Source organism: Butyrivibrio sp. AD3002, from assembly GCF_000420905.1.
Taxonomy (GTDB): Bacteria; Bacillota; Clostridia; order Lachnospirales; family Lachnospiraceae; genus Butyrivibrio.
Genome location: NZ_ATVV01000009.1, coordinates 1 through 115,343 on the forward strand (window position 1 = coordinate 1; position 115,343 = coordinate 115,343).

General features: G+C 40.9%; 124 protein-coding genes. 4 read left to right on the forward strand and 120 right to left on the reverse strand.

The features are described 5' to 3' along the window. Nucleotides 1-435 precede the first annotated feature (435 nt). The 40 genes from G596_RS0107755 to G596_RS0107955 form a co-directional block, all read right to left on the reverse strand. Complete coding sequence (locus G596_RS0107755; RefSeq protein ID WP_022761270.1) at nt 436-1,389, reverse strand: ABC transporter permease; 954 nt, start codon at nt 1,387-1,389, stop codon at nt 436-438. A 20-nt stretch (nt 1,390-1,409) separates the two neighbouring features. Then, nucleotides 1,410-2,906 (reverse strand): sugar ABC transporter ATP-binding protein, encoded by a 1,497-nt coding sequence (locus G596_RS0107760; RefSeq protein ID WP_022761271.1) that lies wholly within the window; start codon nt 2,904-2,906, stop codon nt 1,410-1,412. Nucleotides 2,907-2,916: 10 nt separating this feature from the next. Then, nucleotides 2,917-3,864 (reverse strand): ABC transporter permease, encoded by a 948-nt coding sequence (locus G596_RS0107765; protein ID WP_022761272.1) that lies wholly within the window; start codon nt 3,862-3,864, stop codon nt 2,917-2,919. 116 nt (nt 3,865-3,980) lie between these two features. Then, a complete protein-coding gene (locus tag G596_RS0107770) occupies nt 3,981-5,153 on the reverse strand; it encodes a sugar ABC transporter substrate-binding protein (protein ID WP_026671242.1) in 1,173 nt (390 codons plus the stop codon). Nucleotides 5,154-5,289: 136 nt separating this feature from the next. Continuing rightward, complete coding sequence (locus tag G596_RS0107775; RefSeq protein ID WP_022761274.1) at nt 5,290-5,742, reverse strand: hypothetical protein; 453 nt, start codon at nt 5,740-5,742, stop codon at nt 5,290-5,292. 122 nt (nt 5,743-5,864) lie between these two features. After that, complete coding sequence (locus G596_RS0107780; protein WP_022761275.1) at nt 5,865-7,475, reverse strand: response regulator transcription factor; 1,611 nt, start codon at nt 7,473-7,475, stop codon at nt 5,865-5,867. Between the two features lie 13 nt (nt 7,476-7,488). After that, entirely contained in the window at nt 7,489-9,336 is a 1,848-nt protein-coding gene (locus G596_RS21405; RefSeq protein WP_022761276.1) for a cache domain-containing sensor histidine kinase, read from the reverse strand. Nucleotides 9,337-9,418: 82 nt separating this feature from the next. After that, a complete protein-coding gene (locus G596_RS0107790) occupies nt 9,419-10,837 on the reverse strand; it encodes a HAMP domain-containing sensor histidine kinase (protein WP_022761277.1) in 1,419 nt (472 codons plus the stop codon). A gap of 8 nt (nt 10,838-10,845) precedes the next feature. Next, nucleotides 10,846-11,532: a response regulator transcription factor gene (locus tag G596_RS0107795; RefSeq protein WP_022761278.1), complete on the reverse strand. Its 687-nt coding sequence runs from the start codon at nt 11,530-11,532 to the stop codon at nt 10,846-10,848. A 69-nt stretch (nt 11,533-11,601) separates the two neighbouring features. Continuing rightward, nucleotides 11,602-12,498 (reverse strand): hypothetical protein, encoded by an 897-nt coding sequence (locus G596_RS0107800; RefSeq protein ID WP_022761279.1) that lies wholly within the window; start codon nt 12,496-12,498, stop codon nt 11,602-11,604. A 1-nt stretch (nt 12,499) separates the two neighbouring features. Further along, nucleotides 12,500-13,255: a hypothetical protein gene (locus G596_RS0107805; RefSeq protein WP_022761280.1), complete on the reverse strand. Its 756-nt coding sequence runs from the start codon at nt 13,253-13,255 to the stop codon at nt 12,500-12,502. 2 nt (nt 13,256-13,257) lie between these two features. Further along, nucleotides 13,258-13,938: an ABC transporter ATP-binding protein gene (locus G596_RS21410; RefSeq protein ID WP_022761281.1), complete on the reverse strand. Its 681-nt coding sequence runs from the start codon at nt 13,936-13,938 to the stop codon at nt 13,258-13,260. 197 nt (nt 13,939-14,135) lie between these two features. Beyond that, the gene (locus tag G596_RS0107815; RefSeq protein ID WP_022761282.1) at nt 14,136-14,786 is read right to left on the reverse strand and encodes an ABC-2 transporter permease; all 651 of its coding nucleotides are present in this window, start codon (nt 14,784-14,786) and stop codon (nt 14,136-14,138) included. A gap of 1 nt (nt 14,787) precedes the next feature. Further along, nucleotides 14,788-15,633: an ABC transporter ATP-binding protein gene (locus G596_RS0107820; RefSeq protein WP_022761283.1), complete on the reverse strand. Its 846-nt coding sequence runs from the start codon at nt 15,631-15,633 to the stop codon at nt 14,788-14,790. Further along, on the reverse strand, nt 15,633-16,007 hold the full coding sequence (locus tag G596_RS0107825) for a GntR family transcriptional regulator (RefSeq protein WP_022761284.1): 375 nt from the start codon (nt 16,005-16,007) through the stop codon (nt 15,633-15,635). The genes G596_RS0107820 and G596_RS0107825 overlap by 1 nt, the downstream gene beginning before the upstream one ends. 108 nt (nt 16,008-16,115) lie before the next feature. Further along, entirely contained in the window at nt 16,116-18,014 is a 1,899-nt protein-coding gene (locus G596_RS0107830; RefSeq protein WP_022761285.1) for an endonuclease MutS2, read from the reverse strand. Nucleotides 18,015-18,440: 426 nt separating this feature from the next. Next, entirely contained in the window at nt 18,441-19,451 is a 1,011-nt protein-coding gene (locus G596_RS0107840) for a hypothetical protein (RefSeq protein ID WP_022761287.1), read from the reverse strand. A gap of 33 nt (nt 19,452-19,484) precedes the next feature. Continuing rightward, nucleotides 19,485-20,201, reverse strand: coding sequence for a flavodoxin family protein (locus tag G596_RS0107845; RefSeq protein WP_022761288.1), 717 nt, complete (start codon nt 20,199-20,201; stop codon nt 19,485-19,487). Then, a complete protein-coding gene (locus G596_RS24355; protein ID WP_022761289.1) occupies nt 20,198-20,377 on the reverse strand; it encodes a hypothetical protein in 180 nt (59 codons plus the stop codon). Before G596_RS24355 ends, G596_RS0107845 begins: the two co-directional genes overlap by 4 nt. Nucleotides 20,378-20,448: 71 nt before the next feature. Then, nucleotides 20,449-21,255: a CPBP family intramembrane glutamic endopeptidase gene (locus G596_RS23650; RefSeq protein WP_022761290.1), complete on the reverse strand. Its 807-nt coding sequence runs from the start codon at nt 21,253-21,255 to the stop codon at nt 20,449-20,451. Further along, nucleotides 21,245-21,811: a TetR/AcrR family transcriptional regulator gene (locus G596_RS0107860; RefSeq protein WP_022761291.1), complete on the reverse strand. Its 567-nt coding sequence runs from the start codon at nt 21,809-21,811 to the stop codon at nt 21,245-21,247. The genes G596_RS23650 and G596_RS0107860 overlap by 11 nt, the downstream gene beginning before the upstream one ends. Before the next feature lie 233 nt (nt 21,812-22,044). Continuing rightward, a complete protein-coding gene (locus tag G596_RS0107865) occupies nt 22,045-22,725 on the reverse strand; it encodes a nucleotidyltransferase domain-containing protein (protein ID WP_022761292.1) in 681 nt (226 codons plus the stop codon). 18 nt (nt 22,726-22,743) lie between these two features. Continuing rightward, a complete protein-coding gene (locus G596_RS21420; protein WP_022761293.1) occupies nt 22,744-23,415 on the reverse strand; it encodes a helix-turn-helix domain-containing protein in 672 nt (223 codons plus the stop codon). Between the two features lie 112 nt (nt 23,416-23,527). Next, on the reverse strand, nt 23,528-24,712 hold the full coding sequence (locus tag G596_RS24360; RefSeq protein ID WP_022761294.1) for a GNAT family N-acetyltransferase: 1,185 nt from the start codon (nt 24,710-24,712) through the stop codon (nt 23,528-23,530). Between the two features lie 93 nt (nt 24,713-24,805). Further along, nucleotides 24,806-25,249 carry a hypothetical protein gene (locus tag G596_RS0107880; protein WP_022761295.1) on the reverse strand — a complete coding sequence of 148 codons (444 nt, stop codon included), beginning with the start codon at nt 25,247-25,249 and terminating at the stop codon, nt 24,806-24,808. Next, nucleotides 25,236-25,451, reverse strand: coding sequence for a helix-turn-helix transcriptional regulator (locus G596_RS0107885; protein ID WP_022750258.1), 216 nt, complete (start codon nt 25,449-25,451; stop codon nt 25,236-25,238). Before G596_RS0107885 ends, G596_RS0107880 begins: the two co-directional genes overlap by 14 nt. A 99-nt stretch (nt 25,452-25,550) precedes the next feature. After that, nucleotides 25,551-25,877, reverse strand: coding sequence for a hypothetical protein (locus G596_RS0107890; protein ID WP_022761296.1), 327 nt, complete (start codon nt 25,875-25,877; stop codon nt 25,551-25,553). 117 nt (nt 25,878-25,994) lie between these two features. Then, complete coding sequence (locus tag G596_RS24735; RefSeq protein ID WP_022761297.1) at nt 25,995-26,447, reverse strand: hypothetical protein; 453 nt, start codon at nt 26,445-26,447, stop codon at nt 25,995-25,997. Then, complete coding sequence (gene rhuM, locus G596_RS24365) at nt 26,440-27,321, reverse strand: RhuM family protein (RefSeq protein WP_022761298.1); 882 nt, start codon at nt 27,319-27,321, stop codon at nt 26,440-26,442. The genes G596_RS24735 and rhuM overlap by 8 nt, the downstream gene beginning before the upstream one ends. Then, a complete protein-coding gene (locus G596_RS0107905; protein WP_022761299.1) occupies nt 27,308-27,520 on the reverse strand; it encodes a helix-turn-helix domain-containing protein in 213 nt (70 codons plus the stop codon). The genes rhuM and G596_RS0107905 overlap by 14 nt, the downstream gene beginning before the upstream one ends. A 120-nt stretch (nt 27,521-27,640) precedes the next feature. Further along, the gene (locus G596_RS26075) at nt 27,641-28,120 is read right to left on the reverse strand and encodes a hypothetical protein (RefSeq protein ID WP_022761300.1); all 480 of its coding nucleotides are present in this window, start codon (nt 28,118-28,120) and stop codon (nt 27,641-27,643) included. Nucleotides 28,121-28,154: 34 nt separating this feature from the next. After that, nucleotides 28,155-28,577: a bis(5'-nucleosyl)-tetraphosphatase gene (locus G596_RS0107915; protein WP_022761301.1), complete on the reverse strand. Its 423-nt coding sequence runs from the start codon at nt 28,575-28,577 to the stop codon at nt 28,155-28,157. Between the two features lie 61 nt (nt 28,578-28,638). Then, nucleotides 28,639-29,568, reverse strand: a complete 930-nt coding sequence (locus G596_RS0107920) for an adenosine deaminase (RefSeq protein ID WP_022761302.1) — start codon at nt 29,566-29,568, stop codon at nt 28,639-28,641. 45 nt (nt 29,569-29,613) lie between these two features. Continuing rightward, entirely contained in the window at nt 29,614-30,597 is a 984-nt protein-coding gene (locus G596_RS23660) for a GNAT family N-acetyltransferase (RefSeq protein ID WP_022761303.1), read from the reverse strand. Between the two features lie 639 nt (nt 30,598-31,236). Further along, a complete protein-coding gene (gene rpsI / locus G596_RS0107930) occupies nt 31,237-31,635 on the reverse strand; it encodes a 30S ribosomal protein S9 (protein WP_022761304.1) in 399 nt (132 codons plus the stop codon). Nucleotides 31,636-31,655: 20 nt separating this feature from the next. After that, nucleotides 31,656-32,084, reverse strand: coding sequence for a 50S ribosomal protein L13 (gene rplM, locus G596_RS0107935; protein ID WP_022761305.1), 429 nt, complete (start codon nt 32,082-32,084; stop codon nt 31,656-31,658). Nucleotides 32,085-32,304: 220 nt separating this feature from the next. Then, nucleotides 32,305-33,051, reverse strand: a complete 747-nt coding sequence (truA, locus tag G596_RS0107940) for a tRNA pseudouridine(38-40) synthase TruA (protein WP_022761306.1) — start codon at nt 33,049-33,051, stop codon at nt 32,305-32,307. A 65-nt stretch (nt 33,052-33,116) separates the two neighbouring features. After that, nucleotides 33,117-33,917: an energy-coupling factor transporter transmembrane component T family protein gene (locus tag G596_RS0107945; protein WP_022761307.1), complete on the reverse strand. Its 801-nt coding sequence runs from the start codon at nt 33,915-33,917 to the stop codon at nt 33,117-33,119. Nucleotides 33,918-33,949: 32 nt separating this feature from the next. Beyond that, nucleotides 33,950-34,795, reverse strand: coding sequence for an energy-coupling factor transporter ATPase (locus G596_RS0107950; RefSeq protein WP_022761308.1), 846 nt, complete (start codon nt 34,793-34,795; stop codon nt 33,950-33,952). Beyond that, nucleotides 34,786-35,637 carry an energy-coupling factor transporter ATPase gene (locus tag G596_RS0107955; RefSeq protein ID WP_026499389.1) on the reverse strand — a complete coding sequence of 284 codons (852 nt, stop codon included), beginning with the start codon at nt 35,635-35,637 and terminating at the stop codon, nt 34,786-34,788. The genes G596_RS0107950 and G596_RS0107955 overlap by 10 nt, the downstream gene beginning before the upstream one ends. 227 nt (nt 35,638-35,864) lie before the next feature. On the opposite strand from G596_RS0107955, the gene G596_RS24740 reads away from it, so the two are divergent. Continuing rightward, nucleotides 35,865-37,712 carry a flagellinolysin gene (locus G596_RS24740; protein WP_022761310.1) on the forward strand — a complete coding sequence of 616 codons (1,848 nt, stop codon included), beginning with the start codon at nt 35,865-35,867 and terminating at the stop codon, nt 37,710-37,712. Nucleotides 37,713-38,007: 295 nt separating this feature from the next. On the opposite strand, the gene G596_RS0107965 is transcribed toward G596_RS24740, so the two are convergent. The 31 genes from G596_RS0107965 to rpsJ form a co-directional block, all read right to left on the reverse strand. Next, the gene (locus G596_RS0107965) at nt 38,008-38,544 is read right to left on the reverse strand and encodes a bL17 family ribosomal protein (protein WP_022761311.1); all 537 of its coding nucleotides are present in this window, start codon (nt 38,542-38,544) and stop codon (nt 38,008-38,010) included. Nucleotides 38,545-38,700: 156 nt separating this feature from the next. Continuing rightward, a complete protein-coding gene (locus G596_RS0107970) occupies nt 38,701-39,663 on the reverse strand; it encodes a DNA-directed RNA polymerase subunit alpha (RefSeq protein ID WP_026499387.1) in 963 nt (320 codons plus the stop codon). Nucleotides 39,664-39,771: 108 nt separating this feature from the next. After that, the gene (rpsD, locus tag G596_RS0107975; protein ID WP_022761313.1) at nt 39,772-40,365 is read right to left on the reverse strand and encodes a 30S ribosomal protein S4; all 594 of its coding nucleotides are present in this window, start codon (nt 40,363-40,365) and stop codon (nt 39,772-39,774) included. Between the two features lie 159 nt (nt 40,366-40,524). Then, on the reverse strand, nt 40,525-40,923 hold the full coding sequence (gene rpsK / locus G596_RS0107980) for a 30S ribosomal protein S11 (RefSeq protein ID WP_022761314.1): 399 nt from the start codon (nt 40,921-40,923) through the stop codon (nt 40,525-40,527). A 58-nt stretch (nt 40,924-40,981) separates the two neighbouring features. After that, nucleotides 40,982-41,350, reverse strand: coding sequence for a 30S ribosomal protein S13 (rpsM, locus tag G596_RS0107985; protein WP_022761315.1), 369 nt, complete (start codon nt 41,348-41,350; stop codon nt 40,982-40,984). 166 nt (nt 41,351-41,516) lie between these two features. After that, entirely contained in the window at nt 41,517-41,630 is a 114-nt protein-coding gene (gene rpmJ / locus G596_RS0107990; RefSeq protein WP_022754357.1) for a 50S ribosomal protein L36, read from the reverse strand. A gap of 151 nt (nt 41,631-41,781) precedes the next feature. After that, the gene (infA, locus tag G596_RS0107995; protein WP_022761316.1) at nt 41,782-42,000 is read right to left on the reverse strand and encodes a translation initiation factor IF-1; all 219 of its coding nucleotides are present in this window, start codon (nt 41,998-42,000) and stop codon (nt 41,782-41,784) included. 38 nt (nt 42,001-42,038) lie between these two features. Beyond that, the gene (map, locus tag G596_RS0108000) at nt 42,039-42,797 is read right to left on the reverse strand and encodes a type I methionyl aminopeptidase (RefSeq protein WP_022761317.1); all 759 of its coding nucleotides are present in this window, start codon (nt 42,795-42,797) and stop codon (nt 42,039-42,041) included. 18 nt (nt 42,798-42,815) lie between these two features. Then, nucleotides 42,816-43,457, reverse strand: coding sequence for an adenylate kinase (locus G596_RS0108005; protein WP_022761318.1), 642 nt, complete (start codon nt 43,455-43,457; stop codon nt 42,816-42,818). A gap of 92 nt (nt 43,458-43,549) precedes the next feature. Next, nucleotides 43,550-44,866: a preprotein translocase subunit SecY gene (gene secY / locus G596_RS0108010; protein WP_022761319.1), complete on the reverse strand. Its 1,317-nt coding sequence runs from the start codon at nt 44,864-44,866 to the stop codon at nt 43,550-43,552. Next, nucleotides 44,866-45,306, reverse strand: a complete 441-nt coding sequence (gene rplO / locus G596_RS0108015; protein ID WP_022761320.1) for a 50S ribosomal protein L15 — start codon at nt 45,304-45,306, stop codon at nt 44,866-44,868. Before rplO ends, secY begins: the two co-directional genes overlap by 1 nt. Nucleotides 45,307-45,321: 15 nt before the next feature. Beyond that, on the reverse strand, nt 45,322-45,525 hold the full coding sequence (rpmD, locus tag G596_RS0108020) for a 50S ribosomal protein L30 (protein WP_022761321.1): 204 nt from the start codon (nt 45,523-45,525) through the stop codon (nt 45,322-45,324). A 29-nt stretch (nt 45,526-45,554) separates the two neighbouring features. Beyond that, nucleotides 45,555-46,064 (reverse strand): 30S ribosomal protein S5, encoded by a 510-nt coding sequence (rpsE, locus tag G596_RS0108025; RefSeq protein WP_022761322.1) that lies wholly within the window; start codon nt 46,062-46,064, stop codon nt 45,555-45,557. 16 nt (nt 46,065-46,080) lie between these two features. Then, entirely contained in the window at nt 46,081-46,449 is a 369-nt protein-coding gene (gene rplR, locus G596_RS0108030) for a 50S ribosomal protein L18 (protein ID WP_022761323.1), read from the reverse strand. 19 nt (nt 46,450-46,468) lie between these two features. After that, entirely contained in the window at nt 46,469-47,008 is a 540-nt protein-coding gene (rplF, locus tag G596_RS0108035; protein WP_022761324.1) for a 50S ribosomal protein L6, read from the reverse strand. Nucleotides 47,009-47,023: 15 nt separating this feature from the next. Continuing rightward, a complete protein-coding gene (gene rpsH, locus G596_RS0108040; RefSeq protein WP_022761325.1) occupies nt 47,024-47,425 on the reverse strand; it encodes a 30S ribosomal protein S8 in 402 nt (133 codons plus the stop codon). Nucleotides 47,426-47,513: 88 nt separating this feature from the next. Then, the gene (locus G596_RS0108045; protein WP_022761326.1) at nt 47,514-47,699 is read right to left on the reverse strand and encodes a type Z 30S ribosomal protein S14; all 186 of its coding nucleotides are present in this window, start codon (nt 47,697-47,699) and stop codon (nt 47,514-47,516) included. A gap of 19 nt (nt 47,700-47,718) precedes the next feature. Further along, the gene (gene rplE, locus G596_RS0108050; RefSeq protein ID WP_022761327.1) at nt 47,719-48,258 is read right to left on the reverse strand and encodes a 50S ribosomal protein L5; all 540 of its coding nucleotides are present in this window, start codon (nt 48,256-48,258) and stop codon (nt 47,719-47,721) included. Between the two features lie 21 nt (nt 48,259-48,279). Then, the gene (gene rplX, locus G596_RS0108055) at nt 48,280-48,591 is read right to left on the reverse strand and encodes a 50S ribosomal protein L24 (RefSeq protein WP_022761328.1); all 312 of its coding nucleotides are present in this window, start codon (nt 48,589-48,591) and stop codon (nt 48,280-48,282) included. 11 nt (nt 48,592-48,602) lie between these two features. After that, nucleotides 48,603-48,971, reverse strand: coding sequence for a 50S ribosomal protein L14 (gene rplN / locus G596_RS0108060; protein WP_022761329.1), 369 nt, complete (start codon nt 48,969-48,971; stop codon nt 48,603-48,605). Nucleotides 48,972-49,004: 33 nt separating this feature from the next. Then, nucleotides 49,005-49,259, reverse strand: coding sequence for a 30S ribosomal protein S17 (gene rpsQ, locus G596_RS0108065; RefSeq protein WP_022761330.1), 255 nt, complete (start codon nt 49,257-49,259; stop codon nt 49,005-49,007). 24 nt (nt 49,260-49,283) lie between these two features. Further along, nucleotides 49,284-49,487, reverse strand: a complete 204-nt coding sequence (gene rpmC / locus G596_RS0108070) for a 50S ribosomal protein L29 (RefSeq protein WP_022761331.1) — start codon at nt 49,485-49,487, stop codon at nt 49,284-49,286. Beyond that, complete coding sequence (gene rplP / locus G596_RS0108075) at nt 49,477-49,914, reverse strand: 50S ribosomal protein L16 (protein ID WP_022761332.1); 438 nt, start codon at nt 49,912-49,914, stop codon at nt 49,477-49,479. Before rplP ends, rpmC begins: the two co-directional genes overlap by 11 nt. Then, nucleotides 49,914-50,585 carry a 30S ribosomal protein S3 gene (rpsC, locus tag G596_RS0108080; protein WP_022761333.1) on the reverse strand — a complete coding sequence of 224 codons (672 nt, stop codon included), beginning with the start codon at nt 50,583-50,585 and terminating at the stop codon, nt 49,914-49,916. The genes rplP and rpsC overlap by 1 nt, the downstream gene beginning before the upstream one ends. 20 nt (nt 50,586-50,605) lie before the next feature. Beyond that, nucleotides 50,606-50,992: a 50S ribosomal protein L22 gene (gene rplV / locus G596_RS0108085; protein ID WP_022761334.1), complete on the reverse strand. Its 387-nt coding sequence runs from the start codon at nt 50,990-50,992 to the stop codon at nt 50,606-50,608. A 41-nt stretch (nt 50,993-51,033) separates the two neighbouring features. Next, the gene (gene rpsS, locus G596_RS0108090) at nt 51,034-51,315 is read right to left on the reverse strand and encodes a 30S ribosomal protein S19 (protein WP_022761335.1); all 282 of its coding nucleotides are present in this window, start codon (nt 51,313-51,315) and stop codon (nt 51,034-51,036) included. Nucleotides 51,316-51,348: 33 nt separating this feature from the next. Continuing rightward, entirely contained in the window at nt 51,349-52,191 is an 843-nt protein-coding gene (gene rplB / locus G596_RS0108095) for a 50S ribosomal protein L2 (RefSeq protein ID WP_022761336.1), read from the reverse strand. Nucleotides 52,192-52,279: 88 nt separating this feature from the next. Further along, entirely contained in the window at nt 52,280-52,579 is a 300-nt protein-coding gene (gene rplW, locus G596_RS0108100) for a 50S ribosomal protein L23 (RefSeq protein ID WP_022761337.1), read from the reverse strand. Beyond that, nucleotides 52,579-53,202 (reverse strand): 50S ribosomal protein L4, encoded by a 624-nt coding sequence (gene rplD / locus G596_RS0108105; protein WP_022761338.1) that lies wholly within the window; start codon nt 53,200-53,202, stop codon nt 52,579-52,581. The genes rplW and rplD overlap by 1 nt, the downstream gene beginning before the upstream one ends. 29 nt (nt 53,203-53,231) lie before the next feature. Then, nucleotides 53,232-53,915: a 50S ribosomal protein L3 gene (gene rplC / locus G596_RS0108110; RefSeq protein WP_022761339.1), complete on the reverse strand. Its 684-nt coding sequence runs from the start codon at nt 53,913-53,915 to the stop codon at nt 53,232-53,234. A 144-nt stretch (nt 53,916-54,059) separates the two neighbouring features. Beyond that, complete coding sequence (gene rpsJ, locus G596_RS0108115; protein ID WP_022761340.1) at nt 54,060-54,371, reverse strand: 30S ribosomal protein S10; 312 nt, start codon at nt 54,369-54,371, stop codon at nt 54,060-54,062. 481 nt (nt 54,372-54,852) lie between these two features. On the opposite strand from rpsJ, the gene G596_RS0108120 reads away from it, so the two are divergent. Then, nucleotides 54,853-55,716 carry a class I SAM-dependent methyltransferase gene (locus G596_RS0108120; RefSeq protein WP_022761341.1) on the forward strand — a complete coding sequence of 288 codons (864 nt, stop codon included), beginning with the start codon at nt 54,853-54,855 and terminating at the stop codon, nt 55,714-55,716. Between the two features lie 119 nt (nt 55,717-55,835). On the opposite strand, the gene G596_RS21445 is transcribed toward G596_RS0108120, so the two are convergent. The 8 genes from G596_RS21445 to G596_RS0108160 all read right to left on the reverse strand — a co-directional run bounded on the left by G596_RS21445 (nt 55,836) and on the right by G596_RS0108160 (nt 64,855). Next, on the reverse strand, nt 55,836-56,693 hold the full coding sequence (locus G596_RS21445; RefSeq protein WP_022761342.1) for a GTP pyrophosphokinase: 858 nt from the start codon (nt 56,691-56,693) through the stop codon (nt 55,836-55,838). Between the two features lie 146 nt (nt 56,694-56,839). Then, nucleotides 56,840-58,069 carry a bacterial transcriptional activator domain-containing protein gene (locus tag G596_RS0108130; RefSeq protein WP_022761343.1) on the reverse strand — a complete coding sequence of 410 codons (1,230 nt, stop codon included), beginning with the start codon at nt 58,067-58,069 and terminating at the stop codon, nt 56,840-56,842. A 108-nt stretch (nt 58,070-58,177) separates the two neighbouring features. Next, entirely contained in the window at nt 58,178-59,260 is a 1,083-nt protein-coding gene (locus G596_RS0108135) for a nucleotidyltransferase family protein (protein WP_022761344.1), read from the reverse strand. A gap of 31 nt (nt 59,261-59,291) precedes the next feature. Next, complete coding sequence (locus G596_RS0108140) at nt 59,292-59,978, reverse strand: acylneuraminate cytidylyltransferase family protein (RefSeq protein ID WP_022761345.1); 687 nt, start codon at nt 59,976-59,978, stop codon at nt 59,292-59,294. Nucleotides 59,979-60,003: 25 nt separating this feature from the next. Beyond that, on the reverse strand, nt 60,004-61,233 hold the full coding sequence (neuC, locus tag G596_RS0108145; RefSeq protein WP_022761346.1) for a UDP-N-acetylglucosamine 2-epimerase: 1,230 nt from the start codon (nt 61,231-61,233) through the stop codon (nt 60,004-60,006). Continuing rightward, a complete protein-coding gene (neuB, locus tag G596_RS0108150) occupies nt 61,230-62,228 on the reverse strand; it encodes an N-acetylneuraminate synthase (RefSeq protein ID WP_022761347.1) in 999 nt (332 codons plus the stop codon). Before neuB ends, neuC begins: the two co-directional genes overlap by 4 nt. Before the next feature lie 30 nt (nt 62,229-62,258). Beyond that, nucleotides 62,259-62,903, reverse strand: coding sequence for an acetyltransferase (locus G596_RS0108155; protein WP_022761348.1), 645 nt, complete (start codon nt 62,901-62,903; stop codon nt 62,259-62,261). A 104-nt stretch (nt 62,904-63,007) separates the two neighbouring features. Further along, nucleotides 63,008-64,855, reverse strand: a complete 1,848-nt coding sequence (locus G596_RS0108160) for an AAA family ATPase (protein WP_022761349.1) — start codon at nt 64,853-64,855, stop codon at nt 63,008-63,010. 206 nt (nt 64,856-65,061) lie between these two features. Here G596_RS0108160 and G596_RS0108165 point away from each other — a divergent pair, with 206 nt between their 5' ends. Then, nucleotides 65,062-65,871 carry a hypothetical protein gene (locus G596_RS0108165; RefSeq protein ID WP_022761350.1) on the forward strand — a complete coding sequence of 270 codons (810 nt, stop codon included), beginning with the start codon at nt 65,062-65,064 and terminating at the stop codon, nt 65,869-65,871. Then, complete coding sequence (locus G596_RS25200; RefSeq protein ID WP_022761351.1) at nt 65,858-66,655, forward strand: hypothetical protein; 798 nt, start codon at nt 65,858-65,860, stop codon at nt 66,653-66,655. Before G596_RS0108165 ends, G596_RS25200 begins: the two co-directional genes overlap by 14 nt. Nucleotides 66,656-66,710: 55 nt before the next feature. On the opposite strand, the gene G596_RS0108175 is transcribed toward G596_RS25200, so the two are convergent. The 41 genes from G596_RS0108175 to G596_RS0108380 all read right to left on the reverse strand — a co-directional run bounded on the left by G596_RS0108175 (nt 66,711) and on the right by G596_RS0108380 (nt 115,224). Then, the gene (locus G596_RS0108175; protein WP_022761352.1) at nt 66,711-67,118 is read right to left on the reverse strand and encodes a hypothetical protein; all 408 of its coding nucleotides are present in this window, start codon (nt 67,116-67,118) and stop codon (nt 66,711-66,713) included. A gap of 161 nt (nt 67,119-67,279) precedes the next feature. Then, nucleotides 67,280-68,356 (reverse strand): CDP-glucose 4,6-dehydratase, encoded by a 1,077-nt coding sequence (gene rfbG / locus G596_RS0108180; RefSeq protein WP_022761353.1) that lies wholly within the window; start codon nt 68,354-68,356, stop codon nt 67,280-67,282. An 18-nt stretch (nt 68,357-68,374) separates the two neighbouring features. Further along, nucleotides 68,375-69,715: a lipopolysaccharide biosynthesis protein RfbH gene (gene rfbH / locus G596_RS0108185; protein ID WP_022761354.1), complete on the reverse strand. Its 1,341-nt coding sequence runs from the start codon at nt 69,713-69,715 to the stop codon at nt 68,375-68,377. Beyond that, nucleotides 69,708-70,526 carry a glucose-1-phosphate cytidylyltransferase gene (gene rfbF, locus G596_RS0108190; protein WP_022761355.1) on the reverse strand — a complete coding sequence of 273 codons (819 nt, stop codon included), beginning with the start codon at nt 70,524-70,526 and terminating at the stop codon, nt 69,708-69,710. The genes rfbH and rfbF overlap by 8 nt, the downstream gene beginning before the upstream one ends. Before the next feature lie 130 nt (nt 70,527-70,656). Then, complete coding sequence (locus G596_RS0108195) at nt 70,657-71,142, reverse strand: adenylyl-sulfate kinase (RefSeq protein ID WP_022761356.1); 486 nt, start codon at nt 71,140-71,142, stop codon at nt 70,657-70,659. Further along, complete coding sequence (locus G596_RS0108200) at nt 71,135-72,835, reverse strand: glycosyltransferase family A protein (RefSeq protein ID WP_022761357.1); 1,701 nt, start codon at nt 72,833-72,835, stop codon at nt 71,135-71,137. Before G596_RS0108200 ends, G596_RS0108195 begins: the two co-directional genes overlap by 8 nt. A 46-nt stretch (nt 72,836-72,881) precedes the next feature. Then, the gene (locus G596_RS0108205) at nt 72,882-74,564 is read right to left on the reverse strand and encodes a hypothetical protein (RefSeq protein ID WP_022761358.1); all 1,683 of its coding nucleotides are present in this window, start codon (nt 74,562-74,564) and stop codon (nt 72,882-72,884) included. 209 nt (nt 74,565-74,773) lie between these two features. Beyond that, on the reverse strand, nt 74,774-75,763 hold the full coding sequence (locus G596_RS0108215) for a hypothetical protein (RefSeq protein ID WP_022761360.1): 990 nt from the start codon (nt 75,761-75,763) through the stop codon (nt 74,774-74,776). Continuing rightward, nucleotides 75,720-76,826, reverse strand: a complete 1,107-nt coding sequence (locus tag G596_RS23670) for a glycosyltransferase family 2 protein (RefSeq protein ID WP_022761361.1) — start codon at nt 76,824-76,826, stop codon at nt 75,720-75,722. The genes G596_RS0108215 and G596_RS23670 overlap by 44 nt, the downstream gene beginning before the upstream one ends. A 47-nt stretch (nt 76,827-76,873) precedes the next feature. Then, the gene (locus G596_RS0108225; protein ID WP_022761362.1) at nt 76,874-78,031 is read right to left on the reverse strand and encodes a class I SAM-dependent methyltransferase; all 1,158 of its coding nucleotides are present in this window, start codon (nt 78,029-78,031) and stop codon (nt 76,874-76,876) included. Nucleotides 78,032-78,073: 42 nt separating this feature from the next. Continuing rightward, entirely contained in the window at nt 78,074-79,405 is a 1,332-nt protein-coding gene (locus G596_RS21455; protein ID WP_022761363.1) for a radical SAM protein, read from the reverse strand. Between the two features lie 9 nt (nt 79,406-79,414). Continuing rightward, on the reverse strand, nt 79,415-80,698 hold the full coding sequence (locus G596_RS0108235) for a radical SAM protein (RefSeq protein WP_196805207.1): 1,284 nt from the start codon (nt 80,696-80,698) through the stop codon (nt 79,415-79,417). A 64-nt stretch (nt 80,699-80,762) separates the two neighbouring features. Continuing rightward, nucleotides 80,763-81,278 carry a hypothetical protein gene (locus tag G596_RS0108240; protein WP_022761365.1) on the reverse strand — a complete coding sequence of 172 codons (516 nt, stop codon included), beginning with the start codon at nt 81,276-81,278 and terminating at the stop codon, nt 80,763-80,765. A gap of 671 nt (nt 81,279-81,949) precedes the next feature. Further along, nucleotides 81,950-83,083, reverse strand: a complete 1,134-nt coding sequence (locus G596_RS0108245; RefSeq protein ID WP_022761366.1) for a class I SAM-dependent methyltransferase — start codon at nt 83,081-83,083, stop codon at nt 81,950-81,952. Nucleotides 83,084-83,140: 57 nt separating this feature from the next. Beyond that, entirely contained in the window at nt 83,141-84,130 is a 990-nt protein-coding gene (locus G596_RS21460; protein WP_022761367.1) for an NAD-dependent epimerase/dehydratase family protein, read from the reverse strand. Nucleotides 84,131-84,132: 2 nt separating this feature from the next. Continuing rightward, on the reverse strand, nt 84,133-85,209 hold the full coding sequence (locus tag G596_RS0108255) for a radical SAM/SPASM domain-containing protein (protein WP_022761368.1): 1,077 nt from the start codon (nt 85,207-85,209) through the stop codon (nt 84,133-84,135). A gap of 59 nt (nt 85,210-85,268) precedes the next feature. Further along, nucleotides 85,269-86,792, reverse strand: coding sequence for an N-acetylneuraminate synthase family protein (locus tag G596_RS0108260; RefSeq protein WP_026671247.1), 1,524 nt, complete (start codon nt 86,790-86,792; stop codon nt 85,269-85,271). A 31-nt stretch (nt 86,793-86,823) separates the two neighbouring features. Further along, on the reverse strand, nt 86,824-88,668 hold the full coding sequence (locus tag G596_RS0108265) for a thiamine pyrophosphate-binding protein (RefSeq protein WP_022761370.1): 1,845 nt from the start codon (nt 88,666-88,668) through the stop codon (nt 86,824-86,826). Between the two features lie 209 nt (nt 88,669-88,877). Then, on the reverse strand, nt 88,878-90,302 hold the full coding sequence (locus G596_RS0108270; protein WP_022761371.1) for a flagellin N-terminal helical domain-containing protein: 1,425 nt from the start codon (nt 90,300-90,302) through the stop codon (nt 88,878-88,880). Nucleotides 90,303-90,662: 360 nt separating this feature from the next. Then, nucleotides 90,663-91,625: an L-lactate dehydrogenase gene (locus tag G596_RS0108275; RefSeq protein WP_022761372.1), complete on the reverse strand. Its 963-nt coding sequence runs from the start codon at nt 91,623-91,625 to the stop codon at nt 90,663-90,665. Between the two features lie 7 nt (nt 91,626-91,632). After that, the gene (locus G596_RS0108280; protein ID WP_026671248.1) at nt 91,633-92,835 is read right to left on the reverse strand and encodes an acyl-CoA reductase; all 1,203 of its coding nucleotides are present in this window, start codon (nt 92,833-92,835) and stop codon (nt 91,633-91,635) included. Next, complete coding sequence (locus G596_RS0108285) at nt 92,819-93,907, reverse strand: LuxE/PaaK family acyltransferase (RefSeq protein WP_022761373.1); 1,089 nt, start codon at nt 93,905-93,907, stop codon at nt 92,819-92,821. The genes G596_RS0108280 and G596_RS0108285 overlap by 17 nt, the downstream gene beginning before the upstream one ends. A 10-nt stretch (nt 93,908-93,917) precedes the next feature. Beyond that, complete coding sequence (locus G596_RS0108290) at nt 93,918-94,628, reverse strand: thioesterase II family protein (RefSeq protein WP_196805208.1); 711 nt, start codon at nt 94,626-94,628, stop codon at nt 93,918-93,920. Then, complete coding sequence (locus tag G596_RS0108295) at nt 94,621-96,030, reverse strand: AMP-binding protein (RefSeq protein WP_022761375.1); 1,410 nt, start codon at nt 96,028-96,030, stop codon at nt 94,621-94,623. The genes G596_RS0108290 and G596_RS0108295 overlap by 8 nt, the downstream gene beginning before the upstream one ends. A gap of 12 nt (nt 96,031-96,042) precedes the next feature. Then, complete coding sequence (locus tag G596_RS0108300) at nt 96,043-96,819, reverse strand: nitroreductase family protein (protein ID WP_022761376.1); 777 nt, start codon at nt 96,817-96,819, stop codon at nt 96,043-96,045. After that, nucleotides 96,816-97,274: a 3-hydroxyacyl-ACP dehydratase FabZ family protein gene (locus G596_RS0108305; protein WP_022761377.1), complete on the reverse strand. Its 459-nt coding sequence runs from the start codon at nt 97,272-97,274 to the stop codon at nt 96,816-96,818. The genes G596_RS0108300 and G596_RS0108305 overlap by 4 nt, the downstream gene beginning before the upstream one ends. Before the next feature lie 19 nt (nt 97,275-97,293). Continuing rightward, nucleotides 97,294-98,274 (reverse strand): transketolase family protein, encoded by a 981-nt coding sequence (locus tag G596_RS0108310; RefSeq protein ID WP_022761378.1) that lies wholly within the window; start codon nt 98,272-98,274, stop codon nt 97,294-97,296. Between the two features lie 3 nt (nt 98,275-98,277). Beyond that, a complete protein-coding gene (locus G596_RS0108315; protein ID WP_022761379.1) occupies nt 98,278-99,105 on the reverse strand; it encodes a transketolase in 828 nt (275 codons plus the stop codon). Next, a complete protein-coding gene (locus tag G596_RS0108320) occupies nt 99,102-99,587 on the reverse strand; it encodes a 3-hydroxyacyl-ACP dehydratase FabZ family protein (RefSeq protein ID WP_022761380.1) in 486 nt (161 codons plus the stop codon). The genes G596_RS0108315 and G596_RS0108320 overlap by 4 nt, the downstream gene beginning before the upstream one ends. A 15-nt stretch (nt 99,588-99,602) precedes the next feature. Next, the gene (locus G596_RS0108325) at nt 99,603-99,839 is read right to left on the reverse strand and encodes an acyl carrier protein (protein ID WP_022761381.1); all 237 of its coding nucleotides are present in this window, start codon (nt 99,837-99,839) and stop codon (nt 99,603-99,605) included. A gap of 15 nt (nt 99,840-99,854) precedes the next feature. Then, entirely contained in the window at nt 99,855-101,363 is a 1,509-nt protein-coding gene (locus G596_RS0108330; RefSeq protein WP_022761382.1) for an L-fucose/L-arabinose isomerase family protein, read from the reverse strand. 21 nt (nt 101,364-101,384) lie between these two features. Then, entirely contained in the window at nt 101,385-102,428 is a 1,044-nt protein-coding gene (locus tag G596_RS0108335) for a hypothetical protein (protein WP_022761383.1), read from the reverse strand. A 17-nt stretch (nt 102,429-102,445) separates the two neighbouring features. Continuing rightward, nucleotides 102,446-103,408 (reverse strand): polysaccharide deacetylase family protein, encoded by a 963-nt coding sequence (locus G596_RS0108340; protein WP_022761384.1) that lies wholly within the window; start codon nt 103,406-103,408, stop codon nt 102,446-102,448. 18 nt (nt 103,409-103,426) lie between these two features. After that, nucleotides 103,427-104,971, reverse strand: a complete 1,545-nt coding sequence (locus tag G596_RS0108345; RefSeq protein ID WP_022761385.1) for a glycosyltransferase — start codon at nt 104,969-104,971, stop codon at nt 103,427-103,429. Next, nucleotides 104,968-106,566 (reverse strand): glycosyltransferase, encoded by a 1,599-nt coding sequence (locus tag G596_RS0108350; protein WP_022761386.1) that lies wholly within the window; start codon nt 106,564-106,566, stop codon nt 104,968-104,970. Before G596_RS0108350 ends, G596_RS0108345 begins: the two co-directional genes overlap by 4 nt. 7 nt (nt 106,567-106,573) lie before the next feature. After that, on the reverse strand, nt 106,574-107,731 hold the full coding sequence (locus tag G596_RS0108355) for an FkbM family methyltransferase (RefSeq protein WP_022761387.1): 1,158 nt from the start codon (nt 107,729-107,731) through the stop codon (nt 106,574-106,576). A gap of 7 nt (nt 107,732-107,738) precedes the next feature. Next, nucleotides 107,739-109,613 (reverse strand): motility associated factor glycosyltransferase family protein, encoded by a 1,875-nt coding sequence (locus tag G596_RS0108360; protein ID WP_081646685.1) that lies wholly within the window; start codon nt 109,611-109,613, stop codon nt 107,739-107,741. Between the two features lie 53 nt (nt 109,614-109,666). Beyond that, nucleotides 109,667-111,529: a motility associated factor glycosyltransferase family protein gene (locus G596_RS0108365; RefSeq protein ID WP_022761389.1), complete on the reverse strand. Its 1,863-nt coding sequence runs from the start codon at nt 111,527-111,529 to the stop codon at nt 109,667-109,669. Nucleotides 111,530-111,546: 17 nt separating this feature from the next. Beyond that, a complete protein-coding gene (locus G596_RS0108370) occupies nt 111,547-113,367 on the reverse strand; it encodes a motility associated factor glycosyltransferase family protein (RefSeq protein WP_022761390.1) in 1,821 nt (606 codons plus the stop codon). A 21-nt stretch (nt 113,368-113,388) separates the two neighbouring features. Further along, nucleotides 113,389-113,691: a hypothetical protein gene (locus tag G596_RS0108375; RefSeq protein ID WP_022761391.1), complete on the reverse strand. Its 303-nt coding sequence runs from the start codon at nt 113,689-113,691 to the stop codon at nt 113,389-113,391. 141 nt (nt 113,692-113,832) lie between these two features. Further along, on the reverse strand, nt 113,833-115,224 hold the full coding sequence (locus G596_RS0108380; RefSeq protein ID WP_022761392.1) for a flagellin N-terminal helical domain-containing protein: 1,392 nt from the start codon (nt 115,222-115,224) through the stop codon (nt 113,833-113,835). Nucleotides 115,225-115,343: the final 119 nt, after the last annotated feature.

Sequence of the window (115,343 nt, forward strand, 5' to 3'; positions counted from 1 at the left end):
AGGAAAAATGCCCCATAAAATATACTGCAAATCCTATATAGACAAATGCAAGTATTCCAAAGGTAATTGCAAGAATTATGCCTGCTATGTTTCCGGCTTTTCTTTTGTTACTCATTTTTTCATTTACCCCTCAAATCTTAGTGCCGTGCACTTCGCAATAACCGAAGCGCCTTCAAGTCTATCTTCTTATTATATAACCAGGGCCCTTAAATATCCATTCCAATTATTTTGCCTTCCCCCTTCGGGGGCGCTCGACGTCCGGGGTTGCTACTCGTCCGGGGGACGAGTGCTTAGCAACGACCGGAGTGGAACGTAGACCGTCGGTTCAGCGCGGACCGAAGCGGAGCGTAGACAAGGTGCCCGAAGGGCGGATGAGGGGCTATAAAAAGCGCTTCCGGACCAATCCTCCGGAAGCGCTTATCCCCTAACAAAACATCACTTAACTATCATTCCCGTTTCTCTGTCTGCAAAAACCGCAACCATTACAAGGAATACGATACCCATTATGAGCTGCTGTGTTTTGGGCTCTATTCCGAGCATTACAAGTCCGGCTGTCAGAATCTTGTAGGTAAGAGCTCCAAGGATTATGTTATAAAACTTAACCTTGGCCCCACCGTTTACAGGCATTCCGCCAAGTACCAGCGCTATCATGATCTGCGTCTCCAGCTGGTTACCTGCCGTTGATGTAACGGAGCCTACCTTGATACTGTTTATAAATGCCGCAAGGCCTGTTATCATACCCGCTGCCATATATACCAGCATCTTGGTTTTCTCAACTCTTACTCCCGCAAATCTCGCTGCGGTTTCGCCGGCGCCTATAGCCTTAAGTCTGTTGCCGAGACCAGTGTACTGGAATGCCACAAACGCACCCACAAGTATCAGTACGGTAAACACCAGATTAAAACCGATAGTATTATAGGAAGTGATATTTGCCACACCGTAAACAGGGCTCTTGGTCGTAGCATAGGCCACCATTCCGCGAAGCAGATACATATTGCAGATAGTAACAATAAAAGATGTGATCTTGCGCTTTACGTTAAAAAATCCGTTTACAAGACCGATAATTCCACCTGTTATAACTCCGCATATAACCGCGAGCACAATATTTATATTTGATAAAAAACAAATTACAACAGAACATATGCCGAGCATAGAGCCTTGTGAGAAATCAAGTCCGCCCATAGTCATTACCATGAACACTCCCACGCAGGCTATAAGAAGCACATATGACTGTGACAAAAGAAGCTTTAAGTTTCCTGCCGTATAGAGCTGACCGCCGGTAAGAATCGCAAACAACACCACAATAAATATGAAACCTGCAAAAGGCATTATATTTCTTACTATCGGCCTCTCCATGAAGGGAACCTTTATTTTTTTCTCATTCTCCATATCTTCCTCCATCCCGAAGCTTATACCATCTTTGCAATAAGGTCTGTATCTTTAAGTTCTTCGGATCGTTTGAATTCACCGTTCTTTCGTCCGTCCTTCATGATGATGATACGGTCCGCCATACCAAGAAGCTCCGATATTTCTTCCGAGATCATAATGATCGACTTTCCGTTCTTTCTCATCTTATCCATCATCTGATAGATATCAGCCTTAACCTTGACGTCAATTCCTCGTGTGGGAGAATCGAGAATGATTATATCCGAGTCTTTCCCAATCCATCTGGCCAATACAACTTTCTGCTTATTACCTCCGGAAAGAGCCGACATAAACTGATGCACACCTTCCATCTTGGTACTCATCTGTTTTGCAAACTTCTCGGCAAACGCCTTCTCGTCCTTCGCGTGAAGAATGTGGTTTTTCTTGAGGTCCTCCAGGGACGGCAGACAGATGTTATCCTGAATCGTATCATTGATTACAAGTGACTCGTTGTCCCTGTCCTTCGAGGCATAAGCTATGCTGTGGTCGATGGCGGATTTGATATCATTTATCTGCGTACCATCAGACAGAGTTACGCTTCCCTCTCTGTCATAGGAAGCACCGAAAAGAGCTTTTCCGACTTCATGCATTCCGCACTCCGACAGTCCGCCGATTCCGATAATCTCGCCCTTGTGGAGCTCAATTGAAAAATCTTCGATCTCACCCGGCACAGTCAGATGCTCACCCTTAAGGACCACTTCACCCGATATCTCCTCATTGTAATCCGTGCGGTAGTAGTTGTTACTCATCTCTCGGCCTACCATGAGCTTCTTCAGATCATCGGTAGTTACACTGTCACTTTTTACGGTATCAATAAGAACACCGTCTCTTAGTACGCTGATACTGTCCGACTGCTCAATAACCTCATCAAGATCGTGAGAGATGAAAATGACGCATCTTCCGTCATCCTTAGTCTGCTTCATAACTTTGAAGAGCTCTTTTCTTCCCTTCTCGCCAAGAGCCGTTGTGGTCTCATCCACCACAAGAACCTGCGGCTTAAAGTGTGTAGCTTTTACGATTTCTATCAGCTTCCTGTCCTCGAAATTATATTTATCAATGATGTCCGTCGCCTTTATATAGCTGAAGCCGTAGGAATCAAGAAGTGACTGAGCTTTTTTATTCATGCTCTTTGTGTTCTTTACTTTGAACTTCGTAAACTCATCCTCTTTTCCGAGGAAGATATTCTCAGCCACGGTAAGTCCAGAAAGCGTTCCAATCTCCTGTACAATAATTGCGACACCTTGATAATTACCATCGACCTGATTTTTAGCATTTACTTCTTTTCCATTTAATGTAAAGGTTCCGGTATCCTTGTGATAAATACCTGTAAGACAGGATGTAAAGGTTGATTTGCCGGAGCCGTTTTCACCGATCAGTGCATGCACCTCGCCCTTGCTAAAGTCGAGAGTCACATGATCGATTGCGTGAGTAACGCCGAAATTCTTATCGATTTTCTCGGCATGTAAAATAACTTCGCTCATGTCTCCCTCCTTACTTGACTACTACGCCCTTAACAGGCTTGATGGTCATGGTTACGATCGCGAGCAGCACAATACCGGTTACGATATTCTGTACCGTAGTCGGTGCTCCGAGAGCAACGAATCCCTGGAACAACAGCTGAATTATGAACTCACCTATAACAATGGCGATAACCGGATGTCCGTACTTTTTAAAAGCAAGTCCGAAGAACGTTCCCATAAGAGGCGGGAAGTTTCGGCTCATGGAAGCAAGATTGGATGCACTTGTCATTGAAGTTCCGTAGGAAATAGTAAGGATAGCCTCGATTCCCACGAAAAGTCCGCAGAGCACAAATGCTACAACCTTGTACTTATCTACATTTACACCCATATTCTTTGCAACAACTTCGTTGGATCCAATGGCATAGGTGTATGTTCCGATCTTGGTATATTTGAGAATAAAACCGCAGAGGAAAAATGCCGCCAAGGCCAGAATGAGGTTCCCCGGATAATCACCGAAAGCTCTGTACTGCGGAGCCAGAATAGCCTCTTTTCCGTTTGTGGCAAAGATAGACAACGCCTCGTAAACCAGCGAAAGTCCTGCGGTTACGATGAGTGACGAAATTCTGAGTTTTATATATACAAGTCCGTTAAGCAGGCCAACCAGCACACCGCTTATAATCGGCGCAATGAGAAGTCCCGCATATCCGAAACGTTCGCTCATATTTACGGCAAGCACCGATGAAAGCACGATGTTTGCACCCACGCTCATATCAAAAGGTCCCATTACGCAGATAAAGTAGAGGCCGCAGCCACCTACCGCATAATAAAGAGCCGTTTTCAAATATGTCTGTAATTTGTCAAAATCTCCGAAGGTCTGCGGCGCCAGTATTTTGAAAAACGCCCAGAACACAAATGTCAAAACAGCAAGAAGCACCAGTCCGTACCAGTGGCTCTGCTTAAATTCCTGAAACTTATTCATATACTCCTCCCGTGATGAGGTATACTTTTCAAATCTGTATTTCTTAAAGTCCCTATACAGTCATGCTCGCCGAACCTCCTGGATGGCAGGAGATCCGGCAGAGCTTTTAACCTGGATTAGTTGTTGTGACGGGAAATAACGTCGTCAATTGACAGATTGGAAGCTGCCTTGTTGAGATCGTCGAAGCTGTAATTAGCCATCTCTGCAAGCTCATCATCTGTGTAAGGATCATCGTTTACAAAGTACTTCTCATAATTTGCATAATCATCGGGTGATGATACATACAGATAAGGGAAGAGTATCTCATAACCGAAGGTTCCTTCTTCTTTCACGTAGTTACCCTTAACTGCGTTAAGTACAAGATAGAATGCGAAAAGAGGATCACAGAAGTGTCCGCCTGACTCTGCAAACATTCCGCCTGACTTAAGCTGATCTGCGAGGTCATCAAGGAAGTCTGTTGATACAACGTCGATCTTGCCTGTAAGACCTTCGTTAGCATAAGCGCCGATTGAACCAACAAGGGGATCTCCGCCGCCGCCCGCTACGATAAGAGCGTCCATACCGGGATTTGAATTGTAAAGTGACATAGCTGCTGCAGCACCTTCTTCGGAAGATGTGTTTGCGTATACGGGCTCAGTCATTGTTGCGGGATCATCAGCGTGTGCTGAATTCCACTCATCTATAGCCTGCTGATAGCCCTTCCATCTAAGCTGGAATGTAGCATCACCAACTGTCCATGCCTCAAGTCCGATGGTTCTGTCGCCATTTTCAAGAAGGAGATTAACAAGTGTATATCCGTTTGTTACCTCATCTTCATGAACTGCGCCTACATAATACTTGGAGTTGCAAGCTGTCTTATAAACCTCAGGGCTGTTCTCTTCAGAGATGATGCGGAAGAACTGAGCGATATAAACGCCGTGCTCTGTACATGTGTTGATAGCTGAAGTCATCTCGGAATCAGCCGAGTTACAAATGATGATTCCCTGGCATCCTGCTGCGCAGAGCTGCTCAACAGATGCTGTAACCTGCTCGGACACGTGAGCCTGGTCAACATACTGAACTTCTACGCCGTTAGCCTTAGCTGCCTTATCCACGATTTTCTTACACTGGCTTCCAAGAACGTCTGTGGAACTCCAGATTGAAACACCGATCTTAATCTTGTCAGATCCGGATGCGGATGCTGATCCCGAAGATCCTGCGCTGCCACTGTTAGCACAGCCTGTCATCAAAGATGCTGCCATGATACCGGTCATGAGCAGTGCTCCCAACCTCTTGATACTCTTTTTCATAGATTTGTAACCCTCCTTTTTGCCTTTGAAAAAAATTATTGTTTCACCGATCCGAGCCATCCACGAACCGGAATTGTTACCATTCACTTGCCTTCTCCCACGGGGAGAAGGTGGCGCGCAGCGCCGGATGAGGGGCTTATCGTTTCAGTCCCTTCACCTCATAGGTCTTACTCTTCTGCGTTCCGAAATCCACACCTGCTGCCTCGGCCGCGGTGTTGTCATAAGATACCGACACAACTACCTGATCTCCGTTTGACAGCTCCTTATTCTTATCTATGCTGAATGAAATTGAAGAAACCGCATTGATGTACTTTGTCAGCTCCGCCAGATCATCAACCTCATTCATCTCTTTTATCTTCTCTTCACCGCCGACCATCTCGGTTTCGATTCCGTCGTAGTCAACGTTTACATAGGCTGTACCTTCGCCATTTTTCCCACTGAAGTCCACGGTCACGTAATCAAGAATATTAGTTACTCCGTCATTGGTATCTATCTTCGCCTGTCTGCTCTCGCCGCATCCTGTTACAAGGAGTGCTGCACTCAGCGCAGCTGCAGCGATTATTGCTGTGATTTTTCTATGGTAGAACACCGGATTATCCTCCTCCCCAAAACAAAAAACTTCGCGAACAGGTTTGTTAATTCCCTGTCCTCGAAGTTTATATTAGCAATTATGACTTTGTGACAATTAGCACAATTTAGAAAAACTCACTATCACTTTTTTGAAATACTGTTTCGATACTCTGTCGGACTTTTTTTCTCACACCTTCTGAACACTCTGCTGAAATAGTTATAGTCATCATAACCGACCTTAAAGGAAATAACCTCCAGCTTATTATTCTCATCCTCCATAAGTTCCTTTGCCTTTTCCATGCGACACCTGGTGATACATGCCGTAATGGTCTCATTGTATTTTTGTGAAAACTTCTTCGAAAGGTAACTCGGCTCCACATAAAATTGCTGCGCCAAATCCGACAAGGTCAGATGATCCATGTAGTGCTCCGCGATGTAATCACGAACGCTCTCAACCTGCTCACTTATCGTGGAGTTCTCCGAACTTCCCGCATTTGAAGCAGCCCCCGAACCTGCTCCGATTCTAAGTGCCAGTTCGATATTGTCCAGAATGATATCTTTATTCAGCGACCTCAGTCCATAGTTGATTGCATCCTGAACCTCTTCATATGTCCGGCTGTTACTGGTTTTATCCGCCTCAGCTATAATATTTATCATTCTTGTTGTAAACTGGGTAACCTCAAATAAGCTCCACTCTTCACTGTCGCACTTCTCCAGCCCTGCGGTCTCCATGATAAGGCTTCTCGCTTTAGATATATCATTATTCTCAAGACACGCCGCAATCTGAGCTTCCAGTCTGTCAGTAAATCTATCCTGCAGCTTTGATTTTCTCCTTATCCCGTTGCATGCGATGATGCTGTGCCTTCGTCCAAAGGGCCTCGAAACAAGCTCAGCGATCATCTCCCTGTACACTGTCGCAATATCATCAAGAGAACTTGCCTGAGCATGAAGTACGATAGTGACAGGTCCCTGTTTTTCTATCGGAAAAGCAGCGTAGATGCGGTCTGCTATAAGCCGGAGCCTTGCAGGTGTAGCATTTAACTCGATAATAAATTCATTCACCTTATCCGTATACTGGAAGACGATCGAACCTTCCACGTCGATCAGTTCGCGTAGTCTCTCCTTGATATCATAGGACATCCTAAGGACGTCCTTATTGTAATTTTGCTTCAAAATCTCCACATCATGGAACTTCACAAGAATCGTGGATATCTCCGAGAACACTCTGGTACTTGGCACATGGGACTCTTTCCCCGGTCTGAAGAGCTTACCATTTAATAGCGAGGAAAACTCATCATCCTCAAAAAAGGACGAAATATAATTTTCCCTGAGACGGTTATCTTCCTTCGAAGCCTTCTCGGCCTCCCTCTCCTCCAGAGTTTTCAGCGCCTTACTAAGAGAGCCTACCAGTTGTTCTCTCCCCACAGGCTTAAGCAGATAGTCGATTCCACCCGCCATGAAAACACCCTTCACCTTCTGGAAGTCATCATAACCGCTGACTGCGAGCGTTATAATATCAGGATATTCTGTGTGAATCTTATTAAGAAGCTCCAGTCCACTTATAAAGGGCATATTGATATCCGTAATGACTATATCCGGTTTCTCCTGCGGAATCCTTTCAAGGACCTCCTCCCCGTCGCAGGCAGGCTCAAGAAAGTCGATGGAATAATCCTCCCACGACAGCATTCTTCTAATATTCTCGCGGCTCCAAAGTTCATCGTCCGCCGACAACACCTTGTATTTTGCTCCCATATATTACCTCCCCTTATTCACTGCCAAGTGCCAGTCTTGCCTGCTCAATTGCAGATAATTGAAGCTTCTCTTCCTTCCTTGCTTTGACCACAGGCAGTACGATCACAGCCTTTGTCCCCGTCTCCGGACTGCTCTCGTAATGAATTCCATACCCATCACCATACACATTTTTCACACGCGCATTCACATTCATGACACCGATTGAACGCCCCATCTCAATCCTGCTTATATCTGCCTCATCAAGCTGTTTATTCATAGCATCGGCATCCATTCCCGCGCCATTATCTTCGATAACAATCACCAGCTTATCACCCTCATGTCTTGCGGAAATAATAAGCTCCTTATCCTTCCTCCTCGTATTCCTAAGACCATGCTGAAGCGCGTTCTCAACAATAGGCTGCAGCGTAATCCTCGGAATATTGTCCTCCAGAGTATCCGAATCAATCTTATAAATATACTTGATGGAATTGCCGTTTCTGACATCCATTACATACAGATAGTTTCTGACATGTGCCATCTCCTGCTGCAACGTCGACTGTGTATCCGAGATATCAAGACTGTATCTGAAAATCGCGGAAAGCGACTGGCATAGTCCGCTCACCAATGTACAGTCCTGAGACGCCGCAATTCCGCTCATGGTATCCAGTGTATTGTATAAAAAATGCGGATTAACCTGTGCCTGAAGCACCTTGTACTGCGTCCTCTCCATCAGCACCTTTGCTTCGGTTTCCTCCTGAACCATGCGGCTTATCTGATCAAGCATATCATTGAACTCATCACCCATGACCTTGAGCTCTTCACTCCAGCCATCAGTTTTGGCCCTAAGATCCGTATCACCGTTTTTAATCTTAATGATTGTTTTACTTAACTGTTCCACCGGCGTATATATAAATCCGGAAATCCTGGTTCCCAGAATCAGAGTTACCAGAATGATGAAAATCGCAATTACTATCAGCGTCCTCGCAAGTGCACTCTGGGTATGCATCATCAGCGACTGCGGAGTCAGCATGATAATGTGCAGATTATATTTTTCGGAATTTCTGCTGTTTAAATAAAAAGAGCCGTATTCATTTTCAAACTGTGGAAACTCATTTATTGAAGTTGCAACTATTTTTGTCAGGTCGGAAAATATCTTGCTCTCCTCCTTCGTGGTATTACCCACTTGTGCTATCGGAGAATCTCCCCTTGGCTGAAGCCAGACATACACATCTCTCGACGATATGTATTTACTCATGATATCTTCAACATTCTGCGTATTGAAATCGCACACCAGATACCCGAACTGCGATCTGTCATCATCATAGGTATGAAGCTTTAGCACAAAACGAAGTACATCCTGATCGGCCTCCTCATTGTGATATCCCGACAACATCAGCGCATAGTCGTCAGATTTGAGATAGCTTTTAAGGTGAGCAACATTAACATATTGCTCTGTATTATAAAGATCTTGTGGGTAATTATAAGGCTGTTTTCTGAAAGAACTTATCAGATTATTGCGGTTATCATATATATACATGGCAAGAAGCTGGTCTTCCGAATCGAAGCGTCTCTCCGAAAGATGCCAGGCATCAAAATAATGATCACCTTTAGATTTGTGATTTTTACCGGAATTTCTCATGTCGTAGACCATATCAGTCTCATTGTAAATGGTCTGCATTTTGACAGAAACATCGTGAATATAAGAATTTAACTCCGCCTCTATGCGCTGAAGCGTCTCATTGTTATTTAAAAGGCTCTCTCCCCTAATCTGCTGCCTCGAAATAACTTCAAACACCACCGTCTGCGTAATTATCGCAAAAAGCGTACACAAGGTAACCAGCCCTAAAATGGCCTGGCGCATAGTCCACTTCCCTTTTATCATACCCATTGTCCCCTAAAACAATAACCATACCTACTTTGAAAAAGATAATAACATACTACACACAGAATTGATAATTATATTTTTATAGGACAATAATAAAGCAGTTTTTTTCATCACTTCGTTTATATTTGAGAGTCCCCCCGTGCTTTTCAACTATCTTGCGGGAAATTGCCAAACCAAGTCCCGTTCCCCCATCGGTTTTCCTGGTCTTATCTCCTCTTGCAAAGGACTCGAACATTCTCGCGGCAAAATCCTCCGCTATAGCTTCGCCATCATCCGAGACTTCAATCGTTATTCTGCCTGAATCATCGAACACTTTGACTGCGATGTTATTTCCGGTCTCATTATACTTGTTGGCATTACTTAGGAGATTATTAATCGCCCTTCCGAGGAGCTGCGTATCCACCTCTGCAAAAAGCGACTCCTCTGATATATCTATATCAAATTCCTTTCCTGCAGCTGTGATATCCTCATAAAACTCTGCGCAGATTCTGCGTACAAGCTCGCATACATCCGCCTTCTCCAGATTCAGCTTATACTCGTCACTCTCCATCTTAAGACTGGTGTTTATATCTTCGGTAAGAGTCCTTATTCTTTCTGCCTTCATCTCGATAGTCTTGTAATAATCATTTACTTTCTCTTCGGGGACAAGGCCCTCCTCAAGCGCACAGATACTCCCATTTATGGAAGCGATAGGATTTTTTATATCATGAGCAAGTTCAAGCAGCATCAAATTTCTGCTCTGCTCCACCTGATGTCTTTTATCTTCACTCTCCTTCAGCTTTTCCGCCATGCTGTTGAATCTGTCCCTGATGTCCTCAAATTCCTTATCAGTAATGTAGTCTATGACCACATCTCTTTTTCCCTCACTCACCTCATCCATTCCCTGCATAAGGAACTTAAGCGGCATTTCAATGTGCCTTTTCAGATACAAACTGATGCCTACAATTTCAACAACGAAAAGCGCAGCAAAAACCAGCAGAAATACGAGGTATCTGTTTCCGTTTTCGTTTGTAAGCATATATGTAACTCTGTAGGTCACCATATCGGTGGGGTAAAAAACCAAAAAAACGCGCTTAGGATCTCCCACATATCTGGCACATGCCGAATATATCTTTTTGTCGGTAGCCTCATGCTGACTTATGATAACTCCGTTGCCGCTGGATGCCACATATCCCATGTCGACCAAATACGCAAGCTCCTCGATATTGTAGGTGTACTTATCTGTTTTCTTTTCTCCCACAACATCGACTACGTTACCGCTTTCGTCAAGTTCCTCAACCCATCCTCCGCTGTGTTCCAAAACTTCGGTGTCGTTGATTGTTCCATCGTATTTCACAACCGTCTGCGGTGAAGCATTCGAAAGACTCCCATTACCCAGATACATCACTATTGCCAAAGTCAAAGTGAGATACAGCACGATAGTCACAACAAGAAACAGAACATAACTTTTTACAAGCCTTGAAAAAATGCTTTTCTTCTTTACTCTCTTTTTCTTCATAACAGGATTTATTCTTTCTCGAATTTGTAGCCAAGTCCCTTGACTGCCTTAATCATTGCAGCTTCTTTATCTGCTTTCTTAAGCTTATTTCGAAGATTACTTATATGCACCATAATAGTGCTGTCATCAGCAGCGTAGTCACTTTCCCACACATACTCTGATATCTGCTGTTTGGTGAAAATATGCCCCGGATGAGGCATCAGAAGTTCTAAGATTTTGTACTCTGTACCGGTAAGAGCTATACTCTCCCCTCCCGTTGTTACAGACTTTGCATCGGTGTTAAGTTCTATTCCGAAAGCTTTATACACCTTGTCAAATTTCTCATGGTAGTCATAGTTTCTGCGCAGCTGCGCCTTGATTCTCGCAACAACTTCCATGGGATTGAAGGGCTTTGAAATATAATCATCCGCCCCAAGCTCAAGCCCGAGAATCTTATCATAATCCTCCGTCTTTGCCGTAAGCATAATAACCGGAACATGACTTATCTCACGTATCTTTCTAAGAACTGAGAATCCGTCAAGCCCCGGCATCATAACATCAAGCAGCACCATGTGCGGCTTTTCTTTTTTATACAACTCCAAGGCCGATATTCCGTTATCGGCCTTGAGAAGTCTTATCCCCTCTTTGCTCAAAAACAATTCCAGCGAATTAAGTATTTCTACTTCATCGTCTGCCCCAAGTACTGTGTATTCCATACCTTCCTCCGTTCCCTGTATTATCTTGAGCTCTGATGTATGATTCTTTTCCCCTCTCTCAGTATGGATTCAGCTGATATAATCATCAATCACTTCTTCGAATGTTCTGTCAAAGCTGTAGGAGTTTTTCCACTCAGGATCCAGCTTATCAAGAAGCATACATTCAAGCATTCCGAGACGATAGTATTTTGCGTTTCCGTCCACGTATTTCGACGCTGTACCAAGGTATTCCTTTTGGTATGTCTCCTCGCCGTTCTCGTATCTCACAGCCAGTGATTCCACATAATATGCGGAGCCTTCCATCATTAAATAAAAATCCTCAGAGCCGTTCACCTGCTCACTAAGAAGTCCCCTCCTCTCCTTAGCTATTTTGCTATATTCTATCGCAATTTCGTTTACATCGCCACTGTTTTCATCAGTAAATATGCGGCTTAATACCTCCATCTCCTTTGAAAACAATCTCTTTGCCTCATTGTCCGAATCAGCAATCTCTGAAAGCTCTGTTTCGGAGAGTACATTCTGCGTAGTCTTTTCGTACAACTTATGATAGGAATTCTGATATGCATGGAAGCCTTCATGCCAGATAACAGCGGAAAGGGGCTCATTATTTACAGCTTCAAGTGTTATCCAGGTATCATATTCGGGAACAACCACTTCAAACTCATCGCCGTCCTGATATATACTTCCGACAAGTCCTCCGTAAACAGCATCTCTCTTGGTATAGTTGCACTCGCCGCCGTCATAGCTTACGACAACATCCTTCTCAGAATCCGAAAATGCCACTTTATAATCCAGTGGGCAAAAACCCTTGAAACCCATGTCACCAAGCTCTTCATAATCCTCAGCAACCTTATAGAGCATTTCCCTGTTATTTTCCTTAAGTCCCCTCTCGGTTGTTGCAAACCCCGAAACCATCAGAGTTGCTCCAACCAACATATATATTACAAATCCCGCTTTTTTCATCATCTTATGCTTCCTCTCTTCTCAAGATCATTACCAGAAGTCCTGCTGCCCAGATCACTAAAAATGCCATTATGATCACATGAATATTTAAAGGTTTTTCCTGAACCAGATTGCCTGCCTGATTACTGATGCCGGCAAGATCCGGAATGAGCATTACCGCTCTCTTTATTACTGCTCCGCCGACTCCCGTAAGTGTTGCGGTCAAAAGCTTAAGTGCATCTCTAAGTGCTCCGAAGACCAGAATGATTACCATTATCGTTCCTGTAAAAAGTGTGGGTATCCTGATTGAAAGCGCCGATGTGAGCATGCAGATACAAGCCGAATAGATCATCATGAAAACCGTTGCCATCGCTATTCTTCCAAGGATATTTGAATATCCGTTTACTACAGCGAATACTCCGAGTGTCGCATATAATATGATTCCTGAGATCCAGGACACTACTATATTTCCTGCCGCAAGGCACATGTGATATCTGCTCTGGCTGATTCCTCTTGACCAAATCAGATGACTTGTTCTTCTCTCATACTCCTGTGGAATTGTTGAACATGAGATTGCAAGAGCTATCGCACCATTAAGGAAATTCAGAACGTTTATAAGTATGGGAAGAAGCACATGATAATCCTTTATACTTTTTCCTCCGATAGTGAGGCTACCCATATCTGTTGAAAAAACAGCTACCACAATAATTCCCAGTGCCATTGTCACATATAACATCTTTTTGCGGATTTTCTCTCTTATTACGTTAACTACGATTTCCATGATTATTCCTCTCCTACAAGTCTCACAAATTTATCTTCAAGTCTCTCTTCGCTTTCGCCTTTGGTCCAGGTATCTATCACTTTTCCTTTTTTCATGATCACGCCTCTGTCACAAACAGCCTCTATATCATGCAGTATGTGGGAGTTGATAATAACTGTCTTTCCCTCTTCCTTAAGTCTTTTCAGAAGTTCAAGATTATGTTTTCTTCCAAGTGCATCAAGTCCAGCTGTGGGTTCATCAAGAATCAGGATGTCCGGATCAGAGATCAGTGCCTGTGCAAGTGCCAGTCTCTGGATCATACCTTTTGAATAGTTCTTTACCTTAATCTTGTTATCCGATAGTCCTGTAAGTTCCAAAAGGCCTTTAAGATATGCTGTATCTTTTTTGGATTTGTCACCTTCTATTCCCGCGTAATATTTCATCACTTCCATTGCTGTCAGATATTCGGGAAAATACGGTGTCTCCGGTGAATAGCCAATCTTCGCTCCACTCTCAATCTCTATATCTCCTGAGCTTGCCTTTGCAAGTCCCAGTATCATTTTTATTGTGGTGGTCTTACCTGCTCCGTTTGCTCCAAGTAGTGCAAACACCTCGCCTTTTTTAATATTCAGTGACAAGTCATTTACTGCCGTCATCTCCTTATATGTCTTTTTTACATTTTTCAAAACCATTATGTCGTTCATCTGTCTTGCTCCTCCTTACAGTTCATATAGTAACAGGACAAATAAAAGTCTCCTTAAAGCCAACCTAAAGATTTCCTAAAGATTTTTCATTCCCGGAAAAATGTATTCGCGCAAAAAAAGAGATGTCCAATATAATGAACATCTCCTTTTAAACAATTTCTAATTTTTCCTGTAAAATTTCACTACCAGACTTAGACTCAGAATTCTTTATTCTCCATGATTCGCACACTGCACAGATAGGATATGGTTGTAACGATGACGCAAACTGCGACCAGAATAAGGATTGTAACCGCTCCCGGAAGATCATGAAGTATGTTTATCACACTCACAAACGGGTTGACGGAATCAGCCAGAAATGAACTTGAGCCGATTGCCAGCACTGCGACAATTCCAAAAATGACAAAGAGTGCGATTCTGCTTTTTTCAGCACCGAATTTAAGCTGCAGCGGAACTATTATCGCAGTTGCAAGATACATGGAGGGTATGACTGCAGTCATCATTGGAATATCGGATAAACCCGCACCGTTGTTTCTAACCATATCCATAACAGCAAATACCAATGCTCCAAAGCACCATGCAGCAACAGCAGCAATCAGGCTAAACACATACTTCTCTCTCACATATGTTTTCCTGTCAAAGGGAAGAGTCATTAAGAAAGGAAAGCCGTTGTCATACTCATCATAGCTTATGCTTCCTGTTCCAACTATCAATGCAAGCATCGTAAGGTATGCGATAAGAAATGCACCATTATTGGATAATCCCATGACAACCGCCATTACCAAAAATATTATAAGTGTTTGTTTTCTAACCAGTGTCAGTCTAAGATCTTTTTCTATGAGTCCACGCATTTTAGTTGCCTCCTGTCATCATCAATATCAGATCGTCTATGTCGCTGTTTTCAATGACTATATTAGGGTTGTTTTCCGCATAAAACTGTTTCTCATTTGTAAAGCAGGCGTATCCGAAGTGATCCTTTTTCGTGCTGAGAATATAACTCTTGTCGAGTTTCTCATAGGTGGCTTCGTTCACCTTGAGAACTCCGTAATTACCAAGTATCGCATCCGTATCCTCATGCAGGATAACCTTGCCATCGTGGATCAGATAGATATCATCACAAAGTCCCTCAAGATCTGATGATATGTGGGATGTGATAAGTATTGAGCGCTTTTCGTCCTCAACAAGATACTCTCTGAGAAGGTCAAGGATATCATTTCTCGCTTCAACATCAAGACCAGCTGTGGGCTCGTCCATGATAAGAATCCGTGCATTATGACTCATTGCTATAAGCACTCGGAGCTTTGCTCTCATACCTGTTGAAAATTCCTTGATTGCCTTATCAAAGGGAAGTCTCTGGGACGAACAGTTTTTCTTGAAAACTTCTTCATTAAATGAAGGGTACATCTTTTTCATGATAACTGTTATATCCTTAACTGTAAGGAATGTGCTAAACCCTGAGTCAGACAGAGCAACTCCTATCTCTTCTTTATCTTTCGCGGTAAGCTTCGATGCCTCTTTACCGTTTATCGTGACAAGTCCGCCGTCAGGCTTTACGAGTCCGAGAATTGACTTTATCGTGGTACTTTTTCCTGCGCCGTTTTTCCCAACAATCCCGGTAACTGTTCCGTCCGGTATTTCCATTGAAACATCCAGCCTAAAACTGCCGTAGTTTTTAACAAGATTATCAACTTTAACCATCAGTTTTCCTCCAATATGATCTGTACGATCTCAAGAATATCCTCTTTGGTAAGTCCAACCGCGCTTGCCTTCTGCACTGCTGCCGCAAAGTCATCCTCCACTGTCTTCCTTCTCGCCTCCATGGCAAGAGACTTATCAGTTGCAGCGACGTAGGTTCCTTTGCCGTGAACCGTTACGACAAAACCTTCTTCTTCCAGCCTGTCATAGGCTTTTTTTACAGTTAAAGCACTTATCCTAAGCTCTCCTGATAATGCCCTGACAGAAGGAAGTGCTTCATCCTCCGCAAGTTCGCCGCTTATTATTTCATTCTTCACCTGATTCACAAGCTGTTCGTATATTGGCACCATCGAGGTGTTATTTAAAATGATATGCATATCACCATCCTCCATAAACAGCATATAACAGTATATAACTGTTGTCAACTGTTATATACTGTTATACTTATAATTTTTTATCAAGAGAGTGTTTGCGTCTGTATTATGTCAACTGTTTTCATCATAAACTATGACTTTATCCGTGAGCTTCCTGCTCATTTCATGCCTGGCTTTTCGATTCGCCACGGTATCGAAGATAATTGAAAAATCGTAATCTTCAGGGTAAAGTTCCTCTGCCTTTACATGCATTTTTACTCTCTTGTGATTTATGTATATTTTCTTGTTTGGCAGCTGTACCCTAAGAATTCCCTTTTTATTTATGGGCTCGCATACAATACCAATCTTCTTGTCGGGATATATCATAACGCTGTCGCCAATACTGAATTTCTGTTCCAGCTCTGCGGTGGAATGTATTCTCTTTGCCTTGACGATTTTTCCGGTGCCTCGTTTTCTTATTGCATTCTTTTTACCCGAAAACTCATAGTCCTTGCCATATGCGGCCTTGGCTGCAACCCTCAGCATTTCTTCAGGCATACCGAGCCTCTCTGCAATATAAAATGCGCAGCTCTCTCCGGCTTCTCCGATTATCATCTCATAGGTCGGGCGAAGCGTCTCCTTATCAAACACCATCCTCGCATTCACAATATGCTCAGCCCTTGAGGCGTACTCCTTGATCTCGGGATAATGCGTTGTCACAAGGAAGTTCGCGCCGCTCTTTCTAAGCTCCTCCAATATCGCAACAGCAATTCCCATTCCCTCTGCAGGATCTGTTCCAGAACCAAGCTCGTCCATGATTACAAGGCTTTCCTGATTTACATTTCCGAGTATATCAAGAACATTTTTAATATGAGCCGAAAAAGTCGACAGGTTTTCGGAAAGATTCTGACCGTCTCCAATGTCCGACAAATAATTGCTGTTCATGCAGATATCTGCTGCTTTACACGGTACATGAAGTCCGCACTGAGCCATGTAGCAGCTCAGCATGACAGTTTTGATGGCAACTGTCTTTCCACCGGTGTTGGGACCTGTTATCACAATTCCGTTTACGCCTTCATCTCCAAGTGAAAAATCCAGCGGGATATTTTCTTCCTTATCCATTAGCGGATGCCTTGCTTTTACAAGTTTTATGCGCCTTTCAAGATTTATGGCAGGTTTGATGCAATCAAGATCAATGCTTAGCTTCCCCTTCGAAAAAACGTAATCAAGCTTCTCCATCATCTTGATGTTTTCTTCCATTATCGGAGCAACATCCGACACCATCGCCGTAAGGATATACAGTATCTTGTAAACCTCGTTCTCCTCATCTATACGAAGAAGTTCCAGTTCCTCGTAACACTTCGACAGACCTACGGGCTCAACAAAGAGCGTATTTCCGGTCGCAGATTTATCAATCACACTTCCCGGTATCTTAGCTTTACATTCTTTCTTCACCGGAACGCATACTCTGCCGTTTCTCATTGTGTAGTAGGAATCCGCCATGTATGTCTTGTTCTTCCTGATGATCTGCTCAGCCTTCTGCTTCATGGATTCTTCCATGGTTGTTATGCGATTCCTGATCTCATAAAGTTCTTTTGTTGCCCTGTCATCCACCTCTTCATTTCTTATCTGTCTGCAGATTTCATCTTTTAACTCATAAAGTGGATTTAAATTTTCATCATAATATGCAAGTGAATTTTCATACTGTTTACCGCGTGACAGATAGTCCATCATCCTCTCTACTGCAACAAGAACCTTTTCAACTCTCTCAAGCTGATAGGGTGTAAGGCTACTCCCTGTGTCAGCTATCGTTAGAATCTCTCTTATCTCAGTGACATTTTGCACCGGAGGATTTCCCAGCTTTTCTATCAGTTTTCGGCTATCCGTGGTATCCTGAAGTTCCTTTCTAAGCTCCCTTTCATTTAGTATAATGTCAGCCTCTCTTATCTTTTCCTTTGCATAATCTGTACTTGTGAGCTCTGCCCACATATTTTTAATCTTATCGAATTCAATTTGTGTTTGTGTATTCATTTTTCCCTCCGGTCACCCTCACGGTAACCTCTCATCATTCAAGCAGATTCCTAAACACCTAGGTGCTGTTCAAATATCTGCATAAAACCTTCCTGCACTTTTCCTCCTAAACGACAAAAAACCATGATATCTTGCGCCAAAGATATCATGGTTCATAAATAAACATATCAAAAAATGACCTCATAAAATGCGGCTCTTTCCCATAATATTATTAAGCGTAATCTAATAAGCCGGTAGTTTTCACCACAGACTCACAAATATTGATTCATTGAATCTTTTGCTCATTGCAATATCACGAGGCCGTATTGCAATGAAATTAGTTCACCACGCTTAACATAAAGCTCCTCTTTTTTATATTATGGTTAAGCACATTTTATGCTCTGATTCGAATATATTACTCTAAAACCTGTATGTCAACATACAGTCCTACAAATTAAAAGTTTTAATAGTATAGGAAATAAGATACATAATCAGTACAGCAACAACGCCAAGAAGTATGTACTTTTTCCTACTATTATCAATTTTACTGGGATTATTCAATCGGTCCTGATCAGCAATAAATGCCGGATAGTTGTCCGGTTTTACAACAGGTACAAATCCATCTGTTATTGCACTGCCATACCAGGTAGTTCCCGCATTAGCACTTACAAATCCGCTGAATGTATTTATATTCTGAAGATCATTACATTCTTTTGCTGCCTTATACAGATAAAAATGTCTTTTTACTTCATCAAGCGGTCTTTCATACGCGCTTCCAAAGAGCTGATATATATGCTCCATATCATGATTTATATAATAATTCGCGTAATCTCCATAGGTCTGAATATCAGAATAAGCCTTTTGAACATAGCTTGCCTGAGATGCCTTTGGATGCAGAATTCTCGCATCATTAGCACAGCCTATAACCTCATCCATATCCATGTAATACAGAGCAATAAGCTGCTTTAAATAAAGAGCCAGAATCATATCGTTTGCGGTGGTACATGAGTCCTGCATAAGGCTCAGCATTTTTGATGTCCTTGTAATATCTCCCAAGTAGTAAAGGCCAATGCCCATATTATAGTGAACCTTGCTCCAAAGTATCTGCTTTTTCAGCATCATTGGAATAAAATTCACATAGCGGGATAACCCCTTATCCGGGTAACATTCCCTGAAAAGGTACGTATTAAGCTCTCTATAAAGAATTTTTCTTTGCTTAAGATACGAAAGAATAACTACTAAAGTCAGCGAAAGAATAATCAGTGACAGGAAAATGTTTTCATCTATAAAAATATCCTTTATCATCAGATAAAACAGTTCAGTAAAAAGAACTATATAAAATGCATTCCTGACATTTTTAAACTTAGTTGCGCAGTTATCAACAAACTCCTTCTCCCCGGAATACTGGCTCACATCAACTATCTCCAGTATCTTTTCATACTCCTCTTTGTTACTCATTTTTATTTCCTCCAACATTTAATATAATTTAATCTATTTCCATGGTCTTACTTTACCGATCCAGCCGTTCTCATTCCAGTATTTAAAGTCGGTGTATTCGGGATTCTTTTTACCGAGGCTCGTTTGCAGCATCCTTACTATATAGAACTTTGCTTTCACTATAACATTTGTATTACCCGGTTTATTATAATCAATGACATGGAATTTTTTTGCAACACTGCTTAGCTTCTTTTTGAAGGATGCTTTACTCTTGTCCCCGATCTTGTCCCAGTCAATTTCAGACATCAGTTTGAAACTTACGACTTTGATGGTAGAAATGCCCCACCAGGAAAGACTGTCCTTAATATCCTTTGCTGTGGATCGTCCACCCGCTCCCAGGCACTGTGTGATTATCACCGCACGCTTTCCGAACATTTCCTTTGCCGGGCGGTGAGGCATCCACCGATAACCGAAATGGTCAAGCATAGCCTTCATTGCGCCGGTTGTATGGAAAACATATGCCGGTGATGCAAAAACCAGCAAATCCGCTTCAAGCAAAGACTTCTCTATCTTCTGCACCTTTTCAGCGTCCTTGCAGAGATTCTGATTATTCCTGAAACATGCAGTACACCCCGTGCAGAACCCTGGACCATCTTTGGGAAGATAGTATTCCGTAATCTCTGAATCGTCTCTGAACTGCTCTAAAAATATTTCCTTCATTCTGTATGTAACACCGTGTTTTTCGGTTCCGTTTATCACTGTAATCTTCATTTTGTATTTCTCCGCGATCTCTTCTTGTTATCCTGACTTGGTTTTTCATCTCTTGCGTACAGTTTGTTGAACTGCCGGATGTGTGCTTCCATCGTCTTAAGTGCCTCTTCCTCACGCTCTGGTTCTCGATCGCATATGGTCAGAAGCATATATATCGGCGCGTAAAAAATAGTCAAGCTCTACATCCTTGTATTTTTCCGGATTACTGTATATGTCTTCAACTGTTTTAATATGGTCATATACTCTCTTATTTTGCCTCTCTATCTTCCTTATACCAAATCACCAAAGCAGCTATAAAAATAATTCCAAAGTATATATACGCTGTATTTGAATTCGGGTAAGAATCAAATAGTTTATTCCAATCGTAAATTGCGCCTATGGAATTTATAAAAGAATGATAAATGGCACATGCCAGGACGCTCTTCGTTGATTTATAAATCGCAGCAGCTACAAAAGCCCATACAAATATGTTTATAGCAAAACCAATCATGCTATCGCCATAGTGGTTGGAAGTTGGCTGTAACCATATCGGAAAATGCCATACACACCAAATCACCGCCACAATAGTAGTTGCAACCGGAAAAGGAAATCTTTTTTCCAGCATGGGCTGCAAAAAGCCACGCCAGCCTGTTTCCTCCGCAAATCCAACAAACGGCAGCATAATAAGAAACCCCAGCGGCATCATGTACAATGGAGAACCGTTTAGTTCACCGCAAAATATAGCAAATAATAACGCGCACAGGCAAAACAAGCCAGTGATCAAAACTGTTTTTATTTTCTTTGGCGTATACAAAAAACGTTTTATAAATTCTTTTACTGTGATTTTTTCTTCTTTCCTAAGTAGGATAAACAGAGCTATCACCGGTCCCGGTGTTGTAAAAAGAATTCCTATAGCTGCATACATCACATATGAAAAAGACAGTTTTCCTGTTTCCGCATTATTTATTGAGGCTGGCTCAAGTATCAGCATTAGTAATTCAAAAAATACACTTAAAAATAATATCCAACCAAGATAATCTATTATTGGGGCTTTCTTTTTTTCATCAACCCACATTTTCTTGTCCTTTCATAATCCCTGAAATCAACGCATCTACGCCATATGCAAAACTTTCATCCAAAGAAATTTCATCTCCAAAACTACCATGTAATTCCAGCATCGAAAATCCTTCCACAAAGCCTCGCAGGCTTCGTAGCACATGCATTTTATTGACTTCACCAAACTCAAGAGAATCTAAAATAGAATACAATGATGATATAACCCCTTTTGTAATTTCATGGTTCAGTTCAGATGTATATGAATTGTGCCAGCATATTGCCTCAAAAACTCCGGGATGATCATGAGCGAATTCACGAAGCGAATAACACATTGCTTTTAATCCATCTTCCCGTGATTTCCCTACCGCTGATTTAGCAATCTTTATATCAATATTGTTCCAACCATATATTATGATTGCCTCTTTTATTTCATCCAAACCGCCTTGAAAATGCTTATACAAAGATGGCGGCTTTATGCCTAATCTATCAGCAATAGTTTTTATAGAAAGATTCTGAAAACCATCTTTGTCTATCATTTCAACACACACTTCAATAATTTCCTGTTTTCTGGACATTTTTTCTCCTTGCTAATAGAATTAGCTTATAAGCTAATTCTATTAGCCTATAGATTAGCACAGAGTATTAATACTGTCAAACCAACTATCTTTACAGGGCAAAAAGAAATGAACCACTTTCGACACGCAAAAAGACCCGGTACAATGTACCGAGCCTTCTGAAATGTGCCTAAGAAACGATTATTTCTTTGAAAAAGTCCAAGCAAGTATTATTGTAAGATTATACTGGAATTTTATTTGTATCCCGATGTTCTTTTCAAAACATCTTTACACCAATCCAATAGCAAATCTAATTTCTGATCTATGTTCTCATAAGTAACATCTTCCAAAAAACATTCCCAAACCTGAAGATCAATTCCTTTAACCATAGATGCCACCTCAGATTTTGTCTCAATAAAGTTGTTATCTTCCAGATAATAAAGATTCTGAAGAATAAAGAAAATGTCTCTTTTAACTAAGGGCAGTTTATTAACGTTCTTTTCCATTTCAGAATGAATACGTCTGTGACAAAGCATATGATATAAATTTCCGACACTCATCTTGATATAGTCCGCCACATCCTTTTTACTGTAATTTGGCACTATACACTTAAGTTTGCCATATATATCCGAAGTGGTATGAAGTATATGACAGATTTCTTCAGGAAACCAATTTAATAATTCGTCCCTTCCACATACAAATCCGCATGCTCGCTCATATTCTCCAAGATCTAACAATATCTGACGATAAGAGTTCAAATCTTCGGCATGTACTTCATCGAATACAAGCATAATATCAATATCACTCTCAGGTGTAGCTTCGCCTCTAAGATAACTTCCCTGAAGCCCAACATATAAAAGCCTTTTGCCAAACTTCATTTTTAATTCTTCTGTTAATCTTTGCGTATAATCTTTTATGTCCACTAGATTATTCATCTGAAAGTCTAAAACCTCCTATCCAAACAGCATATCCGCTACCTTTTCCAGTTCTCTGCGTTCCTGCGAATCCTCATATCCGCTTTCCCTGTCATCGATACCCTTTACCGGATCAATCGAAAACAGACCGTCCCGGTTGCAGTAAAAGAAGATTCTTCTGACTCCCCTGATCTTAAATCTTGCTTCAGCGTTCCCTTCCGGGTAGAGCTTCACCATCTGCATATCATCGGATGACGCCGCCGCCACAAACGAAATGTAATGCTCCTTCGTCATGCTGTGATCAATCCGCACATAATACTCATCCTCCACGCGCTCGACAAAAACCATGTGCTGTTCATCTGAAGGTTCTGCCTCTAAGGGTATAAGCTGGATCCCATGGCAATGGATTGCCGCCTCACCCATGCTGTGTATCACATTCCCGCAGACCGGGCAGACATAAAACTTTGACCTCAGCATATTTGCGGATACATTCGCATTATGAATAGTATTGCCTGATATCAGCTCCGTCACCGAAATGCTGAATGACTCTGCAATCGGCTCCAAAAGAGTAATGTCCGGAAAGCCCTTGGCAGTTTCCCATTTTGACACGCTTTTATCGCTCACTCCCAGCTTTTCCGCCAGCTCGCTCTGTGTCATTTTGTTCTTTTCCCGCAGTTCCTTAATAACTGCGCCTGTAACATATTGGTTCATATTCGTTCTCACCTCCATACACAGATTGTATATCAGCACCAAAAAGTAAGGTACCTACGGAGAGTAGAGTCGGATGGATTATCTTCAAATACAAGAGTAATTGCAGGATATGCTATTCCAGGCGCATATCAAAAGCCTTTTTTGATGCTCCATTAAAGCCTTTATTTTCGTAAAACCGATGTGCTCCAGTACGGGCTATTCCGCTCTGAAGTATAGCTTTATAGCAGTGCTGATCCTTGGCAAAGGCAACAGCCATATCTATGACTTTTGAAGCCAATCCGCAATTTCTATACTCTTTATCTGTCACCACATTTTCGATGAAGCAAATGCCTCTATTTCCACGAGTTAGGTTCGGAATGTAAACGGCATAACATGTAGAAACAACTTTACCATTATCAATTGCACCAAAATATTGAATATTTGGATTCTCTTCTATTTCCTTCCAGACCATTTCGCTTTGCTCAAAAGCGCACTGTTTATCGTCTTCATCCAGTTGCTGGTATAATTCAAGCAAAGACGGCAAATCTGAAATGGTTAGCTGTCTGAATTCCAATCCAGGTTTCATCCCCCAAAGCCCATAGGGATCACGTTTTAACTCATTTTCATACAATGAAACCACAGACCAGATATCGAAAAACATCACCTTGCACTTGCCTATTGACATTTCTTTTATGAGTCCTTTTTCATAGGCCATATCCTGAATCTTGTACCATGCCTTTACAGGAGGGTGTCCGGCTTCCATAAACCACTCTTCCGGAGGATATTTTCGGTTAATCTCTTCACTTGGCTCAAACTGCTTGTTTATATCCTCCGGTGTGATACCTTCCACATAATGCATTGCAGTAAGTTTATAAATATCGACACCAAGTAAAAGTGCCTTACCTCCATTGTGGATTGGATAATCAAGTCCACTTGTCACCGCTTCTTTTCCATGCTTTCCCCAGCCTGATGTGCTTATGGTATCTTGGCCTGTGTAGGTATCAGGAAGTTTTCTGAATGTGTCTGCAACGATTCCCATTGCCGTTCTGTCTGCATCTGATGGAAGCACCTTTATCTTAACTGTAACTCCCATCTTCCTGTCATCATCTGAAAGAGGAAGTTCTTTACTAAGACGAAGTGCAGGCATGAAAAGACTGCCCTCTTCTGTAACTATATCTTTTAATGTGTCTATCACGGTTTCTGCACCACCCTCAAGTTCACCAAAACTACTGAGTGAAGAATGCACTTCCAAAGTCATTCCCTTCGTAACTCCAAGCGCTAAAAGTGATTCTTTTAATTCTTTCTTTGTAACCATCATCAGAATGCTCCCAAAAGTATTGAAAACTCGATTTCCATTACTATATATCTTATTTTATCCTATCATTTGAATTCTTTAATAAGGGCAATTAAATCAGTATTTTTTCCTCAATTGATAATACACCACTTTATCTATTGCAATCTGTATAATTAACAATCCAAACAAATACCAAACTATAGTCTTATGGTTGATAATCACTCCTGCTTTTCCAAGAATAGCGAATGTCACCTCGGAAATGCATATCAAGAAAAAAATGATATTATAAGCTATTCTACCCGTTTTGTCGCGTAGTTTCTCGTTCAATTCATCATGTAGACAAATATCTTCCTGTTCCTTAATTTCACTGTATCTTTTCTGGTTTTTGGGAGCAGACCAGTAAAAATGCTTTACAATCCATCCAATACCGGGTCCTAAAGCGCCTCCCGCCAACCCCCAGAGCAAGCCGTCTACTGCACCCTCGGTAAAAATCGCTGCTAGAACAAAGCAACTTCCAACGAGTATACATAAAACACCTTTATTAAGATCACTTATTTTCATCGTTTCCACCTCCCTTATGAATAAAAATATCTTCAATTGTCATTCCAAAATAATCTGCTATGGTAAACGCGAGATCAAGCGATGGATTATACTTACCATTCTCGATTGAACTAATCGTCTGCCTGGAAACTCGGATTATTTTAGCAAATTCCTCCTGGTTTAAACCGCGTTCCTTCCGAAGCTTCTCTACATAATTTTCCAATGCATATCCTCCAATTGAAATTTGTCAAGTTTCCTTTACATTTTGAATATATCATAGTGTGTCATCTATGTCAAGGTTCCTTTACATTTATTCAGTTATTCATCTCTCAGGTCTTAGATTATTCCTATTAAGATTTGGACCTTGCTGCTCTTTCCTCTCATCAACTATCGCCTGGCTTTCTCTTAGCTTTTGCAAAATGCTTGTTTTAGCCTTTTCAGCTATCTCAGGCTTCTTGGTCTTGTCCCACCACTCCTTGAATGTTTTGAAGGCTTTTGAGAAGTCACTATTCCTGCCTTTTTCTTTTGGCTTAAGTGTTTCATCTCCAAAAATCTCCGGGTGGTCTTTCATCTGCTGTTCTACAAAATCGTGCATCTGATCCTGTATCGTTTCTAATCTTTTCTGGTCGAATACTTTTGTCTTTGCCACCTGCTTGCTTACGTAATACCCAGCATTTTAGATTATACGTGTCTTCTCTATCCTCTTCAATATTCTTACACATAGAACAAGGACGTTTTCACGCCCCTGTCCTCTACTTTAGAAAGATTATCTCTCTATTCCCAAGTCTGTTCTGTGTGATTTTGGAATCTGCTGTTCGTTGTGCTGATCAGCCCTAACTCCAGCTTCCCTTAGCTGTTCCAGGATACTCGTTCTAGCCTTTTCGGTCACCTCAGGCTTTCTAGTCCTATCCCACCATTCCTTGAATTTCTTGAATGATCCGGATACGAGTTTTCCAAGTGTAGTTTTTGGATTTTCTAATGACGCATATCTCATGAATTCCTTATTCATCTCGGATTTCACTACAGCATCTATATACAGTTTTTCATATTCTTGCTGCTTTAGCCTTAAGTAGAATTCTTTTGAGAAGTCGCTATTCCTTCCTTTTTCCTTTGGCTTTAAGGTTTCATCTCCAAAGATCTCCGGGTGGTCTTTCATCTGATGCTCTACAAAATCGTGCATTAAATCTTGTATTTTTTCTAGTCTCTCCTGATCAAACACTTTTTGTTTTTGCCACCTGTTTGCTTAGTCCTCGTTTGTATCCTGTTGCTACCGGAACTCCTACTACGTGCATATGAGGTGAATCCTCATCCAAGTGTGTTACCGCCGATGCGATTCTCTTACAGCCATCCTCAAAAGGATGGTCTTTTATCATGAAATAAAGAAGATTGGCCGCCTTTTCCTCGAGCGAAGGATACACTTCCCCTCCAAAGACATCCTGATAGACTGCTGCCAGAATGCCTTCCACTTTACCAACTTCTTTCTCTACACCAAATACGTCTGATTTAAAAGTATCCTCCATGTAATTGACCATCTCTCTGCAGTCTTTATAGGTGATTCTGTATATTGGGCTCGATCCTTCAGGCTTCTCAAGAGACTGGTGATCATATTGATCCAAAAGCATAAGTGCTTGCGTGTATAAATTTACAGCCTTAAGTACATCCTGTTGCTCAATATCCAATGTCCCTGCAATCATCTTTGTTTGTATTTCCACAGTTTTTTGAAGTGCCTGTAACCTGCGCTCGTTGATAGCACAGCCATTTAAAGTATACTGTTTAAGCACCGCACTTGCCCATCGTCTGAAAGCTATACCTCTCTTTGAATTAACTCGATATCCAACAGAAAGTATCATATCAAGATTATAAATCTTTGGTTTTCTTCCTCCGGAACTTTTGTCGGAAAAACCGACAGAAGTCTCATCAAGCTCTCCTGAGCTAAGAATATTGCTAATATGCTCGCTTACCGTAGCATGCTTAACATCAAATAACTGCTCGATTTGTTTCTGTGTTAGCCAAACTGTTTCTTGCTCAGGACTTATCTGCACCTCTATCTCTGTATTCCCGTCTGTAAATAAAACAATTTCATTCTTTGCCATTAAATTCCCCTCTATCCTTCATTATTTTCTCATATTCCAGCTGATAAGCGATCAGCCTCGGAATATACTCCGGAGGAGTCCTGCGCCCTGCTTCCCAATCCTCTAAAGTACGAACCGGTATACCAGTGTGAATCGAAAACTCTTTTCTTGTTTCTCCCGTGCTCTCTCTTAATTGCTTAATTTTCTCTGCTATATCCATAATTGCACCTCCACGCAATGCGTCAAGTGAATTATATCATGCCTTTCCATCACTCGCAATGCGTATTTTTATATGTAATCAAAAAGGGAGTCCACACTTGAACTCCCTTTTCCACATTCCTTATTCCATATAGCTTTCCTCCAGAATTCTCAATCCTTCCTTATAATCCTGTCCCAAAACTTCCTGTGTCTTTTGGAAGTCATACTTCTCATGTAGTCTGTCATGAACCTTTAAGAACTCTTTCTTTCCGTATTTCCTTATATATAATGCCTGAGCCTTTGCTGCATTTGCCCCGTCATTTGATGGAATATAAAATCCTTTATTGCAATTTTCGAGCTCATCACACTCATAACATCCGTCCAAATCTTTTTCCTTACAGCATCTCACATTCGGACATATTCTGTCCTCCGCACAGGTAGCAAAAGAGCAGACATTGTGCTTCGTTCTGCAGGACCCGCACCACTCTGAAAGGAAACAGTGATTACAGGAAAAGCCACAATAAGCAACAGGATCAACACCCTTTCGTGCTATCTTGCAGAGTTTATTCTTGATGCAGCGCATGGCTTCTATATGCATGATCCAGTGACGGCTAAATGGCATCTGGATCAGTCCTTTAAATCTTTACAATATTTTTTCATATATAGTTCTTTTTTATATAAGCATCGGCCTGCTTGAGCAATTCTTTTTTATTGTCGTGTTCAATAATATCAATAGCTTCCTCAAGTCTAAGACTTTTTAAGGTACGAACTTCATTTTGGCGTACCACACAAGGCTTAGCATCTGTATATTTTGCAAGAAAATAAACAACTTCCTTCCTCGTTCCAGGCCTCTCTGCTGGATTATAGCTTTCTGTCACTCTGAAATCAGTATTTAATTCTACTTCAAGATTTGTCTCTTCTTTTATTTCACGAAGTGCTGTTTCTTCCTCGGTTTCATTATTTTCCACATGTCCTTTCGGAAAGCTGTGACAGCCACTCATTTCCTCTACAAGAAGATACTTTATTTCTCCATTTTCCAAAGTAAAAACAATTGCTCCACATGATTTTTCAAATACCATGACTTTCTCCAATATCAAATCTGTATCATACTATAGGCACAATAAATATTCTTTTATGCTATCACAGAATTTCTAATCCTGTTTGCCTTATTTTATCCAACTGCTCTGCGCTCAGTGTACCCGCCCTGTAAAGTTTAAGATATTCATTTTCAATTGACGAGTCGAAGATCAGCAGATCATCAGTATTTATGGTAACCCTGACACCATTCTCCACCAATATTTTGATTGGATGTGTTTTATAATCCTTTGCAAATCCCAGCATTACATTGCTGCTGGGGCAGACATTAACCTGTATCTGATTATCAGCAAGAAATCTCATGGTTTCTTTGGATGTTGATGCATTAATTCCATGATGAACTTCTGATAGGCCCAAAGTCTCTACAGCCCTTCTTACATCCTCAGCCGAACCTGTTTCTCCAACATGCATCTTCTTGGTCAAATGGTACTTCTCAGCCTTTCTATACAGTGGCAAAAAAGCTTCAAATGGCTGGACTTTTTCTCCTGCGCAAATATCTATCGCCTTAAAGTATCCTGAACTGGCATATTTATCGAGTTCGTCTGCCTCTTCTTCCACGTTTCCAAAGGAGGGATATGTCAGCTCAGCTTCAAAGATACTATCCGGACAATATGTTTTATGGAACCCTTCAATAAGTTCTTGGAACTCTTGTACCGTTCCTACCTGATCCACTTCAGCTGTACCAAAATTCATAACAAGACGAGTAATATTATTTCGCCTAGCCTCAGTAAAAGCGCCCTCCCATCTAAGCAGCATATTTTCATAGCCATCACAAAAGGGTTTTATAGAGGACCTAAACCATGCCTGCATACCTTCAAGTCCATCAAGGCGCTGTGGTGGCTTAGGAATATCAACATTCAGTTTCTGGGCAAGCCACTCTCTCCTGCATCCTTTGGTAGAGTGATTGTGGAGGTCACTCTTGGGTGTAGCCAGAAGTTTGCTTATATTGTTTTCCTTTAAACCTTCTACAAACATTGTGTCCCTACTCTATCTATTTTTTATTTATGGATATAACACCACTTAAAGCCTGATTCTGTATTTCTCAAGCGTAACATTATCTTCCTTCACAAAAACCGTCTCGACAAATTCTCCGTTATTTGCCAAGATTGTTTTCCTACTAGCTTCATTTTCAGGAAGACAACTTACATAAACCTCTTCAAATCCGAAACTCGAAAGAAAATCCAAAGCCTTAGCCAGCATCTTTTTTGCGTAACCTTTTCTTCGCTCTGATGGGCGAACCGAATAACCCACATGTCCTGTATACTTTTTCATCCTCTCGGTGAGAACATTGTGAACCTGCATGCAACCTACCATCTTCATATCAGACTTCCTGATGACTAAAAGCACATTTCCCCATGCACCATGTTCATCTGCTTTTCTCCTTGGGTTGGCCCAGCCTATACAGTAATCTACATATTCTTGTATGTCAGGCATTCTTTTCATGGAAAAGCATCCATCAAATGAGGACCCGGCATCCAACATTTCCTGTCTGTATGCTGCTATTTCTTTTGCAAAGTTCATTGTAGGCTCAGCAAAAAGAAGCTCCTCATCAGCAATTTCTTTTCCCGGAATATATTCAACGCAGAATTTTTCGCAAACCACGCGCGATTCCCAGCTAAATTGCATTTTGTTTTCGCCAAGACAATCCATAAAAAATGTTTCGTGAACCTCACGCCAGTATTGGAGCGATCTGTCGCCCTCCCCCTCGGCATAAGCGTGAAAAGGAGGCACATCCCCAAATGCTCTCACGTACACGTCATAAGTTCTGATCACGCATACAGCCTCGTCTTGGCTATTCAGTATTACACTGTAATCACCGATTTTCGGAAGCGCATCCAAAGCATCCTCCATAACATACTCATCGTAAGAGCTTGCTGTTCCAAACTTTTTTCCCTCCAAAACTAATTCTGAAAGCTTGTCCATATCTTCTTCAGTACTGCCAAATCCCCAAGCTTCGTATGGTGTATTTATATCTATATTTTCTTTGAACAGAACTCTGTCCATAACTCTTTATGTGTCATTATGCCTTTTCTCCCCCATTTCTCTCGTATTATCACATACATTGTAGTATGCAATATAATCTACCGGCATGCAAATCAAATAATTACAGTTCATCTGAGATATTTATCCATAGATCACATCTTTTTTCTGCTGAATATGACTCAAATTAGAAGCTAATAGAATTGAAGTCAACGGATTCCAACCTGGCTGTTGACTCAGGTACAAGATATTAGAAATGCGGTCATGAAAATTCCCTAGGACCATTGACTCATTCTTGAAATTACATGATTTGAGGTCAACGCATCCCCATGCAATAGTTGACCCATATATGGTAATACTGGATTTGCAGTCAAATCCACAACCGTAGCTGGTTGACTCATATAGAATAATCTTGGAATTGCAGTCAATCAGACACACTGTGATCATTGACTCAAACAGAATAAAACAAGATTTGTAGTCAAGAACACTCAGAATCACAAACCAATAGACATGCCTTAAGAATAAGCCTGAATAGAATTAAAAAATGAAATTACTAATTTCTGAATAGGATTGACTTAAATAGAAAACCGGAAGCCACACAGGCTTCCGGTAATAGATCTTTGAATATTTCCGAAGAAACAACATTCTGCAATAGCAGATTGATCATCTCTTTGAGAACTGAGGAGCGCGACGAGCCTTTTTGAGACCGTACTTCTTTCTCTCCTTCATTCTAGGATCACGTGTAAGGTATCCAGCCTTCTTAAGTGCAGGTCTGTACTCATCAGAATCAGCCTGAAGAAGTGCTCTTGAGATACCGTGACGGATTGCACCAGCCTGACCTGTTGTGCCGCCACCGCGAACTGTTACGTTAACATCGAACTTATCAAGAGTATCTGTCAGTACAAGGGGCTGACGAACGATAACCTTAAGAGTCTCAAGTCCAAGATACTCGTCGATGCTTCTCTTATTGATAGTGATATTGCCCTTACCGGGTGTAAGATAAACTCTGGCGATAGACTTCTTTCTTCTACCTGTGCCATAGAAACTTGCTGCTTTAGCCATTTTCAAATTCTCCTTTCAGATTAGAATGTAAGTACTTCGGGCTTCTGAGCTGCATGATCGTGCTCAGGGCCTACGTATACGTGAAGCTTTGTGTACATCTGTCTGCCAAGAGAACCCTTGGGAAGCATTCCCTTTACTGCATGCTCGATAACACGCTCCGGGTGTGTCTCCATCATCTGACGAAGAGTGAACTCCTTGTGGTGTCCAACGTAATCTGTGTGGTGCCAGTACATCTTCTGGTCCATCTTCTTACCTGAAACCTTAATCTTCTCAGCGTTGATTACGATTACATAATCACCTGTATCAATGTTGGGTGTATAAATCGGCTTATTCTTTCCTCTAAGTACATTAGCAACGTTAGAAGCAAGACGACCGAGTGTCATATCTGTTGCGTCTACAACATACCATTTCTTCTCAACAGAAGAAGCATTAGGCATATATGTGTTCATTCTAATTACCTCCATAACCAGTTAACAGTTAAACTCTGGTGCGAAGAACCCTTCACCTGATCCATTCGCTTATATATTGTATAAGATATACGCCTCGTTACTTACCGGGATAACTTTGGCGATAATCGTCACACAGTCATATATTATATGCTTATTTCTTTCAATTTGTCAACCCAAAATCCACCGAAAATAGCACAAAATAGCTGAGGTTATAAAAATTTTATAATTCCTCGGGGAATCTGTATTCTATAAGGAAAAGTCCCTGCGGCGGAGCTGTCGGTCCTGCTGCCGCTCTGTCCTTTGCTCCGATCATCTTTTCAACGTCCGAAGACTCGCCCTTCCCCCTGCCTATCTCCATCAGAGTCCCCGCTATAATTCTCACCATATTATATAAAAAGCCGTTGCCTGTGATTCTAATCACTATCTCATCGCCCTGTCTCACAGCCTCTGCCGAAATAATCCTTCGAACATGGCTTAGTGCCTGAGATCCGGCTGCACAAAAGCTTGAAAAATCATGTTCTCCCACCAGGTACTTGGCAGCCTCGTTCATCCTCTTTTCATCAAGAGGATAGCTGTTATGGCAAAAATAGAGCCTCTTAGTAGGCACCATTGTCTTAACGTTCAGGATTCTATACTCATATGTCTTCTCTGAGAGGCACTTTCTCGGATGGAATTCAAGCGGAACTTCCTCCGACCGCATGATTCTGATATCATCGGGGAGCTTATTATTCAATGCCGGTGCAAAGCTTTCAGCAGGAATGGTGGATTCTGTTTTAAACACCACCAGATTTCCATATGCGTGCACTCCGGCATCTGTCCTGCTGGCACCGATAATCTCCGAATCCTCACCGGTCAGCGCATCAACGGCATTTTTCAGCTCACCCTCTATTGTCCGGGTGTTTTCCTGAAAAGCGAAGCCGTGATAGCCGCTCCCATCATATGCAACTGTCAGCATAATATTTTTCAAATCTTAGCCCTCAATTATATGCATATAAGGATATATCAATAATAAATTGCACAATATTGCGTCAATCAAAACAGAATTCCCACAGCGATCATTGCGCATAAATACACAAAAATCACTATATATGCAAAAATATCCCATTTCTTATAAGCAAGAGGCTTCATTTTAGTCCTGCCTTCGCCGCCTCGATAACATCTGGCCTCCATAGCCATAGCAAGGTCTCCTGCCCTTCTGAAGGCAGATATGAAAAGCGGAACAAGAAGCGGTATCAGACTCTTAGCCCTCTGGATAAGCGATCCGCTCTCAAAATCGGCACCTCTTGCCATCTGAGCCTTCATGATCTTGTCTGTCTCTTCCATCAAAATCGGAATAAATCTGAGTGCAATCGACATCATCATAGATATCTCATGTACCGGCACATGGAACACCTTAAGCGGGTTCATGAGGCTCTCCATACCGTCCGTAAGCTGATTTGGGGTGGTAGTGAGCGTCATTATTGAAGACCCTGTTATAAGGAAAACAAGCCTCACTCCCATCATAACCGCTATTTTAAGTCCCTCTTTGGTTATTTTCAGTTTCCAGAAAGTCACTAGAGGCTCTCCGGGCGTCAAAAAGAGATTAAACAGCATAGTAATAAGAAGCAGCAAATAAATAGCCTTCATGCCCTTAAAAATGAATTTTGCGGGCACATTTGACTTCATAATGGCAAGCACAAGAAAGGCTGCTGCTATCAAATATCCTATAAAATTGTCTACTACAAAAAGGGATACAATATATACCAGTGTCGCTACAATTTTTACCCTCGGATCCAGTCTGTGAATAGCGGAATCTGTCTGGTAATACTGTCCCAGCGTTATATCTCTAAGCATTCAGTACATGCTCCCAACTTTTTATATAAAAATCATCCAAAAACCCGCATAATCTCATCTGCTGCCTCATCAATAGTGGTAGCATCCGTATGTACGGGAAATCCGGCTTCTCTGAGTTCCTCCATAACATATGTAACCTGCGGTGCAGCAAGACCTATAGCTTCAAGCTCTTTGTAATGCGCAAATACTTCCTTCGGGGTTCCGTCATAGACTGCTTCACCCTTATTCATAACTATTATTCTGTCGACGTAATTCGCCACATCCTCCATGCTGTGTGACACCAGAATTACCGTGATTCCCAGCGTATCATGAAGTTCAGCGATTAAATCAAGTATCTCATCCCTGCCTTTAGGATCAAGTCCTGCGGTAGGCTCATCCAAAATCAGCACCTCCGGCTTCATAGCAAGAACTCCGGCTATAGCCACCCTCCTCTTTTGTCCCCCGGACAGATCAAACGGAGACTGATAAAAATATTCATCCGGAAGGCCTACCTTTTTAAGGGCATCATACGCTCTAAGCTCTATCTCTTTCTGAGGAACCCCCAGATTTTTTGGCCCAAAGCACACATCCAGGAAGCAGTTTATCTCAAAAAGCTGATGCTCGGGATACTGAAAAACGAGTCCCACCTTGGCTCTGAGATTTTTTCTGTCATATTCGGGATCGTTTATGTCCTTGCCATCAAAGAAGACAGAACCTGATGACGGTTTCATAAGGCCGTTCAAATGCTGCACAAGGGTCGATTTTCCCGATCCGGTGTGCCCAATAAGGCCTATAAACTGGCCATCCGGTATCTGAAGCGACACATCATTTAAGGCTGTCCTTGCCATCGCTGTATCGGCCTCATATATGTAATTTACATGATCTAGTATTATTGCCATTTTAATCCCTTCAAAGCAGCTACAAGTTCCCCTCGGTCCAGAATTCCCTCGGGAATATTAAGTCCTCTTTGCCTAAGCTCATGCGCAAGAAGAGTTACCTGCGGAACACCCAGCCTCAATTCCTTCAGTTTATCCACCTGTGAAAAAATCTCCCTGGGGGTACCCTGCATCTTCACATGTCCCTTATCCATAACAAAGACCTTGTCGGAATAGATAACCTCTTCCATATAATGAGTAATCAGAATGATCGTTATCCCTTCCACGTCGTTCAGGGCTCTCGCTGCGCGGATAACCTCTTTTCGTCCGTTAGGATCAAGCATGGCTGTCGGCTCATCAAAAATGATGCATTTCGGGTGCATTGCAATAACTCCCGCAATTGAAACCCTCTGTTTCTGTCCTCCGGAGAGGTGATTGGGTGAGCTTTTCCTAAATTCGTACATTCCTACGGTCTTAAGGCTTTCCTCTACTCTCTCCCATATCTCTTTTGTGGGAACCCCCATGTTTTCCGGTCCAAATCCCACATCCTCTTCAACAACCTGTCCGATTATCTGATTGTCGGGATTCTGAAAAACCATGCCCGCTTCCTGTCTGACACTCCAGAGATTACTTGCATCCGAAGTGTTCATTCCGTCAACAAAGACAGTACCCTCAGTGGGGAATAAAAGTGCATTAAAATGCTTGGCCAGTGTAGATTTTCCTGAACCGTTGTGTCCGAGAATGGATATAAATTCGCCCTTTTTGACTTCCAGATCCACTCCGTCAACAGCGGTGGTTATCCCTTCTACGTTGCCTTCCTCATCTCGTCTTATATATTCAAATGTCAGATTCTCCGTACGGAGCATAGTTTCTGAACTCATTTTGCCTCTTTTTCAGTATTATTGCGCTCTTAAAGTACATCCTCACTATTTTATTATATGCAGTTGTGAAAAACAAGCACAGCTGCGCACTTCTTCTGCCATATTTAAAAAGTGTAATATTTTTTCATAAAACTGCCGATAACTTTAGTGTAAAGGACTAAAAATATCGATTTATTATCATTAAGGGGCAGCTTGTGGTAATACAACATAACATGCAGGCATCGTATGCAAATATGATGACCGGTATCACAACTTCAGAACGAGCTAAAACAGCCGAAAAACTGGCTTCAGGATATAAGATTAATCGCGCCGCAGATAACGCAGCAAGTTTAACCATATCTGAAAAAATGCGCCGCCAGATGAGGGGACTTACACGCGCTTCCTCAAATGGCAAAGACGGCATTTCTATGGCCCAGGTTGCTGACGGTGCTTTACACGAAGTACATGAAATGCTTCAGCGATGCAACGTTCTCTCTATTCAGGCCGCTAATGGAACCCTTGCGCCCGAAGACAGAATAGCCATCAATAACGAAATCAAGCAGTTAAAAAGTGAAATAAACGCGATCACAAGTCGTACCAAATTCAACGAAACTCCCATTTTCCCTAAAAAAGGTCGTCTTCCGAGATTAACTACTCTCAATCCGCCTTCTTCTATAGCAAATGGGATGAAATATCTTGCACAGAAAATCTCTAATGAGTATTTCCCCAACGCTGTAGAACAGATACTCAACAGTTTTTCTCCTATGGGAAATACAGTAAGGACAGCGGCTGAAAACGATAAAACTCCCTATTATTCAACAATGACTATCAATACAATAGACGGTGTGGATAACGTATTGGCATCCATGTCCGCCCAAATTTCATGGCCCGGACAGAATTTCACACCAGGTTCTCTACTGCTTTCAGTGGATAAGGCCGATTTCCCTTCCCTGAATTTAGGCCAAGATAAACTCAGTTTGCTTGAATCAACGGTTGCACACGAAGTAATGCATGGTGTTATGGCTACAGTTTATCCCGAAAGAATGAATATAGGTACAGGTCCTGAAGACTTTCCGCTATGGTTTATAGAAGGAACAGCGCAGTTATCAGGTGGCGGCTATTCATCCGGTTGGAATAGTTATCTCAGTAGTTGTGCAAGTACACTTTCCAGTGCAAACGATCCCTCCAGAGACTATAATATTGCTGCATACCTCTCACAAGGCGGACAATATACAGTGGACGGAAGAGTTTATGGTCATGGTTATCTGGCAGCTGCCTATGCCGGTTACCTTGCTTCCGACACAAATGATTTCTCAAAAGCCACAATTTTAACCGGAATGAACAAAATCTTCCAGGGTTTCATCGATAACAAAACCGATAGCTTTGATACCGTTCTTACAAGCCTTATAGGTATATCCGAATCCGATTTAAAGGATTGCATCAACAACGGTAGTTACTCAAGTCCTGTATCAGGCAAAATGGGCGCAGTAGAATTTGTAAGAAGACTCTCATACGAAAGTCTTGGTGGTGTAGGATCACTTATTACTCCTTCACTTAGCACAGGCGGAACAAATATACTTGGCGAAACTGCGAAAAAGAACAAACAACCGATTGAAATCATGAATACCACTTTGGGTTATGTTCAAATGGACCTTACTACCGAGAACCAGAAAGGACGCGGATCTTCTATCGCTCTTCACCTCGGAACAGACGCTGATATGACAAACAAAGTGGAAATTGAGCTTTTTGACATGAGCACAGATGCACTTCTTATTACAGATGTAAATCTTCTGACAGAAGATAACGCAACCAATGCTATTGACAATTTTTCTAATGCAATCCTGATGGTAAGCGGTGTAAGAAGTTATTTTGGCGCTATTCAGAACCGTGTCGAGCATACTGTATATAATCTCAATAACGTTGTTGAAAATACTACCGCTGCAGAGTCACGCCTCCGCGATGCAGATATGGCTGAAGAAATGGTGAGACTTTCCACATTAAATATCCTTCAGCAGGCCGGGCAGTCTGTGCTGGCACAGGCAAATCAGACTCCTCAGGGTGTTATGGCACTTCTTCAATAAATTTGCTAAAATGACTTTATGTCAAACGAATACTTTAAACCACTAATTATAATAATTGCACTTATTATCTTATGTTCCTTACTCGCCCGTACTATGTCGGGTGGTGAAACGCTTGCAGAATACGCAAACAAGCATCCCGATCAGGCTTATGGAACATCTACAGAGATTGTATCTGATGGCAATGCAGATTAGAATCTATTAAATTGTTGTAGGAATTAGAATCATGCACTGCTAAGCGCACATAAAAAATGAGCGATACGACTAATCGTACCGCTCATTATTTTTATTATGTTAATTATACAAGCTCAAGAACAACCATCATAGCTGCATCGCCCTTACGCTGACCGATCTTAACGATTCTTGTGTAACCACCGTTACGGCTAGCATACTTAGGACCATACTCTGTGAAAAGCTTCTCAACAAGGTCGATCTGCTTTGTGTTCTTCTTTCTTCCAGCAGCTTCCTTCGGAACCTCAGTTACAGGATAGAGGGTCTTGAGGATCTGTCTTCTAGCATGCATACGTGAAGGCTTATCCTTTTTGATCTCCTTCTGAACAGTATCATAAACTGTTACCTTCTTGCCATCCTTAACTTCCTTAACGCGCTTGCCATCCTTGTCCTTGCGGGCAACCTTAGCCTCAACAGTAACTGTCTCGTAGTTGTCCATCTCCTTAGCTGCAAGAGCGATGATAGGCTCAACGATCTTCTTTACTTCCTTAGCTCTAGCCTCGGTTGTAACAATCTTACCATTGTAAAGAAGCATTGTTGCCTGGTTTCTGAGGAGTGCTCTTCTGGGCTTTGTAGCCTTTCCTAACTTTCTGTACATTGCCATAATAATTTACTTCCTTTCTCAATCGCAGAGTTCCCTCTGCTGTGGTGCATACCGGAATACGCTTTGGTTTTACTCCCGATATGTTGTGTTAATACCTAATGAGAATCCGCATCCGTACACGTCGGCTTTACCATCAGCGAATACTAACCTGTTTTATCAGTTCTGATCTTCACCTGTTCTAAGTGCAAGTCCAAGCTCATCAAGCTTAGCAAGCACTTCCTCAAGGGACTTACGTCCAAGGTTACGAACCTTCATCATATCATCGGGAGTCTTGTTTGTAAGCTCCTCAACAGTATTGATTCCGGCTCTCTTGAGGCAGTTGAAGGAACGAACACTGAGCTCAAGCTCATCGATGCTCATCTCAAGAACCTTTTCCTTCTCATCATTGTCTTTCTCTACCATAACTTCTGCAGTCTTGGCATTCTCAGACAGATCGATGAAGAGGCTAAGATGCTCACTAAGAACCTTTGCTGCAAGGCTTACAGCCTCATCGGGAGCAAGTGTTCCGTTAGTGTGAACATCAAGTGTCAGCTTATCATAGTCAGTAACCTGACCTACACGTGTATTCTCTACACTGACATTTACACGTTCAACTGGTGTATAGATAGAATCTACTGCAATAACACCGATAGGAAGATCTGCAAGCTTATTCTTATCAGAGCTTACATATCCTCTGCCCTTTGTGATGGTGAGCTCCATGTAGAGCTTAGCATCCTTACCGGACAGTGTTGCAATAACCTGCTCAGGATTTGTGATTTCGATATCCTGATCAACCTGAATATCAGCAGCTGTGACTACACCCTCGCCTGAATACTCGATGTATGCTGTCTTGGGCTCATTAGTCTCAGAATTATTGCGAATAGAAAGATTCTTGATATTCATTATGATCTCAGTTACATCTTCCTTTACTCCGGGAATAGAACTGAACTCATGCAGTACACCTTCGATTTTGACCTGACTTACTGCTGCTCCAGGCAAAGAGGAAAGCATAATTCTTCTGAGTGAATTACCAAGAGTAATTCCATAACCTCTCTCAAGAGGCTCAACAACGAATCTGCCGTACTTCTTGTCCTCTGAAATCTCAGCAACTTCAATATTTGGTCTTTCAAAATCAAACACTGACATACCCTCCTTATGGTTTTATGGTGTTTCTAAAATTAAATAATTCAGAGCCGGGTTCGAAAACGCACGCGTTTTCGAACTATGGCCACGCTGAACTATTTTAAATTACTTAGAATACAACTCGACGATCAACATCTCGTTTACAGGAACGTCGATTACATCTCTTGAAGGGAATTCTTTAACTGTACCGCTAAGGTTATCCTTGTTAACATCAAGCCACTCAGGAACGATTCTGCCTGCTGTGATCTCTGCGATATCCTTGAATCTCTGGATGCTTCTGGAAGCTTCCTTAACTTCGATAACATCGCCTGCCTTGATGAGGTAAGAAGGAATGTTAACTACCTTACCATTTACAGTGATGAACTTATGAAGAACAACCTGTCTAGCTTCTCTTCTTGTTCTTGCAAAGCCCATACGGAAAATAACATTATCAAGTCTGCGCTCAAGAAGGACCATAAGGTTCTCACCGGTCTGTCCCTTCTGACGATCAGCCTTGTCGTAGTAGTTACGGAAAGGCTTCTCAAGAACGCCATAAATGAACTTTGCCTTCTGCTTCTCACGGAGCTGAAGACCATACTCGCTCATCTTCTTGTTTGCTCTGCTGTTTGTTCTCTTGGACTTCTTGTCATATCCAAGGAATGTGGGATCCAAATCAAGTGATCTGCATCTCTTAAGTACTGGAACTCTGTTTACTGCCATTATTGGCTCCTTTCTTGTTCAGGAAAAATCCTGACTGTTGTTTACAGCACGACACTACCTGTGCCTTCATCCAACGAGTTAAATGTTAATAGTGTCTATATACTCCATCAGAGCCAGACGTAAAAACGCAGGCTCTGAGTGAATATCATATAGGATAAATTATACTCTGCGGCGCTTGGGCGGGCGGCATCCGTTATGAGGTACGGGAGTTACATCCGTAATACTGGTAACAGTAAGACCACTTGCAGCAAGAGCTCTGATAGCAGCTTCTCTTCCTGAACCCGGTCCCTTTACAAAGACATCAACAGTCTTAAGGCCATGAATAAGTGCAGCCTTTGTTGCTGTCTCTGCAGCCATCTGTGCAGCATATGGAGTAGATTTCCTTGAACCCTTAAAACCGAGACCACCGGCACTTGCCCAGCTAAGAGCATTACCTGCAGCATCTGTCAATGTAACGATTGTGTTATTGAAAGATGACTGAATGTGTGCCTGTCCGTGTTCAACGTTTTTCTTGACACGCTTCTTAGTCTTAGAAGCACTTGATTTCTGATTTGCCATTTTAAACTAACCTACTTTCTTCCTATGAATTATCTAAAGTTACTATATAATAAGAGAATTACTTCTTCTTATTAGCGATTGTTCTCTTGGGACCTTTTCTTGTTCTAGCGTTGGTCTTTGTTCTCTGACCACGAACAGGAAGTCCTCTTCTGTGACGGATACCTCTGTAGCATCCGATCTCTGAAAGACGCTTGATGTTCATAGCGATCTCTCTTCTAAGATCACCTTCTACGTCATAATCATTACCGATAATCTCAGCAATCTTCTTAACCTCATCATCTGTGAGATCACGAACACGTGTGTCGGGATTTACATTTGCAGCAGCAAGAATTTTGTTTGAGCTTGTTCTACCAATACCATAGATATATGTGAGACCAATCTCAACTCGCTTATCTCTGGGTAAGTCTACACCTGCAATACGAGCCATTTTTAATATTCCTCCATTTGAAAAAAATTGTTTGCGGAAACCTTTTGTTTCCATAATTAAATGTTACTTGTTTGATTGGGGCGATTATTCAGCCCAATCGGACAGTAGTTAATCCGATCTTTCCAATACACATTGGTATCAAAAAGTAATGTCAAAATGACTCGAATTAGCCCTGTCTCTGTTTGTGCTTAGGGTTTTCGCAAATTACACGAATAACGCCTTTTCTCTTGATAACCTTGCACTTTTCGCACATAGGCTTAACAGAAGACCTAACTTTCATTTGTAACTCCTTTCTGGTATATATGCGTATAAAAGGGCATACTGATACCCCTTTTTAAACGACCGCATTCAATCATAACATATATATAGAACTATTACAAGCATTATTTTAAACTTGCTTTTATTCGTCCCGAATTACAGGAGCTAAGCGATTACTTATCTCTCCAAATTATTCTTCCTTTTGTGAGATCATAGGGTGAAAGTTCAAGTGTTACCTTGTCTCCGGGAAGAATACGAATAAAGTTCTGTCTGAGCTTGCCACTGATATGAGCAAGTACGATATGACCGTTCTCAAGCTCAACCCTGAACATTGTGTTGGGGAGCTTCTCAACTACTTTTCCTTCAATTTCAATTACATCTGCTTTAGACATCTGATCTTAACCTCATTTCTATATCACATTTAAGTGGTTCATTTAATAATTGTCAGTATCTCGGGTTCTCCGTCAGGCGTTACCGCAATGGTATTTTCATAATGTGCCGCCAAAGAACTATCAAGAGTTACAACAGTCCATTCATCATCGAGAAATGCTATTTTTCTGCTTCCCATCGTAATCATGGGTTCAACACAGAGAGTCATTCCCGGTTTTAAGAGTATACCTCTTGTTAATTTCCTATAATTGGGAATATATGGCTCTTCGTGTAATTCTCTGCCAATTCCATGTCCTGTAAGTTCCCTTACTATTCCGTAGCCATGCGGTTTGATATATTTATCAATCGCCTTGGAAATGTCATATAAGTGATTTCCGGCTTTGGCATATTTGATGCCTTCAAAAAAGCTCTCTCTTGTGACATCAATAAGTTTCTGTGCTTCCGGGGAAATATTTCCTACGCCCCAGGTTCTGGCTGCATCTGAATGAAATCCTTCATATATCAGACCCGTATCAAAAGAAACTATATCGCCTTCTTTTAAAATAGTCTCAGCTTTAGGTATTCCGTGAACAACCTCATCATTCACGGAAATACAAACTGATGCCGGATATCCTTCATAATCCTTGCAATTCGGTATTCCACCGCGTTTGCGAATGGCTTCTTCGCCAATTGCATCCAACTCTAAAGTGGAGATTCCCGGTCTGAGCGCATTATGTAGTTCTTCATGAACCTGTGCAAGCAGCTCACCTGCTTTTCTCATGAGGTTCAATTCTTCGTCCGTTTTAATGGTGACCGGCATTACTCATTACCTCAATAATTAACCGAGAATACCTGTAATCTCATTAAAGACTTCCTGCATGTCCTTTGTTCCATCGACAGTCTTAAGAATGTTCTTCTTTGTGTAATAGTCGATGAGGGGCTGAGTCTGCTCATGATAAACGCTAAGACGGTTCTTAACTGTCTCCGGCTTGTCATCATCTCTCTGAACAAGCTCACTGCCACAAGTGTCACATATTCCTTCCTGCTTCGGAGGAATATGCTCGATGTGGTAAGTAGCACCACACTTAAGGCATGCTCTTCTTCCTGACATTCTGCGAACAATGTTCTCATCCGGAACATCTACGTTAATTGCATAGTCAACCTTGTCGCCAAGCTTTGTAAGCTCTTTGTCAAGTACATCAGCCTGAGGAATTGTTCTCGGGAAACCGTCAAGAACATAGCCGTTCTTGCAGTCATCCTGTGCTACTCTGTCAAGAAGGATCTCAACAGTAAGCTCATCCGGAACAAGCTGCCCCTGATCCATGTATTCCTTTGCTTTCTTTCCGAGTTCAGTTCCGTTCTTGATATTTGCTCTGAAAATATCACCTGTAGAAATGTGCGGAACCTGATATTTATCAGCAATCATTTTTGCCTGTGTTCCCTTACCTGCACCGGGTGCACCTAACATAATAATTTTCATACTGGAAGTCTCCTATTTTTCTTATATTTCTTAAATGCACAATAAGAGGTTAGGAAGCATACCTTTCGGTATGCTCCGAAACCTCTTAAGTTTTAATCATCTAAAAAACCTTTGTAATTACGTACCAACATCTGTGATTCAATCTGTTTCACCGTTTCAAGAATAACACTTACAACAATGATAAGGCTCGTACCACCGAAGGATACGTTAGCACCGAATACACCATTGAAGAATATCGGAAGGACACCGATAATGGTAAGTCCAACAGCTCCGATGAAAATGATGTAATTCAGAATGTTTGTTAAATAATCACTGGTAGGCTTTCCGGGACGAATTCCGGGAATAAAGCCACCCTGCTTTTTCATATTATCTGCAATCTCAAGCGGATTAAATGTAATTGATGTATAGAAATATGCAAAGAAGATAAGCAGTAAAACATATACAACAAGTCCGATTGAATACTTGAGATTTGAGGTATTGCACCAGTAGCTCTGATTCAAGTATTTAAGGATCTCGCTCCATGCACCTGTTCCCTTATAGCCAACAAGCTGGCTGATAATGATCGGGAACTGGAAGAGAGACATCGCAAAAATGATAGGCATAACGCCTGCGGTGTTAACCTTAAGAGGAATCTCTGAATGATTTCCGCCATAAGTCTTTCTCCCCTGAATCTTTTTAGCATACTGTACCGGAATCCTGCGCTCTGCGCCGTTGAGAAGAACAACGAGAACAACCATTGCTACGATTACCGCAACAATAATGATTACGGATACCACTCCTCTGGCAATGTTCTTGCCTGTTACAAACTGTGTAAACAAGCTACTGAGGTCGGAAGGCATTCTTGAGATAATGTTAATAGTAAGTACGATAGAGATACCGTTTCCTACACCATTATCTGTTATACGCTCACCGATCCACATAAGGAACGCACTGCCTGCAGTAAGTGCTGCAACAATCTCTACTACATACAGAGGAGATTTCTCGATGAGGAATCCACTTCTGTAGAAACCTATAGCCATTGCTACTGACTCAATAAGAGCAAGTGCTACAGTGATATAACGTGTGAGAGCTGCAAGCTTTTTTCTTCCATCCTCTCCATCACGTTGCCATTCCTCAAACTTAGGAATAGCAATCGTGAGAAGCTGGATAATAATAGAAGATGTGATGTAGGGTGTAATATTGAGTGCCAAAATTGACATGTTCTCAAATGATCCACCTGTGAATCGATCCATAAAACCAAAGGCATTGTTTTCCGATAATTCAGCAAACCACTGCTGGAAAACAGATACGTTCATTCCGGGTACCGGAATTGCTGAACCAAGTCTAATCACCAAAAGCATTGCAAATGTGAATAATAACTTTAATCTTATATCTTTGATTTTGAATGCGTTCTTAATTGTTGTGAACATCAAATCACCTCTGCCGTTCCCCCAAGAGCCTCGATTTTCTCCTTAGCAGATGCACTGAAGGCATTTACTTTAACCGTAAGCTTTTTGGTAAATTCACCGTTTCCAAGTATCTTAACACCATCATACTCATGCTTGATGATACCATTATCCTTAAGTGCCTGAATGTCAACAACACTGTCGTTGTCGAAGCGCTCAAGTTCGCTTACATTTATAGCTACGATCTTCTTAGAATTGATATTCTTGAATCCTCTCTTAGGAAGACGACGGAAAAGGGGCATCTGTCCACCCTCGAATCCGGGTCTCGGAGCACCTGAACGAGCCTTCTGTCCTTTGTGTCCCTTACCTGCAGTCTTGCCATTTCCTGAGCCATGACCGCGGCCTCTTCTGAAATTGTCACTCTGAACAGAACCCTCAGCAGGTCTCAAATTAGATAATTCCATGACTTTCCTCCTTTATTAGTTCAGTTCTTCGACCTTAACAAGGTGTCTGATCTGCTGGATCTGACCTCTGGTAGCAGAGTTGTCCGGCAGTTCTACACTGCTGTTAAGCTTCTTAAATCCCATTGATTTTACCGTAGCAACCTGCTTCGGAACAGCACCAATAGTGGACTTAACCAATGTGATTTTAAGCATTTTTCCACTTTCTTTATTAGCTGCCATTGTTTTCTCCTTTACTAGTTGCCTATTTATTATGCGATAACTTCTTCTACAGACTTACCGCGCTTCTTAGCAACTTCTTCCGGTGTCTTGAGATTTGCAAGACCATTGATGGTTGCATAAACTACGTTCTGCTTGTTGTTGGAACCAAGTGACTTTGTACGAATGTTCTTGATTCCTGCAAGCTCACATACAGAACGAGCAGGACCACCTGCGATGATACCGGTACCTTCAGGAGATCTCTTAAGCAGAACCTCTGCAGAACCGAACTTACCAACGAAATCATGTGTGATACTGTTGTTCTCATCAAGCGGAACTGTGATGAGGTTCTTGGTAGCATCCTCCTTACCCTTACGGATAGCATCCGGAATTTCAGTAGACTTTCCAAGACCTACACCTACATGACCGTTTCCGTCACCAACTACAACGAGTGCGGTGAACTTCATGTTACGTCCACCCTTTACAACCTTAGTAACTCGCTTGATGGTAACGACTTTATCTGTTAATTCAAGCTGACTTGCATCAACGATTGTACGCTTCATTATCTTTCTCCCTTCCTTAGAATTCTAAGCCTGCTTTTCTGGCTGCCTCAGCCAGTGCTGCTACCTTACCATGGTAGATGTAACCGCCTCTGTCGAAAACAACAGCCTTGATACCCTTTTCCATTGCTCTCTTAGCAACAACATCACCAACGTATGCAGCGGCCTCAACATTATCTGTAACCTTAAGAGCTGACTTAATGTCCTTCTCAAGTGTGGAAGCAGAAACGAGTGTCTTACCGGCAACATCATCGATAACCTGAGCATACATATGATTATTACTTCTGAAAACTGCAAGACGCGGTCTTTCAGCAGTGCCGCTGAAACGATTGCGAATTCTCAGATGCTTCTTTTCGCGACTTTTCTGTCTGGACTCTTTACTAACCATTTTTTACTCTCCTTATCTCTTACTTCTTACCGGTCTTACCAACCTTGCGGCGGATAACCTCATCAGCGTACTTGATACCCTTGCCCTTATACGGCTCAGGAGCTCTCTTCTCTCTGATGATAGCTGCATGCTGGCCAACCTTTTCTTTATCTATGCCCTTGACGATGATAGCATTACCATCAACAACTGTCTCGATTCCTTCAGGATCATCGAGTTCTACAGGATGTGAATAGCCAAGGGTTAAGGTGAGTTTCTTACCGCTCTTAGCTGCTCTGTAACCTACACCATTAACTTCAAGTTTCTTCTCATAGCCATCTGTAACACCAACAACCATGTTATTCAGAAGACTTCTTGAAAGTCCGTGAAGCGCTCTGGTCTTCTTCTGATCATCAGGTCTCTTAACTTCGATCTGACCATCTTTCTGCTCAAACTGCATCTCTGCAGGGAAAACTCTCTCAAGAGTGCCCTTAGGACCCTTAACAGTCACCTTATTATTTTCTGCAACTTCTACTGTAACTCCAGCAGGAATTGCGATTGGCATTTTTCCAATTCGTGACATGCCCGTACCTCCAATTTACCATACAAATGCAAGAACTTCGCCACCAACCTGGAGCTCTCTTGCTTTCTTATCAGTTACAACACCCTGGTTAGTTGAGATGATAGCGATACCGAGACCACCAAGTACTCTCGGAAGCTCCTCTCTACCTGCGTATACACGCAGACCGGGCTTGGAAATTCTCTTCAATCCGGTGATAACCTTATCATTTCTGTCAGCACCGTATTTAAGTGTGATGTGAAGATTCTTGAAACCGTTCTCTTCAACAACGTCAAGTTTCTTGATATAACCTTCGTCAAGAAGAATGTTTGCAATAGCAAGCTTCATCTTTGAAGAAGGAACGTCAACTGTGTCATGCTTTGCAGTATTAGCATTACGAATTCTTGTAAGCATATCTGCAATAGGATCATTCATTGCCATTTTGAAAAAGCCTCCTTAATTTTCTATTATTGCTCCGCCTTACTGTGCCCGTCTGCGCAGAGACACGAAGCCGCAATGGTTTAAATAATTACCAACTAGCCTTACGTACACCCGGGATCTCGCCCTTGTAAGCTAACTCACGGAAACAAATTCTGCAGATTCCGTATTTTCTGAGATAAGCATGAGGACGACCGCAAATTCTGCAACGGTTATATGCACGTGTTGAAAACTTGGGTTTCATCTGCTGCTTTACCTTCATGGATAATTTAGCCATGTGTTCGATTCCTCCTTAATTACTTAGCGAAAGGCATGTTGAAGAGTGTTAAAAGCTCACGAGCCTCTTCATCAGTCTTGGCAGTTGTTGTGAAGATGATGTCCATACCTCTTGTCTTATCAACCTTATCGTACTCGATTTCAGGGAAAATAAGCTGCTCCTTGATACCAAGAGCATAGTTTCCTCTGCCATCGAAAGCGTTCGGGTTAACACCACGGAAGTCACGGACACGAGGAAGTGCAAGGTTTACAAGGCGATCCATGAACTCGTACATCTTCTCACCACGAAGAGTTACTTTACATCCGATCGGCATACCTTCTCTTATCTTGAAGTTAGCGATGGACTTCTTAGCCTTTGTATAAACAGGCTTCTGACCGGAGATGATCTGCATATCGTTTGCAGCGTTCTCAAGAACCTTAGCGTTCTCCTTAGCTTCACCTACAGCCATATTGATTACGATCTTATCGAGCTTCGGAACTTCCATGACGTTCTTATAACCGAACTTCTTTGTCATAGCGCTCACGATCTCGTCTTTATATAAATCTTTATATCTACTCAAAGCTCCTTACCTCCTTTCCTATCAGTCAATGACATCACCGGTTGACTTTGCGATGCGGACTTTCTTACCATCCTCAACCTTGAAACCAACACGTGTTGCCTTTCCCTTATGAACATACATAACATTGGAGATGTCCATGGGAGCTTCCTGCTGAACGATACCACCGTTGGGGTTAGATGCAGAGGGCTTTGTGTGCTTTGTTACCATGTTAGCGCCCTCAACTACTACCTTGCCGTTCTTTGTGTCAACGGAGAGTACCTTGCCTTCTTTATCTTTGCTCTTACCGGCGATAACCTTAACAGTGTCGCCCTTCTTAATCTTACTTGTAGACATTCGGTGCCTCCTTATAATACTTCCGGAGCGAGAGACAGAATCTTCATGTACTTCTTGTCACGAAGCTCTCTTGCAACGGGTCCAAAAATACGAGTTCCTCTCGGGTTACCTTCATCGTTGATGATTACTGCAGCGTTCTCATCAAAACGGATGTAAGAACCATCCTTACGGCGAGTCTCTTTAACAGTACGTACTACAACTGCCTTAACAACATCACCCTTCTTTACAACGCCGCCTGGTGTTGCTTCTTTAACCGAAGCAACAACTACATCGCCGATTCTCGCATATCTTCTTGTAGAACCGCCCATAACACGGATTGTAAGAAGCTCTTTCGCACCTGTGTTATCAGCAACTCTAAGTCTGCTTTCCTGCTGAATCATGTTATTTCTCCTTTATAATCAACTATCAGCTAATTACTTAGCACGCTCAATAATCTGAACCAGTCTCCATCTCTTATCTTTAGAGATCGGTCTTGTTTCCATAACCTTGACTGTATCACCTATATGGCACTCATTGTTCTCATCATGAGCCTTCAGCTTATAGGTTCTTTTTACGATCTTCTTGTAAAGAGGATGCTTTACATGATCTTCGATGGAAACAACGATGGTCTTATCCATCTTATCGCTTGTTACTTTACCAACACGCGTTTTTCTTAAATTTCTTTCCACGATATACTCCTTTCAGGATTCCAATTACTGTGCTGCCTTCTGTGTGATGACAGTCTGTATTCTCGCAATATTCTTTCTAACCTCTTTGATTCTTGCTGTGTTATCCAGCTGGTTAGTTGCGTTCTGGAATCTCAGATTAAAAAGTTCCTTTTTAGCTGATACAAGCTCCTGGCTGAGTTCCTCAGCAGACTTAGCTTTCAGCTCTTCTACATACTTATTAGTTTTCATTGGATGCACCGCCTTCCAAATCAGCCTTTGAAACGATCTTGCACTTGCAAGGAAGTTTGTGTGTTGCAAGACGAAGTGCTTCTCTTGCAACTTCTTCATCGACTCCGCCGATTTCAAACATTACACGTCCAGGCTTAACAACTGCTACCCAGTAATCTACAGAACCCTTACCGGAACCCATACGAGTTTCAGCAGGCTTTGCTGTAACAGGCTTGTCAGGGAAAATCTTGATCCAAACCTGACCACCACGCTTGATGAAACGAGTCATAGCGACACGGGCTGCCTCGATCTGATTTGAACGAATCCAGCAGGGCTCAAGCGCTACTATTCCATACTCACCGTATGCGATTGTGTTGCCGCGTGTAGCCTTACCAGCCATAGAACCGCGGAACTGCTTACGATGCTTTACTCTCTTCGGCATTAACATTATTTATCGCTCCCTTCCTTATCTGAATTCTCGGATGCTTTAGTAGGAAGTACTTCACCCTTATAGATCCATACCTTAACACCAACCTTACCATAGGTTGTATCTGCCTCAGCAAATCCATAATCAATATCTGCTCTAAGTGTCTGAAGCGGGATTGTGCCCTCGCTGTAGAACTCGCTACGTGCGATATCAGCACCACCAAGACGTCCGCTGCAGCATGCCTTGATACCCTGTGCGTCTGTCTTCATTGTTCTGCTCATGCAGGACTTCATAGCACGACGGAAGGATACACGGTTCTCAAGCTGCTGTGCAATGTTCTCTGCAACGAGCTGAGCGTCCTTATCGGGCTTCTTGATCTCTTTAATATCAACAAGAACCTTCTTGTCTGTGAGCTTTGAAAGCTCTTTCTTAGTAACTTCAATCTCAGCACCACCCTTACCGATTACGAAACCGGGCTTAGCTGTATAAACGATAACCTTGACGCGGTCAGATGCTCTCTCGATCTCGATCTTGGAGATACCTGCAGCGTAAAGCTTCTTCTTCAGAAACTTTCTGATCTTGTAATCTTCAACAAGGTTGTCTGCAAACTCATTGTTCTCTGCATACCATTTGGAATCCCAATCTGCAATGATGCCGACTCTAAGGCCATGAGGATTAACTTTCTGTCCCATTGAACTTACTTTCTCCTTTCTTATCTCTCATCCAGAATTACAGTCAAATGGCTTAATCTCTTCTGAATTCTGTAAGCTCTACCCTGAGCTCTAGGCTGAATTCTCTTCATAATCGGGCCATTGCTTGCATTGCACTCTGCAATGTACAGATTAGCTCTGTTCATGCCGTTGTTGTTCTCAGCATTTGCGATTGCAGAATTAAGTAACTTATAAATAACGCTGGAAGCGTATCTCGGATTGTACTCCAGGATAGCAAGTGCTGTCTCAACGTCCTTACCCCTGATGGCATCCATTACGAAGCATGCCTTCTGAACAGGGATTCTTGCGTAAGATAATTTTGCTGAAGGTCTTGTATCCTTCTGAGCATTTCTCTCTCTTTTAACTTGAGATCTATGTGCTGTTGCCATAGATTTAACCTCCTTTCAATGTTGAACCAAGTCACACAGACTTAGCGAACTCCGCCCTTCTTCTCGGCGCCTGCATGACCTCTGTAGGTTCTTGTAGGAACGAACTCACCAAGCTTGTGACCAACCATATCTTCCGTTACATATACCGGAATATGCTTTCTTCCGTCATGAACAGCGATTGTGTGTCCAACGAAGGAAGGAAAAATCGTGGAACGACGGGACCATGTCTTAACGATTTGCTTCTGATTCTCTGCATTCATTGCATCGATCTTCTTAAGAAGACTAGCATCTGCGAAAGGTCCCTTTTTAAGTGATCTAGACATTGTCATTCTCCTTTTCTATCAATCAGGCATCAATTACTTGATTGCCTTACCATCTCTTCTTCTAATGATCATCTTGTTAGAAGCCTTTTTCTTCTTACGTGTCTTGTAACCAAGAGCAGGCTTACCCCAAGGTGTGCTGGGACCGGAACGACCGATAGGTGCTCTACCCTCACCACCACCATGCGGGTGATCATTCGGGTTCATAACTGATCCGCGAACTGTAGGACGGATACCCATGTGACGCTTACGACCAGCTTTACCGATGTTGATAAGGTTATGATCAATGTTACCTACTGTACCAATTGTTGCACGGCACTCGATCGGAACAAGTCTCATCTCGCCTGAAGGAAGACGAAGAGTTGCATACTTACCTTCCTTAGCCATAAGCTGAGCTGAGTTACCTGCTGAACGAACAAGCTGACCGCCTCTTCCGGGATAAAGCTCAATGTTGTGTACGCTTTCACCGACAGGAATGTTTGCAAGAGGGAGGCAGTTACCGATACGAACCTCGGCTGCAGGACCATTCATGATTGTCATGCCATCCTTAAGTCCCTGAGGAGCAAGGATGTAAGCCTTTGTGCCATCCTCATACTCAAGCAGTGCGATGTTTGCAGTTCTGTTAGGATCGTACTCGATACCGATAACCTTTGCTGTGCACTCATCCTTGTAACGCTTGAAGTCGATGATTCTGTACTTTCTTCTTCCACCGCCACCGCGATGTCTTACAGTGATTTTACCCTGGTTATTACGTCCAGCCTTAGAATTCTTAGAAACAAGGAGGCTCTTCTCAGGTGTCTTCTTTGTGATCTCTGAGAAATCAGAACCTGTCATGTTTCTTCTGGACGGTGTATATGGGCCGTATTTCTTAATTCCCATGATTCTTCTCCTTTTTGATATCACGCACGGTTTAAAACCCGGATCCGGACTTTGCTTTGATCCTGTGCGTATAGTTAATTAGTTATTATCAAAGTCCCTGGAAAATCTCGATGTCCTTGCTGTCTGCAGTAAGCTGTACGATTGCCTTCTTGATCTTAGCAGTTCTGCCGTAAGTCATTCCGCGTCTCTTAAGCTTGCCGTTTGCGTTAAGTGTGTTTACCTTAGAAACCTTAGCGCCGTCGAACATCTTCTCAACTGCTTCCTTTATCTGAGTCTTGTTAGCTTCAGGATGAACGAAGAAAGTGTATTTCTTTTCGCCCATGGCATTCATGCTCTTCTCTGTAAGTACAGGCTCAAGGATTACGTCATAGTACTGTAATGCTGCCATTATGCATACACCTCCTCAATCTTAGCAACTGCGTCCTTTGTAAGAACGAGTGTCTGAGCGTTTACGATATCATATACATTGATTGTGTTTGTAAGCGCTGTCTTAACTTCAGGAAGATTGCTTGCTGACTTAACAACCTTAGTATCGTTGTCTGCAAGAACAACAAGTGCCTTACGTGTAGCCTTGAGGTTGTTCATAACCTCTGCAAGCTTCTTTGTCTTGAATTCATCCATCTTAAGCTCGTCAAGAACGATAAGCTTACCTGTCTGAACCTTATCTGTGAGTGCAGACTTAAGAGCCGCTCTCTTCTCTTTCTGGTTCATCTTGAAAGAGTAATCTCTCGGAACGGGAGCGAATACTACACCGCCGCCTGTCCACTGAGGAGATCTTGTTGAACCCTGTCTTGCATGACCGGTTCCCTTCTGTCTCCAAGGCTTACGACCACCTCCGCTAACTTCGGAACGTGTCTTTGCCTTCTGTGTACCCTGACGATTGTTAGCAAGCTGCTGAACTACTGCCAGATGTACGAGATGTTCATTTACTTCAACTCCGAAAATGGCATCGTTAAGATCGATGTTGCCAACTTCTTTGCCTTCGATATTATAAACAGATACGTTAGCCATCTGTATGTCCTCCTTTCGTATTCTGGAAATTATGCCTCAACCTTTGTGGTTTCCTTGATTGTTACAAGTCCCTTCTTAGGTCCGGGTATTGCGCCCTTTACAAGGATCAGATTCTTGTCTGCATCTACACGAACAACCTCAAGATTCTGAACTGTTACCTTTACGCTTCCCATGTGACCAGGCATTCCTTTTCCTTTGAATACACGGCTCGGATCAGAACTGGATCCGTTAGAACCCTGATGACGGTGGAACTTAGAACCATGAGCCATGGGTCCTCTGTGCTGACCATTCTTCTTGATGGCGCCCTGGAATCCCTTACCCTTGGATGTTGCTGTAGCATCGATCTTATCACCAGCGGCGAAGATGTCTGCCTTGATCTCGCTTCCAAGCTCATACTCAGCTGCGTTCTCAAACTTGAACTCGCGAACGAATCTCTTGCATGATACGCCAGCCTTCTTGAAGTGACCCTGCTGAGCCTTGTTTACACCATGTGCATGTACGATTGTCTTCTTGCCGTTCTTGTCTCTGTTGATGATCTTTTCTTTCTTATCAACATAGCCGACCTGAACTGCACTGTAACCATCGTTCTCAACGGTCTTGATCTGTGTTACTACACAGGGGCCTGCCTGTAAAACAGTTACAGGTACAAGTGAACCGTCTTCGTTGAAGATCTGAGTCATACCGATCTTCGTAGCTAAGATAGCCTTCTTCATTGTATTTACCTCCTTATTACATCTACAGCGGATGCTTAAATCGTTCGCAATGTCGTCTCAATTGCCCTTGGGCAACTCTCCAGTTTTACGGCATCATGCGTCTCGCATCATACTAGTAGAGGTTTAACATTAGTTGCCGATGAATTATTTCATCTTGATGTTGATGTTTACACCTGCGGGCATCTCTAATCTCTGAAGAGCCTCAACTGTCTTAGGTGTAGGTGTGATGATGTCGATCAGTCTCTTGTGTGTTCTCTGCTCGAACTGCTCTCTGGAATCCTTGTACTTATGTACAGCACGGAGGATTGTAACTACTTCCTTCTTAGTAGGAAGCGGTACAGGTCCGCTAACCTGAGATCCGTTCTTCTTTACTGTTTCGATGATCTTCTTTGCAGATGCATCTACGAGCTGATGATCATACGCCTTAAGTGTAATTCTCATTACCTGATTTGCCATAAAAAAAGTCGCCTCCTTTTCGCACTTTAATTAGATAAGTACGACAAGCGGTGACTGTACACTCTCCCGTGTGTGTCATGGACTCAAACCATTCTCATCCTGTTCTCACACGTCGTTTCTGCTAGCATAGCTTCGCAGACAAATTGTTTGTACAGTGACTTGTCGTCAGATTGTCTGACCTTGCGGTCTCTTGACATTCGCTCCACGGAAAACCTGTCTCACTGGATAAGACAGCAACCTCACGCTTCACAGCTATCATGTCACAGCATGGATAACTATATCCCATTTTTTCATTTCATGCAAGCGTTATTTTCAAAATTAATCACTTTTTAATAAAAATAGGCAATTTTAGCTACTTTGACTTGATGTTTTTTAATCTATTTTATGCATAGCCTAGTTTTTTATGCATTTTGGGATAAAATCTTTACTTGTTTCTTCTATAATATAAGTGTAATGATAAACAATAGCAAGGAGTACTTCTATGTGGATTGCAGATAATTGGAAAGATTACGAAGTTATCGATACCTCCGGCGGCGAGAAGCTTGAGCGCTGGGGTGATTATATGCTGGTTCGTCCGGATCCGCAGGTAATCTGGAACACCAAGAAAAAGCACATGGGCTGGAAAAAGTGGAATGCCCGTTATCAACGAAGCAATAAGGGCGGCGGTGAATGGGATTTCCGTTCACTCCCTGAAGAATGGACTATTAATTATAAGGAACTTACTTTTCATTTAAAGCCCTTCAGCTTTAAGCACACAGGTCTTTTCCCGGAGCAGGCTGCCAATTGGGACTGGTTTTCAGACCTTATAAAAAATGCTGACCGCGACATTAAGGTTCTCAACCTCTTCGCGTACACCGGCGGTGCTACTGTATCCGCTGCAAAGGCAGGCGCTGCCGTAACCCACGTTGATGCCGCCAAGGGCATGGTTCAGTGGGCAAAGGAAAACGCTGCAGCTTCAGGCCTTGCGGACGCTCCGATCAGATGGCTCGTCGATGATTGCGGCAAATTCGTTGACAGAGAGATAAGGCGCGGCAATCACTATGACGGAATCATAATGGATCCGCCTTCTTATGGAAGAGGCCCTAAGGGCGAGATATGGAAAATTGAGGACTGCGTATATGACCTTATACTTAGAAGCGTTCAGCTCCTTTCAGACAAACCGCTTTTCTTCCTTATAAATTCATATACCACAGGACTTCAGCCGGCAGTTCTTTCCTATATGATACATACAGCAATCGACCCTATCCACGAAGGAACCGTAGAGGCAGATGAAGTCGGACTTCCTGTTTCCTCAAACGGACTGGTTCTTCCCTGCGGCGCCAGCGGCAGATGGACAGCCAAATAATAGACTCAGACTTTTTTCAGAATAATAATTATTGGAATGAAAATGCCATCCCATTGACCTTCATCATGGGATGGCATATTTGTTTCTTCTATATATAAAGAACGTTTTTATAAAAAGCATCATTCCGCTTTCTTCTTGCCTCGTTTACGTGCTGCATTCTGCTCAGCCTGAATCTCACGTCTTATGATCTCCATGGTCTCGCAGTCGGCTCTCTCCTCCTCTTCGGTAGGAGTCATACCATAGGGCTTACCGTCACCGGCATCAATTCTCTCACGTATCTGCTGCATTCTTCTGTCAAGCTGATTGATCAGATCCGCACTAAACTTAAGATCCTCAGAGATAAGTTCCGCATTCTCGATATCTTTCTTATACTTCATCTTGTGTTCAAGACTCGCCCAGAAATCCATCGCGATGGTTCTGAACTGCACTTCAACCTTCATGAACTCTTTGTTTTCAGTAAGGAAAATCGGAGTCTCTATAATAAGATGAAGACTGCGGTAGCCACTGTCCTTTGGAGTCGCGATATAATCCTTCTCTACAAGGACATGTACATCGTCCTGTTTTTTCAGACAATCAGCGACCATATAAATATCATCAACAAAAGAACAGATAGCGCGGCATCCGGCGATATCCGAAATATTACTCTCGATATTTTCAATCGAAAACGGGATTCCCTTGCGATTTAACTTCTCGTAGATGCTAACGGGAGTTTTGATCCTGCTCTTAATATTCTCAAAAGGATTGCGATTATTTTTAAGTGATAGTTCCTTATTAAGTATCTCTAACTTGGTTCTGACTTCGGATAATGCGCAATCATACTTCATCATCATCATCTGGAATTCCTGCACCTGCCCTCTCATGATAAGCAGCTGCTCGATTTCCTTCTGTGATACATTGCTAACGTTTAACAGTGACTTCTGCTCATTGGTCATCAGCGTCCTGTCGAGCTGAGTCAAGTCAAGATTTCCAATAGCCATGGGCATTCCTCCAAATAACTAATATGCCCCCTCCATTACAATTATATCACTATCATTTATTTAATTATGAACTAAATATAAAGCTTTTATAATGTTATGGATAAAACATCACATAATTCTAAAAAATCTGAAAAAAACTTTCCAAATTACTCTTCGTCATTCTCTGCAGCCATATCTGCATAAGAAATGATGCGATAGTTGAGTGTGGCTCTGGGCCCTGCCAGAACCTTAAGTCTGTCCTGAAGACGTCTGTGTACCAGCATGCACTCCTCAACGCCGGTTCCTGTAAGAAGCACAAGATACTGCGTTCTGGAATATCTGCAGAAAGCATCACCATGTCTCAAAGTCTCGTTAATAGCCACTCTGAGGGACTCCATACGTCTCTCGGCCTTTTCCTCCTGTCTGATCTCCTTACCCTCATAATCGGCGATTGTGAGAAGAAGAAGGAAAACAGTAAGACCGTGTCTCTCCATATTCCTGCTGAGAATCTGATAAGAAGCTCTCATCTCAGGATACAGGCACTCGTAAGGACCGCCCTCTTCCTCAAGCACAAGACCGCTCTTAAGCCCGTTCTCACTGGAATCCTGGCTAGTTGCATGGTCTTCGGAGAAAGCGGCATCCTGAAGCTCCTGATAGCAGCGCTGCATGTTATCTGTAGGCGCTATTCCAAGCTCCTCAGCATAATATCTGATCATCTCCTCATAGAGAGAATATGCCCTCTTATAATCCTTCATAAGCCTGTAGGCATCGATCTCACCAACCTGCCACTCGCAGTCGGGATCGATTGCTGACGCATTATGAAAAATCTTAGCCATAGCTTCGTAGTTCCCGGTAGCTCTGTAATAGCCCGCAAGGAAATCTACGCACTCCTCATAGAGAGTCCTTAAATCCTCACTCTTTTTGGATATCCAGTAAAGCTCGTTAAGCTCGGGCAAAAAGTTACCCTTATAAATATCGAAGGCCTTCTGGTAGCTCTTCGCCTTATCCTCGTCCTTCTCGGAATTTCTGGCATTGTTTATAAAAGCTGTAAACTCAACGTTATCAGCTGCAGCCTCAACGCTTGGATCAGCCTTATAAAGACCGTCTGAGAATACAAACACATTACCGCCCGGAATTCCGGCCTTCTCAGCAACCTTCCTGAACTGATAAATCAGGTTGTTCATACTGTTGTTGAGATTACTCTTCACATTAAGATCTTCCGAGTAGATATCATCCTGAAGATCTTCCTTCTTAACCCCTTCGCTTCCGGCAGAAAAAACTCTTGCCACAAGCTGAATATACTTAGATGCGCGGTTTCTGCCGAGAGTAATCTCCTTACCATTACACTCAATACCAAACGCACCTAATGTTTTGATGTATAACTTTGTTTTTTTCATAACTTTTTTCGCTTCTCTCCATACCCATTAAAATATGTTCTATTGTATCATAAAATCACAAATTATTGCGAAAATATTACCACACAAAACTCAGAATATGATTGGTTATCACAAAACCTCACTTATTCTGTCTTCCATTCGCTTCATCTCCTGGAATTCTCCCATATCAAGGAAAGACATCTCGCTTATAGGATACATGCCCACTCTGCCGCCGCTTTTCATAAGGTCATCGGCCAGATCCGTCATGTGGTACATAACATCCGGAGGTATCATATTAAAGCATGCAGGATTCACGACATACATACCCGTATTAACAAAATAGGAAAGATGCGGCTTCTCCCTGATAGCCGTCACGAGACCTTCCTTCTCAGCATCCAGAACCCCATATGGAATAGGAAAGTTTTTAAGTGAAGAGACAATCGTTATTCCATTCTCGGATGCAATGTGGTGCCTTATTATACTGTCATAATCGGCATCGATAAGTATATCGCAGTTCGTCACAATCACAGGTCTTTCGAATTTTTCCTGAATAAGTCTGATGCTGCCGGCTGTGCCAAGAGGCTTATCCTCTTCCACATACACAATCTCATAAGGGACCTTCTGCTCTGCGAAATAGGACTTTATCATCTCCTTTTTATAATTCACAGTCAGATAGAACTTTCTCGCCCCATATTCGTGGAACCTGTTCATGATTCTCTCAAGAATAGGAATATCGCCCACAGGGATCAGCGGCTTGGGTAAAATCTTGGTGTAGGGATAAAGCCTTGTGCCTTTACCACCCGCCATGATAATTATCGGTGTGTCGGAAAGCGCAAGATCTGCCGCCTCAATATAATCAGCCTTGCTCTTATCGCGGAAAATGATATTAACAATTTTATTTTCCTTATCAAGGATCGGAATAGACGTAATATGTGCGCTGTTCATCAGGAAGTTGCACTTGTCCGCCTCATTCTCATACAGAAATCTCGGCGTTTTAAACGCCGCCATCATGACATTGTCATTAACATTTCCCGACTTCAGTATCCATCTTCTGATATCGCCGTCAGAGATACTTCCTATAAGAACACCGTCATCTTCCACTATGTACAGAATACTTCTGGTATTAACATCAATTTTCTGCATAGCCTGAAGTATGGTTATATCCTTTGTTGAGATGAACTTTTCAAGAGTAATGCTGCTTTCTTCCGACATACGTACCCCCTCATGGCTGTTGTCAGTCCGTTTATAAACCTCTATTCATCAGCAATTCCGCATATAAAAAATCTTCTTCATTATCTATATCAACACTGGAACGTGTAGACATCACATAAGCATAGCTTCCGTCTCTGTAGAAAAAATTGTCCTTGGCAAAAGCTACTATATCCGCAATATAAATCGAACCATTCAACCGATATGACTTCTGCATTTTCTGCCTCTGATTAGCACCTTTTCTCTCTATAAAGCCATCCATACTCAAATCCTCAGGCAGCGTCCCGCACCAGGAGATCGGATGCTCCGTCTCACACACTGAGACAACAAACTTCGCTTTTTTTTCTGTGAAAAGATCGTAAGCTCCTCGAATCTCCTCAGAAGTCCGAAGCGGAGAAGTTGGCTGAAGGAGGCAGAACGTATCGAAGTTTTTGCCACTCTCCGCATACTTCTCAATCACTTCTGTAGCCGCATCCCAGGAACTGGCTGAATCCGACGCTGTCCTCTCACTTCTTAAAAACGGAACCTCTGCGCCAAGCCCTCTTGCGATCTCTGCATACTTCTCGGAATCTGTCGATACCATAACAGCATCAAATACTCCCGAACCCAGAGCAGCATCAATCGTATAGCCCATAAGAGGCTTTCCGTTCATCGGCTTTATATTCTTATCCACAAGCCCCTTCGAGCCACTCCTCGCGGGGATTATAGCGAGATTCTTCATAGTGTATGCCTCATCCGCTTCATATTCATGTTTCAAACTCAACATCATAAAAGCTTTTCTTCAAATCCAGTCTGTCTTCCAAGATAAACTTCTCGATAATCTCTGCCATCATTTTCGATGTACCTTCTTTTTCGTATGGATTACCGGTATATTTTATCGACTCTCTGAAAGAAGCATCCAACGCCTTATCGATTGCCGCCACAATACTCTTTTGGTCCGTACCACAGTTTATAACCGACTCTGCCGCCACTCTTCCCTTCTGCCTGTCACCGATATTTATCGTAGGCACATGGAAAGACGGAACTTCAATTATTCCGCTTGATGAATTACCGATTACAAAAAGCGCACCTTTAACCGCACTTAAATATCTGCGCATTCCCAGCGAATCTACAAGATAGAAGTTATCATGCTCAGCAGCATATTTCGCAAGGATCTCGTTTACCTTCCTGCCTCCGGCATCTGCTCCCGCTTTTGTAAAAAGATAAGTGATATCCGAATACTGCCGGGCAGCTGCCAGTAGCTCATTTGTCTGCTGCTCCGCACTATCATCTTCAAGAGTCACCGGATGGAAAGTTCCGACAGCATATCTATCACCAAGTATTACTGCTCCCTTTTGCGACCTTTCAGCCACATTCAATCTGGCACTATTAATACTCTTCTCAAGCTCATCTCGCGCCATGATATCCACTTTGCATGCATTCTCAACACCAAGAGCGCCGACATTGAATACTCTTGAGGGATTCTCTCCCAGCTGAATAACTCTTTTTCTGTACTCCTCCGTTGATGTGAAATGCAGCTGGCTCATCTTCGTAATACTGTGTCTCACCGCCTCATCCACAGCACCCTGCGTGGTTTCGCCGCCGTGAATATGAATAATCGGAATCCTCGCATTCATAGCAGCACTGCAAACAGACAGCATCTCATATCTGTCTCCGAGAACCACTATCGCATCAGATCTTTTTCTATCAAAATACTCTCCAAAGAGCGTTACCGTCTGCCCCATTATCCTTGAAATATCTGCAGGGCTGTCGCCTTTTACTCCTTGAAAAATATCAATTTTTTCATCTATCTCAAAACCAAGTTCAGAGGAATCCTTCTCGATTTCCTTGACTGTCTCACCGAATTCCTTAAGCAGATGTGCGCCGGTAGCCACAACCTTAGGGCACACCTTTCCATCATCAAGAAGCCTTTTTATCAAAGGACGAAGAAGACCATATTCAGCTCTTGTGGAGGTAATGATTGTTATGGTTTTCATAGTTCGATTAGCTCATCCTCTTTAAAATCCCGCTTCGCCTTTTGCCCTATGACTTCATTCCATCTCATGGGTGAGATGCCGCTACCGGGCCTCTTGGTGGTAAGATTATCTTCTGAAAAAATATCACCGGCCTTTATTTCTTTTGCGGCAATTATGCTCTTTCTTGCCACTAATCTATTCTTAAGCTCCGCCTCGGTTGGCTGCTTATTTCCATCGCCAAGAGCCATCTCTATATTCCTGACAGAAAGGACCATCTGCCTTAGTTCATCAGGTTCGAGCGACGCCTTATGATCCGGACCTTCCATATTCCTATCCAGCGTAAAGTGCTTCTCCAGAACCGTTGCGCCAAGTGCTGCTGCCGCTATCGGAACCTCTATTCCCTGTGTATGATCCGAATATCCGACATCACATCCAAACTTCTCCTTTAGCGCAAGCATCGCTTTCAGATTCACATCCTTCATCGGTGTTGGGTAATTTGTTGTACAGTGAAGTATGGTCAGTTTCCCTGTTCCATTTTCCTCAAGCACCTTCACTGCATCCGCAACCTCATCCATGGTGCACATTCCGGTCGAGAGAATCATATCCTTGTTAGTCTTAGCTATCTCTACAAGGTATGGATAATTGGTTATCTCTCCGGATGGAATCTTCCATATATCAAGGAGCGGATCAAGAAACCTTATACTCTCTATATCGAATGGCGTAGACAGAAACTTTATTCCTACCTCCTTGCAGTAGTTCGCAAGTGTAATAAAGTCATCGAAAGGAAGAAGGAGTTTTGAAAGCATATCCTTCTGAGATTCTTCCTTACCGATATTATTCTTTTGATACTCGGCCATAGGCGCACTTTTGGACACCAGACTTGATAGCTTCGCAGTTTGAAATTTAACTATATCCGCGCCGCATTCCTTAGCGGTATCCACAAGCTTTTTTGCCAGTTCCAAAGAACCGTTATGATTTACACCCGCCTCAGCAATGATTAATACTTTATCCGCCAATGCTTATCCCTCACAAGATATGATTACAGACTAGTTCCATCTTCTAAGTATTCTGGCCGGAGCTCCAACCGCCGTACAGGATGCTCCGATATTTTTGATAACCACCGATCCTGCACCGATAATCGCATCATTTCCAACTTCCACACATTGGAGAATCGTTGCACCTGCTCCGATCAGTGAATTGGCACCAACTTTGCTCTCGCCGCACACCTTGGTTCCAACCGCCACATGCGCAAAATCACCGATTTTGCAATCATGCTCAACTATAGCCCCCGTGTTAATTATTGCGTTATCTCCAACGGAGGCTCCTGCGTTTATCACTGCAGTTTTCCCAATAAATATCCCACTTCCAAGCTTGGCATCAGCAGCCACAACTGCAGAGGGATCAATTATATTGGGAAAAGAAAACCCCATATCCTTCGCCATGAAAAACAATTTACTTCTAAGGCCGCTCGGTTTAACAAATCCCACAGTTATAAATGCATTCTTAACGCCTCCAGCCAAAAGTTCGGGCAGCTTATCGTCTCCGCCCACAACCTCACAGCCAAGAATCGTATCCCCGGGCTTTAGATTGACATCTGTTACGTAAATTTTCTCGAACTTCCTGGACCTGAGCGCTGCATCAATCACCGACTTGCAATGCCCGCCGCCACCGATCATAACTATGCTTTCCATGTGGATTCCTCCGAGAGACTGGTGCTAACAAATCAATATATTCCTAAGATATATTATACTCGATATTTCGTATAACGTGAACATCCGACCTTTCTTAATCAGCGTCACATTTCAGATAAATATTCCTCAACATTCCTATATTCTCTGCCATCTGAAAGTACCTCTGTCTCTCCGGAATATAGAACACATCTCTTTTCAATCATTCCATATATCGTCCTAACGTGATCCAGTTTCTTCTCATCCATAAGATGCTTCCACTGATTATCTGCACGTTCACTGCTATGTTTTATTTCATACAATTCACAGCTGTCGGTTTCCTGATCATAAATGACCATATCAATCTCGCCGACATCAAATTGGAGCTTAAAAACCCGCTTATTCTTCCCCAGAGCCTTCTGTGTCTCTAAGAGGACAATATCCTCAAGCATTATCCCCCGTACATCTTCAAGGATTTTACTTGAAATAAGCAGTTTTTCGCGTTCACTAAGCGCTTTGAATTCCTCATTTCTCATAATTAAATACACAAGAGCCTGTGCCTGGCAGTACCTCATTCCAGGCTGAGTAAAAATTGTACGCCAAAGGTCACCTGTACCAGCAGCATTGGATTCAATTTTTATATATTCGATTAAATCCAAAGCTTTCAAATACTCTTTGATCTCAGTTAATACCGCTTCAGAAATGATCTCTGAGAGTTCCTCATTTTCCTTTATATCAAGAATCCCTTTCAACTTCTTTATGACATCAGATGTATCTATCTCATCAAGCGCATCCGTTCTTTTCTCAGGTTCTCTTGCACTTCTAAGCATCTGTGCAGATGACCTAAAGTCCCTTGAAACAAACTCCTTCAGAATGACTTCCTTGGTAAAATCATGATTCATATCCTGAATAATACGATTGATGACATTAGTGAGTTCATGGGCATCATATAACCTTTTCAGATTCCTGAAATGAGTCCCCTCTTCATAACATGCCAGCGAATGCTGGATATTTTTACATATCGCCGTATCAATATAACGTCTGGTGCTCTCATCATCTCTGAAAGATGCCTCCTCAAAATCCTCATCATCTCCAAACCTAAGTTCACCCGCTTTTAATGTTCCGCCATATCGAATATAGTCATCTATACTAGTTATCCCTAATAGCCTGGCATGCTCTCTGTATGGAATATATGTTGTGTGTACCATAACAGCACGATCGTATAACTCTTCATTGGAAGCAAAATAAAATCCCAAAGAATCCGTTCCGGACAATATAATCTTTAGTCCCTGCGCAGCATAGACATCCGAAAAGAGCGACGCAGAATCAATGAAGTCACTTATCAGAGTAACTTCATCAATAAACAAATATTTAAATCCGCCCTTTACTGCCAGCTTCATAGCTTTATTCATTTCAACCATCGTATCTGCTGTCGTCGCCTTAATATATAACGACTTAGTGAAATCAGCATCCTTCATGCCTAGAAAGAGCTGCCTTAAAAGAGTCGTCTTACCTGTACGACGAAGGCCATAAATCAGGCAGACTTTATCAGACTGCTTTCCATAGATATACTTTTCCAATATCCCATAGCAGTCCCTTTTCTTAAGCCCTTTAGCAGCATCTGCCATATTTCTTAGCGAGCTTCCATACATGGCATTCACTTCAAAATCAAAGTCATTAGAAAATTCAGGCTTTCCATAGGCCACACCAGCTTCCATCAGATAGCGTCCCTCATGCCTTTTTTCAGTTTTCCCAAGACTCCTAAGATTCTTTTGAAGTTCTTTCCTAAGTTCTACCTGCTTCCGAAGAATTGCAGCGTCCTCTTCGCTCACGCTGTCATAATGCATCTTTCCATTATCATCCTTCCATTGATGATAATTATATATTTTTTCGTTGATCTTCTTCTGCGTAACATAGCCCCTTGGAAGTTCACTAATCTTCTTATTCAGTTCAAAACTGTCATTGTAACTACTCATAATCATTAACCTCTAAAATAATTTTAACCCCAATTAACCCTAGTGTCTATGGGTTAATTGGGGTTAAAGCCAATGTAATGCGCCATGATTTCATGCGCATTACATCGAGTTTTTTGTTTTACTCTCGACAAATAATATACTATAATAATACTGAATACAGCATATTATTTTACGCGCGTCAAATATAATAGTTTAAGAGGTACTATATGACCACAATAATAAAAGAAAAACAAGACCTAGCCTACCTGAAATGGTCTCATATAAGGCACTCCGGCGGTACTGCAGGCACTTTTCTAAAATCCTCTTCCACCCTCGGAAGAAAGAAGGAATATTATAAACTCTCACTATTTGATTCGGAGAAAGGCATAATCGGACACGAGTGCATTAACGAAATTATCGCTGACAGACTACTGACAATTCTTGGCATAGAGCACCTTAGCTACACCCTTATAAACGCGGACATAGCTATCGACAGCAGAATTTATAGCACCTATCTATGTGCTTCCGAAGACTTCAAGAGACGAGGCGAAAGCAAAATTGCACTGGACGATTATTATAGAACAGGCGCCAATCCCGGAGAATCCAAATACGATTTTTGCGTAAGGCAGGGCTTTAAAGAATACATAGACAGAATGATAGCCTTCGACTATATAATCCTCAATAGGGATCGCCACGGAGCCAACATTGAAGTTCTGAGAAACTCGAGACAGCACACGCTGAGAATAGCCCCCTTATTCGATCACGGATCATCTCTTTTATGCTCATGCCTTACACCAGAAACTGCTTCTGCCTTTGATGTTATGGCGGATAAACCATGTAACAATTACATCGGCACACGTTCATGTTTGGAGAATCTGGAAATTATAAAAGGGCAGAAGAATCTCTTTCCAAATCAACTCAAAGAGACTGATAAGTGTTTTCTGCTGGATGGATTGGATGACATACTACCCGCTATTTTCATAAACAAAATCTGGGATATGATCTATGAGAGGTACTTATTTTATGAAAATCTATGAGATTTTTGATAAGGAAAATGACATATCGATAGGCATTCTTTTATATTATGAAAAAGAAAAATCCTTCATAATAGAACTACAAGAATACCTTGACGAGTGGAGTGCCCCGCTCCTGCTGACAAACTATGTTAAAAGGGGAATATTTACCATCCCCCGCGACGTAAGCTTATTATGGGTCAAAGAGCGCATTATCCCGAACAGTCGTCAGAACATAGGCGACATCCTAACCACGCACGGCCTCAGGGAATATGATGAAATAAAATTCCTTGAACTATCTCATGGCCGATGCTCTCAAGACAGTCTGTATATAAAAAGGATTGAGAAATTGCCTGAATATGTATTAGAAAGGCAGAAAAAGAATCTTACTAACTGCACGATTCTGGACGGTACCTTTTTGCTTTGTTTTTTTGCAGATGATACCATTAGAAAAATTGATCTGCGAACCCTCAGTTATCTTCCTGATGTTGATGCCGTTATTAGAAACAGAACTCTTTTTTCCTCCTGTCAAATCGGCACAGGCGGATATTTCATTACGTTCAACGATTCTATAGACATTCCTGCATACGAACTGCATGAAGCAGGCACTTTTATACCACTAAGACCGCAGGACTTTTTACTGTTTGCAAAAAATAATCTCGCAGACACCACCGAATGCTGCGAGATATTGGAATGCTCCAGACAGAATCTGTCCTATATGGTAAAACGCGGACAGCTTACACCCGTGAAGGAGAACGTGAAGGGGAATCTTTTTTCAAAAGGAGATGTCGTGAGGAATATGTGGTAAAAAATGATAAAGCAATTAAAAAGGGTCTGCCGCTCATTGCGACAGCCCCTGCATATCAAGCTTGCTGTAATTTCTTTAATTCAAGTATATCTGCTGAATTCTTCTGAATAGCACGTTTCATTATTTCAATATCGGTTATTGCATTTTCGAATTTGTCGCTATTCTTTATATATCTGTTAGATGCATCCAGATAGCACGCCTCAATAGTATTCAGCCTTCTAATAACATTATTCTCGAGCTGATCAACCTTAATACAGGTGAGGTCACTCTTAATACCGGCGAGATCACTCTCAATACCGGTGAGGTCACTCTCAATCCTGTCAAAACGCTTATCATGCTCATCCAAGCGTTCCTTTATACCGGCAACATCCTGCTTGAGGCCTGATACATCCTGCTCTAGGCCAGATATACTTTCCTTAACAATTTTTGATATTGCTATTAAATCTTTGTCATTCAATGACATTATATTTTCCTCCTAAAACAACTATTGTTGGAGGTCCCACCATCATCGGAGCATTTAAAAGAATCACATCCGATGAATACAATATTATCACAAGCTTGTATGGGAGGCTATTAGCAAAAATAACAAAGATAAAAAAATGGGGTTTTCCACTTTTGTAAGGACTATCCCATCCATTCCCTGATCTGGTCATCCGTAAACTCGCGCATATCCTCGCCCGAATTCCAGGCCTTGTACCAGCTGACAGTCCTGTCTATCGCCTCAGAGATATGCCACTTTGGTTCCCAGTCAAACGTTCTCTTTAATTTCGAAGAATCAAGCTGCAAAAATCCTGCCTCGTGAGGCGCATTCGTCTCTGATAAATCCTTCCAGGAGGCACCTTCTCCCCAACTATTCACAAACCTGTCCGCTAGTTCACCCGTAGTCACGCAGGACTCCGGATCAGGCCCAACATTATATGAACCTGAGAACTTCGGATTCTCAGCCTGTCTCATAGCTATAAGCAGATATGCAAAAACCGGCTCAAGCACATGCTGATAAGGCCTTACAGAAACCGGATTCCTTACAGCGATACTCTCGCCCTTTATTGTCGCTCTCACACAATCCGGAATTATCCTATCCGCAGCAAAATCCCCGCCGCCGATGACATTTCCTGCGCGTGCAGTAGATATCTGTATATTCTTATTATCTTTGAAAAATGATTTCTCGTAGGAATGTGTCACTAATTCCGAACAACTCTTAGAATTCGAATAGGGATCGTAGCCGTCCAGCTTTTCATCCTCACAAAAAGCATGATCCGGTCGTTCCGAATTCTCATATACCTTGTCAGTGGTGACATTTAAGAGACTCACCTTTTCAGAAAACAACCTCACGCACTCCAGAATATTCACCGTTCCCATCACATTGGTCGAATAGGTATTAACAGGATCTTTATAGGATTCGCGCACAATAGGCTGCGCCGCCATATGAATGACAACCTCAGGAGTAACGCTCTCATAATATTTCTTCAGCTTATCAAGATTGCGAATGTCCCCAATCTCACTTTTTACATCCTGATAAGTACCCAGAATATCATAAAGCTTCGGATCACCAGAAGGTTCGAGGGCATAGCCGTACACATCCGCTCCGAGCTGGCAAAGCACAGCGCACATCCAGCTTCCCTTAAAACCTGTATGGCCGGTAACGAGCACACGTTTCCCGGAATAGAACTCCTTTATAGCTTTAAGATTTTCAGCATTCATAGGCACGTCCTAACATCTTCATATCAAAAAAACAGCCTGAAGTATCACCTTCGCCATATAAGTCAGCTTCTCATCCGTCATTCCTGGATATAGCCCAACCCAGAAACTATCCTGCATAATTCTGTCTGTATTTGTAAGAGAACCGGCAACTCTATAGCCATCCCCGGCTACCCTCATTTCATCAAAGCATGGATGTTTAATGAGATTTCCCGCAAAAAGCATTCTCGTCTGAACGCCGTGCTCCTCAACAAATCGCACAACCTTATTTCTGTCCACCCCGTCCTTACAAGTCATCAGATATCCAAACCAGCTGGGATCTGAATTCTTTGTAGCAATCGGAAGAATCAGCTTTTCCTCAGCTCCGCCCTCGACAAGAAGCTTAGTCAGATACTCGAAATTATGCTTCCTCTTCTCCACAAATCCCGGGAACTTTTCAAGCTGCGCACAGCCGATGGCCGCCTGAAGATCCGTGGCCTTTAAGTTATATCCGAAATGCGAATAGACATACTTGTGATCGTAACCCTTAGGTAACTCCCCATATTGTCCATCAAATCTGTGTCCGCACATATTATCTTTACCGGAAGGACATACACAATCGCGGCCCCAATCTCTCATGGATCTCACAATTTTATGAATGAGCGGATTGTCAGTATAGACCGCGCCACCCTCGCCCATTGTCATATGATGAGGCGGATAAAAACTCGAGGTTCCAAGGTCTCCGATTGTGCCTGTAAAACGCATCCTGCCTTCAATGGAATATCTGCTGCCCAGGGCATCACAGTTATCCTCCGCAAGCCACAAATTATTTTTATCGCAAAAACTCTTAACTTCAGCTAGGTCAAATGGATTACCAAGAGTATGCGCAATCATTACAGCCTTTGTTTTTTCAGACAAAGCTTTCTCAAGCATCGAAACATCAATATTATATTCAGGAATCTTAACATCAACAAAAACAGGAACAGCGCCATATTGAATAATAGGCGCTACAGTTGTAGGGAAGCCTGCAGCAACCGTTATGACTTCGTCGCCCCTACGAACCCTTCGTTCTCCAAGAAGCGGAGACGTCAGCGCCATAAAGGCCGCAAGATTCGCGGAAGATCCGGAATTAACAAGAGAACAGAACTTCACGCCAAGATACTCAGAAAGCTTCTTCTCAAACTCGTCTGTATATCTGCCGGAAGTAAGCCAGAATTCCAATGCAGAATCCACAAGGTTAACCATCTCATTTTCATCATAAACCCTGGATGCATAAGGTATCCTGTCTCCCTCATGGAATTCATCGGATTTAGTGTGATATTTTTTTGCATATTCAGATACCATATCCAGTATCTGCTTTTTCATCATTTCCTGATCAGACATCATCTCTCCCACCGGAACTTAAATCGCCATGAGTATCTTCCCACTTCATCCAGGGCGCTTCACCTCTTGCAACCATGCCTTCGAGAACATCGTGCTCCCGTTTTGTGTCCATGCATTGCCAGAAACCTTTGTGGTTATATGACATCAATTCACCCAAGCCGGCAAGCCTCTCAAGGACATCCTTTTCAAAAACAGTAGAATCTCCTTCGATATATTTAAAAACATCAGGCTGTAACACCATGTATCCGGCATTGATCGGTCTGGCATCTGTAATTCTTTTTTCTCTAAAAGCGCGAACCGAATTATTCTCAGCAATATCAAGTACCCCCTTTTCCTGATCCAGCATCACTGATGTAAGCGTGGCTATCCTGCCATGCCCCTTATGGAATTCCACAAGTTTATCGATATTAACATCGCATACGCCGTCACCGTAGGTCATCATAAAAGGTTCATCGCCAATATACTTCTGGATCCGCTTAAGTCTTCCACCTGTCATCGTCTTAAGCCCGGTATCAACCACGGTTACCTTCCAGGGCTCTCTATGTATATCGTGGAATTCTATACTATAGGTGTCAGCCAGATCGTAGGTGACATCAGAAGTATAAAGGAAATAATCCCCAAACCATTTCTTGATAATATGCTGCTTGTAGCCTGCGCAGATTACAAACTCGTTATACCCAAAATGAGAATAGTATTTCATGATATGCCAGATAATAGGCATACCTCCTACCTCAATCATGGGTTTTGGTTTATACCCGGACTCCTCAGAAAATCTGGTTCCTTCTCCGCCGGCAAGTAATACAACCTTCATTGTTTTTCCCTCATAAAAATCAAAACTTAAAGTCGCTCTAAATTAGGTAATTAAAACATTTTGCCACTTTTGCAATGGTTATCGGACCGTTTTTGCCACTTTTGCAATAAAATAAGTCTGCTAGCAAATATTAAAGTGCTTTAAAAAATTCATCATAGTTGAATCCGGACTCACTTTTTATAGTTTTAGGAGCCGGATTTCCCGTCTGCTTCAAATAGTTTTTGAATTCTTCCGGTGAATCAAACAGTCTCAAATTATCTCCAAGTTTCTCTGAAATATGCGGAACAAGCATAAAGCTGTAAAAATATTTCTCAGCCACAAGATCATTTAAAACAAAATAGATATAGCTATATTTCCTGACGGATATCTCAGGCCAAATATCCCTGAAATCACAGATAGAATCAAACAAAATAGGATCGGAGGTCTCTTCCACTTCCTGATCAGCATAAGCATTCAAATCTAGCCTTATAACATTAGTCTTTTTTTCTGCCAAGTACTCATATAGTTTGCTTCCAATTGTTGTTTTTCCTGCTCCAGATAATCCGGTTATCCAAAAGACGCGTCCCTCTATACCATGCTCCTCTGTATACCAAGTCTGTACACGATAATCACGCAAAACTCGGGTGTTCTCTTAAATGTATATCGTAATATTTTTTTAATACCAGTTCTATTTTCAAACTCATTTCATCGTTACATACACGTTTTTTTCTTAAAGCTTTCCACATTTCGAGATTATGAAGATAAATTCGTTCACAACATTTATCCCACGTATATTCCTTTACCATATCTTCCATATGAGTGTAATATGCTCCATACATCAATTTGTAAACTCTATCCTGCAATTCCACAATTATTCCAATTGTGATGTCACTCGTTAGCCTCAAATCCAGCACTATATCCATCAATGCATCCAAATGAGCCAGCCTAGTGTCCAGCTTCATGTAAGCATAATCTGCTTTAGCATGTTCGTAACTATATCGTTCAATCTCCTCAGACACATCGTATTTCAGAAAAGCTATCGGCGCTTTCCCAACAAAACCATAACCCCGAACAAGGTATGCCAAAATAGTATTGTGAGGATACGCAGCATAATAGGAATTCTTTCCCCGATACATAGCAGAAAGCTTCTCCACAATTTTATTATCCTTAAGTAAATTATTATTAAAGCAGATCCCTGTTATATAATTTGTTGAAAATGCTGATAACACACTATTAAATACATCATTTTCATTATCATAATCATCATACAAAATTATGTTTTTATTATTTCGTAGTCTGAAAAGAATACCACCTTTGCCTCTATTGAAAAAAACAAAATTCAGACAATCTTCGATACATTCTAAATAAAATCTATCCTCATCAGCGCAAAGAACCACAAATTCACCATTTGAAAGAGAAACCACCTGCTCTATACTTGCCGAGAAATCTGCCGGAGGAAAGCTCCCATACACCACCCTGCTATCTTCATCAGCAATGCGACTAATCTCTTCATATTTATCAAGTCCAACTGTCGATCCATTATTTGAAACTACTATTTCAATTTCTTCATCATATTGTAGTTTTCTGAGGTGATTTACATTGTTCAGAGTAGCTTCTCCACGATTTCTTGATGGTATTGAAATTGAAATCAAAGGCTTTGTTATTTTTTCTTTACGAATACGAATATCATGAACTCTTTCGAAAACATCATGAAGAATTTCCTTTTCTATCCCAATAACTTTTCTTGGAATATATAATCCATTTTCAACGATATGGTTTTCAAACTGCTGTAGTGATTCATAAAAATAACAATTATCCAAGCACTTTTCCATCAATCCAGGAATTTTACAATAAGAAAAAAAGCGTCTTCTACTTTCAACATCTGGCAAAACCACATATATTTTGCGATATTTGGTGGCTCTTATCTCATCAAATAATTCTATTTCACCACCATATATTAGCAATGTGCCATAGTTATCATCAGGACATTTATCCTCTTCCAGCTCAATATTTCCTTCGAAACTTTCTGAATTATTATTCCATACAAAAAAACAATTATCTGATGCCGGGATCATATCCATTGTTAAATCATCATATTGAGGAATGTTGCAATTCATGTAATTGCAATTTTCTTTAAAAAAACTTGTATTCTCTTTGTAAGCCTCTCTAAATTCTTTATCGTTTGGAATAATAAAACAGTCACTAATAGTCGTAACTATAGAGTTTTTTATCTCCTCTGATTGAGTACAATTGTATACAGAAATAAACTCATTAAGTGCTTGTATATATTTATTTTGTTCAAATAAACTGATTGCTTCCTGTAATCCCATATCATTGCCCCCACAAACACCATTCCTGATTGCTATACAAATGAACTTACCACTTTATGTTATCTTCTCCTAAAAGAGATATATAATCCCACAAATAATGGCTATCTGTAAATTCTCTTTCAGTATCCATATCTATGAACTCGTTACCACAAAGTTGTCGTAACTCATTTATCCTTTCCTTATACTTGGATTCTTGTATTAGATTATTGTCTTCATCAGGAAGAACATAATATGCTTCGCGACCATTCGGATAGCAAGCAAAAATGTCCTTTTCCGTTCGAACAGCTCGGCACTGTATACAATACATCCATTCAAACTTTTTCTTTTTCATCTGTGGAAGTATTAAATAATCAACCATAGTATTCTTATTCATATAATCCACAGTTTCATACCGAATATAATCCGAGTAAATAGAATCTAACCCATCATATGTTTTGTCTATGTTGAGTTTTATTATTGCAGGAATAATATCCAGTCCTATAAGTTTATTTGATATCCCCTTCAAATAAGCACCTTTGTTAGCTATTAGAACAACATGACTCCTTTTCTCGGCATAAATTCTCTCGACTACATTTGTATGATCAGAAAAGTATAAGTGCAACGTATTTTGCGGCCATAGTTTCTTATAAAAAGATAATTGCTCTCCAATAAATTCTAGGCTGCTCCTTCTATCTAGATGATCATCATTTCTATATGTTTTGCACATCGATGTATAATAAGGCAAATGTGTTTCTGTCATTATATGAACAAACTGGCATATCGAATTATCAGTTCTCATACTCTCACATAATGCCAGCCAGTATAGCCTGCTTGCACACTCTGCTGCATGCTTATTCCCAAATGGTATCTGTTTTAAATGCTCTGGAAATGCAGGAACATATGCTTTATCCTCAAAATAATCTTGATATTGATTTGGATTAGCATAATACGTAAACTTATATCCATTAGTACACAATAAATGCAATAACTTTGAATGGTTCGATGAAAATTTGTTATTCTTATATGCCTTATCTGATATTGGCATCCCATTCCCCAAAATTAAATTAGTTACCATATGGGTCCAAGGACATGGTGTATACGCCTTGCTAAAAACCAGAGAATCATCAAGTCTTTCTTTATAAAAACTTGTTTCAGAAAACTCATCCGCACCTACGCAATCTATCCAATGCATCATTATTCTCTCAGATTGCCTATTCATCTGAAGTCTACTTATTTCATCAAAAAAATCGTCTAAAGAACGTAAAAAGCCTTCATATAATGAGTCTGTATCCATGCCATTATTTATTAATTCTTCTATTCTTCTTCTGGCAGTAACAAAATCACGTATCTCTATAAGATAAGCTACTAATTTAGTTAATAGTCTTCGCTTTTCCTCATAACAATTACTAACTGAATATCTCTTATTTAATGATATTATGTCCCAATATGTTATTTTTTTATGTAAAGTTGTGGCATACAAAAAGAAATCTTGAGTAAAATAAAATCCTTTGGCCTCAAGAATATCATATGGATCAATGACCTCTATTTCAGGAATGCATTCATTAAGATCAAGCCAATAATCAAGGCGGAATCTAAAAGTAGACATTATAATAACATCTATTCCATAGTCCATTTCTTCATCAGGATAAACTGTTGCTATTTCTCTTCCTTCATATTCAAAGTTCCACTTATGCAATAAATCAATAATATATTTTACCCTTATACGATTTTCTGGTTTTAAAATCCGCAATAGTTCTCGCGTATGAGTCCCCCACCTCTCAGAGCAATCACCTTATCTAATGGAATGTTTTCAAAAATCTTGTTAACTACATCAACATAACAATCATAAAAATATATATCTTTTAATTCTGGCGCATTATCATATATACTATACTGACTAATAAGATTAAAAAGTTTGGCATTCAGATTTTCCATATCAACTATTCCACCTTAATGATTCTAATTCCATCCATTTCTGTCATAGTAATCTGTTAAATATTCTTTAGCTTCCACATCATTTTTGTATTGAACTAATGATATTTTTTCCCACAACGCTGTATCAGTTATGCGTGGAGCAATAACTTTGGCAACCAAATAACAATCCTCAGATGCTTTCCTATCTTTATCTAATAAAATGAAACTTCTCCACACTGCATAATCTGCCAGATTCCTAAAACCCAATTCAGAAAAGTCTTTATCAAAAGCTCTTCCATATTGTGTCTCATATGTCCTTACCTGAATAATTATGGACTCCCACCTTAAAAGGATCTCTTCTAATTCATCTTCATAAATTACAGGTTTAAGGCCCGCTAACGGCTCTCTAATATAACAAGCATATCTCTCGTTATTTGTATAAGCGCATTTATTCCACCATCTTCGTTCATTAGTCATTCCATTACTTCTATACAAATCCTTACCCAACGGATTCCCCATAATTTGTATCTGATGTCTAAACCCCCTCTTGATATAATCCGACACATCAACATTGCCATCAATTATACAATCTGTATCATATAAAGGTTTTTGCTTTCTTTTTGTTCCAGATTCAATAATATCAGTTTCACATATACACATAATTGGATTCAGTTGAGCATTCTTAATCATAGCAGTCACACATCTTCGCAAATAGTTTGGATATAATATATCCCCAGGATACAAAACCACCGTGAACACATGTACTCCGGACAAGTCACATCTCTCTATTGTGCTTTGAAGAGAGTTTAACATCTGTCTTCTATTGGCAGTATTGGATCCTCGATATAAACCAAATCTGGGTTGATCATAACTTAATAACTTCTCGTATGTTCCATCTTTGGATCCAAAATCCATCACTGTAATATAGACATTATCTTGTGGATAATCTTGTCCCCATACACTCTGAAGCGTAATATCTATATCTTGAATATTATTTCGTGTAGGAATACATATTTGAATTTTTGCTTCTTCCATAGTCCACCCCAAGTACTAATTCTTTATACCCTTTTGGAGGTTCATACCCTCTCTTTTTATTTGGAGATATCCAAACTATTTGCTTCAAAATATCCAGATTCACTTTATGCTTGCCAATCATTTCAGTTAATCTTTTATAAGCTTCATCATTAACGATATTTCTGTTAACTACCAGCGCATATGTAACATATTGTTCTGCAACTGTATAATCATCAGCTGCCAACATACCTGCTGCATACCCCAAAAACTCATCAGCAAGTCTATGTAATGCTTCTTCCTCTCTCTCGTAGACATCCGGAATATTCTTTTCTTTAGCATACTTTACAAAATCTTTAATCGTTAAATGGCATAAAATAGGATGTTGAAAATTCCGCTGTGTCACAAATGTTTCGGTCTGATTTCCAATTCTAATTCCACATCTTTTCTCTTTAATATATGCAGCATCATATTGATCTGATAAATAAAACCACAGCGTTCTATCTGCATTCATGTGATCTATTTCCTTATCATAGCCATGAATATCCATAAATGCGCTTCGTCTTATTACACCCTGAGACGGATGTGCTACTGTAGTAACCATATATATTGGCATTGCACTACGACCCGGTGCAACAAAACTACATTTATAAAAAGAATTATATTTTTCTACAGAACCATCCTCCCTATAGAAATCCTTTTCTCCATGCACATATCCTACATTAGGATATGTCTCCATGATCTCTACAGCTTCTTCTATAAAGGAAGGGAACAAAAAATCATCTGCACATAATAAAATCATATACTTCCCATTGGCAAAGTTATCTGCAAGCACATTGTAGCTTTTGTTAAGAATATTGATTCCATTTTTGCAGATTGAAAGTCTTCTATCATATAAATACTTAGATGCTATTTCTATGGAATTATCAGTAGATCCATTATCCAAAATGGTTATTTCCAGATTTCTATAAGTCTGATTTAGAGCACTGGTAATACACTCATCCAAATAATGTGCATGATTATAATTAGGTATTAAGATACTTACCAATGGCTGATTGTATTCAAATGGTTCTTTAGCCTTTTCCATACAAAACTTTCCTTTAATAATCTGTTTAAACAGACAAACGTACATTATCAGCTAAGACACAATATCTTGTTTTTTAGATTTAACTTTTCTATTGATGCTAAAATAGATTTTTTAGACGTTTTTCCTGGAACTACAATAGTAAATTCGCTATCACATATCTCTAATGGATTCTTTATCTCTTTCCCTATCAATTTCTTTTCTTGTAAAGCGCTATTACCATCAACAAAATAAGCAATATTGCATTCTCTTAACTTTGTATATGTCAGTAATCCCCTTGTATATGCTGAACACCCCCACACAATGCATTTTTCTCGTGTTTCAGCTAATCCATCAAGTATTTCCTTTAGTCTTTCTGATTTCAAATTAAACGAGTTCATTGACTGTAATATATGAGCAGCATCATTAGGGCAATACGTGATATCTTCAGAATAACTGTCATTCATTTTTTTAAACGCAGCTCTTAGCACCGGAAAAATCCCCTGACTATCCGTAGATTCTGATGCCACTAATCTCCATTCATTCATTAAATTGCATAAAGAATGAATAGAATAGTTATTTATATGCTCCATGTTAACGCTTTGGAAGTATCCCGGAAAAAAAGCAGTTTCTTCATAAAGTGAACAATCCGGAACTTCAATCGCAAGATATCCACCGGTCTTAAGCCATTTCCGCATATTACCTACTGCTTTTCTTGGGTCCAAAAGATGTTCCATAACCATTTTTATAATAATCACATCGAAACTACCTTCGAATTCAGGTATTGTAGTTTCACAATTACCGGCTCTTACGTCATAATATTTTCCTAATTCCCCTATCAGAGGAGCATCAGTATCTATACCATGAATATTCACATATCCTCTATCTTTTAAAAGGCCAAGTACCCAACCATATCCACATCCCACATCAAGAATTTTCGCTTCTTTGTCTATTTCCAAATGATGTTCTATGAACTTAACCATATTGCTATTTAAAACCAGTTCATCGTCTGTCATAGGTGCAATTCTTACCGCAGCTTTTGATGTGTAAGTACTGTAATGCTCATCTAATTTACTGAAATCTATACCATCATGATATACGAAGCCACACTTTTTACACCTCTTTATCACTTGGTTATCAAACAAATGATTATTTGCATCGAAATTCACTAATTTTATCTCTGAAATAACACTGAATTCTTGATGACTACATATTGGACAATCTCTCATTTATCTTCTCCACAAGTTAAATCCATACCTATTTTCAGCGCCTTACCTCATTTTACCGTTTTCAGGAATGCTATATCGCTCACTAAAGCCTTGTTCTCCAGCAATCGGCCTGGTTGATAATATTCTGTCACAGTGCCCACAACTTCGGTCATAGGGCTGTTCCATCATTTTTATAATTTTATTCCTTAATTCCTTGGTATTCTTACATTTCTCAATATCAACATAATCAGTTTCATAATCTGCAATTCCAAGATCATATAGTGATAAACAAAATGCACATGGAAATACCTTGCCATCAAAAACATATAAAAATTTCACACCACAATTCTTTTTGCTTTCTATCATCTCATCTTCAGTATAATGGTTATCACCTAATGTCGATGATATATTCCATGTCGGTAATTCATTTTGAACACCTACCGTATACCCCAAATTTATCGCACGCTCTACACTTTCATGAAATCTCTCAACCTCTTTTTCTCCAAGAGCTTGCGTATAATTTGAAAAAGCAAGCCTAATTCTTTTATCTGACATCGCACTTAGTTGCTTTTCACTCATTTTCGCAAGTCCGTTTGTATTAACTATTACAGATCCAAATGATTCCGAATGTTCTAATATTTTATTGACTATCTGATCCAGCTCTGGATGCAGAAATGGTTCGCCGCCAAAAACATTTATTACTCCAAATGAATCAATTGCTCCAAAAATCATGTCTATATCTCTTTGGATGACATTTATATCAACATTATGTTTTCTTTTTGCCGGATATGAATTCATATACATAAAACAATGTGTGCATTTAAGATTACAGAAATTATTGACTATAAAATGAATCCTATCAAAAGATAATAATTCATTTTCGTTGACATCTCGTTCTACACTTATCTTATTTCGCATTATGTTATGCAAACGTTGACAGTTGCAAACTGTACATATCTCCATTCTGGTACATACAGATGTATCAATTGGCTCTCCTTTTGAAAAAGGACAAATAAGCCCTTCTAAGACAGCAAGTCCACTTACTGTTTTAGTCCAGCCATCTTTTTTTAATTGTTGGAAGAGTTTTGGACTGACCGGTACATTAGCAATACAAAAAATTATTATTATGTTATCCTGCTCTGTTATATCCTCTGGTACAAAACCATACTGTTTTACATCTATTCCATTACATTTACCTATATCTTTATACTTTGCATCCCAATATGCATCTATATGAATTCCCAAATCTATTAGTCTTTTTCCTACCGCCGAACCCAGATTTCCAGCCCCCCAAATTATTTTCCCTGAAAATGAGTTTAAGTAATCAATAAACTTATCTTCATCAACAATATTCCCTAAATGTGCATCACTTTCAAACTCACTAATTGAATACATCCTTCACCCTCACATAACTACAGACACTTGTTCTCCGGCTGGTATCTCCTTGGACTTATCACTACAACAATAATCACAAAACTCATAATACTCTTGAGACAAGTATCTTTTTAAACTATCCAATAATTCTTCCCTATCACTAATATCAACCGCAACTTCATCCGGATTTCTCAATCTAAGCCCAACCATGTTTTCAGCAATAGTACATGGATAAAAGAAACCATTTTTTACAGCAGCAGACATTTTGATGCTTGTACAATTCTTCTTTCTCCTTATTAACTCACTTTCCGAATAACCATATCCCTTTATTTCTGCTGGCTTTAGCCATAACGGCTTAGAGACCGAGTAATTAATTCCCGCCTTAGAAACTTTTTCGATATTATTATTGATAAGTTCTTTTTGTTTATCCGTAAGATATGAGTCATATAGTGAAAATGAAACTTTTACCCTCTTATTTCTTATTTTTTTCAGCGTCTCCTCTTTTAAGCTAACAACCCCATTAGTTGTTATATTTATCACACCAAAATTCTTTCTCTTGAGAAAATACTCGACAATCTCTGCAACTTGAGGATGTATAAATGGCTCCCCACCTATCACAGAAATCATCCCAACATAATCTACTGCATCCATAAAATTGTCGAAGTCTCTACATATATTCTCGAATTGATAGTCAATTTTATCTTCGTATCTATACTCTGATAATCGTTGTCCACAATATTTACAATTCAATGTACATCGAGTTGAAATTATGAAGGTCATTAGTTGAAATGAAAGCCCATTACTATTACTTACCTTTTCATGCGAAAGATTCGTATATCTCTCACAATTACACAAACTGCATGCTTTTCTTCCGGTACACTCTGTAATATCAAAATTCTCATCATTAAGAGGGCATACCAATCCCTCATACAGAGTCATTCCATCTAAAGTATGTGTGAATCCATTCCTTTTTAATTCTCTATGTGTCCATTCATTACCGAGCGATCCATTAACTATAGAAGCAATAATTAGTGCCCGATCCTTGTCATATATCCCCGTAAATGCTTCAATCACTTTTATCCCGTTACAAATCGTTTTTTTCTCATAATCTCTATCCCAATAAGAATCAATAAGAATCCCATTTGAAATTAAGTATTCTCCGAGCTCAGAACCTAAATTTCCAGCCCCCCAGATAACAATTTGGTCAAAGCTTTTTATATATTCAATCATCGCTGAGTTATTAGGTTTTTTCCCCTCATGTGCTTCAGCATAGTATTGGTCAATATTCATATGAATTATTATTTCCTTTCCCATACCAAAATAGAACAAATAGAAATGTCTTTTATATTTCTTCTGAAAAAAATTATCCATATTATTATCAAGTCATTAGTGTATTATCATTCTTTATTTCAGATAGATTTATAACGTTTATTGAATTTCCATAAAGCACAGCATTTTGCATAAGAACTTCATTTATGGCTGCTGACGGTTCAAACGCATATACCTTGCAATTTCTTGATGCAGCCAAGCATGAAAACATCCCTATATTTGCTCCAGCATCTATAACAATTCCCTCTGTATTAAGCCGAACTTTACCATATTCGTATAGTCCTTCTATGCAAGCAGTACTATCCTCAAACAGAAACGGATACATTAAGTCCATTGCTTCGGGCAAAAAGCTATTACTATATTCAGGGTTCTTATATCCTGCTTCTAGAAGCGTCTTTTCTACATCATCCTGCACTCCGCCGCATACAGAAAGCAGAACATCCACATTTTCTTTATCCTGAAATTCAGTTACAGAAAATGCAGGTATGTTTCTTATCCATTTTTCTTCAGCGTAATCATCCCCTGTAGAACTAATCGTTGCGCCTATTTTTTTGCCAAGCATCATGAATAATTCGTATATAACACACGTCTGTCGACCTCATCCAAACAAAACCTTTGGTCTATCAGATGAATAATAATCCACTATAGGCTTATATTCATCTAATTCCAACATATGAAGGAACGTTTCATTCATGTTACTTTTCTCCGTATTAAAGTTCATAAACCGGGAGTAAAAAGAAATAATCTATAACAGTAGTCGTACCTGCCAAGATCCAATCTGCCCCCTCTGCTTAATTGCATCTTCGTCGTACCAAATCAATAAATATATATAATCTAGATATATATCGCCTCTATTAACCGTAAAATATAGATTACTATTAGATTAAGAATTGCTTCCATTGTACCATAATTTGACTGTAATTTGCTGATAAAATGATAATTTGAGCTGATCACGCCCTATTGGAATTTTATGTGTTAATCATTCAACTTTTGTGATAGAATCTTCTTCGGCGGTAGCCCTGCGAAAGCAGGGAGGTGATGCCAATGGTAAGTTATTATGATTTATTTACTTTTGTAATAATGCTTTGTGCTGTGATTACCTTGGTCATTTACATAAAGAAATAACCGCCCCGGTCTGATCAACTGAGCGGTTATTCAACATAACTAGATAGTTTATCAAGCGGGGTTACCGCCTTTCTTTATATTAAGTATAACAGATTTTCTGAATAATTCAAATTAAACCTCAAGTCCATTTTCCCCCAAAATCACTGCATATACCCAAGGATAATCCCTGCTAATAATATTCTTTATTTCCTCAGAATAACTACCCGCCATAACTATTACTGTATCTATTTTGCCTTCCCTTAAAACAATAGGTGAAACTACCGGCAAATGCGTGGCAGGAGTATATTTATTCTGTTTGAAATCCGCCGAATCTAGTACACATTCGATATATTCAGTCATATTCAGAAGTGACAGATTTGCAAGAGCCTGATGTCCAGCGCCCCAAACAGCAATAGTTTTGCCTGCTGCCTGCTGCCCATTCAGGAAATCATGAACCTCTTTTTTCAGTTCATTGTGTTTATCCACAAAAGCCCCGGCATCAAACGCTTTTCTCTTTTTGACTTCTGCAGATAGTATATACCCGTGCCAGATTTCCTTACAGCTAATCACTTCAAATCCCGAACGCATAAGTAGTCCCACAAGAGAATCCTTTGTAAAATAAGATAAATGGTCCTGAATAAACTCAGAATATAGTGATTTTCTTATCATCATATCGAAGTTAGGAACTTCAACTATTCCAACACCTTCTTCCGATAAGTTACTCCCAATTCCCATAAGAAAATCTGAAGGATTCGGAATGTGTTCAAGGAAATTCATTATAATAAAGCCATCGTATGGACTATTCTCGATTTTGGTATCAGAATTCTCTATGAATCCTTGCATAACACTATGGCCATTCTTCTTTGCCACTTCTACTGATGATGCCAAATGTTCTATGCCTGAGACTACTGCCCCAGTACTCTCCATAGGAGTCATGTATTCACCTTTTCCACAGCCTATTTCAACAACCTTTTTCCCGATAAGGTTATTATCATTAACCCATTTGGAATATTGCTGTCTTCTGAATTCCATCATTTCTTTGGAAAAACTGGATGCTCTTATAACGTCCCTATAATAGCTGACAGGTTCTCCAACAGCCTGCACTAATCCGCAGTAGTTACACTGTCTCAATCTAATACTTATACCTTTTTCCTTATCAATTTCGCTTTTATCAGGAAAAAACTGCGCACTCTTAGGCATATTTTCATATACAAGAATGTCCGTATCCGGAAGTATTTGGTTACAAGCTCTGCAATATTCACACATATACTTCTCCCTCTGAAATACAATTGATTCTACTTTCATGGAAGACGACCATAACTATTACTTGTAAAAATCTTTGTTTTCTACATTACCAACATATTCTTCCGAGAACTCGACACACCACTTCATTATCTGCTCTATTCCTTGTTTAAAACTGTACTCCTCAGAAAACCCGGTTGCCGCTACGAGCTTTGAAATATCGCTCCTCATCTCAGTTAATTTTCCTCCCGGATAATCCTTTTCACCAAAAATCGGACTAATTTCAGAATTAACCACATCATGCATCATCCTGATATATTCTTTAAGAGGCATCTGAGTCCTGCTGGCAACATTATAGCTTTCACAACTTTTTCCTTTTTCTGCAAGGAACAATAAAGCCTTTGCCGCATCAAAGGAATAGAGATAATTCCACATCTGCTCGCCCTTTGTATACTGTGGTCTTTCACCCTTAAGCAGCTTTAATATGCTTGTGTTTATCAGGCTATTTGTCCCATCGTAAGGTCCATATACGCTAAAAAGCCTTGCACAGATATGTTTAACTCCGCTTTTGTGACACATAATTCTTGTCATATTTTCTGCACACAGCTTTGCATTACCATATCCGTTTTGAGGTGCCGGGATAATATCCTCACTAATATCCTCACTAATATCCCCACCTTGCTCTCCATATTCAGCTTGAGATCCGGTCATCACAAAAACGGGAGATCCTATGTCCTTACATAATCTTGCCGCATCAACGGTATACACTATATTTCTCGATTGGAGTTCCATGTTATCCCTACTGCCAACCTTATCTGATATAGTGGACCCTTCCCAAGCTAGATGAAACATAGCATCAAAAGACCCATAATCTTTAATTTCATCTGCTATGCTGCCAATTTCCATTAAGTTTTTATGTACAATATGAAGTCCCGGATCATCCGGAAGATACTTCTCCCTGAAAGATCCGGGTCTTACTATTGCTATAACTTCTATTTTCTTTTCCAGCAGATATCTTACAAGGGCAGTTCCGGTAACTCCGGTACCGCCTGTAACAAGTACACGTTTCATACTTAGGATTCCTTCCAATACGGATTCTGTGTCCAATCGCTGTCATCAAATATTTCTGTATAAGGAACCGGTACAGGCTTTCCGTAAATTTTATCTGCAACATATTTCTTTACCCACGGAATGTCCTGCGCCAGGAAGCATTCGTTATAATGCTCCCCGAAGTACTTGATCTTTAATCCGTTCTCGATAATATCCTTAAAGGGCGTTTCCAGTATGTTCCCTATTGAGCAATGGAAATACGGACATGGTTGAACATCTCCATACTGTGTTACAGAAACAAATCCTTTTACACCAATGCACCCCATATTTAGGTCATAAGCCGGTGTCAGGTGGGTGCAGAGCCTATATTTCTTTTCAAGCTCCCTCTCGTAATCAAGATCGTTTTGATCTATCATGCTTTCAAAATGACCTTCATAAGCACCTATTGGCTTTGCAAAGGTAATGAAAACCATTAGCCCCATGTCATTATAGAACTTAACAAAATCAAGAAATTCCTGAGAATGTAATCTCTGCTTTGTGACAACCGTCTGTATATACAAGGGAAGTCCGATTCTTTGGCATTCCTTAATTCCATCCATTGCATGATGCCATGCTCCGGGCTTTCTTCTAAATGAATCATGTTCCTCGGGATTAAGCGAATCTATGGACAGCTGAATTCTGTCAATTCCGATTTTCTTCATGTGCTCAGCTTTCTCAGCAAGCAAATATCCGTTTGAATCGCTATTTATGAAAAATCTGTCAGGTCCGATTGCCTCGACAAGTTCATCCAGATCAGGGAAAGTTGTTGGTTCACCTCCACTAATTACAAATCTGGCAAGACCCATCTCATCAGCCTGATCTGCAAGTTTCTTTACATCTTCCGGGGTAATGGTCCTTTTTCCGGCAGCATTTTTCTGATACGCCTCAATTGAGCAATGCTCACAGAGCATGTTACACATGTATCTGTATTGAAGCTGAATTATCGCTATGCTCTCACCCCAGTTGTATTTCTCCGTAAATTTGGAAACCTTTTCAAATACCTTGGGCTTTTTTTCTTTTAGATAATTTCTACTTGCCTTTTCTTTCTCAGTAAGCGCCATTTTTACTCCCCTATAAGGTATATAATCCAAATAATAGAATTACTCAATCCCACAAAACTCTACTTTCCATTGATAGTCCGCAGAATCTCCTCCGTCAGATGAACCTTTGTCTTCCTTGGCCTTATAAAGTTCTTGGTATCATCATAGAAGGAATCGTTTAGATAATGCGTAGAGGATATCTCCTCAAACACGCAACCATCCTTTGAGGTAAAGCTGTGCTTAACATTTCTCTCAACTGTCATGAGGTCACCCTTTTTCAGGGTCTTGGTCTCACCGTTTAAAGTAATATCAAGGGTTCCATGGAGTACAACAAAGGTCTCTTCCTTTTTCACATGATAGTGCACAGGATGATCCTGCCCCGGAAGAACCACCAGTATCTTTTTGCAGTATTCTCTGTTGATACATTCGATTATGGTCACTCCGATTTCCTTGAACTTATCAATTCCATAGTGATGAGAAATCTCGCAAGTTGAACCGATAGGAACCACCACATTGCTATCTGTGAGAAGTCCTATAACATCTCGCAGAAGATCCGGAATCTCCTGCTTAACGTCCTTCACCTCAACATCTGTTCTCATGATCGGCGCATCGGCATCAGCAATTTCACCAAGCGTCCTGATAATGTTGTATTTGGACAAATCCTTGGCAACAAGCTGCCCAGGCACACATGGAAAAGCAAGGTAATAATCGTTTGGCCCTATTACCTTTCCTTTAGGAAGTCCTTCTTTTGCAAAAACTCCGCGTCGAAGCGCAGCAAGGTCATCCTGCTCCTTCTTTGTTGAATGATATCTTTCACCCTCAGTACCGCAGGTAGCAAAGGCAAGTCTTGCTGCTTCAAGCCATCCTCTTACCTGCTCGGGGTTTGCAGAATATCCGTTTAGTTCTATAGTATCCGTGGGCACACCCACATGCTTTTCAAAAATCTCAGCACCTTTGGCAACTGCAAGTTTTATCGGAAGTGTATTATCCGGCGCCTCATGTGTCGAGAATCCTATCCTGATTTCCGGGAACAACTGCTTATAAAAATCAATCTGATTGAGTTCCAAATGCTCATTGGGAGTAGGATATTCGGCAACACAGTGCATGAGAGATATGTTAATATTTCTGTTTAGGAAGAATCCTACAACCATGCGGACATCCTCTAAATCGCTTCCGGCACCGGATGCGATAACAGGCATATTTTTCTCCGCAATTTTCTCAAGAAGCGGCCAGTCAGTAAAAGAACAGCTGGCAATTTTAATATAGTCATAGCCCTGCTCCGCTATTCTATCCACAGAAATCTCATCAAAAGGAGTACATATTGCCTTAAAATCACTATCTCTTACTTCCTTTAAAAGCTCTGCGAACTCCTCCTGAGAAAGTCTTGTACCCTTAAATCTTTTAATATTTTTAATATCATCCCTATCCTTATAGGCAGGATGAATAAAGGTATCCAAATCCCTGTACTGGAATTTGAATCCAAAATCAAACTCAGGAAAATCCTTAGTCACAGCCGCAATTTCACGAATAATGTGCTTTCCGTGTTCTACGCTTCCCTGATGATTGTTTGCCATTTCAAATACAAAAAGTGGTCTGTTTTTCATGGCATTTCCCTCATAAGAATCTATTACAAATTCAGCTATCAATCTCTGAATAAACTCCCTTCATCTCTTCCTCCGAAAGGAATGGGAAGGGATTCTCCAAAGCTGCAGAAACTCTTTTACCATTTTCATCTAAACTGGAAATGCATTTAGGGATTTCATCAAACAAAATAGAACCGAAAAACTCGCAAATAACCGGTCCATCCAAATTCATGACCTTTTCGAGAGTTTCGTCTATGTCTGAATTATCTGCAATACTGTAATATTTTATTCCATAGGCATCAGCTATCTTGGACATATCCGGAAGGCTCAGTCCGCTTCCCTTGTCACATCCCACATGGAATCCACCAAAGTTCCTGTCCTGCATAGTTGCTATTGCAGCATATCCGATATTAGAAAACACAAAGATTTTTGCATCCATCCTGTGATGAACAATAGTCTGAAGCTCCTGAATATTAAGCTGCAGACTTCCGTCCCCCTCAATGCATATCACCCTGTTTTTATCAGCTGCAAAATACGCGCCGACAACAGACGGTAGAGCAAATCCCATGGATCCGAATGCCATGGATGAGATGGTCCTTTGCCCCTTTTTGTGATTAAACGCCATATGTCCCGCAGTATTGCATCTGCTAGTGGATGATATCACTATTGTATCATCTTTTTTACATTTTTCTGACAATTTAATAGAAAGTTTATACAAATCGACTCCGGGAAGTTCCGCAGTCTGCTTTTCTGCCAAAATTGGATACTTATCCTTAATGTCATGACAAAAGCGCAGCCACTGTGAATAATCGCCAAGCATCCCTTTGCCATAGCCAGCATCTGCTTCGGGTGCCGAAGTCTGCATCTTCTCCAATTCTTTGCATAATGCCTCTAGAAAAGCTGCTATTCCGGAAACTATCTTGACCTTTCCAGGCATATCCAGCTTATCTATTTCATTTTCATCAACATCAACTATAAATTTCTTGTCAGCCCTCAGGGCAAAGCGTTTTTCATTAAATGCGGTTATCATGTTGTCAAGTCTTGATCCAAGGACTACAACAAGATCTGCTCCCTGAGTTATGATATTTGAGTATCTTGGCGCCTGGAGCCCCGGACTTCCGAAGAAGTACGGATCATCATAGTCCATGACATCAAGCGCTCTCCATGTAGCAACTACAGGAGCTTTGATAAGCTCATTTATCTTGAGAAAAATATCTTCCGTTCCATCAGCTACAAGGCCGTGTCCAATTATAAAAAGCGGTCTTTTACAAACTCTGAGATCCTCACACAGCTCCTTAGCCTTTTTTGATATATCTGCTTCACTAAAATGTAACGGCTTCTTGTCGTCTGCAGCGTTATACCCTTCAAGCTTCTCAGGATTGATCTCACTATTCTGAACATCAAGAGGGATGTCTATCCACACCGGGCCTCTTCTTCCTGTCATTGCCTCATGAACAGCCTTCTCCATGTGATACCTGATTTTTTCAGGCTCCATGACAGTAACAGCATATTTTGCGACAGGCTTTGCCATGGATATTATGTCATTTTCCTGAGCACCAAACTGACGAACCTTCCTAAGGCTCGCAAAATCCGCTCTCTTTACCTGACCGGATAGAAAAAGAACAGGCGTAGAATCGGTATATGCTGCTCCAAGAGCTGTCAGCGCATTGGTTCCACCGGGACCGGTGGTTATCATGCACACGCCCAGATCATTTTTCTTCATGGCGTAGGCCTGAGCCGCTATTCCTGCTGCCTGTTCATGATGACAGCAAACATAATCAATTTTGCTCCTTCCGGCAGCATCAACAAGGTACATTATTCCACCGCCGCTCAGCATAAAAAGATGCTTAACACCTTTATTCTCAAGGAAATTCATTACATATTCAGCAACGTTCATCCTGTCATCCTCTCATTCCAAATACAAAAATCGTGCATTCATATATATTATATCGTCATTTCGATTATTATAATAATAAATTATTCATAAACTCACGATGCTTTCATCAATTGCAAACACGGCTATATTATGCAATCGTCCTCTGAAAAAGGCGCCCTCCTTGCCGGAGAGCGCCTTTGTTATTCCTATGTTGGAAAGTTCTATATTTATTAACCCTGAAGTAGTGACATAACACCCTGTGTACTCTGGTTTGCCTGAGCCAACATTGACTGTCCTGCCTGTGCGAGGATATTGTTCTTGCTGTAGGTAACCATCTCGTCTGCCATGTTTGTATCGCGAAGTCTGGACTCTGCTGCTGTTGTATTCTCTACTACGTTATCCAGGTTCTTGATTGTATGCTCTAATCTGTTCTGGATTGCACCGAGTTCTGATCTCTGTTCTGATACGGTCTTAAGTGCATCTTCTATAGCGTCGATTGCGTATGTCGCTGCTACGCCAAGGCTATCTGTTACTGTAAGATTCTGAATACCAAGATTAGCTGAGTTCATAACCTGTACATCCATAAGGATTTTATTGGTCATATCTGCATCAGATCCTACATGTAACTGAAGACCAAGGTCCTTTGCAACCCTGGCAGTTCCTTTACATATACTGAAAGTATACTGCTTTTCATCGTTAGTAGCACCGGTTACAGGCGTTCCATTGGGGTTTCTGCAATTTGTTTTAACCATATTCACCTTATTACTATCAACACCTATAAGGTTAGCCTGTTTAAGAGCTTCATTTATCTTCTTTATAGCTGTGGATACCTGTATATTCTTATCTAAATTTGCGTCTACTGCAACTCTGGTACTTCCACTAGTAGGAGTTCTAACCTGAGCTCCATCGATAACCATAGCCTGAATCTGTTCAAGAGAAAATTCCTGATCTCCAACTTTAAATACTTTTGTTGTCCGATCATATGTGCTTGTTGACTGTACATAAGTAGTTCCATTTATTGTAACAGAACTGTTACTACCAAGTGCTGCAGAAACGTCTTTCTGTATTTTTCCTATTGTATCTGAGGAGCTATCATACATATGGAAATTCTTTCCTGCAATCTTTATATCATCGCTGGACTTAAGATATGTAGTAAATGTACCATATGTTCCAAGATCTGCAATTGTACCCTCAAGACCTGCGTCATGAGTATTCATGTACTTGTTATAGTTTCCGGTGCCTCCCCTAAGAAGGTAGGTCTCGTTAAACTTTGTCGTTTCTGCAACTCTGTCAATTTCTGTAGTAAGCTGTGTAATCTCATTCTGGATTGCATCGCGGTCTGTTTTGCTGTTGGTTCCGTTTGCTGCCTGTACTGCCAGCTCGTTCATTCTCTGAAGCATATCGTGTACTTCTGTGAGTGCACCTTCAGCTGTCTGTACTGCGCTTACACCATCATCAGCGTTTGTTGATGCTCTGTCCAAGCCTCTCATCTGCTTACGCATCTTCTCACTTATGGAGAGTCCTGCTGCATCGTCTGCTGCTCTATTGATTTTATAACCTGAGGAAAGTTTTTCAGAAGATTTAGCCTGCTGGCCTGTTGTAATGCCAAGCATTCTGTTAGAATTCATCGCCGTCAAATTATGCTGGATAACCATATTATACCTCCATGTGGGTGCAGTCTCTCCCTCTGATCCGTAGAGTCCGAGCCTGCTGCTTGATACTTTAATTCAAAATAATAGTTACTTATTAAGTTGAGTGCGCTCCCACATCGATCATCCTTGACGATGTTTGTATTTGTTTTACACTCTATATATCGTTCCGATTTTCATTTACTTAACCCTTTTTTTTAATTTTTTTTGATTTTTTGTTTCAAATCACACATTATCCCATTTAAAAAGCAAGAAAACGCTGTATTTATGCGCCTTCTCACTTTTTTGAAATTTTGAATATTTTTATAAAAAAAGTTTCCTTTTCGTCCCTTTTTCAGATAAAAATCCACGTTTATATCAAAAATATTACTCTTTCTCTATCATTTTCAGGACATCCCTGACCTTTTCCACAGCATCAAAAAAGCCTCTGTATTCTTCAGGTGTCCATTTTTCCCTGATCCTCTGCTGCACTCCGGATATACCTATTACAGATGGGACAGATACTGCCACCCCCTTGCATCCATGCTCACCCATAAGCGGCGAGCATACACTTGTAATAGTCGGCCTTAAATTGATAATAGCATCCGCCAACTGGCATACACAGGTTGCTATACCGTAATGTGTTCTTCCCTTTGCTGCAATGATCTCAGCTCCCATCTTCCTGGTGTTGCATGCCAGCTCTGCTTTTATTTCATTATCCCATTTTAGGTCCATATTATTGCAGTACTCTTCTATAGGAATACCTCCAACCGTAACATGGCTCCAAACAGGCACCTGTCCGTCCCCGTGCTCACCAACCACATAGCCGTTTATAACGCCGGTACTAAGACCCACATAATCAGCAATTGTTCTCACGAGCCTTGATGAATCAAGGATGCACCCCGAGCCAAATACCATTCCGTTTGGAAGTTCCATCCATTCAGCCGCTTTATAAGTGAGAATATCCACCGGATTGGAAATAACAAGAAGAACACCTCTTGTGTAATACTTCTTAATAGAATCCGTTACATTTTTCATGATCCCTACATTATCATTTATGAGATCAAGCCTCGTCTCACCGTTCTTTCTTCCTCGCCCTGCAGTAATTATTATAAGATCACAATCCGCACAATCACTGTAATCTCCTGCATAGAGATCAGCTGTACCCATCCCGGGAAGACCATGCCTTATATCTTTAGCCTCACCGTCAGTCTTCTCATTATTAATATCAATAAGTACAATCTCTCTCGCAATGTCACGAAGAGCAAGCGCATAAGCTATGGAAGAACCCACATATCCGGCTCCAACTATAGCAACCTTTCTGTTTCCTATTACATAATTTCTTTTCATAGGCACCTCACGAAAAAGTAATTGTTCTCGTCAGTAGCGCAGGAAGATCATACCCATCCCAAATGAGGTCAAAGTCCATTGTCTTTCCGACAGGAACCACACGGTCAATCCCTTTGATTCCTTTTTTAAAAAGGTCTTTTACCACATCACTCTTTCCTATATAAGCGAGGGTCTGACATTTTTTGTCATCACAGACTCCCGATATTTCTTCAATACTATCGCATTCATATTCGTAAAAGAGTCCACTATTATCGAAACCTTCTTTAAGCGCATCGGTGATTTCCGGAACATTAACACGTATTATAAGGTTATCATCATGTTTTTCAATCTTTGTCCCGGGTGTTAGCGCTGCATAACCAAGTGCACTGGAAAGCTTATTCACCCCTTGTATAGGCTGATATCTGTATTTCTCCTTTACAAGTTTGTATTCCTCTTCCCAGAAAAGTTCCTTTGCTTCCCTGACACTACTGCCCATCCACACTATAAGCTTAGGACTAGTGCATGCATTTTGGTCTGTAAGAAAAGTATCGTTATAAAAATCCTCCGCAACTCTCTTCTTATTATCTATATTCATATAGAAATCGGAATCAATCACAGCTATGGAAAATCTGTCCGCGAAACATATTTCACTAGCTCGTGGAGGAATGGGAGATTTCCTTAGTTCATATATAGTCTGATCCCCACCCCATACTATTCTCACATCTGCCATACTACTGAAGGCATTATTTATTTCCTCATTTCGTTCATAGCGAACACATACTATATAAGGCTTGATATTATCATGTCTTTCAAGCACCTTCCTATATGCCGCCGTGATCATTTCAACCTGTTCAAAGTCCTTCGAAGGTACTCTTACAACATTGCTGTTGCCCATAAGGAGTGATGTTGTCAGCGAATACGCAAAGTTCACTGCAACATTTGACGGAGCGATATGAAAAACGAATCCTCTGCCGATGCGCATTCCGTCTCTATCATACCTTTCCTTCAGATTATTTAATGAAGCTTTCCTGATCCAGTAGGCATAAGTGATAACATCAGAGAACATCTTTGCTGCCTTGTCCGCCATTAGTTCCTTGGACACATCGTTAAGGAATGCCATTACATTTTCATCAAAAGGACAAAGTGCGGGCACAGTCCCCATCCCGGATACAACAAGAGCATCTCCCACAAGATAGGATATTCCTTTTTCAAAATCAAAACTTTGAGGCATACGTATCACTGCACCCCCTTAATTCAGCATTCTTAATTCTTCCCACTATCTTAAAATATTTTCCCTTCCTGCCACATGGACAATCATCCTCTCCAAGGATGATGCCTTCATCCTCCGTTAATAGCGAGTGCCCGGGATAGGATTCCGGTATAGCCGACACCACCTGTATAATTCCCTTTTCTCCAATTTGGGCCACAGAAAAATCAGAGGGTCGTCTGACGATTACATCAGAAAATATACTGGCATGAAGATGTCCACATTCACATTCCATATATATGCAGCCTGTCTGTTCCACCATCCCATAATAATCATAGATGTGTTTTAGTCCGCACACCTCTTCAAGACTCTTATGGAAATCCTCCTCGGAAACTGCCTCGGAAATAAGTTTCTTCCAACCTCCACCGTGAATAAGTATTCCCTCGGAAAGATCAATGCTTATTCCTTCTTCCTTTAACCTCACCAGTTCTTTATAGAAATGCTGCCATATCATGAAGGTAAAGCCAAACAGCAAAATCTTCTGTCCCATAAATTTCCCAAGAAATTCTTTCACACCTTCAACATCCAGTTCCATATTTTCATTAAGTGCGTATATCTTCTTTGTTCCAAAAATAGAAAAGCCCAGTATTCCTGCACCTCTTGCAGAAAACATCGCTCTGTCTTTGATTACATTTGGAGAATCTATTATGATCATAGGCATACGCTCGGATCCTGTGAAATCCGAAACAATTTTGACCATTGTTTTTTGCTGATTGGCAGATGTTGTTTTATCAAGATAAATCCTACTAACCGCCTGTCCCGTTGTCCCGGATGATGTCATCACCTTAATAACCTCTTCATCAGGAACAGACTTAAGCTCAAGTTCTTTAAAAAGTCTCACAGGTATAAAAGGTATGTCAGCGTATGTCTGCACACTGTTCCTGTTAAACCCTAACGCATCCGTCATATTTTTATACTTTGGACACTTGTCTATATGAAGATCCGTCAAGTCCATAAGTCTCTGTGTAAGCATTTTTCGTTTTTCAGCCCGGTCCAGAGAAAATGGTTTTATTTTGATAATATCTTCGTATGTCATGGCATTATTCCTATAGATACTTCTCCAATTTGCAATTAACAATATGCGCTATCTCTTCATATTCCTGATTGATAAAAAAGTGACCCTCACCAAGCTCATGGTAGTCATACTCACCGGTTATAAGCTGCTCCCACTTTTTAACGTCCTCAAGAGCCGTATCTTTTTCACAGTAAAAAAAAGTTGCATCGCATTCTATATTCTTACCGGTATCATTGAAGCGATATTCAAAAAAATGCTTGTAATCCGATATCATAGGTTTTAAATAAATGTCCGCAAACCTCTTATTATTCAGTAGCCTTTCATCTAATCCTCCCAGATCCTTAGCGCGTTTAAGTACTATCTCATCTGTAGGGTTTTGCTCCTGCCTAAGTTCAAGCGCTCTTGTCTGAGGCGACACTTCAGCAGCCACAAAGAAATGTTTGAGTTCTCCGGAAAGCCCGCCCCTTACAAGCATTTCATATCCCAGAAGCGTTCCCATACTATACCCAAATACTGCGTAAGGCATACTGTTATTCCTGTATTCCTTGCAGTACTTTATTGCATCCTCAAGCATCTCGGAAAGAGTTGACGATAGCGGTTCCTTAGCACGCACACCTCTCCCTGCATATTCCACAGGAATAACCTCTATTCTTTCATCGATAAGATCCGTAAGGCGTCTGAAAGATGCTATACTCCCACCGGCATATGGCAATATAAAAAGTTGTAGTTTTTTATCATTCATAGTATTTTGTAAGTTCTTTGTATAGAGTTTTACCTGAATCATTTTTCGGAATCTCATCTATAACATGAGATGTAAATGCTGCCGGGTTAAGCTTGGTCTTAGCAATGACAAACTCCTTTACCTTATCGGAATAGGAGTCATCAGTAACAAATATATGCAGATGATCGTCCACTCCGGCGCAGGCTACCTCGATACCAAACTCTGATTTTATAAGTCTGTCAACTTCATCCAGGTTTACTCTGTTTCCATATATCTTAAGGAATCTCTTTTTTCTTCCGACTATGTAGTAATATCCCTCCTCGTCAAACTGAGCCATGTCCCCGGTCTCAAGAATTCCGTTTCTCTCATCGCCTTTACACAAATCTTCTCCGCACTCGGCATATCCAAGAGTAACATTTTTTCCTTCATAGACCAGTTCACCTGTTACCATCGGTGTTGTTATATCATTACCGTCAACATCGATCAGTCTGAATTTTCCACCGGGAATGGCGATACCCATAGAGCCCTTCTTTTCAACAGATTTCTCCGGAGGCAGATAGCCCATTCTGGCTGTTGCTTCACACTGTCCGTACATTACAACAAATTGCCTTCCGGTCTCATCTGCATATCTGGCAAATTTCTCATGAAGATCAGGCAATAGTTTTCCGCCGGCCTGTGTCATGGTTCGAAGACTGGGCAGTTCCATCCTGTATATTCTGAGCTTATCCAACATCTCATAAGTATAAGGAACTCCTCCAAATGATGTTGCCTCCTTCTCTTTAAAGAAATTCCAGAATTCCTTTTGCATAAGGCCTTTATCTGTAATAAGGATAGTAGCACCTGCCAGCAAATGGCTGTTTATAATGGAAAGTCCATAGGTATAATTCATCGGTAATGTTGTAATTGGTCTCTCCGTTTCATCAAGTTCAAGATATTGGACAATAGACTCAGCATTAACCCGAATATTCGTATATGATTGTCTGACAAATTTAGGGGACCCGGTAGATCCTGATGTGGTGAGCAAAAGCGCAAGCTGATCGAACAATTCATATCTATTCGAATAAGCAGTCTTAAGAAGAACGTAGCCGTAACCTTTATATATAACTTCAAGTTCTTTCCACAAATCTGCCATATCTTCAGGGCACCAGATATAATCCGGATGGTACTTATCAAGAAGGCTGTCCCTGAATTCAACTTCTAGCTGAGCGTTTAACATAACAGGCACTATACCGTGATTCAGAAATGAAACATATCCTATTGCCGAACCAACAGCATTTCTGCAAAAGCAAAATACTAAAGAACGCTCTTTAAGTCCTCCGCATATCTCGTCTCCTGCCCTGTATAATTCCTCATAGGTCAGTGATACCCCGCATTCATCGATAATTGCATCATTTCCGGAATACTTCAAAAGATCAAACAGCATATCATTTCCTTCCTATATATACTCAACTTTTCTGTTGCCCTTAACCGCAGGTCTAAGATACTTAACATCTGTAAGTCCCATGGCAAAGCATATCAGCGCTTCTTCATTATTCTTTACTCCAAGTATCTCTCCTAATTCGCAAACATTGTTTATAGCAGTCTTCATGTCGCCTCTATACCCTGTTCCCACACCCAGGGAAGCTGCTTCAAGCTGCATCCTCTCCGCAGCTATCGCAGCATCAGTCAGATTAGCCTTGCTCCCGACAAACACAACCATATACTCTGCATTCCACAGTATTTCATCTCTTTTTGCATCAAGTCGCATTGTAGATGAATACAAAGGATTAATAGTCCCTGTCTTCGATACTTCCTCGACAAGGTAGTCCAAAGCCTTGCCATATATTACCGGAAGCTTTTCCTTTACCAGGATAATTCTTGCTGATTTCCTATTTCTGTCAGTAGGAGCACTCTGACCTGCAAAAATAATCCTTTGAAGCACATCCTCTGTAATAGCTTTGCCCTTTATATACTTCCGTACAGTTCGCTTTCCGGCCATAAGCCCAAGAAGTTCATCCTGTTCTGCTTCTGCGTCAAGGAGCTTGCCTCCGCTTATCGCATCTTCAGGACAGATAGCATTACAATGTCCACATTCAAGGCATCTTCCACGTTCTTTGAACGATGCTTTTTTCGCACCGTTTTCTGAATCAACAAGAATCAGATACTCATTGATACAATCAGAGACACACTTCCCGCATCCTATGCATTTTTCAGCATCTATCACCCTACTCATTGCATTTTCACCATTTGAGATTTAAGAGCATCAACAATCTCTATCTCCATTATTGGTTTCTCATCTTCATTGATATATGCCGTGCATACTCCCTTTGCTATACCTCTTTTAAAGGAGCCTAGCTTCGCTTCAATTCTTATCACATCCCCCGGTCCGGCACTTTTTGTCATTCGCAATGGCCCTATAGACGAGATCACAGGAATTTCAAATTTACTTCCATCCTCCGTTTCCTCTGCTTTTAAAAAAGTTGCCGAAAAAGTCTGAGTCATACTCTCCAGAAGCAGTGTCAGCGGCAAAATAGGATTTCCCGGATAGTGGCACTCAAAAAACCAGTCATCTTCTTTTAAGACAATCTCTGCCTCAGCACAGTTATTGCCTACTTCAAGCGAATGTAATATCATGAAGGGATACCTGTTTGGTATCAAAGAGTAGATTTCCTTACCGTATTTTTTCACGCAAAACCTCCGCAAGAAGTCAAAGATTTAATTCCTTAACAATATGGTCTATTCGACTGTATATCCCATCCTCATTAAGGCCATAATCCTTCAGTAATGCCTCATGCGAAGCTCCATGTGGATACTCGTCATCAAATCCCATTTTAAATATCGGAATACGGTCACAAAGTTCAGAACATGCTTCCGCAACTGCGCCTCCCAGTCCGCCTACAATACTGTGCTCTTCTATAGTCAGAATCGCTCCTGTCCTTTTCTGAAGTCCAAGGATAAGTTCTTTATCAACCGGCTTAACGGTATGAAAATCATATACTGCGATTTCCTTTCCTGTATCCTGAGCATACTTCCTTGCTGCCTGTATCGCAGGATAAACCACTGGTCCATTAGCCAGAATACTTACGACTCCATCCTTTATGATCGGAACTGCTTTTCCAATTTCAAAATCATAATCATCCTCGTAGACAACCGGTATCCCAGTCTTGTCCATAAGCCTGATGTAAACTGAATCCTTATATTTTATTGAAGCCTCAACAATTTTCACTACTTCCGTACAGTCTGCAGGTGTCACCACAGCAACATTGGGAATGGATCGCATGATTGCCACATCTTCTATTGTGCAATGTGTAAATCCAAGCTCACCATACGCAACGCCGCCCGCAAGCCCTGCCATGATCACCTTCTGATGCATATATCCCTGATTCACACGTATCTGTTCCAGACATCGCATTGACTGAAAAGGTGCAAAAGTCGAAGTAAATACGGTATACCCCTCGCTCGAAAGGCCGGTAGCTATACCCATCATATTCTGCTCAGCAATGCCGACATTTATCACCTGCTCAGGAAGGTCCCTTGCCATGCTACTTAGTCCCGCAGAATTTGTGACATCCGCAACCACGGCTATTATGCCCGGATCTTCCTTTGCAAATTCTGCCACTGCGGTTCCAAAGGTTGGTCTCTCTCCTAAAATTGACCATCTTTTTGCATTCTTCTTGTTATATTCCATACCTCAGTCTCCAAAGCCAAGCTCACTAAGTCCCTGCTCATATGCCTTCTGAGTAACTACCGCATGATGCCAGGAATTATCATTTTCCGAAAACGAAAAGCCCTTTCCTTTTACTGTATCCATGATCACAGCCAGAGGTTTTTCGGAATCTTTTTCAGGATCAAGAGCACTGCAAAGCGCCTCGATATCATGTCCATCGACTTCTTTTGTTTCCCATCCGAAAGCATCCAATTTTTCTTTCATATTTCCAAGCGGCATCACATCTTCTGTGGCTCCGCTAAGCTGGAATCTATTACAATCTATTATTGCAACCAGATTGCCAAGCCTGAATTTTGGCGCTGCCATAAATGCTTCCCATACGGAACCCTCATTGCATTCTCCGTCACCAAGAACAACATATACATGGTTATCAATTTCTTTCTTAGCACAGGCTATAGCTACTCCGATTCCTATAGACAATCCCATTCCAAGAGAGCCGTTAGTAAACTCAATTCCAATATTCCTGTTTTTGACAGGGTGACCAAGCAGACTACTGCAATCATCTTCAAAGGTGTCCTTAAGAGATTCATCCATAAGTCCGGCCTCAATAAGCGCAGAATATAGTCCAAGTGAAGAATGGCCTTTGCTCAGGATACATCTGTCTCTCTCCTGTGCTCCCATGCCTACAACTCTTGTATTCATCACGCCAAAATAAAGCACAGCCATTACATCAGCAATAGACAGCGCTCCGCCCATATGGGCAGCATGACCACCGGCATGCTTACCCATATCAAGTATCAGCTTTCTCATATTCCGGGCATGATTTTCAATCTCTGAATAGTCAAACCTCATCCTTCTCCTCCGGGAATAAACTCGCGCATAATATCAGGAAGTGCTATCTTCAGATCTGCAGATAACGCATATTCACCGTTTACCTTTGCCTCAACATGACCCGAAGCCACACCTCTCCTAAAGCTCTTTAAAAAGCCCTCAATTATCATGGTATCCCCGGGAATAACCTTTTTTCTCATACGAAGATTATCTACATTAAGGAAAGCCGTTTTCTTCCCCTTATGCTCAGGAATAGACAGGAAGGTCATTATAAATGTCTGCGCCAAAATCTCCATCTGAATGAATCCGGGTACATTGGGCTCATCCTCAAAATGAGCAGGGAAAAACCACTCATCATAAGTGAAATTCTTCTTGGCTCTCACATACTCCCCGGGTCTGACCTCTTCAACAACATCAAGAAAAAACAGCGGATAGCGGTTTTGCTGATATTGCTGTATCTCATACGCCCCAATATTATATATGGGCTCATACTTAGTCTCCATATACGATATCCTCCATCAGATCTCTACATCGTACTTCTTAAGGATCTCGATTCCCTTTGCAAATGAACTGAACTCAACGATATCATCGGTCTCAAACTGAATATCGAATGCATCCTCGATAGCAGCAATAAGGCCCATGTGACCAACAGAATCCCATGCCGGTATTCCCTGATACTCAAGTCCTTCAACCTGATCGCTTTTAACATCAAGACTTTCTGTAAAAGCTTCAACATATTTTTCTTTGTTTGTCATGATAATGCCTCCTTTTTATTCATCCTCCTCAAGGAAGGGATTTTCTGTCGAATAGTATCTGTCTCTTCGTTTGTTGTAATCTATGTCTTCCACCGGTATACCAAGGTACTTAAATATCTCAAAGAGATATTTGCCGTAGTGGTCGAACATTATCGCCGCATGGTGCGGATAATTTTTTTCAACCAGCACATGTCTGTAAAATCTGCTCATGTCCCTAATGGCAAATATTCCGATACTTCCATAAGACTTTGTTGCAACCGGCAATATTTCACCCTGAGCAATATATGCTTTGATTTTCGTATCCGACGCACTTTGAAGTCTGTAGACAGTTGTCGGTCCGGGCACAAGGTCTCCCTCTATGGTACCCTTTGTAACATCCTCGGGCAGAGTCCTTGCCATTATCCTCTGATTACATAGCTTGCAGCTTGAAAGCTTGCATGAAGAAGTATTGCCGCAGTGGAATCCCATAAACAAATCGCTGTTTTTGTATGGTCCTTTAAGGAATTCCTTCCCTTCAATATCAGCTTTATACATATCCTTCGGAACTGTATTATTTATATCCAGGATAGTTACCGCATCCCTAGATATACATGTTCCGATATACTCAGACAAAGCTCCGTATATATCAACCTCACAGGAAACAGGATATCCTTGCGCTGTAAGTCTGCTGTTCACATAGCAGGGTACAAATCCGAACTGAGTCTGAAATGCCGGCCAGCACTTGCTTGCTATTGCCACATACTTACGCTGTCCCTTATGATTTCTTATCCAATCCTTCAAGGTAAGCTCATACTGCGCAAGCTTTGGAAGCACTTCCGGAAGTGCATTCCCATCTCCCAGCTCATTTTTCATATCCTCAACTATCTCATCTATCCTAGGGTCATCTGCGTGCTTGTTGTACGCTTCAAAAAGATCAAGCTCTGAATTTTCTTCTATCTCCACATGAAGATCATACAGTGGCTGGATCGGCGCGTTACAAGCAAGGAAATTGCTGGGTCTTGGTCCAAATGATATAAGCTTTAAATTTCTAAGTCCTATAAGAGCACGAGCAATCGGAACAAAGTCATGGATCATGTCCGCACATTCCTCTGCGTCACCCACGGGATTCTCGGGAATATAGGCTTTGGTCTTTCTGAGTCTCAAAGCATAACTGGCATTCAGAAGGCCGCAGTATGCATCTCCCCTTCCGTCAAATAGATCCTCTTGGGTCTCCTCTGCCGCAGCGCAGAACATAACAGGCCCGTTATAACAATCGGCAAGCATAGTTTCCGATATCTCAGGGCCAAAATTGCCAAGATAAACACACAATGCATTGCAACCCTCTTTTTCAATATTTTTGAGAGCCCTTGCCATGTGAAGTTCGCTCTCGACGATGCATATAGGACATTCATAGATATCATCTGTCCCATATTTTTCCACATACTTTTTGACAAGTGCTTCGCGCCTGTTTACTGATAATTCTTCAGGAAAACAGTTCCTGCTCACTGCTACAATTCCGATTTTTATATCCGGCACATTATTCATAAAAGCCCCACCTCATTCGAATTACTGTGTATTCCTGGTATTTGGTCTGTCCTGATCTCCATCCGCCTTAAAAATAACAATGTTTGTTCTGGACTGATAGTAGTTTTTTATGTTCTCCTTCACAAATGGCTCAAAATAGTTGGGGATTATCGTATCTCCGTCAGGATCGAGAAGTTCAAATCCCGCTTCATCCAAATGGTAGTCCGATAAATCAGACACCATCAAATCTATATATTCATATTTTTCTGCTTTCATCAGCATATGAAGCGCTTTTCCAAGCTTACTTAGATGCCCCGGATTTCCTCTGTAATCCACAAGCCTTAATAATCTTCTGTCAAGCAAAGTTACCTCTCTTCCAAAAAGCACTCCCACCGGCTTACTTTTCTCATCAGTTACAATCCATTTTCTATATGAATATACAGGATGATTAAAATACCTTTTTTCAATAAACTTAGGAGACTTATATATCATCCTCTCATTTTTCTCGTCTAAATCGTATGCGCTTAGTAGGTCATCAAAGTTTTCAACTTCCCGAAGCCCATAACCTGTTTCATGATAATCGGATATTTTGCTTCCTTCTCCCGGTGATGCTACAAGATAATCCTCAAAGTCAGGATTAAGCATGTAATACTGCTGCATTATTCCGGTCACATGCTTAAATACTTTTATATAAAGCGGAAGAATCGTTTTTGAATTTGTTCCGCTGGCAAAATGCTCCTTTTCGCCAACAAGAGCCATCTGTCTCTTCATAAGCTCCAGACCTGACATAGGCAGAATATCTTTAGTCACGATCTTAGTCATAGCCGGAGAAATATTTTTATTATTTTCATCGTAGGCCACAAACCCGACAATCCCAATTAATCCGCCGCTTTTTCTCTCCATAAGAACAAAATTTATATTCTTATTATCGCCGTATTCATTCCTTCCGTACTGCCACAAAAACAATTCCCTGTCATACGAAAAAATATGACTCTCGCTCCATTCATCATGTATAAACTTCATGATATCGGGAACGTCGTTAACGTTTGCCAATCGAAAATTATACTGCTCTTCATATCTGTTCATACTACTAACACCCTGCTTCAGTAATCAATCTTAAGATAGTTATCGGATTTTGGAGGAAAATCATTACAATCAAGTCTGGGAAGTAAGTACCTGTCATCTGTATCAAGATCCGCAACTGCCACTTTCGTTGTAAGTCCAAGAACACAGCCCCTGCTTTTAATATAATTGACCACCTCATCATTAGTGCTTCCGTAAGGATAATTCATAACCCATCTGTCAGAATCAACAAATGTATTCATGGCATCCAGCGCTTTTGAAATATCCTCCTGCATCTCTTTAGTATTAAGATTCCCCAGCCAGTAATGACCATACCCATGAACTCCGATATGCATGCCGTGCCTTTTCATGGCACGAAGCTGATCCTCGTTCACATATAGTTCATAAGAAATCTTTTCCTCAGAAACATCGACATATTTCTCGAATAATTCATCGCAAATAATACTTCTCAGTTCTTCGGGAAGAACTGTTTGAAGCATCCTCTTTATGAAAATAATCTCTCCGGAATCGAATCTGTTTGCTTTGCCATATTCATGAAATAACTCTTCATTGTCCGGATAGTCATACTCTTTGCCCCTGTAATAATCCATTCTCTCGCAGACATTTTTCAAAAGTTCTTTTTCGTCAGTTGCATTGGCAAGAATATAATGGACTTTGTTCACATCCAGCATTTTATGTTCTGCCAGAGGCTGTGCCGGAATAAAAAATGAACCCTGTATTCCTTTTTCATCAAGTATAGGAAATACATAAGTATAGTTATCGATATAGCCATCATCAAAGGTTAATAGACAGGCATTATCCGGAATATCACCATTTCCTTCCGCAACAACAAGCAGTTCTTCCATTGTTATCAGATTAAACCTGCTACTTAAAAAATCTATCTGTTTTCGAAAGGCATCTACACTTAACCCCTTAATATTCTCATATCTCCCATGCTCAAGATCCCTGACATAGTGATACATCACGATGTGGATTTTTTTCATCTCTGCCTCCGTTACAGGTTACTGCCGTTTTCCTATTTCAATGGCTTTTTCAACAACTTTTCTAACCTCTTCCTTCATGTCAAATGAGTATTTTCTTACATAGTTTTCTTTAGCCTGCTCCGACATCTGCTTGTAAAATGTTTCATCATCTACATACTTAATGCACAGTTCTTTCATTTCTCCATAGTCATTGCATACAAACTCTTCACCAACAACATAAGCAACATCGCATTCAGGCAGTGTAACAACAGGTTTTCCAGCCTTAATACTGAGTTTTGCGCTGGTTCCGCCCCCGCCTCTTTTGGGATTAACAAAGAGATCTATCTGCTTAAGCCCCTCTTCAAGTTCCTCGCAAAAGCCCATATTTATAACTTTATCGAATAATTCATCGTCAATTACTTTCTCATAACCTCCTATAAGGAGTATTCTCACATCTTCGCAGTTTTTAACCACGCATTTTAGAACATCCCAGAAATTATCCGTTAACTCTTGGTCCAGTCTGTTCCCAACTACAGCAATAACAAAATCATCCTCGCCAATACCATTATCACTTCTTAGGCTTGAATTGTGCCATTTGGTTTCTTCATCAAAATCAGCCTCCCTGAATTGCATCCTGGCTGTTTCCTGTCCTAATGAGTGAAGAAAATCCTCTACCTCACCATCTGATTCTGTCTCGAGGCACTTTAGCATCAGATGTCCCGTCCCTGTCTCGTAGCCTCTTCCGCATGCCAGTGTTACATAGGTAGTCATCGATTCAAATATCTTATCAAAGCAATACATGCCACCTATCTTCCATACCAGTTCAGGTCTCATCGAATATATATCTCCAAAAAATGATGTCAGTTTATCCCTATCATCTTCATATGTATTAACCTGATAACATGGAACTTCTATCCCAAGCATCTTAACCCTAAAATAGCCATCCGGAAAAATCTTATTGGGAATAGACATTACGCCAACCCAGTATTGTGCAATCAATTCTATATCAAACGGATATCCCTCTATGACAACCATGACTTCATATCCAAGTTCCTGTAAATATTTAACAGCTGTTATGACCCATCTGGTTGGAGCATGCGTCTCACCTAAAAGCATGTATGTTGATATGACAATAAGCTTATGATCTCTATCCGCATAGTGAATCATTGGTATCTGGACATTCAGTCCGTTAAAATACTGTTTTGCTACAATATCATTAAGCTCTCTATCCTTTTTGTACTCCTTATTAATTCCTCTACGGAAATAATTTGATCTTGTCTGAAAAGCAATAGCACAGGTTCGAAGTATATCAAGCTTTCCTTTTGCAAGTTCGGATTCTATATAACCAAGACACGCTTCTTCCGAAGTCGCATAGTATAATGCGGAAAATGACAGTAGGAACATCTGAATATCATTACCCAAAGCGATACTTAATCCATGAAGAAAATCTTTCATATCAATCCCGGCAATTTTCTCAGATATCTGCCCGGATATCGCATCCATCTTAGTTTTATTTTTTTCAAAATTGGACTCTATGAGATCTGCAGTAAGTGTGCAAAGTTCTTCAAACGTATCGTCGTTCATTTCAACCTCGATTCCAACTCATGGATCGTCTCTATGAATCTATGCTTTGTATCACATAAATACTCAGCCCTTGCTTTTGCTTTATCAGACATTGCCTGATAATAATTTTTGTCATTTACAAGTCTTTTTATCCTGTTTGCCATCTCTCCATAAGTTTTATCAACAAATTCCTCTCCCACATTGTAGGCGACATCTCCATAATCAAGTGAAACAGGAACAACCCCCTTGCTCATAGCTTCAACTGATGAAGTCCCTCCGCCAAGTCTCGTGGGATTGAGATAGATATCGCAAAGCTCCATATGTGACAGAATATCATTCACAAACCCTATATACATAGTATGTTCCTTAAACCACTCATCCCTGCTGCAGGCTTTATCATAATTTCGATAAGTACCCATAAACACAATTTTCATATTCTCATCGACAAAGTCCTTTACAAAGTCTATAAATTCTTCATTTACTTCCATGTCAAGGCGCCCACCAATAACTCCAAGAACCACCTTATCTTCCGGTATCCCATACTCTTTCCTTGTATGTTGTTCTGTCTGCTCCTTCAGATCGGAAGTGAAAACAGATGGAATCAAAGCATCTCTGCTTCCACCATAGGACTCAAGTTCTTTATAGACTTCCTCCGTCGGCTTAACTGAATATGTAAAAAAATCAGTGTAATCATATTGTAGCTGGCTTGGTCCCATCCCAACACAGAGAACAGGAACAAGTTTATTAGCTAGACTTGCAGTAATATTATATCCTCCGATATTTATGATGAATTTTGGTTTTATCTCCTTAATATTTTCAAGTAAAACCCTGATAATTCGCGGGTCTGGCATCCTGAATTCACATTGAAAATACGGTATTTTTACATCATCGTCACTGACTGTATCTATATTATCCAATTTCTTAACCGTGCTTTGGATTGCCATCCTGTAAACAGGAATGGCACCATGTTCAGGCAATACATCATTGGTATTAATAATAAGAACTTTCCTATCTCCCTCCTGTATAAGAGCTTTTGCCCTGAAAAAACAGCTTTTTGTAGGTCCATGAGCGATAGCTACAAACTGAGAAGTGATAATTATTACGTCTTTCTCGCTCCTCTCGTCTAATGGGATTCTCTGTAAATCCATTCCTACGCGTTTCTCATACTCGTCAACTATATCCTTATAAATTTTCATAAAGAGCACTTTTGTTTTCGAGGATATGACAGACGGCATATTAAACTGCAAATTCCTGCATTGGGACCACAAAAAATAAATATGAACCACATCCAGTTGATTATTGCGTATAAGTTCAAGGAAATCCTCATACATATCCGGATTCGGATCCAACAAAACCCGTAACTGCAAAAAGCTCAATAATTTAACCAGATTAGCTCCATCAGCACTAAGCTTTTCAGTATACTCTGTATCCAATTTCGTTCGTATTTCTTTTAATACAGCCTTACTGTATTCGCCAGAAAGTACCTCGTCGCCAAGGGCAAGCATTTTATCCGCGTATTTAAAAAACTCTTCATCATCCAGCACTGCCGATATTCTTCTTTTTAAATCCTTTGCCTTTTCATCCACAATATCCACCACCTTTTCAAAAAAAGCCACAGCTGCATCAAACTGTTAAAAGGACATGATCAGTCGGCCAGATACCCCTTCCGTAAAACCTTAGATACATCTTATAATCATCCCTGATTTCATCTATCATTCTCGGAATCCTAAAAATATCAGACGGTAAATGATATGTGCAAATAAGAAGCTTTGGTTTTTCATTCTTTATATGATTTTTGGCCCCTGCTATGGCATCTCTCTCAGCTCCCTCTATATCCATCTTTATCATTGTAACCGGCTCTGTAATATCATCATCAAGGGCAACTATCCTGGCTGTCATGCCTGTATCCTCTTCAGTAACTTTAGTTCCTGCCCCTTTTCCTGTAATGTGTAATTCTCCGGTTTCTTTACCCACGCCGCATTGGCGATAAATCACATTCGGAAGACCTCCCAGATTCTCCTGCATGATTTGCATAGTATCCTGGTTAATTTCATAGACATATATTTTCTTATATTCAGGATAGTTATAGAAAAATTTCATGGCCGAATCTCCGGTATAAGCTCCGCAATCCACAAAAATCTCATCCTTGTTATCCGGTAGTATATCCAAATCAAAATATTCGTCGAAAACAGTTTCATGAAGATCACCAAGTCGTGTTATGTCAAACGAATACCAATACTCTACAATCTTTATCAAAATCATTCTTGACCTGTTATCCTCAAGTCTAAAAAAAAGCCACTTGAAATTTTCTATTTCCGACTTCATCATATTCACATACTCAGTAATGAGTGAATAATCATTGTCACGATCACTTATTTTCCCTGTAAGAAATGTGTATCTTCTTGGAAGATCCTCAAATGCCTCTCGTAATTTTTTCGGCTTTGTTCCCAGAGTCTTTTTTGTATTTGCGATAATAATGTCGCTGTCAACCAGCTTAAAATAATCGTACAATCTCCAAAATCTTGCCTCCAAGTCCCTTGAGGTTCTCTTCGTAAGAGACTCATTCCAAACATTAACCATTTCCCTAAGCGTATCAACAGAATCCTCCGGCGCCACTTTACCTGATTCTAGTCTGATCACCTCTGACCAATACAATTCCCTGTTAATTGTGCCCGCACAAGCCAGTAATGATTGACAGGCGCCTTCCGGAACTATGCGATTATCAATATTCTTGAATAATTCCTTACTTAATTTTATTGTCTCAACTATTTCTTTTTTCATATATTAATCAACTTTCCCAGCTTGACAGATTTTTATTATATTTAATTAACCCAGATTTTCTAAACTCCTCCAAAAGGCTTCCTGCATCTTCGACTAGATTTTCGTAATAGGCAGCTGATTCCGAGAGCGAATCAATTGCTTCATCCTCTCTTCTTAGATATAAAACCTTCTGCGGAATAGAATACATATCTTCAACCCAGAATTCTTCAAGCATGGAATTCATTTCCAACAAAGGTAGTCTTTTACGTATCTTATCAGCTTTCTGCAATAGAGCATCATATTCGCTACCATTCATCCTATGTGTCCTTGTCATGTTAAGGAGTTTATAAAATAGATCCTTAAGCTCGTTTGCCATCTCTTTTATCTCATCAAGTTCATTTTCCCATGAAGATAATTTTGCCCTGACCCTATCCATTCCCGCTTCATCCACACAAAACGGAAGCTTGTCGAAAGCACCTGCAACGTCAATACTATTATTCTTTACCAGTCTTGCTGCTTCTCGTAGAGACATAATATAAGTCCCCTCAATAAAAGCGCCTCCCTCTGTTGCATCAATTACTTTGATATCCGGATTTTGTCTGATCTGTCTTGAATAAAAATCACGATATCTGATCCAAATTTCGTTGCTCTTTACAGTACCTCCGTTTACCGAAGGTACCTCATACGAACCCTCGAGTCCTGCCATTCCATCCTCAACACAATCCGCGTGATGTTTTCCATTTAGGTAGGCCAGGTCCTGCCCCACCAATATCACTTTCCCAGCTCCAAGAAGAGTCATAACAACGTATGCCGCTCCGGCCACGTTACCCCCAAGATCCAGGTTAGAATTGAATCCTTTTCCATCTCCAAGGAGTTCTCTCTCATAGCTAATTTCATCAAAGAATATAAGATTTCCCTCTGATAGAATAGTCACCCTATCCTGCGTATATGCGTTTAGTTGATATGAGCAGATTATCGGTATTTTCAATTCCAATGCATACTCTAGATATTCAGAGTTCTTTTCTGCATCAACTGATATTGCCGCATCAGGTACAATATCATATTTTTTTAGTGTGCTAAGAGACCTATCGGTTGCTAAAAGAAAAGCATGTCCTTTTAGCTCATTTAACTTTTGCACATTGATATTAAGTGATGGTCCGGCAGAAATGATAACGCCTACAAATCCATCCGGTATCCTTTCCTTTAAATCTGACAAAAGATGCGCCTTGTCTAATATTGTCCAGGCGTGAATCCTACATTTTAGTGCATTCCGGCCTCGGCTCTTCTTGAAATTTCTAAGAGAAACGCTTAGTGTTCCCACCTCCTCGCAAATATGATTAAATGCCGCATCAGAACTGTAAAACGGTGTAGTTACACTGAATATCTCCGGCTTATTGACTATTATGTCATTATGGATTACACTAGTCATTTGATTCTTTTGTGAATTGCTGATAAAAAGATGCACTCTTGAATTGTTGATGATATCCGTGATATCATCGCACGCACATATGTAGGAAAAAAGCGCCTCAGACGGTTCATAAACATACAATTCAGTATCAGGGCGCATTGAAGCAAGCAAAGCTTTTATAAATACCCCGGTAGAAAACCCAAAAACAAGTACATCTGTTTTCCGCAGAGCCTTCATTCTGTCAATTGCCCACACCTTTGCTTCATGCGAAGGGCTGTAACTGCTGTTAAGCCTTAGAGCTCTACCATTAAAAGCATTTTTTATATACAAGACTGGCTCCCCACTCCGTGATATTTCTACATAATATTTTTCATTTTCATCTTTACCAATTGCAGGACGTAATCCATATCGTTTCTCAAAACAATCAAAATTCTTTTGCCTGACTCCAGAACTTGGAGGAATCACTGAGCCTACTCCGTTAATATCCGTCATCATATCCCCTCAATAGAATCATATTTGCTACTTGGAAATCCATCCCTATATTCGATCTATCTTTCAGCCTCTTTTTCTTTCTCGAAATCCTCTTTCCCTCTAGCAATTGCTTCTTGAAGTTCTTTTTTTAGGCTCATGCAATCTTCAGGATATTTGCCATAAAACTTCATTGCGCTCTCAAAAACAGGGATAGCCTCTTCATTGTTTCTAACCATAAATGTATAATCCGGGATTGAGTACAAATCTTCTATCCAAAACTCTTCCATTAGTGTATTAATTCTTGTTCCATAGATTTCAAGCCTTAACTTATCCATTTTATTTAATTTTTTGGCAGCAGCAGCATCATCAATATTCTGATATTTACTAATCCTAAGCAGCTGTCTGCATAGAACTTCAATCTCTTCAGAATTCTTCGCTATCATATCAAGATCTTTTAACCACTGATCCTCACATTTTAGCGTTTCCTCATACTCTTTATCATCCTGTGCGAACGGAAGATCATCGAATATTTTTTGAAGATTGTACTCCTTTGTGCATACAGTATCTGCAACCTCCGCAAGTGTCATTATCTCCGTCCCTTCAATAAAGGCACCTCCCTCAGTAGCATCTATAACTCTCATATCAGGATTTGCAGCTATTCTTCTCTCAAAGAAATCCCTAAAACCTATCCACATGTCATTACTTACGACTGTTCCCCCATCTATCCCGGGAATCTCTCTGGTCTTTCCCGTAGGAGTCCCATCGCTTCTCTTGTCCGCGTGATGCATTCCGTTCAAAAAAGCAAGGTCCTGTCCTATAAGTATCACGGTTTTAATATCCAAAAATTCGCATACGGTAAAAGCACCTCCTGAAACATTCCCCCCCTGATCAAGCCCATTTTGAGCTTCTACCTTAGGTCCTATCAGATCGTATTCATATCCAAGCGCATGATAGAAAATTCTCCTGTCATAAAAAAGTTTCTGACTATCTATGTTAAGCTGATACGAACATATGACAGGAATATCCCTTGCAACCTTAACATTCATAAAGTCCGGACTCTTTTCGGCATCAAGGGATATTATTGCATCCGGTGTAACATCATATTCATCTAAAACTATCAATGCTCTGTCTGTTGCCAGAATAAATGCATGACCTTTTATCTTTTTTAACACTTCTACATTTTTTCTAAGAGAAGGCCCAGCAGATACTATAATAAGCGGAATATCCTTAGGTATTCTGTCACGTAAATCCGCAAGAATATGAGCATTTCTCATATGATTCCATGCATACATTCTGCATCTTAAGGCATTTCTTCCTCTATCCTGCTGATAGCAAGCTGTAGAAGCCATTACATTTTCCATTTCAGCGCAAACCTTAGTAAACGCCTCATTTTCAGAATAAAAAGGCGTAATTATTCCTTTAGATTCCGGCCTAAAGGTTGCAAGGTCATGCACCATATCATTTGAGATATTTTTCCGCTGATTATCTGTAACATACAATTTAATCCTTGGCTCCATGATAATGTCACTCAGGTCAGCAAAGGCGCAAACAAATGAAAATAAATCTTCCAAAGGCTCAAAGACAAAAAACATGGAATCAGGTCTTAGTTTCTTGAATAAAGCCCTTATAAAAACACTGGTTGAAAACCCAAGAATAGCTAATGTTGTTCTCCTGTTAAGAATTTCCTGCTTTTCTGCCCATCTGGCTGCTTCATAAGAAGGATTGTATATACTGTTAAGACGAAGATCCTGACCCGGAACGGCATCCCTGATATACAGTACTATTTCCCCGTCATCAGCTTCTTCCATCCTGTATTTCTTATCTTCATCCGGGTTAATTGTGAGTTCTTCCCCGTATCTTTGTTTATACAGCTCAAAATTCTTCTCTCTAATTTTCTCATCTTTTATTATTGCAGTTCTTTGCATTTTATCAGCTGCCATAGCATTTCCTCTTAATCTTATCCGCTTATCGAAGCAATTAGTTCCTGCTTTAAACTTTTGCAATCCTCAGGAAGATTTGAATAGAATGTTCTAGCGTTTTCAAGTACAGGTAGAGCCTCTTCATTATTTCTGATAAAAAGAACAAATTCCGGTATAGAGTAAATATCCTTAATCCACAAATGTTCCATGAGTTCATACACACACTTCTTATGTATTTTCAATTTACACTCTCCAAGCTGTTTTCTCTTTCTGGAATATTCAGCATCGTTTATATCATGATATTTGCATGCTTTGATTAGTTGCGAACATATTGCTTCCAATTTCTTCGAAATATCGGATATTTCATCAAGATCACATATCCATTGTCTTATTATTTCGACAGTTTTTTCTTTCTCCTCTAGTGTTTGGGTGTATTCCAGATTTTCGAAAAGCTTGCCGCAGTCAAAAATGTCTCTACTTAGTTCATCAGCAACTTCATCAAGATCCTTTACCCCGGCACCATGTATTTTCGCACCGCCTTCAGTTGCATCAATTACAGAAATGTCAGGGTCCATTGCTATCTGTCTCTCAAAAAAATCTCTGAAAGCTATCCACGCCTCATTTGTTTCAACCTTATCCTCTATACTACCTTCAACATATTTCCTTTCTATATTTGGTATTCCTTCTTCTTTATCATCCGCATGATGTTTTCCGTCTATAAACGCCAAGTCCTGTCCAACAAGTATTATCCTTTTTATGCCCAGATTCCTACATACAACATATGCCGCACCAGCAACATTCCCTCCATGGTCAAAATCCTGCTCGCCAACAATATCACCAATCAGCTCCTGCTCATATTTAAGGGCATGAAAGAATACACACCTTCCTTCAAATAATTTCTGAGTTTCCGAGTTAGTTTGATACGAACACAAAAGATAAGTGTCATTATATACATCAATTTTCAAATAGTTTGAACTTTTTCCTGCATCCATGGTTATTATTATATCCGGTTTAATATCATGCTCTGCAAGAATACTTGCCGCTCTGTCCGTACAAATAATAAAAGCATGGCCCTTTATCTTTTTTAACACTTCGACATTCTTATTAAGAGATGGTCCTGCGGAAACAATTACCGCTGCTACTCCGGGTTTTATTCTCGCTCTTAACTGTGGTAATACATATGACTTATCCATATGATTCCAAGCGTACATCCTGCACCTGAGAGCTTCTCTGGCTGTTCTTTCCTGAAAATCACTGCTTGTAGCCATGGCAGCTTCAAGCTGATGGGATACATTCTTAAAGAATTCATCCTCTCTATAGAAAGGTGTTACTATTTTCTCAGTTTCAGATCTGTAGGTTATAGCTTCGCTAAGAAGCGCATTTGTCATACTGTTTATCTGATATTCAGTTATAAACCAGTTTATTCTTACATGTGAAATAATGTCTGTGAAATCCGCATATGCGCAGACATAAGAAAAAAGAGCTTCATTTGGCTCATAAACAAAAAAGGTCGTATCAGGACGATACCTATCCAAAAGCATTCGAAGATATATGCCTGTAGAAAAACCCATAATAATAGTCGTAGTTCTTCTATTTGGAACTTCTAGCTTTTGCGCCCACCTTGTTGCTTCATACGAAGGAGAATATATACTGTTTATTCTTAGATCCCCACCAGATAAGGCACCATTAATAAATAGTACCGGCTGTCCATCATATGATGTTTCTATCCTGTACATTTTATCTTCAGTCGGATCCACCTTAGGCCTTATATTGTATCTTTTTTCAAAAGCATCGAAATTTTTATTTCTAAGGTTCTCATCCTTATGTAATTCGTTTATTTCCTTCCCCTCAAAAGTCATAAACCGCTTACCTTAGATTTACTATTTAATCCACTGCTCAATCTCTCTGTTAAGATCATGATGAAGAATATCCGCTACAAGAATATAATCCCCCGCCTGATTAGCCTCAGCCAATCTTGCAAAGTCAGCCTGCCACTCTTGCATCTGAGATGCATGCTCAGCATCTGCTTTTCCACTTTGAACCAGAAGTTCTGTAAATGTGACAAGAAGCTTCATAACCGGTGCAACCATTTCAGGTCCCCCCGGTTTTCTTTGGTAAATAGTATCTGCCGCCTTCTCATTATTGGCAATCACCTGTTTGCCCATATCCTGTAACTGGCTCATAAGCCCCCCTAAAAATAATCAGACACTTCAATTAATATATTGATAATTATATCATGAAATACCGCTATTTGAAAAGGACTCTCCCTTTCGGGAGAGCCCTCTCTATGGTGTACGAAATGTACTCTAGTATCGCTAACGTTATTAGCCGAGGAGTGAAAGAACACCCTGATTGGACTGGTTAGCCTGAGCAAGCATTGACTGACCTGCCTGAGCAAGAATGTTATTCTTGCTGTAGGTAACCATCTCTTCAGCCATGTCTGTATCACGGATACGGGACTCAGCTGCTGTGGTATTCTCTACTACGTTATCAACGTTCTTAATTGTGTGCTCTAATCTGTTCTGTACAGCACCAAGTGCTGATCTCTGCTCGGATACCTTCTTTACAGCATCTTCGATTGCATCAATTGCATATGTTGCAGCAACACCTGTACTATCAACCACGTTGAGGTTCTGAATACCAAGGTTAGCAGCACTCATTACTTCTACACCAACTGTAATCTTGTTACTCATGTCAGCATCTGCACCAACGTGGAGCTGGAGTCCAAGATCCTTGGCAACATGTGCTGTCTGCTTAGTGATAGAGAATGTATACAATGTACCGTTACTGGTGGTTGTTCCGCCATTAACCGCAACTGCAACACTTCCCTGCTTCTTAGCATCAACGCCGATTCTGTTAGCCTGAAGGAGAGCATCCTTCATCTTATCTCTAGCCTGATTTACAGAAATGTTCTTGTCAAGCTTCCAGTCAACTGCTGTACGTGTTGTTTTGCCATCAATTGCAACTTTAGCTCCATCAACTATCATTGCCTTAATCTCATCAACTGTGAACTCATCATCGCCATACTTGAAGATATTTGTATTGTTATCAAGTGAGCTTGTGCCTGCGACATAAGTTGTTCCGTTGATAGTAACTGATTTAGTTGTTCCGCCAACGATGGAATTCTGCTTTGAACTTACCGCATCAGCAGCTGCACCAATGTGGTACTCTTTACCTGCGATAGTCTTATCTGTATCTGCTGTAATGTATGCTGTAAATACACCCTTCTTACCAGTATCAGCAAGAGTTCCTTCAAGACCTGCATCATGAGCTACCATGTACTTATCCTTGAAGCCCTGGCCACCCTTAAGCAGATATGTCTCGTTGAACTTGGTTGTCTCTGCAACACGGTCGATCTCAGTTGTCAACTGATTAATCTCGTCCTGGATGGACTGACGATCAGATGAGCTGTTTGTTCCGTTAGCAGCCTGTACTGCAAGCTCATTCATTCTCTGCAGCATATCGTGTACTTCTGTGAGTGCACCTTCTGCTGTCTGAACTGCGCTTACACCATCATCTGCGTTGGTGGATGCACGATCAAGACCTCTGATCTGTTTTCTCATCTTTTCGGAAATTGAAAGACCTGCTGCATCATCTGCTGCACGGTTAATCTGATAACCGGATGACAGCTTCTCGGCTGACTTTGACTGAGAACCAGTTGTTACTCCGAGCATTCTGTTAGCGTTCATCGCTGTGACGTTGTGTTGTACTACCATAATATACCTCCTTGTGTGTGTACGCGGCAAATCCTTTTGCCGTAGTTAAAAAATATTAAATTTGTTTCGGTTCGGATATCCGGTGAGCGGAGTTCCTAGGCTGCTCTCTCCCTGCTATC

Excerpts from the sequence above, each read along its gene's own strand:
- G596_RS0108345 (WP_022761385.1), bottom strand. The coding sequence starts at position 104,971 with ATGAACGACGATACGTTTGAAGAACTTTGCACACTTACTGCAGATCTC.
- G596_RS21410 (WP_022761281.1), bottom strand. The coding sequence starts at position 13,938 with ATGAACGACATAATGGTTTTGAAAAATGTAAAAAAGACATATAAGGAG.
- G596_RS0107865 (WP_022761292.1), bottom strand. The coding sequence starts at position 22,725 with ATGAATAATCTAGTGGACATAAAAGATTATACGCAAAGATTAACAGAA.
- neuC (WP_022761346.1), bottom strand. The coding sequence starts at position 61,233 with ATGAAAACCATAACAATCATTACCTCCACAAGAGCTGAATATGGTCTT.
- G596_RS0108005 (WP_022761318.1), bottom strand. The coding sequence starts at position 43,457 with ATGAAAATTATTATGTTAGGTGCACCCGGTGCAGGTAAGGGAACACAG.
- G596_RS0107955 (WP_026499389.1), bottom strand. The coding sequence starts at position 35,637 with ATGCTCCGTACGGAGAATCTGACATTTGAATATATAAGACGAGATGAG.
- G596_RS0108175 (WP_022761352.1), bottom strand. The coding sequence starts at position 67,118 with ATGTCATTGAATGACAAAGATTTAATAGCAATATCAAAAATTGTTAAG.
- G596_RS0108360 (WP_081646685.1), bottom strand. The coding sequence starts at position 109,613 with ATGATGACGGATATTAACGGAGTAGGCTCAGTGATTCCTCCAAGTTCT.
- G596_RS21445 (WP_022761342.1), bottom strand. The coding sequence starts at position 56,693 with ATGGCTATTGGAAATCTTGACTTGACTCAGCTCGACAGGACGCTGATG.
- G596_RS23670 (WP_022761361.1), bottom strand. The coding sequence starts at position 76,826 with ATGGAAAAGGCTAAAGAACCATTTGAATACAATCAGCCATTGGTAAGT.
- G596_RS24360 (WP_022761294.1), bottom strand. The coding sequence starts at position 24,712 with ATGATGGTTACAAAGAAAGAATTAAAAGAATCACTTTTAGCGCTTGGA.
- G596_RS0107815 (WP_022761282.1), bottom strand. The coding sequence starts at position 14,786 with ATGCGTGGACTCATAGAAAAAGATCTTAGACTGACACTGGTTAGAAAA.
- G596_RS0108320 (WP_022761380.1), bottom strand. The coding sequence starts at position 99,587 with ATGGAGACTAAGTATGAGCCCATATATAATATTGGGGCGTATGAGATA.
- G596_RS0107825 (WP_022761284.1), bottom strand. The coding sequence starts at position 16,007 with ATGCATATCATTTTAAATAACACCTCGATGGTGCCAATATACGAACAG.
- G596_RS0108135 (WP_022761344.1), bottom strand. The coding sequence starts at position 59,260 with ATGTCGGAAGAAAGCAGCATTACTCTTGAAAAGTTCATCTCAACAAAG.
- G596_RS0107760 (WP_022761271.1), bottom strand. The coding sequence starts at position 2,906 with ATGAGCGAAGTTATTTTACATGCCGAGAAAATCGATAAGAATTTCGGC.
- G596_RS24740 (WP_022761310.1), top strand. The coding sequence starts at position 35,865 with ATGCAGGCATCGTATGCAAATATGATGACCGGTATCACAACTTCAGAA.
- map (WP_022761317.1), bottom strand. The coding sequence starts at position 42,797 with ATGCCGGTCACCATTAAAACGGACGAAGAATTGAACCTCATGAGAAAA.
- G596_RS0108365 (WP_022761389.1), bottom strand. The coding sequence starts at position 111,529 with ATGGCAGCTGATAAAATGCAAAGAACTGCAATAATAAAAGATGAGAAA.
- G596_RS21420 (WP_022761293.1), bottom strand. The coding sequence starts at position 23,415 with ATGAACCAATATGTTACAGGCGCAGTTATTAAGGAACTGCGGGAAAAG.
- rplN (WP_022761329.1), bottom strand. The coding sequence starts at position 48,971 with ATGATTCAGCAGGAAAGCAGACTTAGAGTTGCTGATAACACAGGTGCG.
- G596_RS0108370 (WP_022761390.1), bottom strand. The coding sequence starts at position 113,367 with ATGACTTTTGAGGGGAAGGAAATAAACGAATTACATAAGGATGAGAAC.
- G596_RS0108300 (WP_022761376.1), bottom strand. The coding sequence starts at position 96,819 with ATGAGTAGGGTGATAGATGCTGAAAAATGCATAGGATGCGGGAAGTGT.
- G596_RS0107880 (WP_022761295.1), bottom strand. The coding sequence starts at position 25,249 with ATGAAAATAAGTGATCTTAATAAAGGTGTTTTATGTATACTCGTTGGA.
- G596_RS0107790 (WP_022761277.1), bottom strand. The coding sequence starts at position 10,837 with ATGAAGAAAAAGAGAGTAAAGAAGAAAAGCATTTTTTCAAGGCTTGTA.
- G596_RS0108130 (WP_022761343.1), bottom strand. The coding sequence starts at position 58,069 with ATGAAAAAAACAAAGTTATACATCAAAACATTAGGTGCGTTTGGTATT.
- G596_RS0108295 (WP_022761375.1), bottom strand. The coding sequence starts at position 96,030 with ATGCTGTTTGATCTTTTGAAGTATTCCGGAAATGATGCAATTATCGAT.
- G596_RS0108225 (WP_022761362.1), bottom strand. The coding sequence starts at position 78,031 with ATGAGAGATTGTCCAATATGTAGTCATCAAGAATTCAGTGTTATTTCA.
- rplP (WP_022761332.1), bottom strand. The coding sequence starts at position 49,914 with ATGTTAATGCCGAAGAGAGTAAAGCATCGTAAGCAGTTCCGCGGTTCT.
- G596_RS0107765 (WP_022761272.1), bottom strand. The coding sequence starts at position 3,864 with ATGAATAAGTTTCAGGAATTTAAGCAGAGCCACTGGTACGGACTGGTG.
- secY (WP_022761319.1), bottom strand. The coding sequence starts at position 44,866 with ATGTTCACAACAATTAAGAACGCATTCAAAATCAAAGATATAAGATTA.
- G596_RS0107920 (WP_022761302.1), bottom strand. The coding sequence starts at position 29,568 with ATGTTTGTAGAAGGTTTAAAGGAAAACAATATAAGCAAACTTCTGGCT.
- rplF (WP_022761324.1), bottom strand. The coding sequence starts at position 47,008 with ATGTCACGAATTGGAAAAATGCCAATCGCAATTCCTGCTGGAGTTACA.
- G596_RS0108275 (WP_022761372.1), bottom strand. The coding sequence starts at position 91,625 with ATGAAAAGAAATTATGTAATAGGAAACAGAAAGGTTGCTATAGTTGGA.
- rpsI (WP_022761304.1), bottom strand. The coding sequence starts at position 31,635 with ATGGCTAAAGCAGCAAGTTTCTATGGCACAGGTAGAAGAAAGAAGTCT.
- G596_RS0108355 (WP_022761387.1), bottom strand. The coding sequence starts at position 107,731 with ATGAAAAAAGAAATAGTTGAGACAATAAAATTAAGTAAGGAATTATTC.
- G596_RS0108285 (WP_022761373.1), bottom strand. The coding sequence starts at position 93,907 with ATGACATACGAAGATATTATCAAAATAAAACCATTTTCTCTGGACCGG.
- G596_RS0107800 (WP_022761279.1), bottom strand. The coding sequence starts at position 12,498 with ATGATGAAAAAAGCGGGATTTGTAATATATATGTTGGTTGGAGCAACT.
- rpsE (WP_022761322.1), bottom strand. The coding sequence starts at position 46,064 with ATGAAGCGTACAATCGTTGATGCAAGTCAGCTTGAATTAACAGATAAA.
- G596_RS26075 (WP_022761300.1), bottom strand. The coding sequence starts at position 28,120 with ATGCCATTTAGCCGTCACTGGATCATGCATATAGAAGCCATGCGCTGC.
- G596_RS0107820 (WP_022761283.1), bottom strand. The coding sequence starts at position 15,633 with ATGGTTAAAGTTGATAATCTTGTTAAAAACTACGGCAGTTTTAGGCTG.
- rfbH (WP_022761354.1), bottom strand. The coding sequence starts at position 69,715 with ATGTCTGATCAGGAAATGATGAAAAAGCAGATACTGGATATGGTATCT.
- rhuM (WP_022761298.1), bottom strand. The coding sequence starts at position 27,321 with ATGGCAAAGAATGAAATTGTTTTATTTACAGACGGGAATACAGAGATA.
- rpsJ (WP_022761340.1), bottom strand. The coding sequence starts at position 54,371 with ATGGCAAATCAGGTAATGAGAATTACACTTAAGGCGTATGATCATCAG.
- rpsH (WP_022761325.1), bottom strand. The coding sequence starts at position 47,425 with ATGGCAATGAATGATCCTATTGCAGATATGCTTACAAGAATTCGTAAT.
- G596_RS0107965 (WP_022761311.1), bottom strand. The coding sequence starts at position 38,544 with ATGGCAATGTACAGAAAGTTAGGAAAGGCTACAAAGCCCAGAAGAGCA.
- G596_RS0108155 (WP_022761348.1), bottom strand. The coding sequence starts at position 62,903 with ATGGAAAGCATAGTTATGATCGGTGGCGGCGGGCATTGCAAGTCGGTG.
- G596_RS0107950 (WP_022761308.1), bottom strand. The coding sequence starts at position 34,795 with ATGGCAATAATACTAGATCATGTAAATTACATATATGAGGCCGATACA.
- G596_RS0107840 (WP_022761287.1), bottom strand. The coding sequence starts at position 19,451 with ATGAGTAACAAAGAGGAGTATGAAAAGATACTGGAGATAGTTGATGTG.
- G596_RS0107845 (WP_022761288.1), bottom strand. The coding sequence starts at position 20,201 with ATGAAGATTACAGTGATAAACGGAACCGAAAAACACGGTGTTACATAC.
- G596_RS0108235 (WP_196805207.1), bottom strand. The coding sequence starts at position 80,698 with ATGGGAAAGGAAATAATAATTCATATGAATATTGACCAATACTATGCT.
- G596_RS0107915 (WP_022761301.1), bottom strand. The coding sequence starts at position 28,577 with ATGGTATTTGAAAAATCATGTGGAGCAATTGTTTTTACTTTGGAAAAT.
- G596_RS23650 (WP_022761290.1), bottom strand. The coding sequence starts at position 21,255 with ATGTGGGTTGATGAAAAAAAGAAAGCCCCAATAATAGATTATCTTGGT.
- rplW (WP_022761337.1), bottom strand. The coding sequence starts at position 52,579 with ATGGCAGCATTACAGTACTATGACGTAATCCTTGAGCCTGTACTTACA.
- rpmC (WP_022761331.1), bottom strand. The coding sequence starts at position 49,487 with ATGAAAACTAATAAGTATGTAGAAGAGCTGAAAGCTAAGTCTGCTGAG.
- rplV (WP_022761334.1), bottom strand. The coding sequence starts at position 50,992 with ATGGCAACAGCACATAGATCTCAAGTTAAAAGAGAGAGAAATGCTCAG.
- G596_RS0108335 (WP_022761383.1), bottom strand. The coding sequence starts at position 102,428 with ATGAACAGATATGAAGAGCAGTATAATTTTCGATTGGCAAACGTTAAC.
- rpsS (WP_022761335.1), bottom strand. The coding sequence starts at position 51,315 with ATGTCTAGATCACTTAAAAAGGGACCTTTCGCAGATGCTAGTCTTCTT.
- G596_RS0108290 (WP_196805208.1), bottom strand. The coding sequence starts at position 94,628 with ATGAATGATAAAAAACTACAACTTTTTATATTGCCATATGCCGGTGGG.
- rplR (WP_022761323.1), bottom strand. The coding sequence starts at position 46,449 with ATGGTTAGTAAAGAGTCCAGACAGAAAAGTCGCGAAAAGAAGCATCTG.
- G596_RS0108310 (WP_022761378.1), bottom strand. The coding sequence starts at position 98,274 with ATGGAATATAACAAGAAGAATGCAAAAAGATGGTCAATTTTAGGAGAG.
- rplD (WP_022761338.1), bottom strand. The coding sequence starts at position 53,202 with ATGGCTAACGTATCTGTTTATAATATCGAAGGCAAAGAAGTTGGCAAC.
- rplC (WP_022761339.1), bottom strand. The coding sequence starts at position 53,915 with ATGAAGAAGGCTATCTTAGCTACGAAGATCGGTATGACTCAGATCTTC.
- G596_RS21455 (WP_022761363.1), bottom strand. The coding sequence starts at position 79,405 with ATGTATTCAATTAGTGAGTTTGAAAGTGATGCACATTTAGGGAATATT.
- G596_RS0108140 (WP_022761345.1), bottom strand. The coding sequence starts at position 59,978 with ATGAAGAATCTCGCTATAATCCCCGCGAGGAGTGGCTCGAAGGGGCTT.
- G596_RS0108270 (WP_022761371.1), bottom strand. The coding sequence starts at position 90,302 with ATGGTTATCCAGCATAATTTGACGGCGATGAATTCTAACAGAATGCTT.
- G596_RS0107780 (WP_022761275.1), bottom strand. The coding sequence starts at position 7,475 with ATGGGAGCAAAATACAAGGTGTTGTCGGCGGACGATGAACTTTGGAGC.
- G596_RS0107830 (WP_022761285.1), bottom strand. The coding sequence starts at position 18,014 with ATGAATACACAAACACAAATTGAATTCGATAAGATTAAAAATATGTGG.
- G596_RS0108325 (WP_022761381.1), bottom strand. The coding sequence starts at position 99,839 with ATGACAAACAAAGAAAAATATGTTGAAGCTTTTACAGAAAGTCTTGAT.
- G596_RS0108160 (WP_022761349.1), bottom strand. The coding sequence starts at position 64,855 with ATGAGTAGTTACAATGACAGTTTTGAACTGAATAAGAAGATTAGTGAA.
- G596_RS23660 (WP_022761303.1), bottom strand. The coding sequence starts at position 30,597 with ATGGACAGAGTTCTGTTCAAAGAAAATATAGATATAAATACACCATAC.
- G596_RS21460 (WP_022761367.1), bottom strand. The coding sequence starts at position 84,130 with ATGAAACGTGTACTTGTTACAGGCGGTACCGGAGTTACCGGAACTGCC.
- G596_RS0107770 (WP_026671242.1), bottom strand. The coding sequence starts at position 5,153 with ATGAAAAAGAGTATCAAGAGGTTGGGAGCACTGCTCATGACCGGTATC.
- G596_RS0107755 (WP_022761270.1), bottom strand. The coding sequence starts at position 1,389 with ATGGAGAATGAGAAAAAAATAAAGGTTCCCTTCATGGAGAGGCCGATA.
- G596_RS0107905 (WP_022761299.1), bottom strand. The coding sequence starts at position 27,520 with ATGGATATAGCAGAGAAAATTAAGCAATTAAGAGAGAGCACGGGAGAA.
- G596_RS0108120 (WP_022761341.1), top strand. The coding sequence starts at position 54,853 with ATGTGGATTGCAGATAATTGGAAAGATTACGAAGTTATCGATACCTCC.
- G596_RS0108315 (WP_022761379.1), bottom strand. The coding sequence starts at position 99,105 with ATGAGGTTTGACTATTCAGAGATTGAAAATCATGCCCGGAATATGAGA.
- G596_RS0108240 (WP_022761365.1), bottom strand. The coding sequence starts at position 81,278 with ATGATGCTTGGCAAAAAAATAGGCGCAACGATTAGTTCTACAGGGGAT.
- rpsD (WP_022761313.1), bottom strand. The coding sequence starts at position 40,365 with ATGGCAGTAAACAGAGTTCCAGTACTTAAGAGATGCAGATCACTTGAT.
- G596_RS0108045 (WP_022761326.1), bottom strand. The coding sequence starts at position 47,699 with ATGGCTAAATTATCCATGAAGGTAAAGCAGCAGATGAAACCCAAGTTT.
- rfbF (WP_022761355.1), bottom strand. The coding sequence starts at position 70,526 with ATGAAGGTTGTATTACTTGCCGGCGGAGAAGGAACCAGATTTTCTGAG.
- rpsC (WP_022761333.1), bottom strand. The coding sequence starts at position 50,585 with ATGGGACAGAAAGTTAATCCTCATGGCCTTAGAGTCGGCATCATTGCA.
- rfbG (WP_022761353.1), bottom strand. The coding sequence starts at position 68,356 with ATGAATGCTGAAAATCTTAAAGCTATAAAGGAGTTCTATTCCGGGAAA.
- G596_RS21405 (WP_022761276.1), bottom strand. The coding sequence starts at position 9,336 with ATGATAAAAGGGAAGTGGACTATGCGCCAGGCCATTTTAGGGCTGGTT.
- rpsM (WP_022761315.1), bottom strand. The coding sequence starts at position 41,350 with ATGGCTCGTATTGCAGGTGTAGACTTACCCAGAGATAAGCGAGTTGAG.
- G596_RS0107945 (WP_022761307.1), bottom strand. The coding sequence starts at position 33,917 with ATGCTTAGAGATATAACGCTGGGACAGTATTACCAGACAGATTCCGCT.
- G596_RS0108245 (WP_022761366.1), bottom strand. The coding sequence starts at position 83,083 with ATGTGTGAATATTGCAGAGCTTGTAACCAAATACTTCCGGATACGGAC.
- G596_RS25200 (WP_022761351.1), top strand. The coding sequence starts at position 65,858 with ATGAAAATCTATGAGATTTTTGATAAGGAAAATGACATATCGATAGGC.
- rplM (WP_022761305.1), bottom strand. The coding sequence starts at position 32,084 with ATGAACACATATATGCCTAATGCTTCTTCTGTTGAGAAGAAATGGTAT.
- G596_RS0108255 (WP_022761368.1), bottom strand. The coding sequence starts at position 85,209 with ATGGCGCTTACTGAGAAAGAAAAGGCAAGTAGAAATTATCTAAAAGAA.
- G596_RS0108215 (WP_022761360.1), bottom strand. The coding sequence starts at position 75,763 with ATGGAAGAAGCAAAAATTCAAATATGTATTCCTACACGAAATAATATT.
- G596_RS0107805 (WP_022761280.1), bottom strand. The coding sequence starts at position 13,255 with ATGGAAATCGTAGTTAACGTAATAAGAGAGAAAATCCGCAAAAAGATG.
- G596_RS0108330 (WP_022761382.1), bottom strand. The coding sequence starts at position 101,363 with ATGAATAATGTGCCGGATATAAAAATCGGAATTGTAGCAGTGAGCAGG.
- rpsK (WP_022761314.1), bottom strand. The coding sequence starts at position 40,923 with ATGGCAAATCAGAAATCAAGTGCTTCTAAGACTAAGAAGCGTGTCAAG.
- rplO (WP_022761320.1), bottom strand. The coding sequence starts at position 45,306 with ATGGAATTATCTAATTTGAGACCTGCTGAGGGTTCTGTTCAGAGTGAC.
- rplB (WP_022761336.1), bottom strand. The coding sequence starts at position 52,191 with ATGGGAATTAAGAAATACGGCCCATATACACCGTCCAGAAGAAACATG.
- G596_RS0107795 (WP_022761278.1), bottom strand. The coding sequence starts at position 11,532 with ATGGAATACACAGTACTTGGGGCAGACGATGAAGTAGAAATACTTAAT.
- G596_RS0108260 (WP_026671247.1), bottom strand. The coding sequence starts at position 86,792 with ATGAAAAACAGACCACTTTTTGTATTTGAAATGGCAAACAATCATCAG.
- G596_RS0108340 (WP_022761384.1), bottom strand. The coding sequence starts at position 103,408 with ATGAAAAAAATCCACATCGTGATGTATCACTATGTCAGGGATCTTGAG.
- rpmD (WP_022761321.1), bottom strand. The coding sequence starts at position 45,525 with ATGGCAGCTAATAAAGAAAGTGGAAAAATGCTTAAAATCACATTGGTT.
- G596_RS0108280 (WP_026671248.1), bottom strand. The coding sequence starts at position 92,835 with ATGCCTCAAAGTTTTGATTTTGAAAAAGGAATATCCTATCTTGTGGGA.
- G596_RS0108375 (WP_022761391.1), bottom strand. The coding sequence starts at position 113,691 with ATGAGCCAGTTACAGGATATGGGCAAACAGGTGATTGCCAATAATGAG.
- G596_RS0108380 (WP_022761392.1), bottom strand. The coding sequence starts at position 115,224 with ATGGTAGTACAACACAACGTCACAGCGATGAACGCTAACAGAATGCTC.
- rplX (WP_022761328.1), bottom strand. The coding sequence starts at position 48,591 with ATGTCTACAAGTAAGATTAAGAAGGGCGACACTGTTAAGGTTATCGCC.
- G596_RS0108200 (WP_022761357.1), bottom strand. The coding sequence starts at position 72,835 with ATGGGATTACAGGAAGCAATCAGTTTATTTGAACAAAATAAATATATA.
- G596_RS0108265 (WP_022761370.1), bottom strand. The coding sequence starts at position 88,668 with ATGAACGTTGCTGAATATGTAATGAATTTCCTTGAGAATAAAGGTGTT.
- infA (WP_022761316.1), bottom strand. The coding sequence starts at position 42,000 with ATGTCTAAAGCAGATGTAATTGAAATTGAAGGAAAAGTAGTTGAGAAG.
- G596_RS0107860 (WP_022761291.1), bottom strand. The coding sequence starts at position 21,811 with ATGTCCAGAAAACAGGAAATTATTGAAGTGTGTGTTGAAATGATAGAC.
- G596_RS0108165 (WP_022761350.1), top strand. The coding sequence starts at position 65,062 with ATGACCACAATAATAAAAGAAAAACAAGACCTAGCCTACCTGAAATGG.
- rpmJ (WP_022754357.1), bottom strand. The coding sequence starts at position 41,630 with ATGAAAGTTAGGTCTTCTGTTAAGCCTATGTGCGAAAAGTGCAAGGTT.